This is a genomic window from Lysinibacillus sphaericus (assembly GCF_006864135.1).
Taxonomy (GTDB): Bacteria; Bacillota; Bacilli; order Bacillales_A; family Planococcaceae; genus Lysinibacillus.
Genome location: NZ_SADV01000009.1, coordinates 115,343 through 207,024 on the forward strand (window position 1 = coordinate 115,343; position 91,682 = coordinate 207,024).

Annotated in this window: 81 protein-coding genes, 2 pseudogenes and 1 riboswitch (1 of these 84 cut by a window edge); of the genes and pseudogenes, 9 read left to right on the top strand and 74 right to left on the bottom strand. The window is 38.9% G+C overall.

The features are described 5' to 3' along the window. From C7Y47_RS12960 to C7Y47_RS12975, 4 genes are all read right to left on the bottom strand, one after another. Positions 1-2,689: the 5' portion of an S-layer homology domain-containing protein gene (locus tag C7Y47_RS12960; RefSeq protein ID WP_185903485.1), read on the bottom strand. It extends 980 nt beyond the left edge of the window; 2,689 of the gene's 3,669 nt are visible here — the first part of the coding sequence; it begins with the start codon at positions 2,687-2,689; the stop codon falls past the left edge of the window. 601 nt (positions 2,690-3,290) lie between these two features. Next, entirely contained in the window at positions 3,291-4,007 is a 717-nt protein-coding gene (locus tag C7Y47_RS12965) for a WecB/TagA/CpsF family glycosyltransferase (protein WP_142509165.1), read from the bottom strand. Continuing rightward, positions 4,004-5,275, bottom strand: coding sequence for a nucleotide sugar dehydrogenase (locus C7Y47_RS12970; protein ID WP_142509166.1), 1,272 nt, complete (start codon positions 5,273-5,275; stop codon positions 4,004-4,006). The genes C7Y47_RS12965 and C7Y47_RS12970 overlap by 4 nt, the downstream gene beginning before the upstream one ends. Before the next feature lie 220 nt (positions 5,276-5,495). After that, positions 5,496-6,464, bottom strand: coding sequence for a nuclease-related domain-containing protein (locus C7Y47_RS12975; protein ID WP_221887672.1), 969 nt, complete (start codon positions 6,462-6,464; stop codon positions 5,496-5,498). A 73-nt stretch (positions 6,465-6,537) separates the two neighbouring features. On the opposite strand from C7Y47_RS12975, the gene C7Y47_RS12980 reads away from it, so the two are divergent. Further along, complete coding sequence (locus C7Y47_RS12980) at positions 6,538-6,816, top strand: hypothetical protein (RefSeq protein WP_142509168.1); 279 nt, start codon at positions 6,538-6,540, stop codon at positions 6,814-6,816. Positions 6,817-6,968: 152 nt separating this feature from the next. Here the strand turns inward: C7Y47_RS12980 and C7Y47_RS12985 are convergent, their stop codons facing one another. Continuing rightward, entirely contained in the window at positions 6,969-7,817 is an 849-nt protein-coding gene (locus C7Y47_RS12985; RefSeq protein WP_142509230.1) for a flagellin, read from the bottom strand. Between the two features lie 203 nt (positions 7,818-8,020). Beyond that, positions 8,021-8,494 carry a transcriptional regulator gene (locus tag C7Y47_RS12990; protein ID WP_142509169.1) on the bottom strand — a complete coding sequence of 158 codons (474 nt, stop codon included), beginning with the start codon at positions 8,492-8,494 and terminating at the stop codon, positions 8,021-8,023. Positions 8,495-8,692: 198 nt separating this feature from the next. On the opposite strand from C7Y47_RS12990, the gene C7Y47_RS12995 reads away from it, so the two are divergent. Together C7Y47_RS12995 and C7Y47_RS13000 are read left to right on the top strand one after the other, a co-directional pair. Beyond that, on the top strand, positions 8,693-10,267 hold the full coding sequence (locus C7Y47_RS12995) for a hypothetical protein (RefSeq protein ID WP_142509170.1): 1,575 nt from the start codon (positions 8,693-8,695) through the stop codon (positions 10,265-10,267). After that, positions 10,264-13,026 carry a DEAD/DEAH box helicase gene (locus C7Y47_RS13000; protein ID WP_142509171.1) on the top strand — a complete coding sequence of 921 codons (2,763 nt, stop codon included), beginning with the start codon at positions 10,264-10,266 and terminating at the stop codon, positions 13,024-13,026. Before C7Y47_RS12995 ends, C7Y47_RS13000 begins: the two co-directional genes overlap by 4 nt. 257 nt (positions 13,027-13,283) lie before the next feature. On the opposite strand, the gene C7Y47_RS13005 is transcribed toward C7Y47_RS13000, so the two are convergent. Beyond that, positions 13,284-13,706, bottom strand: a complete 423-nt coding sequence (locus tag C7Y47_RS13005) for a single-stranded DNA-binding protein (protein ID WP_142509172.1) — start codon at positions 13,704-13,706, stop codon at positions 13,284-13,286. Positions 13,707-14,281: 575 nt separating this feature from the next. On the opposite strand from C7Y47_RS13005, the gene C7Y47_RS13010 reads away from it, so the two are divergent. Continuing rightward, the gene (locus C7Y47_RS13010; protein ID WP_142509173.1) at positions 14,282-14,707 is read left to right on the top strand and encodes a YwpF family protein; all 426 of its coding nucleotides are present in this window, start codon (positions 14,282-14,284) and stop codon (positions 14,705-14,707) included. A 225-nt stretch (positions 14,708-14,932) separates the two neighbouring features. Here the strand turns inward: C7Y47_RS13010 and C7Y47_RS24940 are convergent, their stop codons facing one another. The 42 genes from C7Y47_RS24940 to C7Y47_RS13220 form a co-directional block, all read right to left on the bottom strand. After that, the gene (locus tag C7Y47_RS24940; RefSeq protein WP_185903486.1) at positions 14,933-15,325 is read right to left on the bottom strand and encodes a hypothetical protein; all 393 of its coding nucleotides are present in this window, start codon (positions 15,323-15,325) and stop codon (positions 14,933-14,935) included. Between the two features lie 107 nt (positions 15,326-15,432). Next, entirely contained in the window at positions 15,433-15,816 is a 384-nt protein-coding gene (locus tag C7Y47_RS13020; protein WP_142509174.1) for a hypothetical protein, read from the bottom strand. A gap of 225 nt (positions 15,817-16,041) precedes the next feature. Further along, a complete protein-coding gene (gene fabZ / locus C7Y47_RS13025) occupies positions 16,042-16,485 on the bottom strand; it encodes a 3-hydroxyacyl-ACP dehydratase FabZ (protein WP_132360390.1) in 444 nt (147 codons plus the stop codon). Between the two features lie 154 nt (positions 16,486-16,639). Beyond that, complete coding sequence (locus C7Y47_RS13030; protein ID WP_132360388.1) at positions 16,640-16,924, bottom strand: DNA-directed RNA polymerase subunit beta; 285 nt, start codon at positions 16,922-16,924, stop codon at positions 16,640-16,642. A gap of 47 nt (positions 16,925-16,971) precedes the next feature. Next, on the bottom strand, positions 16,972-17,811 hold the full coding sequence (locus C7Y47_RS13035; protein ID WP_142509175.1) for a flagellar hook-basal body protein: 840 nt from the start codon (positions 17,809-17,811) through the stop codon (positions 16,972-16,974). Positions 17,812-17,835: 24 nt separating this feature from the next. Next, a complete protein-coding gene (locus C7Y47_RS13040) occupies positions 17,836-18,669 on the bottom strand; it encodes a flagellar hook-basal body protein (protein WP_142509176.1) in 834 nt (277 codons plus the stop codon). A 21-nt stretch (positions 18,670-18,690) separates the two neighbouring features. Next, positions 18,691-19,686, bottom strand: coding sequence for a rod shape-determining protein (locus tag C7Y47_RS13045; RefSeq protein ID WP_132360382.1), 996 nt, complete (start codon positions 19,684-19,686; stop codon positions 18,691-18,693). Between the two features lie 623 nt (positions 19,687-20,309). Then, a complete protein-coding gene (locus C7Y47_RS13050) occupies positions 20,310-20,570 on the bottom strand; it encodes a sporulation transcriptional regulator SpoIIID (protein ID WP_049668034.1) in 261 nt (86 codons plus the stop codon). Between the two features lie 277 nt (positions 20,571-20,847). Beyond that, the gene (locus tag C7Y47_RS13055) at positions 20,848-21,513 is read right to left on the bottom strand and encodes a M23 family metallopeptidase (RefSeq protein WP_142509177.1); all 666 of its coding nucleotides are present in this window, start codon (positions 21,511-21,513) and stop codon (positions 20,848-20,850) included. Between the two features lie 37 nt (positions 21,514-21,550). Then, the gene (gene spoIID, locus C7Y47_RS13060) at positions 21,551-22,432 is read right to left on the bottom strand and encodes a stage II sporulation protein D (RefSeq protein WP_255505166.1); all 882 of its coding nucleotides are present in this window, start codon (positions 22,430-22,432) and stop codon (positions 21,551-21,553) included. A gap of 510 nt (positions 22,433-22,942) precedes the next feature. Further along, positions 22,943-24,256 (bottom strand): UDP-N-acetylglucosamine 1-carboxyvinyltransferase, encoded by a 1,314-nt coding sequence (gene murA / locus C7Y47_RS13065; protein WP_142509179.1) that lies wholly within the window; start codon positions 24,254-24,256, stop codon positions 22,943-22,945. A 536-nt stretch (positions 24,257-24,792) separates the two neighbouring features. Next, positions 24,793-25,032, bottom strand: coding sequence for a DUF1146 family protein (locus C7Y47_RS13070; protein WP_142509180.1), 240 nt, complete (start codon positions 25,030-25,032; stop codon positions 24,793-24,795). A 97-nt stretch (positions 25,033-25,129) separates the two neighbouring features. Further along, positions 25,130-25,537, bottom strand: coding sequence for a F0F1 ATP synthase subunit epsilon (locus tag C7Y47_RS13075; RefSeq protein ID WP_142509181.1), 408 nt, complete (start codon positions 25,535-25,537; stop codon positions 25,130-25,132). Between the two features lie 24 nt (positions 25,538-25,561). After that, a complete protein-coding gene (gene atpD / locus C7Y47_RS13080) occupies positions 25,562-26,977 on the bottom strand; it encodes a F0F1 ATP synthase subunit beta (protein ID WP_079559414.1) in 1,416 nt (471 codons plus the stop codon). A 49-nt stretch (positions 26,978-27,026) separates the two neighbouring features. After that, positions 27,027-27,884 (bottom strand): ATP synthase F1 subunit gamma, encoded by an 858-nt coding sequence (gene atpG / locus C7Y47_RS13085; protein WP_142509182.1) that lies wholly within the window; start codon positions 27,882-27,884, stop codon positions 27,027-27,029. A gap of 47 nt (positions 27,885-27,931) precedes the next feature. After that, positions 27,932-29,440 (bottom strand): F0F1 ATP synthase subunit alpha, encoded by a 1,509-nt coding sequence (atpA, locus tag C7Y47_RS13090; protein ID WP_142509183.1) that lies wholly within the window; start codon positions 29,438-29,440, stop codon positions 27,932-27,934. A 28-nt stretch (positions 29,441-29,468) separates the two neighbouring features. Then, positions 29,469-30,005, bottom strand: coding sequence for a F0F1 ATP synthase subunit delta (locus tag C7Y47_RS13095; RefSeq protein ID WP_142509184.1), 537 nt, complete (start codon positions 30,003-30,005; stop codon positions 29,469-29,471). Further along, complete coding sequence (atpF, locus tag C7Y47_RS13100) at positions 30,002-30,523, bottom strand: F0F1 ATP synthase subunit B (protein WP_132360364.1); 522 nt, start codon at positions 30,521-30,523, stop codon at positions 30,002-30,004. Before atpF ends, C7Y47_RS13095 begins: the two co-directional genes overlap by 4 nt. Before the next feature lie 176 nt (positions 30,524-30,699). Then, positions 30,700-30,912, bottom strand: coding sequence for a F0F1 ATP synthase subunit C (gene atpE / locus C7Y47_RS13105; RefSeq protein ID WP_049668022.1), 213 nt, complete (start codon positions 30,910-30,912; stop codon positions 30,700-30,702). A gap of 63 nt (positions 30,913-30,975) precedes the next feature. Further along, a complete protein-coding gene (gene atpB / locus C7Y47_RS13110) occupies positions 30,976-31,698 on the bottom strand; it encodes a F0F1 ATP synthase subunit A (RefSeq protein ID WP_142509185.1) in 723 nt (240 codons plus the stop codon). Between the two features lie 36 nt (positions 31,699-31,734). Next, positions 31,735-32,106 carry an ATP synthase subunit I gene (locus C7Y47_RS13115; RefSeq protein ID WP_142509186.1) on the bottom strand — a complete coding sequence of 124 codons (372 nt, stop codon included), beginning with the start codon at positions 32,104-32,106 and terminating at the stop codon, positions 31,735-31,737. A gap of 518 nt (positions 32,107-32,624) precedes the next feature. After that, entirely contained in the window at positions 32,625-33,746 is a 1,122-nt protein-coding gene (gene wecB / locus C7Y47_RS13120; protein WP_142509187.1) for a non-hydrolyzing UDP-N-acetylglucosamine 2-epimerase, read from the bottom strand. A gap of 249 nt (positions 33,747-33,995) precedes the next feature. Then, a complete protein-coding gene (gene upp, locus C7Y47_RS13125; RefSeq protein WP_132360354.1) occupies positions 33,996-34,625 on the bottom strand; it encodes a uracil phosphoribosyltransferase in 630 nt (209 codons plus the stop codon). A gap of 97 nt (positions 34,626-34,722) precedes the next feature. Beyond that, positions 34,723-36,876 carry an EAL domain-containing protein gene (locus tag C7Y47_RS13130; RefSeq protein WP_142509188.1) on the bottom strand — a complete coding sequence of 718 codons (2,154 nt, stop codon included), beginning with the start codon at positions 36,874-36,876 and terminating at the stop codon, positions 34,723-34,725. Positions 36,877-37,480: 604 nt separating this feature from the next. After that, positions 37,481-38,722: a serine hydroxymethyltransferase gene (gene glyA / locus C7Y47_RS13135; protein ID WP_142509189.1), complete on the bottom strand. Its 1,242-nt coding sequence runs from the start codon at positions 38,720-38,722 to the stop codon at positions 37,481-37,483. A gap of 60 nt (positions 38,723-38,782) precedes the next feature. Continuing rightward, on the bottom strand, positions 38,783-39,325 hold the full coding sequence (locus C7Y47_RS13140; protein ID WP_142509190.1) for a TIGR01440 family protein: 543 nt from the start codon (positions 39,323-39,325) through the stop codon (positions 38,783-38,785). Positions 39,326-39,441: 116 nt separating this feature from the next. Continuing rightward, a complete protein-coding gene (gene rpiB / locus C7Y47_RS13145; protein ID WP_132360346.1) occupies positions 39,442-39,879 on the bottom strand; it encodes a ribose 5-phosphate isomerase B in 438 nt (145 codons plus the stop codon). Between the two features lie 545 nt (positions 39,880-40,424). Beyond that, a complete protein-coding gene (locus C7Y47_RS13150) occupies positions 40,425-41,708 on the bottom strand; it encodes a methyl-accepting chemotaxis protein (RefSeq protein ID WP_142509191.1) in 1,284 nt (427 codons plus the stop codon). An 8-nt stretch (positions 41,709-41,716) separates the two neighbouring features. Next, a complete protein-coding gene (locus C7Y47_RS13155) occupies positions 41,717-42,157 on the bottom strand; it encodes a low molecular weight protein arginine phosphatase (protein ID WP_142509192.1) in 441 nt (146 codons plus the stop codon). Between the two features lie 24 nt (positions 42,158-42,181). Further along, positions 42,182-42,679, bottom strand: a complete 498-nt coding sequence (locus C7Y47_RS13160) for a manganese efflux pump MntP (RefSeq protein WP_142509193.1) — start codon at positions 42,677-42,679, stop codon at positions 42,182-42,184. 385 nt (positions 42,680-43,064) lie between these two features. Beyond that, complete coding sequence (locus C7Y47_RS13165; protein ID WP_142509231.1) at positions 43,065-44,099, bottom strand: L-threonylcarbamoyladenylate synthase; 1,035 nt, start codon at positions 44,097-44,099, stop codon at positions 43,065-43,067. A 101-nt stretch (positions 44,100-44,200) separates the two neighbouring features. Further along, complete coding sequence (locus C7Y47_RS13170; protein ID WP_142509194.1) at positions 44,201-44,800, bottom strand: stage II sporulation protein R; 600 nt, start codon at positions 44,798-44,800, stop codon at positions 44,201-44,203. 44 nt (positions 44,801-44,844) lie between these two features. Then, positions 44,845-45,705, bottom strand: a complete 861-nt coding sequence (gene prmC, locus C7Y47_RS13175; protein WP_142509195.1) for a peptide chain release factor N(5)-glutamine methyltransferase — start codon at positions 45,703-45,705, stop codon at positions 44,845-44,847. Continuing rightward, entirely contained in the window at positions 45,692-46,768 is a 1,077-nt protein-coding gene (gene prfA, locus C7Y47_RS13180) for a peptide chain release factor 1 (RefSeq protein ID WP_142509196.1), read from the bottom strand. Before prfA ends, prmC begins: the two co-directional genes overlap by 14 nt. Positions 46,769-46,953: 185 nt before the next feature. Further along, positions 46,954-47,526: a thymidine kinase gene (locus C7Y47_RS13185; RefSeq protein WP_142509197.1), complete on the bottom strand. Its 573-nt coding sequence runs from the start codon at positions 47,524-47,526 to the stop codon at positions 46,954-46,956. A 405-nt stretch (positions 47,527-47,931) separates the two neighbouring features. Then, complete coding sequence (rpmE, locus tag C7Y47_RS13190; RefSeq protein WP_049668005.1) at positions 47,932-48,135, bottom strand: 50S ribosomal protein L31; 204 nt, start codon at positions 48,133-48,135, stop codon at positions 47,932-47,934. 225 nt (positions 48,136-48,360) lie between these two features. Continuing rightward, complete coding sequence (gene rho / locus C7Y47_RS13195; RefSeq protein WP_142509198.1) at positions 48,361-49,644, bottom strand: transcription termination factor Rho; 1,284 nt, start codon at positions 49,642-49,644, stop codon at positions 48,361-48,363. A 235-nt stretch (positions 49,645-49,879) separates the two neighbouring features. Beyond that, positions 49,880-50,836: a class II fructose-bisphosphatase gene (glpX, locus tag C7Y47_RS13200; RefSeq protein WP_100546229.1), complete on the bottom strand. Its 957-nt coding sequence runs from the start codon at positions 50,834-50,836 to the stop codon at positions 49,880-49,882. A gap of 95 nt (positions 50,837-50,931) precedes the next feature. Then, positions 50,932-52,218 carry a UDP-N-acetylglucosamine 1-carboxyvinyltransferase gene (locus tag C7Y47_RS13205; protein ID WP_142509199.1) on the bottom strand — a complete coding sequence of 429 codons (1,287 nt, stop codon included), beginning with the start codon at positions 52,216-52,218 and terminating at the stop codon, positions 50,932-50,934. 63 nt (positions 52,219-52,281) lie between these two features. Continuing rightward, positions 52,282-52,932 carry a fructose-6-phosphate aldolase gene (gene fsa / locus C7Y47_RS13210; protein WP_142509200.1) on the bottom strand — a complete coding sequence of 217 codons (651 nt, stop codon included), beginning with the start codon at positions 52,930-52,932 and terminating at the stop codon, positions 52,282-52,284. 424 nt (positions 52,933-53,356) lie between these two features. Beyond that, positions 53,357-54,211: a class II fructose-bisphosphate aldolase gene (locus C7Y47_RS13215; protein ID WP_142509201.1), complete on the bottom strand. Its 855-nt coding sequence runs from the start codon at positions 54,209-54,211 to the stop codon at positions 53,357-53,359. Positions 54,212-54,848: 637 nt separating this feature from the next. Then, positions 54,849-55,205 (bottom strand): response regulator, encoded by a 357-nt coding sequence (locus C7Y47_RS13220; protein ID WP_132360320.1) that lies wholly within the window; start codon positions 55,203-55,205, stop codon positions 54,849-54,851. Between the two features lie 155 nt (positions 55,206-55,360). Here C7Y47_RS13220 and C7Y47_RS13225 point away from each other — a divergent pair, with 155 nt between their 5' ends. Beyond that, positions 55,361-55,891, top strand: a complete 531-nt coding sequence (locus C7Y47_RS13225) for a DUF2529 family protein (protein ID WP_142509202.1) — start codon at positions 55,361-55,363, stop codon at positions 55,889-55,891. 184 nt (positions 55,892-56,075) lie between these two features. On the opposite strand, the gene C7Y47_RS13230 is transcribed toward C7Y47_RS13225, so the two are convergent. The 22 genes and pseudogenes from C7Y47_RS13230 to C7Y47_RS13330 all read right to left on the bottom strand — a co-directional run bounded on the left by C7Y47_RS13230 (position 56,076) and on the right by C7Y47_RS13330 (position 84,761). Further along, positions 56,076-57,668, bottom strand: coding sequence for a CTP synthase (locus C7Y47_RS13230; RefSeq protein ID WP_142509203.1), 1,593 nt, complete (start codon positions 57,666-57,668; stop codon positions 56,076-56,078). A gap of 567 nt (positions 57,669-58,235) precedes the next feature. Continuing rightward, entirely contained in the window at positions 58,236-58,775 is a 540-nt protein-coding gene (gene rpoE, locus C7Y47_RS13235) for a DNA-directed RNA polymerase subunit delta (RefSeq protein ID WP_142509204.1), read from the bottom strand. A 150-nt stretch (positions 58,776-58,925) separates the two neighbouring features. After that, a complete protein-coding gene (locus tag C7Y47_RS24945; protein WP_185903488.1) occupies positions 58,926-59,087 on the bottom strand; it encodes a hypothetical protein in 162 nt (53 codons plus the stop codon). 135 nt (positions 59,088-59,222) lie between these two features. After that, a complete protein-coding gene (icmF, locus tag C7Y47_RS13240) occupies positions 59,223-62,471 on the bottom strand; it encodes a fused isobutyryl-CoA mutase/GTPase IcmF (protein WP_142509205.1) in 3,249 nt (1,082 codons plus the stop codon). A 781-nt stretch (positions 62,472-63,252) separates the two neighbouring features. Beyond that, complete coding sequence (locus C7Y47_RS13245; RefSeq protein ID WP_142509206.1) at positions 63,253-63,888, bottom strand: TetR/AcrR family transcriptional regulator; 636 nt, start codon at positions 63,886-63,888, stop codon at positions 63,253-63,255. A gap of 3 nt (positions 63,889-63,891) precedes the next feature. Then, positions 63,892-65,028: an acyl-CoA dehydrogenase gene (locus tag C7Y47_RS13250; protein WP_142509207.1), complete on the bottom strand. Its 1,137-nt coding sequence runs from the start codon at positions 65,026-65,028 to the stop codon at positions 63,892-63,894. A 244-nt stretch (positions 65,029-65,272) separates the two neighbouring features. Further along, positions 65,273-66,409, bottom strand: coding sequence for an acyl-CoA dehydrogenase (locus C7Y47_RS13255; RefSeq protein ID WP_142509208.1), 1,137 nt, complete (start codon positions 66,407-66,409; stop codon positions 65,273-65,275). Positions 66,410-66,479: 70 nt separating this feature from the next. Further along, positions 66,480-67,331 carry a 3-hydroxybutyryl-CoA dehydrogenase gene (locus tag C7Y47_RS13260; protein ID WP_142509232.1) on the bottom strand — a complete coding sequence of 284 codons (852 nt, stop codon included), beginning with the start codon at positions 67,329-67,331 and terminating at the stop codon, positions 66,480-66,482. Next, positions 67,331-68,536, bottom strand: a complete 1,206-nt coding sequence (locus C7Y47_RS13265) for an acetyl-CoA C-acetyltransferase (RefSeq protein WP_142509209.1) — start codon at positions 68,534-68,536, stop codon at positions 67,331-67,333. The genes C7Y47_RS13260 and C7Y47_RS13265 overlap by 1 nt, the downstream gene beginning before the upstream one ends. Positions 68,537-68,736: 200 nt before the next feature. Further along, entirely contained in the window at positions 68,737-70,959 is a 2,223-nt protein-coding gene (locus tag C7Y47_RS13270) for a heterodisulfide reductase-related iron-sulfur binding cluster (protein ID WP_142509210.1), read from the bottom strand. 479 nt (positions 70,960-71,438) lie between these two features. Further along, positions 71,439-72,002: a cob(I)yrinic acid a,c-diamide adenosyltransferase gene (locus C7Y47_RS13275; protein WP_142509211.1), complete on the bottom strand. Its 564-nt coding sequence runs from the start codon at positions 72,000-72,002 to the stop codon at positions 71,439-71,441. A gap of 90 nt (positions 72,003-72,092) precedes the next feature. After that, positions 72,093-73,568 carry an adenosylcobinamide amidohydrolase gene (locus tag C7Y47_RS13280; RefSeq protein ID WP_142509212.1) on the bottom strand — a complete coding sequence of 492 codons (1,476 nt, stop codon included), beginning with the start codon at positions 73,566-73,568 and terminating at the stop codon, positions 72,093-72,095. Beyond that, on the bottom strand, positions 73,565-74,566 hold the full coding sequence (locus tag C7Y47_RS13285) for a FecCD family ABC transporter permease (protein ID WP_142509213.1): 1,002 nt from the start codon (positions 74,564-74,566) through the stop codon (positions 73,565-73,567). The genes C7Y47_RS13280 and C7Y47_RS13285 overlap by 4 nt, the downstream gene beginning before the upstream one ends. Continuing rightward, positions 74,563-75,528: an ABC transporter substrate-binding protein gene (locus C7Y47_RS13290; protein ID WP_142509214.1), complete on the bottom strand. Its 966-nt coding sequence runs from the start codon at positions 75,526-75,528 to the stop codon at positions 74,563-74,565. Before C7Y47_RS13290 ends, C7Y47_RS13285 begins: the two co-directional genes overlap by 4 nt. Positions 75,529-75,751: 223 nt before the next feature. Next, positions 75,752-75,934, bottom strand: a riboswitch (cobalamin riboswitch). A 314-nt stretch (positions 75,935-76,248) separates the two neighbouring features. Then, a complete protein-coding gene (locus C7Y47_RS13295; RefSeq protein ID WP_142509215.1) occupies positions 76,249-77,916 on the bottom strand; it encodes an acyl-CoA dehydrogenase family protein in 1,668 nt (555 codons plus the stop codon). Position 77,917: 1 nt separating this feature from the next. Continuing rightward, positions 77,918-79,410, bottom strand: a pseudogene (locus C7Y47_RS13300) (class I adenylate-forming enzyme family protein). Then, on the bottom strand, positions 79,403-79,792 hold the full coding sequence (locus tag C7Y47_RS13305) for a MerR family transcriptional regulator (RefSeq protein ID WP_255505168.1): 390 nt from the start codon (positions 79,790-79,792) through the stop codon (positions 79,403-79,405). Before C7Y47_RS13305 ends, C7Y47_RS13300 begins: the two are co-directional and overlap by 8 nt. A 473-nt stretch (positions 79,793-80,265) precedes the next feature. Beyond that, the gene (gene argS, locus C7Y47_RS13310) at positions 80,266-81,933 is read right to left on the bottom strand and encodes an arginine--tRNA ligase (RefSeq protein ID WP_142509233.1); all 1,668 of its coding nucleotides are present in this window, start codon (positions 81,931-81,933) and stop codon (positions 80,266-80,268) included. Next, complete coding sequence (locus C7Y47_RS13315; RefSeq protein ID WP_142509217.1) at positions 81,933-82,364, bottom strand: DUF1934 domain-containing protein; 432 nt, start codon at positions 82,362-82,364, stop codon at positions 81,933-81,935. Before C7Y47_RS13315 ends, argS begins: the two co-directional genes overlap by 1 nt. A 359-nt stretch (positions 82,365-82,723) precedes the next feature. Then, on the bottom strand, positions 82,724-83,482 hold the full coding sequence (locus tag C7Y47_RS13320) for a CPBP family intramembrane glutamic endopeptidase (protein WP_142509218.1): 759 nt from the start codon (positions 83,480-83,482) through the stop codon (positions 82,724-82,726). After that, positions 83,479-84,048: a TetR/AcrR family transcriptional regulator gene (locus tag C7Y47_RS13325; protein WP_142509219.1), complete on the bottom strand. Its 570-nt coding sequence runs from the start codon at positions 84,046-84,048 to the stop codon at positions 83,479-83,481. Before C7Y47_RS13325 ends, C7Y47_RS13320 begins: the two co-directional genes overlap by 4 nt. A gap of 308 nt (positions 84,049-84,356) precedes the next feature. Next, positions 84,357-84,761, bottom strand: a pseudogene (locus C7Y47_RS13330) (winged helix-turn-helix transcriptional regulator). Positions 84,762-84,927: 166 nt separating this feature from the next. On the opposite strand from C7Y47_RS13330, the gene C7Y47_RS13335 reads away from it, so the two are divergent. Beyond that, on the top strand, positions 84,928-85,644 hold the full coding sequence (locus C7Y47_RS13335) for a 3-ketoacyl-ACP reductase (RefSeq protein ID WP_142509220.1): 717 nt from the start codon (positions 84,928-84,930) through the stop codon (positions 85,642-85,644). A gap of 128 nt (positions 85,645-85,772) precedes the next feature. On the opposite strand, the gene speB is transcribed toward C7Y47_RS13335, so the two are convergent. Beyond that, positions 85,773-86,645 carry an agmatinase gene (gene speB, locus C7Y47_RS13340; RefSeq protein ID WP_142509221.1) on the bottom strand — a complete coding sequence of 291 codons (873 nt, stop codon included), beginning with the start codon at positions 86,643-86,645 and terminating at the stop codon, positions 85,773-85,775. A gap of 419 nt (positions 86,646-87,064) precedes the next feature. Between speB and C7Y47_RS13345 the strand changes: the two genes are divergently transcribed. Continuing rightward, a complete protein-coding gene (locus C7Y47_RS13345; RefSeq protein ID WP_142509222.1) occupies positions 87,065-89,119 on the top strand; it encodes a transglycosylase domain-containing protein in 2,055 nt (684 codons plus the stop codon). A 345-nt stretch (positions 89,120-89,464) separates the two neighbouring features. Here the strand turns inward: C7Y47_RS13345 and C7Y47_RS13350 are convergent, their stop codons facing one another. Then, a complete protein-coding gene (locus tag C7Y47_RS13350) occupies positions 89,465-89,980 on the bottom strand; it encodes a YwhD family protein (RefSeq protein ID WP_142509223.1) in 516 nt (171 codons plus the stop codon). A gap of 165 nt (positions 89,981-90,145) precedes the next feature. Between C7Y47_RS13350 and C7Y47_RS13355 the strand changes: the two genes are divergently transcribed. Both C7Y47_RS13355 and C7Y47_RS13360 read left to right on the top strand, forming a co-directional pair. After that, a complete protein-coding gene (locus C7Y47_RS13355) occupies positions 90,146-90,331 on the top strand; it encodes a 2-hydroxymuconate tautomerase (protein WP_053484500.1) in 186 nt (61 codons plus the stop codon). A 232-nt stretch (positions 90,332-90,563) separates the two neighbouring features. After that, on the top strand, positions 90,564-91,232 hold the full coding sequence (locus tag C7Y47_RS13360; protein ID WP_142509224.1) for a class A sortase: 669 nt from the start codon (positions 90,564-90,566) through the stop codon (positions 91,230-91,232). A gap of 12 nt (positions 91,233-91,244) precedes the next feature. Here the strand turns inward: C7Y47_RS13360 and C7Y47_RS13365 are convergent. After that, the coding region (locus C7Y47_RS13365) for an IS30 family transposase (protein ID WP_142509085.1) at positions 91,245-91,682 on the bottom strand (438 nt) is incomplete at its 5' end.

Below are 91,682 nucleotides of genomic sequence, written 5' to 3' on the forward strand. Positions count from 1 at the left end.
TATCTTTTACTTCGTAAGTTGCTTTTACACTGCCAGTTGCATCTTTAAGAAGTTGTACAAATTGCGCTTCAGAAAGTGGTGCACCATTTACATTTTTATAAACATATGTTTTACCTGTTTCACCAGCATATTTTATAGCAGCTTTATCGCCATCTTTATCATTAAATACGACAGTTTTCTTATCAGTATTGAATGATTTGATATTGCCAGTAAATAAGTTAGTTACTTCAGATGTAGAAGTGAATGTTGCTGTTGCTTCTTTAGAAGTGAATGCAAATTCTTTTACAATTCCATTTTCTGTTTTCTTAGCAACGCCTGTAGCTATAACTTTTACAGAAGTAGATTTTTCATCTTTAGAAGTAACAGCAATTTTCCCATCTGGAGCAATTAAAGTATGAACACGATTAGGTTGGATGTCAACACCATTCACTGTTACATCTTCAGCACCAGTGTTATAGATAGTATAAGATACATCTTTAATTTCATAACCTGAAGTAGCTACTTCTTTACCACTTTGGTTTGTAAGTTGTACTTCAAATGTAGCTTTATCTTTGCCACTGAATTTTGAAGTTTCTTTTGAACCGTTTTTAGAAACTAGTTTAGAACCTTCAAGATACTCAGCTTGGAAGTAAGAAATAGGAGCAATTGCGAATGGTTCGCCTTTATTTAAGTTTGCTCCATTTTGATTGCTAATGCCAATCCAAGCAATAGGTGTAGCATAAGTGTTTACTTTATCATCTGGAGTTGCAATGACAAAGCTTGCTTCACCTTTTGAGTTAGTTTTAACAGTGATTTTGTCACCATCAAAAGCAACTTGTTCATCATCTACTACTTTAACAAATTTAGCAGAAGTTACTGTAGAAATAACACCATCAATATTTTCGTTAAATGCAACATTTACTGTTTCATTTGCAGCTAATTTGCCATCTTTATCTTTAACAACAATATTGTATTTACGTCCATTTTTAAGACCAGTTGCAGCTACTTCTCCACCATCGCGTTTTACTTCGATATTGTATGAAGCTTGAACAGCACCAAATGTTACTTTAGCAGCAGATGCTTGTAGTGTATCTGGAGTATATTTTTGGTTAAATCCAGTTGTTACAACTGTACCGTTTGTGTTTGTAGTATTAATTGGAGTAGCTTCGAACACTACTGGAGTCACTACAGCGTTTGAACCTGAAACTGTGAATGTAGCTTCACCTTTTGAATCAGTTTTAATTTGAGCTGCTTTAGTATTAATATCACTTGTTTGTACTACTGCAGTACCGTTAATAGTTACGTTTTGTAATTTATCAACAGTTACATCAATGTTTTCTTTAACAGAAACGTTTAATGTTTTACCTGATACCGGTTTACCAGTTTCTGGATCTTTATAAGTTACTTTGTAAGTTTTGTTAGCACCGTTGTTGATAGTAGCGCCTTCAGTTACTTCAGTAATAGTTAATGTTTGATCAACAGCCCAGAATACATAGCCAGTTGAGAATTTAGAACGGTCACCGTTTGCATATACAGTTACTGTATCGTTTGTTGCAGCATAACGAGTGTAAGAGTAAGTAGCGATACCTTCATCGTTAGTTAAAGCTTCAACTGTTACAGGAGCTTTTACTCCGTTAGCAGAACCTGGGATGAAGAATGTTACTGGAATACCAGCTTTAGAAGCACCTTCAGCTACAGTAACTTGTGCTTTAAGAGTTACTTGTTGACCAAGTTTACCTTGAGTTGATTTTTCAACTAAATCAACTTTAGTTGGGATTACAGCGTTAACGCCTTTGAATTTACCGATTTCTTCGCCGCCAAGAGATACAGTGTACTCTTTGTCAGCTGTTTGAGGTGCAGTAGTTAAAACAACAACTTTTTTGTTAGTTAATTTTACAGCTGCGTTTTTAACTTCTAGATCTTTGATTTCGAAGTTAAGAGCTTGTACGTTGTCAACTTCTTGATCAAATGTTACTTCAACAGTTGTGTTGTTGATAGCTTTTACAGCTGCTTTTGCATGAGATGGTACTTCAAGTTTCATTGTACGATCTAAGAAAGAAGCGAATTGAGCACGAGTAATTGTGTCATTTGGTTTGAATGCTTTACCTGGTAGTGTAGCTGCTTTTGTTAACTCAGCATACTCTAAAGCAGTGATTGCTTCACGTTGTTCAGTATTAAGACCGCCTAAGTCAGAGATTTCGCTCGTGAATTTAGCATCTTTGTACTCTTTAACTAGATCTACGCCTTGGATTTCTTTGATAGCACGAACTAAAACGATTGCCATTTGTTGACGTGCCATATTTTGTGAGTAGTTTAAGTTGCCGTTTGCACCATTAAATGCGCCTGCATCTTTAACAAGTGCAGCATATTGCACTAATTCTTTATCAGCAGTTGTTACTGGTAGATCGTTGAAACGTTGTTTTGTATTCCAGTCAGCTGGAATTTCATTACCTTCAGTTTCTAACCAGCGACCTAATAATTTAACCACTTGACCACGAGAAACATATTGGTCTGGTTTGAATGTGCCATCTGGATATCCTTTGATGATACCAGCGTCTACAAGAGAGCTGATTGCATCTTTGTGAGAGTTACTATTTGGTACATCTGTGAAACTTGCTGCAGAAGCCACTGGTACGATAGCTGATGCTACTAATGTAGCTGTAGCAGCTGTTGCTACGAATTTTTTGTATTTCTTTGGTTGGTTAGCCATAGAAAAATTTCCTCCTCTAAGTTCATAAAATATGTCTCTACTACAAATACATAGAAATGCAGTAAATAAACAACTACACATAAAAGTATAGTTGCATACCTAAAAGTTGTCAATCATATTTTGGGAAAGTTTCTAATTCATTTCCGGAAAAACATGGGCATACAACTCTCTTTTACCATTGTCATCTATTTAAGCTGATTTTTCAAGTGTTATTACACATCTTTTCCAACAATAATTTGGTACACAACCCTTATGCATTCAATGTTTTTACATTAATGAACAATTATAGGCCAACAACCCATTTTTATTACTATTAAAATTGGTAATTCTTTTTGCTTCTATGGAAAATGTAAGGGCGTAAAATAAGAAGACGTTTCGGTGAATGTTCTGTGGGATTTTTGGATAATGCATCTATGTTTTAAGTGCAGAATTATATTTCTAGACACGAAAAAAGCTCAAGCATATAAATGCTTGAGCTTTTTTCGCTTGGGCTACCAACCGTTGTTTCCTTGCAGGGAATTCTATTTATTTCATAGAGGAAATTCCTATACAAATACAGTCTAACACTTTCAATTTAAAACGACAATACCAATTTTTAAAATTATTGACGTTTCTTCCTTGCCACTTCCAATAAAAATAATGGAAGTGCAATTTGACGCTTGATACGCTTAGGTTCTTTCATTAATCGATAAAACCATTCAAGGCCAAATTTTTGGAAAATCTCTGGTGCACGTTTAACTGTACCCGCCAGCACATCGAATGATCCACCTACGCCTTGATAAATAGTTGGATGTAATTGATCGCGATTTGCATTAATCCAGTTTTCTTGCTTTGGACTGCCCATCGCTACAAAAAGTAGATCAGGCTGCGCTTCGTTAATGCGGTCAAGTACTTTCTGTTCGTTCTTTTCATAGCCGTCCTGTGTGCCGACTATTTTAATAGAAGGAAATAATGATTCTAGTTTTGCTTTGGCCGCATCTGCAACACCCGGTTTTCCTCCATAAAGGAAAATAGGCTTGCCACGTTTTGCCGCTTCCTCGCAAAGCTTCATCATCATATCGACGCCTGTAACACGTTCACGAATTTGCCCTTTTTGAATTTTGGAAGCAAGAATAACACCAATGCCATCTGGAATTTGAAATTCCGCTTCGTTAAGTAGCTTCTTTAGAGCAGGGTCTTCTTTTGCCTTGATAATCTTTTCTGGATTGATGGCAACAACGAGCGCCTTTTGTTTTGTTTCAATACGCTCGAATGCCATCTCCATTAATTCATCGTAGCCTTCCGTATTGACATTGATGCCAAGTACTGTTTCTTTCATCGGTTTTTCGCATCTCCTAAAAGGTGGAACTGGAAGCCTGCTTCTTCCCATTTATCGCGTTTTAAGCAGTTTTTCGTATCAAAGACGATTTTTGATTTCGCTGTAATTTCTGCAACGTCTAATGCTTTGAATTCATTATGATCCGTTAGAACAACAATGATATCTGCATCTTTTGTCGCTTCTTCTAAGCTTTGTGTTTGTGTAGCATGTTTGTTTTCTTTAATGTGTGGATCGTATGAAATAACTTCTAATCCAAGATTTTGTAACTCGTCAATAACGATTGTAGATGGACTTTCACGCATGTCATCTACGTTACCTTTGAAGGCTAGTCCAAGAACAGCTACTTTGCCACTAGCAATTTTGTTTTGATTTAAGATTGCTTGTGTTTTTTGTGCTGTAAAGCTTGGCATACTATCATTTGTATTACGAGATAAATGAATAATTTGTGCTGTCTCGCCACCTAGCTCAACTAGGAACCAAGGGTCAACCGCGATACAGTGACCACCTACACCAGGACCTGGGAAGTGAACATTTACACGTGGGTGATAGTTCGCAAATTTAATCGCTTCCCAAATGTTTACGTCTAACTTCTCTGCTAATTTTGCAAGCTCATTGGCAAAAGCAATGTTTACATCACGATAAGTATTTTCCATTACTTTTACTAACTCAGCTGTAGTGGCATCTGTAAGGTGGATTGTACCATTTACAAATGTTTGATAAAGCTCTTTTGTCATTTGTGCAGACTTGTCATCAATCCCACCAACGATACGGTCGTTGTTCACTAATTCTTCAAAAATACGACCAGGAATTACACGCTCTGGTGAATGCGATACAAATAAATCTACACCAAATTCAAGATTTGCTTTGATTAACTCTGGTAGCATAATGTGCTCTACAGTTTTCGGTGGTACTGTCGATTCAAGAATGACAAGGTCACCTTTTTTCAAGAGTGGCACGATCGAAGCCGTAGCTTGACGCACATATTCTAAATTCGCTGTATTATCAGGATTAATTGGCGACGGAACAGCAACGATGAATACGTCCGATTCCTGTGGTGTCGTTGACGCAGTTAAGAAACCTTCATCTACTGCTTTGTTCAGGCGCTCCTGCAATCCATTTTCTTCAATATGAAGTTTTTTCTCTTGAATACTTTTTACTGCTGCCGGGTTTACGTCCACCCCATGTACTTTTATGCCGTGGTTGGCAAACATTACAGCCGTTGGTAAACCGATGTAGCCAAGTCCAACGACACAAATTGATTTAGTCATTCTCTATTCTTCCTTCCGTTTCAAAAACGAGTAGTTATGTTATATGTTCTATAAATGCGTGATGCATTTTGTTCTGCATTATAGTATACATCTTTCCACTGAAAGTGTGAATCAATTTGTTACTTTGTAGCTGTTTTCTGTGTCCGATTAGCAAAAGCTTTGTCGGTTTGTGGCGGTATTTCGGGTTTTAGCGGCGTTCTTCTTTGGTTAGCGGCGCAACTCACTCTTTTAGCGGCGAATTCCTATATAAGTCGGACAAATGGTACTTCCTAATTCGATCAGGCCCGATACTTGATAAATTTAATTTTTGTAAAAGCCGTTTTGCTATATACTGACTCTCAATATTCAAGAACTCACGACATTCACTGTTCGATATTGTATCTCCTACTAGCATGTGATAATCCAGTAGTGCTCGTATATGTGCGGTTTTACTTTGAAATTTACAACTTGGACAATACCAAGTCATGCGCAATTTCTCCATCCCAAACTCCCCACAGTTTTCACAATAAACACCACGCCGCAAAGCAGAGGCATCAATTTGATAGTATTGGCAAAGCGGAAATGGTGCCCTGTTCCGCAAATGTGACAAAATAATGGTTTTAATTTCTGTCATTGTTGTCGTCTCTTTACTTTTCTCTAAATGTTGATGCAGAAATATCGGTAGCTCTTTTGCCATTAAAATCGGCAATCGTCCATCCTCTCGATGAATATTTACATTATTAAATGGGAAGACAACAGCCCCATAAATGGGTATAGAAATATGTTGGGTGTCTAAGAAATGTTTCATACCTTGAATATATTGTTCAAGTTGAATTTCAGGATGCGTAAAAACATGAACCTCCCCAGATTCCGATGTACGAATGAGCTGGCGTGGGTCACTTTTAAAATGTACAGTTCCTCGAATATTTTTAATTTCTAATAGAATAATAGCGTTGGGGACAATGAGTAAAATATCAATTTGCATGGGAAAAACAGAGGGAAGTATTACATTGTGAAAAATGTAGCAATCATTGAGCAGTGCTATTTGCTGTAGTTCCTTCATAACATATTGCTCACCAAAATCGCCTGCTTCTTTATTTTTAAGTTCCTGCTGAAAATTTTTATATTGTGGGTGCGTGGGCTGTAACCGAGTCACAAGGGCTTGAAGTCCTTTTGTCAATGGAGATGGTGCAAAGGGTTTTACTAGCAATCAATTCTCTCCTTTTCTATTTGAATTTTAATAGGTTTATCAGCTAGTTTAGGATTCTTTCAGCGATTATAGCATGTCTATCAGCGGTTTTCACTTTTTATCAGCGATTGTTGTACTCTTATCAGCGATGCTCTCTTCTTTATCAGCGATTGTTTCACTCTTATCAGCGATGTTCATCTTTTTATCAGCGATTGTTTCACTCTTATCAGCGATGCTCACCTTTTTATCAGCGATTGTTTCACTCTTATCAGTGATGTTCACCTTTTTATCAGCGATTGTTTCACTCTTATCAGCGATGTTCCCTTCTTTATCAGCGATTATTTCACTCTTATCAGCGATGTTCAGCTTTTAATCAGCGATCCTCTCTTCTTTATCGATTGCTTCACTTTCATCAGCGATTGTCCCACTTTTATCAACAGCTTTCACTTCTCTTTCAGCGATTGCACCTCTTTTATCAGCGACTTACTTTCATTTTCTAACTCCCACTAAAAAAAGGAATCTCCTTTAGTATCGGGGATTCCTTGTTGTTCCGCTTTCGAGTAGTTTTAGAATCGATTGTGCTTGTTGCATGTGTATTGCTAGTACATATTGGCTTGCTTGCATTAGGATTTGTGCTTTTACCATGTTCATCATTTCTTTTGCGATATCGGCATCGCGAATGCGGGATTCGGCATCTTGTAGGTTTTCTGCTGTGTTTACGTTTGCATTATAGGCGTGCTCTAGGCGATTTTGGTAGGCGCCTAGTCTTGAGCGCTCGCTTGATACACGTTTTAAAGCCTCGTCCATTGTGGAAATTGCTTTGTTGGCGTCGTTTCGAGTTGCGATGGATGTCTTATCGTCCAAGCCAAGTGCTCCAGCCCCCATATTGCCAATAAACAGCTCGATACTTTGGCCTGCGTTGGCACCTGCCTGAATTTTAATACCGTTTGTAGCATAATCCCCATTTAGTAATGTCTTTGTGTTAAACTCAGTGTCTTTCGAGATGCGTTGAATTTCTTTTTTCAATTCTTGAAATTCCTTATCGAGGTTCTCCCGATCACTATCTGTTAAAGTATCATTGCTCACCTGGACTGCGAGCTCACGCATGCGTTGGATCATATCATGTACTTCATTTAGTGCACCCTCAGCTGTTTGAACAAGTGAAATACCATTCTGGATATTTTTCGCTGCCATGTTCAAGCCGCGTATTTGCGCACGCATTTTTTCGGAAATCGCAAGTCCCGCTGGATCATCCGCAGCACTATTGATGCGGTAGCCTGAAGAAATTCGAAGCATTGCCTTGTTCATTGCACCGTAATGACTATTCATATTATTTAAAATTGACAACCCCGTTGCTGACCATTTTCCAAGCATCATTTCACCACCCCCATTGTTGTTTATATCGGTCTATGTTAGATTCCTTTAAGTTTATTTTGGTAATGTATTCTAATTTAGTAGGTTCTATACATCAATAACTTTTAGTTCATTTCCACATTTTAGACTTTAGACCCATCGATATATAAAAGCACCCGCTTTTCACATATGAAAAGTAGGTGCTTAATTGCAATACCGTGTATTCAATTTTCGAAACCTCCGAGTTGATGGTTCTTTTGTTGTAGAAGTTCAAAAAAGAGATCTTTATTATGATCTAATAATGCCTGGTCTATTAAATTATCAATGTTTTGCTGCTCCAATTCTGCAATGAGCTGATCTACTTCGCCAACAGTCACTGAAGATACAAGTGGTAACTGAGGCTTTGGAGTAGCGCTTTCAAGAATCGGTGCTAGATGCTCATGAACATTTGTAATTAATAATAATTGATATAATGGCAGTCGGATAAAACGATTCCCTTTCTGGAAAACAAATACCTCGGATATATTTTCAATTTGTTGTGTATTCAAGTTGATAATCATCTCTTTACCTTCGATAGGAATGAAATGGAAAATCTCATTCTCTTTTAAAATAGAGAAATATTGATAAGCAAACACTAGACGTAGTTTATCTCCAGTGATTTTTGTGTAAAATGGCTTCATATATTGAACTTGCATCATCCTTATCCCTCCCTATTTATCTGATTATTCAGATTTTAACACAAATAAATTATCTTGTTAACTATCTTCTCCTCGATTTTTTTATTTCAAATCATTCAGCTTATCATGTACGCATTTTAATCGTATAATGGAAGGACAGTCTTTTTTTCTTATATTTACACATGCCCACTAGCTATACATTTTGAAAGGAGTGAGGTTATGGCATTGTCTATTGCCCAATTAGCTAAGGAACACCAAGAATTTATCCTTACCAAATTACAGGAAGCTGAACAGGCGTTACATCCTTCCTCTACTGAAGACGAAGAGCTAGTGCGTCGTGCTGTTTTTTCAGTGCGAAATAAATCAGTTGTCTTTGAACGTTTTAATGGAGCAAGTTCTACATTATATGCAAGCGTACAGGATGTCAGACCTGCTACTGTAGAAATTGATTTTGCTAAAGAGGAGCTGCACTGTAACTGTCCTCAGCTGAAATGGTGTAGACATCAGGTTGGCTCATTGCTTGCTCTTTATCAGTATTTTGATTCGGTGCAAAATTGGTCAAGTGCATGGCGCGCTCAAAAATCAGTGCAATTAAAATCATTAGCAGATGAACGAAGTCCAGAAAGCTGGAGATTGATGGTCGATGAAGTCATGAAACGCTTATTGCCACCTGGGCGAATTCTAGAAGGATATGGCCTTTCAGCTATACGAACAGATGCATTGGAGCGACTTCAACGGCATATGCCTTTCGAGCGTGAGTGGCAGCCACTTTATAAGCTTTTTATGGAGCTATCGATCTTTAATACAATATGGCGTCATTTAAATGAAACAAAAGGACATTCTTTGGATTCTCCTTATATGAAATATTATATTGATCAAAGTGTCCAATCATTCGAAAGTACATTGACGGAGCTAACGGGACGATCACGACTTTTTGCCACTGATCCATTTTATGATGCGATTCAGGAGTTAGTTCGAGAACTTTTATTGGAACGACAAGGATTATTTGCTGATCGACTACAAATATATATGCTACTTTGGGCAATGCTTTTTTATGAAAAGCCTCGTCGTGAACAGGAATTAGCACTTATAAATAACCTTGAGAATCCTTCACCTGAGATTTCCTTGCAGTCATTAAAACTGCTATTTTATGTGCTGCTACAAAAAGAAAGTTTATTACAGGAAAGCATTGCACATATTGATGGACAACATATGCAGGACCTATTTGAGCTGGCTACTTTTGCAAAACGTGCTGGCGAATCACATGCACAGTCCATTATTTTACGTGCAATGCTACCATTTACCGAAGTCTTTTTACAGCAAACAGTACCAGTTGTAAAACGTGCTCAATATGTAAGGCAATTTCAGCTTTTATACGAGGACATACAGCTTACGGAAGAACAGGAAGTTACATTATATAGTGCATTTGGTGTTTATGGGCTTCAACCGTTTTCGTTCCTTCTTATTAAAAAAGGACGTTATCGTGAATGGGCAGCCCTCCATCAGTTAAATCTCTCCTCCCTTTCTTATTTAGAAATGTGTGGATTAAAAGATGTACTTCAGGTTGCGCCTGCAACAGTATTGCCCTTATATCATCTATATGCCATGGCTGAAATTACACAAAAATCACGTATGAACTATAAGCAGGCTGTACGAATCTGGAAAAGTATGCGCAGTGCAGCAAAGCGTGCTGGTAAAACTGCTTATTTCGAGACATATATGCAAACAATTCGTGCAGAGTATAAACGACTTCGTGCATTACAAGAAGAAATTGAGAAAGGAAACTTAGTATGATGACTATAAATGCTCCTTCCCCGTTTTCAAAAAAGCAACAGCTTCGTATTCATGCAGCACAGGAAGGATATTTTACGTTACAGGGATATACTGCTGATGGTGCAGCAATGGAAGCAGACTCACTCATTTCTTCATTATTTTTTAACTATGAAGCGAATGTCTATGGTTTATTAACCAATCGCTCAGAACGTACGATTGAAGTTTCAACCTCTGAGCTCCTTGATATTTTTTCACGGCGCTATCTGCATCCTTTTATTGACTGGCAAGGTACGAACACAGAAAGTCAGGTTTGGCTAGAAAAAGTGTCTGCTTTACAAACGTATTGGCAGGAGCCCTCGCTCTGGTCACACGCAGTAATTGCAGATGATTTTTCCACGCTAACATTCCCTATAGAAGGTGAAGATACAGCTTTATTAGAAACGGCAGTGCAGCAAAAACTAGCTCAAGTAGGTCTTATACTGTCTGATTTACCAAAACTAATGCCATTTTTCTTGCGTGGTGGTTGGCCACTAGAGCAAGAACGACAGGCAGGTGCAGTTACTGTCTCCCTACGCTTAGGTGAGCCTGAGGAAGATTCAGATGTTTGGCTTTTAGAAACAGTACTAAGTACGCCTACAGCCAAAAACTACTGGACGCCAGCTATGCGAAAGCAGTCACTACCAATTGCTGATGCTCTACCGGCAAAATGGCAAATGTATGCTGATGCTATTGAACAACAACAAAGACAAATTGTAGATCTTCTTTCTATTGAAGATTTACGTAGCGATATTTTCATCCGCATTATGCTTGACGATTTACAAGTTCGAACATTTTTACGTGAAGATTTAGCAAGATTACAAGCACTCGGCTTTGACGTTGTACTACCGGCTTGGCTAAAAGATTTAAAACAGTCAAAAATGCGTGTTCGCGTAAGTACTGGCAATGTAGCGACAAAAAAGGTTGCTGGACTAGATGATATTTTAACGTTTAAATGGCAGTTTTCTATGAATGGCCAGTCCATTTCACCTGAGCAATTTAAAAAGCTTGTAGATGAGAAACGCGAATTCATTCGTATTGGTACAGAATGGTTCCGAGTCGATGCGAACTGGATGCAAGAAATGCGTGCATTGATGCAGCAAGCAGAAGATGAAAGCTGGACCGTTCGCGAATTACTATTCCGTGAACTACCAGAGGATTTATCCTTACCTCTTGAAGAAGAAGATGCCGATGATGCAATGCGAGATGACCCGATTTTTGCATTTGAATTGCAAAAATCGCTGAAATCCTATATGGAGCAGCTTCAGGAGAAAAAAGGACTCCCTACTGTACAGGTTCCTACATCTTTGCAGGCAGAATTACGTCCTTATCAGCATGAGGGCTTTGAATGGCTTGTCTTTATGCGAGAACAAAGCTTTGGTGCATGCCTAGCTGATGATATGGGTCTTGGTAAAACAGTTCAGCTTATTTCATATTTACTTCATCTTTATGATACAACTGAGGATTCAAAACCATCCATCATTATTTGCCCTACGTCTGTACTAGGCAACTGGCAAAAGGAACTTGCTCGTTTTGCTCCTTCCTTGAGTGTGCATACGCATTATCAGGCGAATCGAGCAAAGGAAGACGCTTTTAAACAGCTAGTAGGAAGAGAAAAACCACATGTGATTTTATCTACCTATGGCACGGTATCACAGGATGCAGAGTTTTTACAGGAAGTAGAATGGGCAACCGTTGTGCTAGACGAGGCTCAAAATATTAAAAATATGCAAACGCTACAATCAAGGGCTATTCGTAAATTACAAGGGACGCATCATATTGCTTTAACGGGTACGCCAGTAGAAAACCGTTTGTCGGAGCTATGGGCAATTTTTGACTTTATCCATAAGGGCTATTTAGGTAGCTTCGGTCGCTTTAATGAAGAATTTATTTTACCGATAGAACGAGATGAGTCTGAGTCACATAAACAGAAGTTACGTGCAAAAATTCAAGCATTTTTACTTCGTCGTACAAAGCGTGACCCACACTTACAGCTTAACTTACCAGATAAACAAGAGTCTCATGAATACTGCCCATTAACAACTGAGCAAGCATCTCTATACGAAGGATATATATTAGAGACGCTCGATCAGCTGGAGCAATTAACAGGCTTTCAAAAGAAGGGACGCGTCTTAAAGATGCTCAGTAAGTTAAAGCAATTATGTAATCATCCTGCCTTGTATTTAAAAGAACCTTTCGAGGATGCCGAATCAATGCTTACTCGTTCTACGAAATTAGAACGTATCGTGCAAATGGCTACAGAAATCGTGGACAACGGCGAGCAGTGCCTCATTTTCACACAATATATTGGAATGGGGCAATTACTACAGCATTGTTTTAGTGAACTATATAATATTGATGCACCTTTCTTAACAGGTGCAATGCCTAAGCAGCAGCGTGACCGCTTAGTTGAGACTTTCCAGGCAGGAGATTTTCCTATATTTATCCTTTCCTTAAAAGCGGGTGGAACAGGGCTCAATTTAACAGCAGCAAATCATGTATTACACGCAGATCGTTGGTGGAATCCTGCCGTTGAAAATCAAGCGACAGACCGTGCATATCGAATTGGCCAAACACAATTTGTACAAGTGCATAAGTTTGTTACAATTGGTACTATCGAAGAGAAAATTGATAAAATGCTAGCCCAAAAATCTGCACTATCAGAAGAACTAATTCAATCAAGCCAGTGGTTAACTGAATTAGAAGATGACGAACTTCGTGATTTAATGAAACTCGATTTTTAAAGATGCGAGATGCGCCAAGAGCACAACGTTCTTGGCGCTCTTTTATTTCAGTGGATCTTACTGTTACTTCTTCCCCTACTTACTTCATATATATATTTAGTTGTGTTTAATATGCTCATTGCTGTGCGGTCTTCAGCAATGAACTTCGTTATGAAATGTAGACATCATCCTTTCTAAATCGATTACGGCGCAAGAATAGAAGGAGAATGGCGGATCAGACAACTTGTCCCTTGCCCCGTATGTAACAATTAGAGCTGCTATATTGCTGGCAATTGTACTTCTGCCTCAGGTAGCACAAAATCCTTTAAGCCTTCCTGCTCTTCTGGTGGCTTTGGAGGCACAATTGCCCCTTCGCTATCCCTTTGCTTAAGCCGATAAAATCGGACATCTTCTACGACTACTTCTGTTATAAAAACCTTTGTGCTTTCTTCATTTAAAAATGATCTTGATTGAATTCGACCATTCACTCCAATTAATGAGCCTTTTCCGCAATATTTGACGATATGCTCTGCAAGCCTTCCCCATACTGTACAGAGAATAAAGTCAGCATCCACTTCCCCACGACTGTTTTTGTAATTGCGATTAATGGCTAGAGTAAAATGTGCTTGCACGCGATTTCCAGATAAGTGTCGTAACACTGGATCCTTTGTTAACCTTCCGACCAGTCCGACTTGATTCATTGATTCACCTCCTTTGCTTTTGATTGCTCTCATCTTACAAAAATTAATCCAACGTTGGCAAAAGTCGATTTTTATCATTTCCCTTAATTTTTAATCATAAATTGGATATATTGAGCATTTTACTTTTCATGTATTGAAAGATTTTTTGGGCAGAATGCTTTTCGCTGTAATAGCAAATGCTAATTGTTGAAATATGCAATTTCGCTGTTTTTGCAGATTGTGCGAAAACACAGCATTAATCCTATCATCAATGATGCATCGGCATAATTGATGCTGACACTTTGCTTTCGCTACAGAATACATTTGCCGTTGTCGCGCAGATATACAATGCGTCTGGAATCGGTGAAAGCGCAAGGCTAACTTAGCGGCAGCAACATGAGGTCCGACACGATGTCGGCCATTACGGTAATGCCACGTGAGCACCTCTATTTCAGCGGATGTTGAAAAGTGACTTAATACCGCTTCACCTCCCCCCTTTACCTGTCGCTACCAAAACACTTGCGGAATGAAGTAAAACAGAGCTAATTGAATATGTTATACTAAAAAGGATGACCGACTTAGGAGGATTTTACATAATGAAAACATTTAAGATGCTTTCCTTTGACCTTGTCACAAAAGACGGCATGCAACCTTTCCCTTTAGTCGATGGTATTATTATTAACCAGGAGAATAGCCATCAATCTTGGATTCTCGAACTGTTTATGGACCGTCAATATCGTTCAATTTTTGATGAACTTTTAGCAAATGCTACTGTCTTTAATGTACGTGCGGTTATTTCATTTCCAGATAATGAGCCTGCCCCTTTCCAGGTTGTCGTACATACAGTTCAAGAAATCGGCGAGCACATCTCTGTCCTTTTAAAAGGGACACTAAAGACAAAACGCTCGAAATATGCTGAGCAATTACTAGCCGAATTACTAGTTGAGGGAGTTACGTTAGATAAGCTATTGGACCGTTTCTCACACGGTATGAAAGAACGACCAAAACTCAAAAATGATTGATCTCGATTTAACGATGCAAAAATTTGCATCGTTATTTTTTTATTGGACAGGTAGACTTTTAAGATAAAATATACAAATATCGTGTTTTCCAATTACCTGAAAACGCTCTTCCTAAGAATATTAGTAGTTCTTCGCGAGTGTTCACTTCTCTCCCGCGAGTATTGCTCTCCCACATTAAATGAAAAAAAGAGTGTTTTCCATTGGATGGAAACACTCTTTTTTATATTATCGCGTTACTTTTTCTTCGACGACCTTTTCTTTAACAACACCGTTTGCATTTGGTACATTGTTATAGCCATTTGTACTATTTAAATCAGCATTTGTACCTGGTGTTGTTGTACCTGGTACTGTTGTTGTACCTGGTGTTGTTGTACCCGGAGTTGTAGTTCTTGGACCAGTAGTGCCTGGTGTTGTAGCTTCAGGTAGAACAGTGTTACGGTTAACACCATTAACGTCACGATTGTAAACGTCATTTCTTTCTTCTACTTTCTCAACACCTCGGCGAACGTCGTGTTTAACATTCTCCGCTGGTCTTGTTTCAACAGCTCTGTTTCCCCAGTTACAACCTCCAAGGAATAAAGCAGCAAGAATAATTGCCAAAAATGACATTCTCCACATAGAAAAATCCTCCTTTCTCGATGCTATGTCAACAAATACAATGTGTGTATTTGTGATCCTACATAGATTGCCCGGGAAAGGAGGGAACTATCCGATTTTTTTACAAACTATTTTTGTTTTTCTTTTAACAGTTGTTCAACGTATGCTGCTTCTGCTTTACAGTTGTAGCTATAATTTGTACCTAGCTCTTTTTGCATGGCCTCGATTGTTTCAATTTGCTTAGCTGTTGGTTCTTCATTTAAAATTTTTGCAATTACTTCATCAATTTTTTGCGCCATCTCTTCATGGAATTCAGTACTCATCAAAACATCTGCTGGGATTTTTTCGATCCATGCGGCATTATCTTGAAAATAAGTTTGCCAGCTAGCAATAAAGTCTTCCATAGAAAAACGCTCTTCTTTCCAATCAATACTTGCTAAGTATGATTCAAAAGATGTTGAAATCGAACGCGTAATGCTAATTTTAACACCTGAAGACAATTCCTTATACATCTATATAATCCTCCTACGTTTTAAAAACAAAACTAAAATTACATGTATTTCAATTTACAATCACATATACGCCATTGCATTTTTATAAAACATTTAAATAATCGTGATATCTTTAACTGCATTCACATCACTAAAAGTACGGAATGTCATAAACTATTAAAAAGATTAACAGTAAAGACATTACTCGACATAATTATTTTATATCTTTTAGCCTATAATTGCAAATTAAGCCTGTTTTGGCTGTTCAGGCCCAATAGCAAATAAAATATCCGCTTCACATACTAGTTCTCCATCGACTGTGGCCACACCGTGACCTTTGCCCATTGCTCCACGTAGTTTCACGAACTCTACTTCTAATCGAAGTTGATCTCCCGGTACTACTTGGCGCTTGAAACGACAATTATCAATACCCGTCAAGAAAGCTAGACGACCTTTGAATTCATCTGCATTTAATAATGCTACACCACCAACTTGTGCTAGCGCCTCTACAATTAAAACCCCAGGCATTACTGGATAGCCAGGGAAATGCCCATTAAAAAAGTCTTCGTTCATAGAGACATTTTTTAAACCAACTGCACGCTTGCCTTCTTCTAATTCAACGATACGATCAACGAATAAAAAAGGATAACGATGCGGTAAAATTGCTTGAATTTGTTCTGCTGTTAACATTTTCTTTTCCCCCTTAATATCAATTTCGCCTTGGCGTAATGCGTTGAATAGAATCCGTGACATCCGCCGGAGGCTACATCTTTATTCATTAGGTGTTTGACACCTAATGAATGAAAATATTTTATGTAAACACAAAGCATGGTAAAGAATAATTTTATTCTTTACCATTCATAATATCAAATATATGCTGCCATGTTTCTGGTTTAAAAACGTCCATGGCTTTACCTTGTCCAATTACACTATAGCCAAACATTGCACCTACAACTGCAGCAATAACAACTAAGATGATAATAAGTACAACGCGAAGCCAAATCGGAATCAGCCGTATTTGCACCCAGCGAACCTCTCGTTGCTCTCCATTTGAGCGGTGTTCCTTCTCTTCTGGTGGCGTATCGGTTTCTTTTGTTTGCATAGAACCTCGACTTGAATCGTTTGTCATAGATTGTACTCCTCTTCATTACTTACTAAACAGTAATAACGGATTTACTATCGAATACCATTAATGAGCCCAAGCATTTGGTCGGCTAAAGTTACAGCTCTTGCATTAAATTGATAAGAACGCTGCGTCTGAATTAAATCCGTCATTTCTTTTGAAAGATTTACATTCGACATTTCTAGCGAACCGCTCTGCATGCCAATTTGCTGACGATTTGCTCCTCGTAATTCAGTGACAACTTCAGCTTGTGTATATCCAAGCTGAGCTAGGTTATTCGGCAATCCAACATAGGCGCCAGAAATTTTCTCCATTAGCTGTGGCTTTTGGAACTCTGTCACTGCTACATCAGTACGAATAACATCTCCATTAGGATATGATGCTTCTAATACGCCTCCATCACGGATCGCGAAACTTTTTACATTATCCGGTAATGTAATAGCTTGTCCTGTTGAGTTTGCCAATGGATATCCATCTGCAGTTACAACCATTACTGTTCCATTATTTAATGGTGATAAATAAAAGTCACCTTGACGAGTATACACTGTTTTTGCGCCATTTTCACCATCTGGCATTAAAATATTGAAATATTGCTTTGGTTTTGTAAAGGCTAAATCAAGGTCACGATTTGTTGTTTGGAGAGAGCCTTGCTTTTGATTTGATTGAATTTGTCCAAGCATTGCACCTGATCCATAACGGATGCCAACAGGTGATTGTCGGTCAGCTCGGTCTTGCTTGTCATTATTATATTGCTGATAAAGCAATTCATTAAATGTAGCTTCTTGGGATTTATAGCCGAGTGTGCTGCTATTGGCAATGTTATTACTAATAGTATCTAGTTTATTTTGTAATTGCCCCATTGTGTTTGTTGCAGTCATCATTGTACGTAACATGTTCAAACGCCTCCAGTTTGCCTATTATACTTTCCCGATTTCATTTGCAGCCTTTTCCATACTGCGATCGTAAGCCTGTAACACTTTTTGGTTAGCTTCGAAAGCGCGATATGCTGTCATTAAATCAGTCATTGTACGACTAGAGTCTACGTTTGAGCCCTCTAGATAATTTTGACGCAGTGTAAAGGCTACGCCATTGGCACCGTAAGCTGTCGGTAAGTTCCCACCATCTTCTGTTCGAATTAAACCATTATCCTGCTTACGTAGCATGTTCGGATTCGCTGAAAATGATACTCCAACACGAGCTACTTGCTGATTATTAACATAAATTGCCCCGTTCTCATCTAGACGAAAATCATCATTCGGCAGCTGGATGCGTTGACCTCTGTCTGATAGCACATACAGTCCCTGTGGATTTACTAAATAGCCTTGGCCATCTAATGTAAAATTCCCGTTGCGTGTATATGCTTCGCCCCCATTTGGATGTGCTAAACGGAAGAAAATAGATCCAGAAGTGCCATCTTCATTTTGCGGTAAGTTTCCATCGATCAAAGCCATATCTGTCGTGAAATCAGTGCTATAGATTTGGCCTTGTATGTAATTTGGTAATGTTTCTTGCATATAAATCCCTGTATTTAATGCGCCAACTTGGCTCATATATTGAGAGCCTGCTTGCTGGTTAGCAGGTGCATTCGTTTTTCCTACACTCGACATGAGCATGTCAGGAAATGAGCGGATTGTTGATTGGTCTGCTTTAAATCCAGGTGTATTTGCATTTGATAAATTGTTGGTAAGTAATTCTGTTCGTCTTTGTTGTGCAATCATACCAGTTGCAACTGTATAAAACCCTTTAAACAAAGGAATCACCTCATTAAATTTTTATAAGGATGCGGGCACTCGATCAATGTTTTCAAGCATAATGCCTGTACCAATTGCTACACAATCCATAGGTTGATCTGCAATGAACACAGGTACTTTTAGCTCTTCGATTAATAGCTGGTCCATACCATGTAATAATGCACCACCGCCAGTAATAATAACCCCACGATCAATTATATCTGCTGATAGCTCTGGTGGTGTTTTTTCTAATACATTTTTTGCAGATTGAACAATCATAGCAACCGATTCATGTAATGCACGTTCAATCTCCTCTGAGTGAATCGTTATTGTACGCGGTAGACCTGTCACCATATCTCGACCACGAATGTCCATTGAATCATTTCGGCTACCTTTAAAGACTGTACCAATTGTAATTTTTATGGCTTCTGCAGTACGTTCACCTATTAGCAATTTATATTCTTTTTTAATATATTGTAAAATATCATTATCAAAAATATCTCCTGCCACTTTAATGGACTCACTCGTTACAATATCACCCATTGATAGGACTGCAATATCAGTTGTCCCGCCGCCAATATCAACTACCATATTGCCGCTAGGTTGGAATATATCCATACCTGCTCCAATAGCTGCAACTTTTGGTTCTTCTTCTAAGTATACTTTTTTTCCACCAGATTTTTCTGCAGCTTCACGAATCGCTTTTTGTTCAACACTAGTAATGTTTGTTGGACAGCAAATTAAAATACGTGGCTTAGCTAAAAATCCTTTGACGTTTAATTTGTTGATGAAATGTTTTAGCATCGCTTCTGTAACATCAAAATCTGCAATGACACCATCTCGTAGTGGACGAATTGCAGTAATATTCCCCGGTGTACGCCCTACCATTTGGCGAGCCTCTTCTCCTACCGCTAACACTTTATTTGTTTTTTTATCAATCGCCACAACTGATGGTTCATTTAAGACGATTCCTTTGCCTTTAACGTGAATTAATACGTTCGCAGTTCCTAAGTCAATGCCTATATCTTTCGAAAACATTTTATAATTTCTCCTTCCCGCCATTTCCAACTACATAACGTTCGTTTTTATCTGTTTATCTAGAATATTTTATCATACTCAACTGGTAATTACACCTAATTTTAGTTAACTGACCTGCATTCTTTCAATTATATGAACACTTCTTGAAAAGAAGAAATCGTTTCAGCACTTTTTTGACTCATCGCCTATCATGCGGTTGTTTTCCGTTCCGAATGAGCGCTTTGTGTTGCTGCCGCTTCGTTATACTGCGCTTTCGCACAGTTAAAACATTTGTTGCTGCCGCTTCGTTACACTGCGCTTTCGCACAGTTAAAACATTTGTTGCTGACGCCTCGCTTTCGCGAAGAGCAATGCTTCTTGGGGCGTCGGGGCAACAGGCGTTTTTTGTGCGAAAGCGTAGCGGCAGCAGGATGTTGGTCACGAAGCCGTTATCCTAGGACGTAATGCTTTTAGTCTTTTTACCCCTACACGCTTCGCTCTAGGGTCTCATCTATGACACTGTGATCTAAAAGGAATCGCCCATTATCCACTACAACCAACTAATATACACAATGTTTATCCCAATTTCGTACTCAGTCGATTTTATGTAAGGAAGCTTGTCCTTTGCATCAAAAAAAGAACGAATCAATCTTGACTCGTTCTTTCCTTCCACTTGTTTTTCGTTGCCTCTCCTCCACGAATATGACGTACGGCCTTATGGTAGGCGAGTATTTCCTTTACTTGCTCAGCTAATCCTTCATGAATTGTTGGCAGTCGCTCTGTTAAATCTTTGTGCACCGTACTTTTTGAATAACCTGTCATTTTCGCGAGGACACGCACAGTTTCACGCGTCTCAATCAATAATTCACCGAGGCGTATGCAGCGCTTCCGAATGTGCTCGTGCACGTTCTTCGTCCTTTCCACACAATTTCACAAATGGCATCAGATGCACGTCTGCGCATTTCTTCACCTTATGTGAGGACAAAGCTATTCAGAACACGTTTTACATTTTCACGATAAAATTCCGATTTTTTATGCATTTTTTAGTATTTATTTCTTTCAATGTAAAATTATTATTTACTATAGTTAAAATCTACGAATTTTCCTATCATCAATTATGCTAACGCTGAAAAGTGACTTAAACTAGCAGAAGTCTCCCACCTATAAAGGTGAGAGACTTCAATTAAAAGGCTAGTAATTTTTTCGGATTCATATATTTTCCGTTTTCTAGTACTTCAAAATGCAAGTTAACGCCAGCTGCTTGGTTCCACTCATTGTCAGTCGCTTTTCCAAGTAATTGACCTTGTGTTACCTCATCGCCTTCCTTGACAGCAATGTCTTTTACAGAGCTATAATGTGTTTCCTTACCATCTGCATGCTCAATAACAATTTTATTGCCTGTAAATGCGTCAAGTTTAACTTGTTTTACCTTACCACTTAGAGCTGCAAGTACTTCAAATTCTTCACCATTCATAGAAAGAGTAATACCGGAAGATGTCGTAAATGTTTGATTAAATACCATTAGTGCTTTTTCACGCGACTCTGCATTAGCTTCTACTTCATAAAACTCTTGTGAAACTTGCATCTTACTAAGATTCGCTTCCTTGAATGGGTACTTCATTGTTTCTGTTTTTGCATTTGTTTCAACTACAGGACCTGAATCTACCTCAGCTACGTTTGGTGACGGAGCTTCTTCTACTTTGGATACAAGACTATTGTAACCAAGTAGCAAACCTGCTAGCATTAGAGCACCACCAGCGTAAACTGCTGGCCAAAACCATGGTTTCTTCTGTAATTGAACTTTTTCATCTTGATTTTGAGAAGTTTTACTATTTTTATCCTCTCTCATTTTCATCACCTCTAGTGGCAGTGTGAACAACTAGAAGTTATTTTAAACATGCATCTATCTTTTTTATTTCAATATCTTGATAATAATAGTGTAAAATTTCGTCAGCAGTTTTCCCATCGCTAGCCATAGCCTCTGCTCCATATTGACTCATTCCTACCCCATGCCCGTATCCTTTCGTACTTACTTGCACTTTTCCAGCGGCAGAATTATAGGCAATTTTAAAATCCGTTGATGGTATTTCTAAAAGTGTTCGCACTTCTCGTCCTGACCACACATTCTTACCTAACTGCATGCGCTCAACACGTCCTGAATCATTTACAAATAACTGTACACGGTTGAAGTCACTTACCTGCCATTTCACAGGCCACAGTGCATTCCATTCAGCTAATGTCCATTCTTTCATCGCTGAAAACTTTGGGGATGATAAATCCGAATTACTAGTAACACTTTGTAAATAAGGGACATCATTGCCACTAAAATCGTAGGCACTTTCTGTTTTTCCATTGCTCGTAGAATGAAACATTGCCGTAATTAATTCATTATTATATTGAAGAACTTGTCCTTTCGTTTCATTAATAGCCTCGACAATTTTCTTTTCATTCCCCGGGAAATTGCTAGTCCAATTCTCTTTTCTTTGCTCCTTATTGTAAAAAACTTGTCTAGCAACAGTAGGAGCGATAGCTATTTTACCGTAATTTGTCGATTTCAACGCGTAAGTCCGTGCTGCAATAGCTTGTGCCTTTAAAGCTTCTTTTTTAAATGAAACAGGCATTTCGGCAGCTACCACACCAGTTACGTAAGTTTCTAAAGGGATTTTCTCCTGTTGTCCCTCCACTTCTATGAATATTTCACAAGCTTGCTCTGTTGTTGCAGGCGAATCCTTAACCTTAAGTCTCTCACCAAATGCCACAGGAAGCATATATAATGCTCCAATCAAACAAATTATGCCTATACTCATTATCCATTTTTTCATAAGGAATAATATGCTAAAACTCTTCAAAATATGTGACCGTTGGTGAAGGGAACTTCAATATAGGATGGTAAACGGACTGAGGGCTGTATATGTAAAGGATGCTGAAAAGAAGCGTATTTCCGTCATATAAGAGGCTGTTAATTCCTATTTATTAGAGTTTTTAAAACGTATGCCATGCTATTAGTTGATTGGAGTGGAGGCTGGGCGACTCCTTGGGGATCAGCGATAGAGGAACGAATGCTAAAAGCATCACATCCTGTGATAACGCCTTCGTGACCAACATCGTGTTGGCCCGATACCCTGCAGCGCAGCGCGAAGCGGCAGCGGCAAAGCGCCCAGCTGGAACGGAAATCAACCTCACGTTATGAAGATAACCAATTATAAAACTCTCCCTAGCATGGATTAAACTAATAAGAAAAAACCCTCTGCTCGTAAGCAAAGGGTTTATAAATTTATTTACTTTGTTGGTAATTCAACAGTTGTTTTCTCTTTAATGATAACTTCCTCAACTGGTACACGTTCAATTTGTGCGCCAAGTGCAGCCAGCTTGCCATGGAAGTCGACATAACCGCGATCTAAATGATGAAGCTTTGTCACTCTAGTCACACCTTCAGATACAAGACCTGCTAAAATTAATGCAGCCGCAGCTCGTAAATCAGTCGCCATTACTTCAGCACCCTGAAGATTTACAGGCCCTTCGATAAACACAGAACGTCCTTCTATTTTAGCACCGGCATTCATGCGACGGAACTCCTCAACATGCATAAAACGATTTTCAAATACCGTTTCCGTAATAATACTCGTACCTTCAGCAGTTAACATTAAGGCCATCATTTGAGATTGCATATCTGTCGGAAAGCCTGGATGTGGCATAGTTTTAATATCAACAGCTTTTAATGTTTTAGGAGCACGTACACGTATTCCTTCATCAAGCTCAGTTATTTCTACACCCATTTCACGCATCTTTGCAATTAATGCTGTCATATGTTCGGGAACAGCATTTTCAATCGTTACATCCCCTTTTGTAATTGCTGCTGCAACCATAAATGTGCCAGCTTCAATACGGTCAGGAATAATATGATGTTCTGTTCCATATAATGTATCGACTCCTTCGATACGAATCGTATTCGTACCTGCACCGATGACACGCCCCCCCATACTATTAATGAAGTTTGCAAGATCAACAATTTCAGGTTCTTTTGCAGCATTTTCAATTACAGTTGTTCCTTGCGCTAAGGCTGCAGCTGTCATAATATTTTCAGTTGCCCCAACGCTAGGGAAGTCCAAATACACATTTGCGCCTTTTAAACGTCCTTCCGCCTTCGCCTCTACATATCCATGACCAAAAGAAATTTTTGCTCCCATAGCTTCAAAGCCCTTTAAATGTAACTCAATTGGACGTGACCCGATTGCACAGCCCCCTGGTAAAGCAACACGAGCATAGCCATTTCGAGCAAGTAAGGAACCCATCACTAAAATTGATGCACGCATTTTACTGACAAATTCAAATTGGGCTTCACTAGAAAGTTCTTTTGTTGTATCTATATATACTGTATTATCCTCAGGTATATATGTAACTGCCGCATTTAGACTTTTAAGTACTTCATTTATAGTAAAGACATCTGCTAAGTTAGGGACTTCTTTAATTACATTTTCTCCTTTAGAAGCAAGTAAAGCCGCTGCTAGGATTGGTAACACCGCATTTTTTGCGCCCTCTACGCGCACTTTTCCCTGTAGCTTTTGGCCGCCAGTCACTATTATTTTTTCCACCCTATGTCCCTCCGAATTCAATCTATTAATCTATCAAAACTTTATTTTAAAAAGAAGTATAATGTCATAATCAGTAAACAAACAACTCTATAGTACAACTTTTCTTACGCTCGTTCAAGCTTCCAAATCACTATTTTACGTCATTTATTGATATTTTGCTATTTATTTATTGTACGCATGATTTTTTTTTTTGTGAATGACCAATAACACGGAAGAAAGGCGTTAATTTCTAATATCTACCCAAGTATTTGTGAACAAAAACCAAATCTAATGGATTTATATCAATTATTTCGAAGAATAATTGCGTCCGAATTCATCTCATCACCTTAAGAGATGGGAGACTTCTGTACCTGTCGCTACGACTGTTTTCGGTACAAAAAACATCTGTAGCTGGTGTTTCACTTTCGCTAAGAAAACACTTGTTGGAAAAAATTAACTAATTTTTACATATTTCAAAGGACCACATAAATTATATTATAAAGCCCTGTGAAACATGTAAATTTAATTACTAACGTATAGATAGTAATAAGGGGCTATTAAAATAAATATGGCAGCTTCCCTGACCAATTTGAAATTTGCAGAAAGAAATTCGAAACGACTGAACCTATCGCAATACTCAATAAAATATAAATTAATTGGATTTGAAAAACATTATTCTTCTTAAAGATTTTTTCTAGCATAAACGCTTGTAGCGCATAAAAAGTTATAGCGATAAAAAATATATGCGATAAAATCCCTATTAAAGCTTCCTGTCCTATTGCCTCATAAATTTCCATGTTGGTTCCTCCAAATTAATTCCTCTAGCGTTACTCTCAAACGATAGCACAATGTTAAAAAACGGACAGATGTTGAATCTGCCCGTTAAAATTTGAATTAGATATTACCCTCATGAACGTTGATACGATTCAACGCACGTTTTAATGCTAGGTCAGCACGTTTGAAATCAATGTTATCATGTTTACCTTGAAGACGACCTTCAGCACGTTTAACGGCTTCTTTAGCACGTTTAACATCAATGCTTTCAGCAATTTCAGCAGACGGCGCTAAAATTGAGATTTTTTCAGGGCGAACTTCAATGAAACCACCGCTTAAAGCAACAAGTTCAGTAGAACCGTCTTCTTTTTTAAGCTTCACTGCACCTATTGCAAGTGGAGCAACCATAGGAATATGGCCTGCAAGAACACCGATTTCACCTGAAGTTGTTTTAGCGATTACCATTGATACTTCAGAATCGTATACTGGGCCGTCGGGAGTGACAATATTGACTAGAACTGTCTTCATATTTTTTCCTCCTCGTCCCTAGTATTAAACCTCTACGCCCATGCTTTTCGCTTTTTCAACTACTTCATCAATAGAACCAACTAGACGGAAAGCATCTTCTGGTAGATGATCCCATTTGCCATCAAGGATTTCCTTGAATGAGCGAACAGTTTCTTTAACAGGTACATAAGAACCTTTTTGACCAGTAAATTGTTCCGCAACGTGGAAGTTTTGAGATAAGAAGAATTGAATACGACGAGCACGTTCTACTGTTTGTTTATCTTCATCAGATAATTCATCCATACCTAAGATAGCAATGATATCTTGTAATTCACGGTAACGTTGGATTGTACGTTGTACGCCAGTAGCGATTGCGTAGTGCTCAGCGCCTACGATTTCTGGTGATAAAGCACGAGAAGTCGAAGCTAATGGGTCAACCGCAGGGTAGATACCCATTTCTGATAATTTACGCTCAAGGTTAGTAGTTGCATCTAAGTGGGCGAAAGTTGTAGCCGGAGCCGGGTCAGTATAGTCATCGGCTGGTACATAGATCGCTTGAATAGAAGTTACAGAACCTTTGTTAGTAGATGTGATACGTTCTTGTAATTTACCCATTTCAGTTGCAAGTGTTGGTTGGTAACCTACTGCAGAAGGCATACGACCTAATAGGGCAGAAACCTCAGAACCTGCTTGTGTGAAACGGAAGATATTGTCGATGAATAAAAGTACGTCAGCACCTTGCTCATCACGGAAGTATTCTGCCATTGTAAGACCAGTTAAAGCAACACGCATACGTGCACCTGGTGGCTCGTTCATTTGACCGAATACCATCGCTGTTTGCTTGATAACGCCTGAATCGCTCATCTCGAAGAATAAGTCGTTCCCTTCACGAGTACGCTCACCTACACCAGCGAATACAGAGATACCTGAGTGCTCTTGTGCGATGTTATTGATTAATTCTTGGATTAATACTGTTTTACCTACACCGGCACCACCGAATAGACCAATTTTACCACCTTTGATATATGGTGCTAATAAGTCTACTACTTTGATACCTGTTTCAAGAATTTCAACTGTAGTTGAAAGCTCATCGAAAGATGGTGCTTCGCGGTGAATTGAATCACGACGAACGTCAGCTGGAATCTCTTCACCTAAGTCGATTACTTCTCCTAGTACGTTGAATACACGACCTAGAGTAACTTCACCAACTGGTACTGAGATAGCTTTTCCTGAGTCTGTTACTTCTGCTCCACGTTGTAAGCCATCAGTAGATGACATTGCAATTGTACGAACAGAATCATCACCTAAATGAAGAGCAACTTCTAAAGCAAGAATTGTTGGTTCTTCATTAGGACGTTCAATCTTAACTGTTAATGAGTTATAGATTGCTGGTAATTGGCCATTGTTAAATTTTACGTCAACAACTGGACCCATTACTTGAATAACATGTCCTTTATTCATTACTGTGTACCCTCCTATCGTATTCTTATACGACATTGGGAAGCTGGGCCTATTCTAAGGCTGCAGCTCCACCAACGATTTCTGTAATTTCTTGTGTAATTGCTGCTTGACGTGCACGGTTATATTGCAATGAAAGGTCTGAAATAAGATCAGATGCATTATCAGTTGCATTTTTCATAGCAGTCATACGAGAAGCATGTTCACTTGCTTTCCCATCTAATAATGCGCCATAAACTAAGCTTTCCGCGTATTGTGGAAGTAATACTTCTAGAATTGCTTCACCAGATGGTTCAAATTCGTAAGAAGCATTACTGCTAGCAGGTGCAAGATCTGTTAATGGAAGAAGTTTTTTCTCTGTCACTTCGTTAGCAATTGCGCTGACAAAGTGATTGTAGTACATATAAAGTTCATCATACGTACCATCAGTGAACATACCAACAGCTTTACGAGCGATTTCTTTAATATCAGCAAATGATGGTTGGTCCGGAAGACCGACAACATCGCTGATGACATTATGATCACGTTTCACAAAGTAGTCACGAACAACACGACCTACCGCTAAAATAACGTATTCGTCTTTTGATTTATGACGCTCGTCAATTGTACGTTGTACTTGACGTAGGATACTTGAGTTGTAAGCACCTGCAAGACCACGGTCAGAACCAATGACTAAGTAAGCTGTTTTCTTAACAGGACGAGCAGTTAACATTGGATGTCCACTGTCTTTTGTTCCTGAAGCGATCGCGCCTACTACGTCCTGAATTTTTTCCATGTAAGGAACGTACGCTTTAGCGTTTTGCTCTGCACGACGTAACTTTGAAGAAGAAACCATCTGCATCGCTTTCGTAATTTGTTTCGTACTCTTTGTAGAATTAATACGACCTTTAATTTCGCGTAAGTTTACCACTGGTATTTCACCACCTTTTGTTTTTTAATCAAGTGACTAGCTCGAACTTATTCTGATTTAGCGAAAGTTTTTTTGAAAGCATTTAGTGCTTCTACATAATCCGCATCAGGAGCAAGCTCTTTTGTAGTACGAACGTGATCTAAAACGTTTGTGTGGTTTGTATCTAACCAGCTTAAGAATTCACCTTCAAAGCGAACGATATCTTGTACTGGAATATCATCTAAGTGACCTTTAGTTAATGCATAAAGGATGGCAACTTGTTTTTCAACTTTAAGTGGTTTGTTTAGGTCTTGTTTAAGAACTTCAACCGTACGTTTACCACGCTCAAGTTTAGCAAGTGTGATTTTATCTAAATCAGAACCGAATTGAGCAAATGATTCAAGTTCACGGAATGCAGCTAAGTCAAGACGTAGTGTACCCGCAACTTTTTTCATCGCTTTAATTTGAGCAGATCCACCTACACGTGATACAGAAAGACCGGCGTTGATCGCTGGACGTACACCTGAGTTGAATAAGTCAGATTGTAAGAAAATTTGTCCATCAGTAATTGAGATTACGTTAGTTGGGATGTATGCAGAGATATCCCCAGCTTGTGTCTCAACGAATGGAAGAGCTGTAATAGAACCATTTTGATATGTTTCATTTAACTTCGCAGCACGTTCAAGTAAGCGGCTGTGTAAGTAGAAAACATCACCAGGGTATGCTTCACGACCTGGAGGACGGCGTAGAAGAAGTGAAAGTTCACGGTAAGCTGATGCTTGTTTAGAAAGATCATCATACACGATTAATACGTGCTTACCTTGTAACATGAATTCTTCTGCCATAGAAACACCAGCAAATGGTGCTAAGTAAAGTAATGGAGCTGGTTGAGACGCAGCAGCAGTTACAACGATTGTATAATCTAATGCACCGTGCTTACGTAACGTTTCAACTACACCACGTACAGTTGATTCTTTTTGACCGATAGCAACGTAGATACAAATCATATTTTCGCCATCTTGGTTTAAGATTGTATCGATTGCTACAGATGTTTTACCTACTTGACGGTCACCGATGATTAACTCACGTTGACCACGACCGATTGGTACTAAAGCGTCAATCGCTTTGATACCAGTTTGTAGTGGTTCGTGTACTGATTTACGAGCCATTACACCGAAAGCTGGACTTTCGATTGGACGAGATTTTGTTGTGTTGATTGGACCTTGTCCATCCACTGGTTGACCAAGTGGGTTTACAACACGGCCAATTAGTTCTTCACCAACTGGTACTTCCATGATACGACCTGTACGACGAACTTCATCGCCTTCTTTGATGTCAGCATATGGACCTAAGATTACGATACCTACGTTACCTTCTTCTAGGTTTTGAGCCATACCCATAACACCGTTAGAGAACTCTAAAAGCTCTCCAGCCATGGCGTTGTCGAGGCCATGAGCAAGTGCGATACCGTCACCAATACGGATAACTGTACCAACTTCGCTTACTTTAAGTTCAGATTCATAATTCTCAATCTGTTGTTTAATCAGACTGCTGATTTCTTCAGCCTTGATGCCCATGTATGTCACCTCTCACATTTCTAAATTATTAACCGATTAATTCACGTTTTAGGCGCTCAAGCTTGTTCGCTACTGAGCTATCATAAATATGATTACCGATTTGAACACGAATACCACCAAGAAGTGATGGATCAATTTCGTTTGTAATGTTTAATGTTTGTTTCCCTACAAGTTTCGCAAATGTTGTAGAAATATTAGCGCTTTCTTCAGCAGAAAGTGCACGAGTAGAGAATACTGTTGCATCTGCAGAACCTTGTGCCTGTGCAGCAAGCTCAGCATATGCGTTCGCAATAAGCTTCACTTCGTTTACACGTTTTTTCTCAACAAGTAGTTGAACTGTGTGTAAAACCTCTGGCGTTGCACTTGCAAAGATTTCAGCTACCATTTGTTTCTTACGTTCGATAGAGAACTTAGGAGCATTTAAAAGTGTTAAAAAATCAGGAGATTCTTTGACAACCTTTGTTAGCTCATTTAAGTCTGCTCCAACTTCAGCAAGAATGTTTTTTTGTTGCGCTAATTCAAAAAGCGCTTGTGCGTAACGTTTTGCTACAGTTGAATTACTCATCGAGCTTCCCCTGCCTTCGCAATCGTCTCTTCAATTAGAGCACGGTTGTCTGCCTCAGAAATCTCTTTGCTAAGGACTTTAGATGCTGCAAGTACAGATAATGAAACGACTTCATCACGTACAGCCGCAATAGCTTTTTCTTTTTCAGACTCAATTTCACGTAAAGCCGATTCTTTTAAGCGGTTTGCTTCATTGCGAGCTGCAGTAAGAATTTCTTCTTTTTGCATTTCGCCTTGCTTCTTAGCGCCTTCAACAATCGATTGTGCTTCCGTACGAGCTTCTTTAAGAAGGCTCTTTTGTTCTTCTAAATATTGATGCGAATCTTTGCGCGCTTTTTCAGCTGCTTCGATTTCACTAGCTACTAATTCTTCACGTTGTTGCATGATGCCCATAAGTGGACCCCAAGCGAACTTTTTAAGTAATAGCATTAGTAATAAGAAGATAACTAATGTTGCGGCGATATCACCACTATTGAAACCAGGACTAGCATTGCCTAGTACAAGATTATCTAAAAACACGATTGTTTCACTCCCTTCAAGAGCTTTAACTTCAACATAATAATTTAATTACTTGAAAAACTACCTATTTTAAAAAGCTATATTTACACATAGCTTTTATCAGTTCCAAAATGAAGGGCGAAGTTTCATCTGGAGATTCCTGCTTCGCCACCACTAAAATTCAGTGTACAACTGAATTATTTGTTCATTACGATGAATGCGATTACTACTGCGATGATTGGTAGGGCTTCAACTAATGCTACCCCGATGAACATTGTAGTTTGAAGAACGCCACGAGCTTCTGGTTGACGAGCGATACCTTCTACTGTTTTTGAAACGATAAGACCGTTACCGATACCTGCGCCAAGTGCACCTAGACCGATTGCGATTGCTGCTGCTAATAAACCCATTTGAAAATTTCCTCCTTGGAATTGTTTGTTTTTTTTGTTTAAGCATAAAATATATGCTTTATATTAATGGTCATCGCTCACTTTATGAGCCATGTAAACCATTGTTAACATTGTGAAGATAAAGGCTTGGATAAAGCCGATGAAAATAGAGAAACCTTGCCATGCCATCATTGGAACAATTGCTCCGATGAATCCGATTGGACCCGTAACAGCTAAACTTGCGATTAAGCCAAGTAAAATCTCACCTGCATAAATGTTACCGTAAAGACGAAGACCTAATGTTAACGTGTTCGCAAACTCTTCAACGATTTTTAGCGGGAACATGAATGACATTGGTTTGAAGAATGTACCAACATAATGGCCTGTCCCCTTCATTTTAATACCATAGAAATGTGTTAAGGCTAAAATCATTGCTGCAAGAGTCATTGTAACAGTTGGGTCAGCTGTAGGAGATTTCCACCAAAGTTCGCCGTTATAGGCGATAGAGAACGGAAGACCTAATAAGTTAGATACCGCGATAAACATAATTAGCGTGATACCTAAAATATGGAATCGTCCACCAGTTTTCCAGTCCATATTGCTTTTGATGATGCCCTTTACGAAATCCATAATCCATTCCATAAAGTTTTGCATACCTGTAGGTTTTAACTTTAGGCTTCTAGTTGAGATAAATGCGATTAAGAAAACGACTAGAGCCGCAACTAGTAACATCATTACAGTTGAAAGGTTGAATGTTAGTTTAAAAAGACCAAAATCAACCACTTGCAATGGAGCTTCATGATTCATTGTTATTTTTCACCTCTCTTTCTAATTTAAAGCACATTAGCGGTTCCTTACATGTGACACAATTCTCTCGACAAAGAGAAAAACGTACGGAATCATTAGCCCTATGACCGTGCTAATTAAGTGAAAATAGTTTGGCAACGAAATGGCTAGAGCGACTGCCGCTACACCTGATCCAAAGCGAAACATTGTACCAAGCGAGCCTATTTTCTTCCCTTCACTAATGGATCGATCAAACTTCTCCATACGGCGAACTAAAATCCAAAAATTATACGTACCAAAGAATGCACCGATTGCGATGCCCGCAAAAAACGTCTGATAGGGCGTAAATCCCCAGCCTAATGCACAGAGTGCGAGCAAAAAAAATAACGCTCTCTTCTGCACAGCAAAAATGTGATGCAAATCTAGCATTGGTTTATAATCTCCTGAATCAATTTTTCGAGTAAAGAAACGTTTGCTGACCACTATGTGAAATCAGAAAAGAGCAGTGAAAAACACTACTCACAGCGGAATAGTAACGGGAGAGCGTCATTTTGAAATTACAGGTGTAAATCCCAAAAAATATCTTACACCCCGAAACGCACAAAACGTTGCAAATCGACAGTTGTTGGTTTGAACTGTCAATTTAGTAGAAACTTGATGTAACAAGTGTTTCAACCACTATTTACGATTTGAAACCCTTATCATTATTACCCTTTGTAAGCATACAATAGGAGATATTTGAAGTCAATTAGTAAAGGAGAAAAACTTCACAGCCACTATACTCTTGTCAAATTGTTGACAAATTTGTGTATGAAAATTCATAGCTTCAAAATCAATGTTCACGTTTGTGCAAAAAAAAGCTAATCTACGACACAATTATGCTCGCAAATTAGCTCACCTATGACAATTAGTACATTAGACTTATTTTTTGATTTCAAAAAGGGATATTACTTGCTTTTTTGTAAAAATTCCAGAAGCGCCTTCACAATACGTTCAGAAGCATGTCCATCACCATAAGGATTTGATGCTTTTGCCATTACTTCATAGGCATTTTTATCTTCTATTAATTGCTTAGCTAGAGAGTAGATTGTTTCTTCTTCCGTGCCTGCTAGCTTTAGAGTCCCTGCTGCAATACCTTCTGGGCGCTCTGTTGTATCTCTAAGTACTAAAACTGGTTTACCTAATGAAGGGGCTTCTTCTTGGACGCCACCAGAATCAGTTAAAATCATATAAGAATTAGCCGCAAAGTTATGGAAATCGAAGACCTCTAGAGGTTCAATTAAATGTACACGCGGATGATCTCCTAAAATTTCATTAGCTATTTCTCTTACAGCTGGGTTCATATGAACTGGGTAAACAACTTGTACATCCTCATGCTCTGCTAAAATTCTAGTAATCGCTCTAAACATATGACGCATAGGCTCACCTAGATTTTCACGACGATGTGCTGTCAATAGAATCATACGATCTGACCCTATTTTTTCTAACACAGGGTGTGTGTAATGTTCATTTACTGTTGTAGCTAATGCGTCGATAGCAGTGTTACCAGTAACAAAAATTGTTTCTGGGTTTTTATTTTCATCTAAAAGGTTTTTCTTAGATACTTCCGTTGGAGCGAAATGAAGGTCTGCCATAACACCTGTTAACTGGCGGTTCATTTCCTCTGGGTATGGTGAATACTTATTCCAAGTTCGAAGACCTGCTTCTACATGTCCGATTGCAATTTGGTTATAAAATGCAGCTAGACTTGCAATGAAAGTTGTTGCTGTATCACCATGCACTAAAACAATATCCGGTTTTGCTTCTTTCATGACTTTGTCTAAGCCTTGTAATGCATTAGTCGTCACGTCAATTAATGTTTGACGATCCTTCATAATATTTAAATCGTAGTCTGGTGTAATTTTAAATGTTTCTAAAACTTGATCGAGCATTTGGCGATGTTGTGCTGTTACCGTCACAATCGATTCTATTTGCTCAGGATACTTTTGTAATTCCAATACAAGTGGAGCCATTTTAATAGCCTCTGGTCTCGTACCGAAAATCGTCATTACTTTCCATTTTTTCGTCAAAACGATTTGCACCGTCCTTTGTTTTATTTGTATGAAAAGTGCTTACCTCCATTGAACGTCATCATATGAAGCAAGTGTCGGACTTCAAGAGAAGTAATTCGCCTAACATACTATGAAACGTCCTTCAATATTGAAGGACGCTCCCAAAAGTTATAAGTTTCCTAAAAATTACATACTAAATCTATTTTTCATTGGTTTTCATCATAACTTGAGGTGAACCTTGTTATTACCGTTGAAAATTGTTCAGTATTATTTCGTACCGAATAAGCGGTCGCCTGCATCACCTAAACCAGGGACAATGTAGCCATGGTCATTTAGTTTTTCATCAAGTGCAGCAATATAAATATCTACATCTGGATGATGTTCTTGAATTTCTTTTACACCCTCTGGCGCAGCGATTAAGCACATAAATTTAATGCTCTTCGCACCACGTTTTTTCAGTGAGTTGATCGCTTCCACTGCTGATCCACCCGTTGCAAGCATTGGGTCTACAATGATGAAATCACGTTCTTCTACATCTGCTGGAAGTTTTGCATAGTATTCTACAGGTTTTAAAGTTTCTGGATCACGATAAAGACCGATATGACCAACTTTAGCCGCTGGAATTAAATTTAATACACCATCTACCATGCCAATACCTGCACGTAAAATCGGTACAATCGCAATTTTCTTACCAGAAAGTACTTTTGTTTTAGCAACTGTAACAGGTGTCTCAATTTCAATTTCCTCTACTGGCATATCACGTGTAATTTCGAATGCCATTAATGTTGCAACTTCGTCTACAAGCTCACGAAATTCTTTTGTTCCTGTATTCTTATCACGAATATAAGTTAACTTATGTTGGATTAGTGGATGATCAAATACGTATACTTTGCTCAAAGGGATTCTCTCCTAACAGTTCGGATTCATTTTTATCTCACCTAGTATAACAGAAAAAATGAGTCGTCTCAAAAATAAATTTGGGACAACTCCTTGATTATTTATCGAGTATTGCATCTAACTGTTCTATTGTCATCGGCTTGTAATAGAAATAACCTTGTCCTACTGTACAGCCGAGTGCACGTAAAATCTCAACCTGCTCTTTATTTTCAATGCCTTCTGCGACGGAAGTCATTCCTAAGTTTAATGCTAACTGAATAATGGATCGGACAATAGCAAGTGTCGCAGCATCATTAATATCATTAATAAAGCTTCGATCTATTTTTAATTCAGTAAACGGCAGTCTTTGTAAATAACTTAGTGATGAAAAACCTGTTCCAAAATCGTCCACCGAAGTTTTAAAGCCGTACTCCTTTAATTCCTGGATAATAGAAAAAGCAGTCTGAAAATCAACTAATCCAATATTTTCTGTTACTTCTAAAATGATGTATCTTGGTTCAATATCGTATTTCTGAACGAGCGCCAGTGTATCCTGTACAAAATTTTCATAGTAAAAATGATTAGGCGAAATATTTACTGCTACCTTCACTAATTTTTTCCCTAATCTTTTGCGCTCTGCTAGCCACGAAAGGGCTATCTCTAATATTTGAATATCGATTTCGCGTACCTTTCCTGCACTTTCAGCCACTGGAATAAAAATTGCGGGAGACACGAAACCGAGTTTTGGAGAAATCCAGCGGGCAAGCGCTTCAATACTTTGAATTTCACCTGTCTGTAAATCAACCTTTGGCTGTAAATTCACCGAGATTTCTTTATTTTTTATTGCTTGTGCCAAATGGTTTAATACAGTCATTTGCTGCTCAAGCACATCATTTCTTTCTTGTGTGAATATTTCCATATGAGTACCTGGTTTATTGGCCGCGAAGGATACAGCATTATCTGCAAAGCGAATCGCATCAGCAATTTTTATGTCATGGTTATAAAAAGCAATTCCAGTCTTCAGTGTAATATAAATTTGCTTTCCACCCACAATAAAGGGCTGACGAATAATCTCTTTTATCCGCCTTTTATAATAGAAAAAGTCTTCATCCGATGTCGCATTTGTAATGATTAAACTAGAGCTTGTAAATCTAGCAATATATTCGTTTTGATCATACTTCTCTTCATTTAGACGTTTAGCAATTTGTCTTAAAAGTTCATCTCCCGCTTCACGACCATATAACTCGACAATTTGATGGAATTCGCTTGGCTTTAAGATTTTGATATTACCCTTTTGGCTGTATTCTTTTTCTACCTTGTTTAAAAAACCATGTCGATTAGGCAGCCCTGTTGTGATATCGATATAGACTAAGTCCCATATCTTTTTTTGTGTTCTTGCATATGAGTTTGCCAATGCAACAAGTGCACCGATTTTTCGGAGCATGCTTTCAAAAGTCTTTTGATCAGTACTAGAATGTTGCCTTAAAAATATCGCGAACAATCCAATTGCTTGATGTTGTTGATTGTATATTGGCATAAACAAACCAAATGGCATTTCAGATGAATTAGCAAACATTTTATGTTCTATTGGAATATCAATTTCATCCAACCTCTTAACTAGAATAGATGTCTCCTCTTGCATAACTCTCTTGAAAAATTTTTTGTTATCACAACGCTCCGGCAAATCTTTTAGTTTGTCGTTCCCTTTAAAAATTCGTAATTGATCTGCCTCTGTTTTAACAAGTACCATACTTGAAATTTTCTGCATAAAAAATTGATCTAGACTACTGCAAATAACGCTCATCTTTTTATCGAAGGAATAGTCCTTTTCAATCGCTTCGTACATCGTTTTCTCAAGGCGCATTAAAAATTCTTCGGTCTGATAGTAAGTAACTTTCTTAACAACTACTAGCACAAATAATGTTTCATTTTTATTATTTTGAAACGGGAGTGCTTGTATCTCTGCCCAAAAAGGAGATTTATCGAAGCAACTATGATGCAACTTTTCTTGTACTATCGCTCCGCTATGTATTTTATTTTTAATCATTTCAATAGTTGTCTGTTCTTCGTTTGACATCAATGAAAAATAATCGATATTTATTATTTGCGAATGAGTAGTATTTGTAAGTGTACAAAAAGAATCATTACATTCTAATATGCAATTGTTATTTGTTGCATCAAAAATAACGTAACTTTCTTTAGAATTATCACCTAACCTACGAATTGTATTTAAAAGCATTTCATGTTCTATGATCATTGTATTAGTAACCATTCAGCCCCTCCTCCCTTTATCTCCATCAATATACCTCGACATAATCGCTGAAAGAAGTTAAATCTCTCTACATTGTATATAAATATTCAATAAATTGTCACTTTTTTGAACATAGTTCTGGACATTATTTGTCTCTCTCTATTATATAATATATCCTTTCCTACTAAGTTTATGTAAATAAATTCAAAAATTAGAGTATTTTATTTCCAAATCAGCAAAAACAGCTCACCACCGAAACGTATCGTCAATTCCATTCCACTTTAGATAACATATTTCTGTGCGAAAGCGAAGCGACAGCCACAAGATGTTTTGTCTGTGCGAAAGCGAAGCGACAGCCACAAGATGTTTTGTCTGTGCGAAAGCGAAGCGACAGCCACAATAAGAAGTGGGTCACGAGGAATCCTTAAAGGATATCACCCCCACTCTATGGCTCATCCGTGACGCAATCCTCAATAAATCGCCCAACCTTCACTAAAGACAATTGCAAAAAAAGCTGGGTTAAAGTGCATTTACCACTTTAACCACAGCTTTATCTAATCAATTATGCACCGGCATAACTACGTCCGGAGGCTTTAATTCTTTCAGCATGCTGAAAGAGTTTAAATTAAACGTATAATGGATGTTTATCAGTTAATGCTTTTACGCGAGCTTTTGCTTCAGCTTTTACTGCTTCATCTTCCGGATTTTTAAGAACCGTAGCAATAATACCACCTACTTCTTTCATGTCTTCTTCATTGAAGCCACGAGATGTTACTGCCGGTGTACCAATACGGATACCAGAAGTTACGAATGGAGATTCTGTATCGTAAGGAATTGTATTTTTATTTGTTGTAATGCCTACTTCATCAAGTACGTGCTCTGCTACTTTTCCTGTTAGACCAAGAGATTTCACATTAAGAAGTAACAAGTGGTTATCTGTACCACCAGATACAATTTCAACACCTTCTGCAATTAATACTTCTGCTAAAGCTTTTGCATTCGCTTTAATTTGTTTTGCATACTCTTTGAATTCTGGTTGTAATGCTTCACCGAATGCTACAGCTTTTGCTGCGATTACGTGCATTAATGGTCCACCTTGGATACCTGGGAATACAGATTTATTAAGCTTTTGTTCCCATTCTTTCGAGGCAAGGATTAAACCACCACGTGGGCCACGTAATGTTTTATGTGTTGTAGATGTTACAAAATCAGCGTATGGCACTGGTGATTGGTGCTCACCAGCAGCTACAAGACCAGCGATATGTGCCATATCCACCATGAAATATGCTCCTACTTCATCAGCGATTTCACGGAATTTAGCAAAATCGATTTCTCGTGGGTACGCAGATGCACCTGCAACAATTAGTTTTGGCTTATGTTCTAACGCTTTTTGGCGTACATCTTCATAATCGATTACTTGAGTATCTTTTGTTACGCCATATTCAACGAAGTTATATAGAATACCTGAGAAGTTTACAGGAGATCCATGTGTTAAGTGACCGCCATGAGAAAGATTCATCCCAAGTACAGTATCACCCGGTTCTAAAATAGTGTGGTATACAGCCATGTTTGCTTGTGCACCAGAGTGTGGTTGTACGTTTGCATACTCTGCTCCAAAGATTTCTTTCACACGATCACGTGCGATATCTTCCACAACATCTACGTGTTCACAGCCGCCATAGTAGCGTTTACCTGGATAACCTTCAGCATATTTATTTGTTAGAACAGAACCTTGTGCTTCCATTACTGCTTCAGATACAAAGTTTTCTGATGCGATTAACTCAATATTTGCTTGTTGACGTTTTTTTTCCGCAAGAATTCCGTCTAATACTGCTTTGTCTTGTACTGCTAATTTTTCGTATGCCATGTTTGAAAAAGCCTCCTAAGTATAATCGTTCTTTGTATACCACTGATTTCAGAGGTAATTTTATTTATATACTGCACGCTCTCCGCCAATCAGCTTTGGACGTGTTGTTGCAATTGTCACAACCGCTTCTCCTACCATTCGCACAGAAGTACGAACTGGAACAGCTACTGCCTTTAAATGCATACCTATGAGTGTTTGACCAATGTCAATACCTGCATTTGCTTGCACAGCTTCCACAACAACTGGATTTGTAAATTGCGTAAACGCATAAGCAGACATCGAGCCACCTGCTGTACGAACTGGTACAACTGTTACTGGTTCATAACCAAATTGGTCTGCCGTTGTTACTTCCATTGTAATAGCACGATTAATATGCTCACATCCTTGGAACGCTAGATGTAGTTGATGTTTCTTTGCAAATGCCTGCAACGGCTCAAAAATCGCCTCTCCAATTTCAAGCGCGCCTGCTGTGCCAATTTTCTGACCAATCACTTCAGATGTCGAGCAGCCTACAACAAAAATAGTATTTGGTCGTAGGGTTACCTGCTCTTCAAATTCACTGAGTAACTGAGTCAAATGTGTTCGTATTTGTTGAACAACCACTATGCTCAGCCCCTTTATTTCTAAATTTATTTATGTCACATAGCTTAAAATTCTCAAATTTCTTTGATGACACTTTTTAGCTTAGGACATATGTTAAACAAACTTAATTGCTTTTCTTACTGCTCAAGCTCTGCGATTTTTTCAATGCGGCGCGTATGACGGCCACCTTCAAAATCTGTTTCAAGCCATACTTTAGCGATTTCACGTGCAAGGCCTGGCCCAATAACACGCTCACCCATTGCTAAAATGTTGGAATCATTGTGGCAACGCGTTGCTTTTGCGCTAAATAAATCATGCACTAAAGCACAACGAATCCCCTTAATTTTATTTGCAGCAATGGACATACCAATGCCTGTACCACAAATTAAAATACCTTTATCAAATTCCCCGCTAGCAACACCTTCAGTAACTGGTTTTGCATAATCAGGATAGTCTACTGAATCCGCAGATTGTGGACCAAAATCTTCGTAGCTAATATGTAGCTCATCTAACAGCTGCATAATCTCACGACGTAAGTTATTGCCTCCGTGATCAGAAGAAATTGCTATTCTCACTGGGTTCCCTCATTTCGAAATTATAGTCAACACTAGTGTACCACTTCTATCTCAAGAATAACATGATTTTTCTTGCATTTTTATGCTGATTTCCCCTAAAAGACGAACGTTTCTTGTAATCATACATAAAAACATTCACTTTTAAAGTTATTTTCCTGTGGATAATGTGAATATCATGTTGATAAATTCGGATAACGGTCTTTTGTCGTAATATTCTATCTTCTAAAGTTTTTTTACCTTTGCAATTGCAGTGGACATGCTATATCAATATTTTCTCTATGTATTGCCAGTAGTATGCAAAATGCGAGTGTGGCGTAATAGATGAGAAGCTTTTTTAGTTTGATGTACCATCCGTCGCTTCGCCTGTTCTTTCCGTCGTTGCTGTTCTTCTTTCCGTCACTTTACGGGCTATCCTTCACTTTGCCTCTTCTATCTGCCACTATCATCTATGCGGGCACCAAATACAAACCTTCATACAACATATAAAAAAACTGTAGTAAACTCGAACTTTACTCGAGTTTATCTACAGTCTAAATTCTTCACATTTATGCTTGTCTATCAAATTGTTGAATCATTTTATGCAGCTCTTCAGATTGTTTCTTTAAACCTTCTGCTAGTTTTTCTACTTGCTCAATTGCGTATGCTTGTTCTTCTGCTGCACTGCGAACTTCTTGTGCACCCGCTGATGTTTCTTGAGCAATGGCTGCAACTTCTTGAGATTGACGAGCAGTTGTTTCAATATTATGCATTTGCTGCTCAATAAGTGTAGAAATTTCTACAATCGCTGTCGCCATTTCGTGTACACTTGAAGACATCCCTTCTACTGCTGTCGTTGTTTCTGATACACGTGCAGCTTCTTTTGTCGCAAATGTCACCTGTTGATTCATTTGTTTTACAACAATTTCAACGTTTTGTTGCATGGATTGAATAAGGGAAGTAATGCCCTGTACCGCTTTCGCACTTTCATCCGCTAAACTACGAACTTCTTCAGCTACAACGGCAAAACCTTTCCCATGTTCTCCAGCACGCGCTGCTTCAATCGAAGCGTTTAAAGCTAGTAAATTTGTTTGTGCTGCAATATCGCCAACTAAGCTAATGATGCGCTCTACCTGTCCGGCATTTTCCTCTAATAGACGAATGCTTTCTAATGCCTCAGTATTGCCAGCCGCGATTTGCTGAATACTATTCACTAATGTTTCGATCGCTTTTGTTGTTGTCGTTAAATTATGTAAAATCTCTTTAGATTGCGTTGCCGATGCCTCTGCTCTACTATTAACTTCTGTCGCGAGAGCTCGTACATCTTCAATAGCTTCAGCTGTATCTTGGACTGCCGTTGCAGATGTCTCTGCACCAGAAGAAATATGCTTTACTGTAGAAGCAATATTCTCTGCTTTTTTTGTTGCAACAGCTGCTTCATCAGATAGTTGGATAATGGATTGATTGGTTTGCTGGAAGTTATTATCTATACTTTCCACCATTCCTCTTAAATTCAACACCATTTGTTGGAATGCCTCTGCAACAGAGCGAATCTCATCACTTGTTTTCGGCATTTCTACATCTTGACCAATTTTTCCTTCTGCTACCCGGGAAGCTGAATTTTCCAGTTTTTGTAAAGGTTTAATTAAGATCACACTGAAAATTCCAGCCAAAATGCATGACCATGCAATCCCCGACAGATAAGTAAAAATTTCAAATAGTTTACGATCAATTTCTGGGAAGAAGGTAGGTTGTAAATATTCGATAAATATAAAACTAATACTGTACGTGATCAGTGCAAGAATACCGACAAATAATACTAGTTTAAGTCGTAAGCCAAACTGTTTTTTCATAGAGACCCTCAATTCTCTTCAATTTTTTTTACTAATCGTTCTACCAATTCCATTAATTCTACAAATGTTTCTTTATATATTTCTTTACTACCACCGTAAGGATCGACAACATTTCCTTCGCTACCTTCGCTTGTATACTCTTTTAAAGTAAAAACTTTTTGTTCTGCATTTGGATAATTAGCAATAATTGTAGCTTTGTGAGCTGTTGTCATTGTTAAAATTAAATCAGCCCACTCCGTTTCAGTTATTGATAATTGCGTTGCTAAATGCTGATGCGTCATATTTGCTTCATATAATACTTGTTGTGCATGCGCAGACATTTCCGCATTTGGCATGGCATAAATGCCCGCTGAACGGACCTCAACATTGTCAGTTTGTTTATGTTTTAAAATAACTTCTGCCATGGGACTGCGACAAGTATTTCCTGTGCAAACAAATAGTATTTTCATACTTATCACCCTCCATTGTTTTCTCTATTGCCGGATGGCTAGTACACTCATAATGATAAAAAAAACCCCTGTAATGATTTGGAATTTATCGCCAAGTAAGACCTGACTTCTTCGTGCAATGACTAATGACCCATAAGAGCAAATAAGCGCGCTTACACCTGCACTTATAATAAATACTGATTTCTCTAAGTGTAGCATACCAAAAGAAATACTTACTGAAAAGGTATCTAGGCTTGCAGTCACAGCTAAAAGTATTGGTGAAATAGTAACCTTTTCATCTTTTCGCGTAAATAATAGTAAATGTAAGCCCATGCAAAATAATAAAATACTTGAAATCCATTGTCCCCACTCTAAGAAGAAATGCACTAAAAAGTGTCCTAATTCGAAACCTAATAACGGGAACAGCATATGCAAAGCAGCTGTCCAAACGGATAAAAAAAATCGATATCTAACATTTGGTATTAATACATATAAACCAATCACATCTACAGACGTTAATATACCTGCAAGAATCCCCTGCAAGAAAGCACTCCTTCGCTCTCTAATATTTTATCATTTTATGCTCGAAAATACAGTATTATCATAATACATTTTCCTTACGACTAAGTGTTAAAAGTCACTCCAACAATGAACAATACCTTCATTTATAGAAAAAACTTGCTACGTTTTCAACAGCTATAGATCAAGTATAAAAGTCTAAGCAGCTTTTTATCCCGCATTAACGGGCAGTAATTGATCTGTACTAGAAAGCGAAGCATCAGTACATACAGAGAGATTTACTGCCCGTAAAAGCCCGATTGGTGAAGACTAATAATCAGTGGGATGATGTTAAAGTTTCACGTTATCTTGAATACAAAAATAGCATGCCAGAAGTTACTTCTAGCATACTATTTTTATAGGTATTTTATTAACGAGTATACCATTTTCCTCCGGCTGCTTTTTCAAGACGATTCATAATTGCAGCCCCTACCCCTTCAGTCGATGTAGTAGTCGCCAGGATAATTGTAGCTGTTGTTTTATCGCAAGCTCTTAGCGCATGATACAATGTCGCACCCATTTCTTCTTTACTACCGGCCTCTCCTACTGAGAAATAAAAATCAGCCTTGCTGTCAGCAAAGCTAACTGGTGCAAGTAACGCTACCTTATGCCCTTGTTTTTGTAATTGATATACAGCCCCATGAACTTTCTCTAAATCACAGTCAATTAATAGCACAGGGGCGTTAGGCGCATAGTGTGTATATTTCATACCAGGGGCTTTTGGAGTAGCCTCTAATTTTTGCTCTATTTTTGAAGGTTGCAGTACTTGACCAATCTTAGCCTCTAACATTTCCTTTGTAATTCCGCCTGGACGCAAAATTACTGGAGGTTCGTGTGTAACATCTAACACTGTGGATTCGAGTCCAATCCCAGTAGAGCCTCCATCTAAAATATAAGGTATGTACCCTCCCAAATCATCCTGAACATGTATTGCTTCTGTAGGACTTGGCTTTCCACTACGATTAGCACTCGGCGCAGCAAGTGGCTTTTTTAATTGTTGAAGTAAGGCAAGTGCAACCGGATGATCCGGCATACGAATGCCTACAGTCGATAGACCAGCTGTCACACTGTCCGCCAGCACATTTGGCTTAACGGGCATTACAAGTGTCAGTGGACCCGGCCAAAATAAATCCATGCATTTTTTGGCAACTTCAGAAATATGCTCAATATAAAGTTCAACTTCCTCTTTCGTGCCAATGTGGACAATTAGCGGATTGTCAGAAGGACGACCTTTTGCTTCAAATATCTTTTTTACTGCCGTGTCATTTGTTGCAACAGCTCCTAGGCCATAAACCGTTTCTGTTGGAAATGCCACGACCTCACCTGCATTTAAGATATCCATAGCTTGTGTATAATTTATCTGACTATTCACATTACTGTCCACAATCTTGCAAACGGTTTCCATCATTAAAACCTTCCTTCAATTATTCGTTTTTACTGAATTATCCACATAATGTTTATAACTTATTAAAAATTGTGCATAAGTTGTCTGAATTTGTGAACAATTCATTCAAAAAAACCTTTAATCCATTCCCATATAAAAAATGTAACGTGTTCCTTCTCTTCTTTTACTTCTTCTTTTACTTCTTCTTTCGCAGGCTCACAAATTGATGGGAATATGCTACACCACCAGTTATCACCACGTGCATCACCGATTTTCACGACAATCGAATGATATAAATTTTGTGGATAAAGCACAGCATTCTGTCTCTTCGGTGGAAATAAGTTATCCCCAATTACAACTTGTGTCTGAAGCTGTGGATAATTTTCTTTTATTTCCGCTTCAATTTCTTGTTTTAATAAAAGTATTTGCTCGTTATCCACAGTTTTAGCTCCAGCACTAGCTACTACTTGCGTAAAATAGGGCTTTAAATTTTTGACAAGCTCCTCTTTTTCAAGCTGATCCGAATTCGTATTGCTATTGGCAATAACGCGTATACGAAAATCATTTTCTTGCTCATGATAGATAGACGCTTTTGCGAAACCTACTAATGTTGGAATATATAAAACACATAATTGTAAAGCAATCGCAATAAATACTAATCTTGCAAAAGCTAGAATGATATTTCGTTTAGGTAATCTAATAATCTTGTATTCGTTTAACATAAAAATCCCTCCTTGCTCAACATTGTTGGCAAGAAGTAGATACTTTATACATGAATTTCACAAAAAATCATTCGAGGCTTACCATTTATATCTTTTTCTATCGAAATTGTCGCCTGCGGAAAACTATTTTTAAAGAATTGAGCCACCTGCTCCCCTTGTGTATAACCGATTTCAAGACCAATGAACGCAGGTTTACTCATAAGGGGCGGAAGCTGCTCAGCCAACTTTCTATATAAAATAAGTCCGTCTTCTTCTGCAAAAAGAGCACTATGCGGTTCATGCTCTAGCACGGTACTCGACATCTCTTTCGCCTCATCAAAAGCAATATACGGTGGATTCGATAACACGATATCAAATTTCTCACCTGCCAGAGGCTTCGCTAAATCCCCTAGTCGAAAATCAATATCCGCAGCTAATCTTTGAGCATTTCTTTGTGCTGTAGTTAAAGCTGCTTCGGATAAATCAGTGGCAACGACTGTTAGCTCTGGACATTCTAGCTTCATAGAAATAGCAATTGCACCACTACCAGTTCCGATGTCTGCAAGCTTCACTGCTTGATCATTAAACATTTTTTTCATACGATTAATTGTTCCAAGCACTAATTCCTCGGTCTCAGGTCTAGGAATAAGTACTGACTCATCGACAATAAATGAACGGCCATAAAATTCTTCACTACCGAGGCAATACTGTACAGGTCTTCCACTCGCATGCTCTTTGATGAGTTCTTTAAATTTTTCTTTTTGTTCAGCCGTTAATTCATCTTGAAGGTGTAACATTACTTCTGAATAGCTAGTGCCAAGTATATGCTGCATGACAATACGTGCTGCCGTGTCCTCACGATCATTATCCACTAAAAAAGAAGAAGCCCATTGAAGGGCCTCCAATACACTATTATAGGTCATCATTTAATCGCTCTAACTTTGATGCTTGCTCCTCTAAAATGAGCGCATCAATAATTTCGCCTAGTCTACCTTCGACGATTTGATCTAGTTTTTGAATCGTTAAACCAATACGGTGGTCTGTTACACGGTTTTGTGGATAATTGTATGTGCGAATACGCTCAGAGCGATCGCCTGAACCTACAGCTGATTTACGTGTGGCATCGATTTCCTTTTGTGCTTCTTGCAAATACATATCAGCAACACGAGCACGCAGAATTTTCATTGCCTTTTCACGGTTTTTAATTTGTGATCGTTCATCCTGCATCGAAACAACAACACCTGTCGGTAAGTGAGTCATACGAACAGCTGACATCGTAGTATTTACCGATTGACCACCGGCACCAGAAGATGCAAATGTATCAACTCGGATATCTTTTTCATGGATTTCAACATCCACTTCTTCGACCTCAGGTAAGCAAGCTACTGTCGCTGTCGATGTATGAATACGCCCTTGAGATTCTGTCGCAGGTACACGTTGTACACGGTGCGCACCATTTTCAAATTTAAATTTTGAATATGCACCTTGACCGTTAATCATAAAAATAACTTCTTTATAGCCGCCCATTGCGTTTGGCGTCGCTTCCATTATGTCAATTTTCCAGCCTTGTGTCTCTGCGTAACGAGAGTACATACGGAACAAATCTCCAGCGAAAATATTCGCCTCGTCTCCACCAGCTGCTCCGCGAATCTCCATAATAACGTTTTTATTATCATTAGGATCTTTTGGAATTAATAAGATGCGTAAACGTTCTTCTAACTCTTCTTGCTGTTCTTTTAGTAGGTTGAATTCTTCTTTCACCATCTCGTGCATATCAGGATCTTTTTCACTATCTAGCATTTCACGTGTTTCAACTAATTGCTCTTTTACACTTTTATATTCACGATAAGCATCAACAGTTTCCTGGATATCTGATTGTTCTTTGGAATATTCACGTAATTTTTTACTATCATTCACAATATCGGGATCACTTAAAAGTTCTGTTAGCCTTTCATAACGATCCTCCACTGCTTGTAATCGATCGAACATGGATTTTCACCTCTATTAAGTTTTTATGAAGTTTGCTCTTTTGTATTTGCAGAGAAACTTTAAATTTGAATTACGCTAAGCGCGTAAGAATATTTTTGAACATTTTTCATTTCCACTACTTAGTATAAGGAAATTTCCGCATGTATGCTACTTTTTATTAGTTCTATCAACTGAATCAGTTTGCATTATAGCGGCGGATGCACGTGACATTTTCGACAAACCGGATAGTAGGAATCATTTCCTCCAATTTGAATTTGATCACCTGTATAAACAGGCTTTCCACTTTCATCAACACGCAAATTCATTGTCGCTTTTTTATGACAGAACCAGCAAATCGTTTTCATTTCCTCAATTTTATCTGCATATGTAAGCATGTACTGACTGCCTTCAAATAGCTCATTTTGGAAATCATTTTTTAGACCGAAGCCCATGACTGGAATATCTAACTCATCCACGATATTTGCCAACTGTAAAACATGTTCTTTTTTTAGGAATTGTACTTCATCAACAAGTACACAATATGGTTTTACAGTATTATTTTTTACTAGTTCAAAAATATTTGTATCATCATAAACAGGAATGGCTTGTTGACGTAAGCCTACTCGACTTGAGATAAAACCTACTTCATCTCGCGTATCTAAGCCTGATGTAAACATCATTACAGGTTTTTGTTGTTCTTCATAGTTATGCGCAACTTTTAAAATTTCTATGGATTTACCACTGTTCATTGCACCGTGTTTAAAATATAGCTGTGCCATTTTGTCTTCTCCCTTTCTTCATGTCGATCTGGATACTGAAAAGACTCGCATTAGGCATTTAACTTCTTTCAGCTACAGCAGTCTCCCACCTCTATAGCTGGTGAGGTGAATGCGGATTTAAGCTACTTTTCAGCTGTCTCCAAACACCCACTGAAAGAAGTTAGGCCTCCGGCGGATGTCACGGAATCGGAAAGGAGTTCTTAGAGGATGTTCACCTAAAATCATCGCATCCATGCGATAACGGCTAACTGACCTGCATCGTGCCGCAGACGCTACGCTTTGGCGCAAAAAACATTTGCAGTCCTAAGCACAAAGCCGATTCCGGACGCAATTATACCGAGGCATAATTGATTATACTGAAAAAAATACCTGCCAAGCACATGCTTGGCAGGTATTAAACTAACATTAGTTTTTAAGACCGTATTTTTTGTTGAAACGATCCACGCGACCATCAGCAGACGCGAATTTTTGACGGCCAGTATAGAATGGGTGACAGTCGTTGCAGAACTCGACAACGATGTTTTCTTTTACTGAACCAGTTTTGAAAGAGTTACCACAAGAGCAAGTTACTGTTGCTTCTTTGTAATCTGGATGAATTCCTTGTTTCATATTCGTTTTCTCCTCTCGCCCTGAACCATCTGGAACAGAGTATTATCGAACTGTACCTTACATAGCCCGAATATGTCGGCTACATATGTACACGTTGCATACATTGCTATAGTACCATACAAAATATACATTTGACAATAGTTGATGATTAGTTATTTATAACAAAAGATTAAAATAAATAAAAAAATCACCATCGACTAATGCTAGTCAACGGTGATCCATGTTTTATAGTAAGCCTTTACCTTTAGTAGCTTTTTTCATATCTTCATTTAATTTTTCAAAGAATTCTTCATTTGAATTTGTCGTACGTAATTTTTTCATGAAGCGCTCCGCGAAATCAGATGCGTCCGAGAATGTTTTACGAATTGCCCATAGCTTTTCAAGTTGCTCAGGCTCAAGCAGAAGCTCTTCCTTACGTGTACCTGAACGGCGGATATCAAGCGCAGGGAAAATACGACGCTCTGCTAATTGGCGATCAAGATGAAGCTCTAAATTACCTGTTCCTTTAAATTCCTCATAAATGACCTCATCCATACGAGATCCAGTATCCACTAAAGCTGTCGCTAAAATTGTTAAGCTACCGCCTTCTTCAATATTACGTGCAGAACCGAAGAATCGTTTTGGTCTATGGAATGCAGCAGGATCAATACCGCCTGAAAGCGTACGACCGCTCGGAGGAATAACTAAGTTATACGCTCGTGCTAAACGTGTAATAGAGTCCATTAAAATAATAACATCACGCTTATGCTCAACTAAGCGGCGTGCACGTTCTAATACAATTTCTGCAACTTTCACATGATTTTCTGGAACCTCATCGAAAGTCGAGCTCACTACATCTGCATTCACAGAACGTTCGATATCAGTTACTTCCTCAGGGCGTTCGTCAATAAGTAAGACAATTAACTCTGCATCCGGATAATTTGTTGTAATAGCATTCGCGATTTCTTTTAATAATGAAGTTTTCCCTGCCTTTGGTGGTGCAACAATCAATCCACGTTGCCCAAAGCCTACAGGTGCCACTAAATCCATAATACGAGTCGATAAATTACGTTGTGTTGTTTCAAGCTTAATTTGACGATCAGGATATAAAGGCGTTAATGCTGGAAAATGCACACGTTCCTTTGCTACTTCTGGGTCTTCGCCGTTAACAGCATCCACCTGTAGTAGTCCATAATAGCGTTCGTTTTCTTTAGGTGGACGTACTTTACCAGATACCTTGTCCCCATTTCGTAAGTCAAAGCGACGAATCTGAGACGCAGAAATATAAATATCTTCTTTACTTGGTGAATAGTTAATTGGTCGAAGGAAGCCAAAGCCCTCTTGCGAAACAATTTCTAGTACACCTTCCATAAAGAAATAACCCTCTTGCTCTGAACGTGTTTTCAAAATAGCAAATATTAATTCTTTTTTCGTTAGCTTGCTATAATATGAAATTTTGTATTGGCGTGCAAGGGCGTAAAGCTCTTTTAACGTCATGTTTTCTAATTGAGCGATTGTCAATGTAGACATATGCACAACTCCAGTCTTTTTCAAAATATAATTGCTGTTTTTGGGGTTAACAAAGAAGTTTTTTTACGATAGGCTACCTATCAGCTTGAAGCAGAGCGATAGGTATTTGAATTAACTATGCAAAACAATGAAGAAGCATAATATAGCCTTATAAAACTATGGGATGGTTGAAAATTTAGAAGAAGGTACCTAGCGCAAAAAAGATGCACTAGGTATATTTTAGAAGAAATTTTTATTAATAGCTAGGTTTTTTATCAAGAGCGTGTCGACCTTCTACAAAACGCACAGTTCCAGATTTCGCTCGCATAACAACTGAATGTGTTAATGCATAAGCTCCTTTATACTGCACACCTTTTAAAAGCTCACAATCTGTTACAGCAGTCGCTGCAAAAATAGCATCGTCACCTTTAACTAGGTCATCTAAATAAAGAACTTTATCTACATCTACACCCATTTTTTTGCAACGTTCTAACTGTTCTTCATCTTCTGGGACTAGCTTCGCTTGGAAGTCTCCACCTAGACATTTTAATGCAACAGCTGAAATTACACCCTCTGGTGCACCACCTGTACCAAACATAATATCAATGCCAGTTTCATCAAAAGCAGTATTGATAGCTGCTCCAACGTCGCCGTCTTGAATAAATTTAATACGTGCCCCAGCTTCTCGGATTTCATCAACAATTGCTTGGTGACGTGGTCGATCTAAAAGTGTAGCTACTACATCTGAAATATCTTTATTTTTAGCTTTTGCTACCTGTAATAAATTATACGTAACAGAAGCGTTAATATCTACCTTACCTGCTGCTTCCGGTCCTACTGCAATTTTCTCCATGTACATATCAGGTGCGTTTAACAGATTACCTTTATCTGCAATAGCAAGAACTGTCATTGCACCATTTGTACCCTTCGCTACAATATTTGTACCTTCTAATGGGTCAACGGCGATATCTACTTGAGGACCTCCATTACGTAGGCCAAGCTCTTCACCAATATAAAGCATTGGTGCTTCATCCATTTCGCCTTCACCAATCACTACTGTAGCATGCATTGGAATTGTATCGAACATCACGCGCATCGCTGTCGTCGCTGCATCATCTGCCTCAATTTTCAAACCACGACCCATCCATTTCCCGGATGCGATTGCTGCTGCCTCTGTTACTCGTACTACTTCCATCGATAAACTACGTTCCATTGTTTTATTTGCCTCCCGTTATCGGCATATTTCTTCGCCGAAACATTCAAATTACCTCTATTGTAACATAGTTAGTTCAAAACTTTTAGCTCTCATTATTCCTTTGCCTCTGCTACACGGGCCATTATTGTTTCACGTCGAATATCAGCGCCTAAATCACGTAATTTCTCAATAAGTGAGCTATAACCACGCTCAATATGATAGATATCATGAATTTCCGTTTCGCCTTCAGCTAAAAGGCCTGCTAATACTAATGCGGCACCAGCACGAAGATCTGTAGCTGTTACAGTTGAACCATGTAATTTGCTAGGACCTGTAATAATAGCTGTATTTCCTTCAACACGTGCATTGGAATTCATACGACGAAGTTCATCAATATGCTTAAATCGAGCTGTATAGATTGTATCTGTTATCTTTGAGGAACCAAATGCTTGAGACATTAAAACAGAAAGTGGTTGCTGAATATCAGTTGGGAATCCAGGATACACTAATGTTTTCACATCAACGGCGTGCAATGTGGAGAGATCCGTTTTTGGCACAAAAATACTTTCTTCACCGATTTCAATTTTTACACCCATTTCACGAAGCTTTGCAATAATAGCCTCTAAATGCAATGGGATAACATTATCAATTGTAATGCCTTCACCTAAAGCGGCAGCCATAATCATAAATGTAGCAGCTTCAATACGATCCGGAATAATCGTATGCTCCGTACCATGAAGTTCCTCTACGCCTTCAATACGGATAACACTTGTACCTGCACCTTTAATATTAGCTCCCATGTTAGTGAGAAGAGTAGCTACATCAATAATTTCCGGTTCTTTTGCTGCATTTTCAATAACCGTACGTCCCTTTGCAAGGACTGCAGCTAACATAATATTAATTGTTGCGCCAACACTGGCAACGTCTAAATATATTTTTGCGCCAATTAATTCATCAGCACGTAAATAAATTGCTCCATGCTCATTAGTGATTTTCGCACCTAATGCCTCAAAGCCTTTTATATGTTGGTCAATAGGACGTGGCCCTAAGAAACAGCCTCCTGGTAAACCAATCACAGCTTTTTTAAAGCGGCCAAGCATTGCTCCCATTAAATAATAGGAGGCACGAAGCTTTTTCACGTTGCCGTTTGGTAATGGCAAAGCAATCATTTCTGTCGGATCAATGGTCATTATGCCATCCTCAAATGAAACCTCTCCACCAATTTCTTCTAATAATGCCTTTAACGTCCATGCATCAGAAATTTCCGGTATCCCTCCAATTGTCACTGGAGAGTTCGCCAAAATTGATGCTGGAATTAAGGCGACTGCACTATTTTTTGCACCACTAACTTTTATTGTACCCTTTAGACGATTTTCGCCTGTAATTTTATAAACATCCATTTCGCGTTCTCCCTCATGATTGGAAAGTAATTTTTTCTGCAATTGGCTCACTATATAATCTTATTATTTGCCTTTTCTCTTATTCCAATCCGTTAAAAATCCTTCAATTCCTTTTTCCGTTAATGGATGATGGAAAAGTTGCTTTAATACTTTAAAAGGAGTAGTTGCAATATGTGCACCAGCAAGTGCTGCCGCTGTTACATGCTGCGGATGACGAATAGATGCAGCGATAATTTGCGTATCGATATTATGAATTGTGAAAATATCTGCAATCGTTTCAATTAGTTCTACACCGTTTTGACCTATATCATCTAGACGACCGATAAATGGTGATACATATGTAGCACCCGCACGAGCAGCCATTAATGCTTGGTTGGCACTGAAGATTAATGTTACGTTCGTTTTAATACCTTTGTCTGCAAAGAAGCGACATGCCTCTAATCCAGCTGGAGTCATTGGCAATTTAACTGTAATATTCGGAGCAATTGCTGCCAATTCTAAGCCTTCTTTAATCATACCTTCCGCATCTAGAGCAATTACTTCCCCACTCACTGAGCCATCTACAAGCTCTGTGATTTCACGAAGTCGATCATGGAAAGAAACGTTCTCTTCTTTAGCAACTAACGATGGGTTTGTCGTAACACCTGATAAAATACCCCATGCGTGTGCTTCTTTAATCTCTTCAAAGTTTGCTGTATCAATGAAAAATTTCATTATATTCCCTCCTGATCATTGTTTGGCTTATTGCCATAACGTAGAGTTGATTTCCGTTCCACCTGGGCGCTTTCCTATGGCCGTTCAGTTGGATTGAAAATCAACTACTATACATTACATTCGTTTTCACACAAATGCCATCCCCAACTTTTGGTGATGAACCTTATATTTACTTCTTTCAACGAGTAAACACCCGCTGAAATAAAGGAACTCAGTCTTAGAACGCCACGTCCTGTGGCAATTTATCTGTACGAAAGCGTAGCGTCAGCACTACGCTTTCGCGCAATAAATATTTGTTGACCTAAAGCCTCCGGGGAATTCACGGAATTTATCATTTCAAAAACAAGAGAAGGTCGATAACAGCATCAACACTTCTCTTATTTGTGTATTCATCTGTGCTTTTGTAGCATTTTAGATACAAAAATTATGCTTTTTGCGCACTACCAAATTCACGAATTTTCCCGATAACTGTTGATTTAATCGCTTCACGTGCTGGAGCAAGGAATTTACGAGGATCATAAACAACTTTATCATTATCAAGAACTTCACGGATTACTTTAGTAGCAGCAATTTGATTTTCAGTATTGACGTTAATTTTTGCTGTACCTAATGAAATCGAGCGTTGGATATCTTTTGTTGGAATTCCTGTACCACCATGTAATACTAATGGTAAATCTGCTAATTTAGAGATTTCTTCCATTTCTTTAAAACCTAAATTTGGTTCTCCTTTGTAAGGACCATGTACAGAGCCAAGTGCTGGTGCTAAGCAATCGATATCTGTTAGCTCAACCATTTTACGGCATTCCTCTGGATCAGCGTACATAATACCACCAATAACGCCATCCTCGTCGCCACCCACTGTGCCAAGCTCAGCTTCAACAGAAACACCTTTCGCATGAGCGTACTCAACTACTTTTGAAGTAGTCGCAACATTTTCCTCAAATGGATAATGAGAAGCATCAATCATAACCGAAGTAAATCCTGCATCAATTGCTTCTTTACATTTTTCAAAGCTTGAACCATGGTCAAGATGAATAGCTACAGGTACTGTAGTGCCATAAGATTCCATCAAACCTTTTACCATGTGTACAACGGAGATGAATCCGCCCATATATTTACCTGCGCCTTCAGAAACGCCTAGAATAACTGGAGATTTTTCTTCTTCTGCTGCTTGTAAAATTGCTTGAGTCCACTCAAGATTGTTGATGTTGAACTGACCAACCGCATAACCTTCTGCTTTTGCTTTAATTAACATCTCTTTCATAGATACTAATGCCATACTAAAAATCCTCCTCTTAGGACTATTCTTTTACATAGATATGCTATTTAATCATAGCAAAAACAAAGTAACCTGAAAAGCATTTCAGGTTACTTTGTTTTCTGCACGTAAGCGAAGTAGAACGCAGCGGCAGTGCATAACCGTAGTGTAATGTAACGGAACGAAGGTTTCAGCCTCTGAAAAGCAGAGGCTGTTATTTTCTACGCGAAAGCGGAGTGCAACGTTAGCGACAGCGCCTTCTTTTCTGCACGTAAGCGAAGTAGAACGCAGCGGCAGTGCACAACCGTAGTGTAATGTAACGGAACGAAGGTTTCAGCCTCTGAAAAGCAGAGGCTGTTATTTTCTACGCGAAAGCGGAGTGCAACGTAGCGACAGCGCCTTCTTTTCTGCACGTAAGCGAAGTAGAACGCAGCGGCAGTGCACAACCGTAGTGTAGTGTAACGGAACGAAGGTTTCAGCCTCTGAAAAGCAGAGGCTGTTATTTTCTACGCGACAGCGTCTTCTTTTCTGCACGTAAGCGAATGTTATGGTGATGACTTATATATTTTGGCAGCTAGTGAATATAAAACGGTAGAAAATTACTAAAAATCTTATAACAATCATGAAAAACAGGCGGTGTTGACCACTGCCTGTTTTTCTATACTTTTAATGTTTTATTCACTTCATCTCGCACTTCAAAAATATCAAAAGGCTTAGTAAAATATCGGATTGCTCCTAAATCTAATGCCTCCTGTACAACGTCCAATTCACCATATGCAGTCATCATGAATACTGGAAGTTGTGGCCACTTCTCTTTTAAGCGCTTTAAAATTTCTATGCCATCCATCCCTGGAATTTTCATGTCTAATAAGACACAATCCATTTCCTCCTCAGCATATTTCAGCGCTTCCATACCATTTGCAGCTAAATATGTAACATAACCTTCTTTTTTCAACACTTCATTTAAAAGCAAACGAATTCCTGGTTGATCATCGACAATTAGTAATCGTTTCACATTTCATTCCGCCCTTTTTGAGTTATTATTCTTACACAAAACTTCCTATATTATGTATTATTCTCCTTTAACCTCTTAATACCTTCTAGTATTATAAATTATCTGCTTTTGCTTTATACTCTTATCATACCTATAATATTGATTGAGGTGGGATCATGTCAAAAATTCTAACAACACAATTAAGTGGATTGTTACAAAGAATAACACAAACTGAAGAGGAAGCTATTGAAGAAACAGCGCGATTACTTGCACAAGCGGGTATTGGTGAAGGCAATGTCTATTTCGCATGTTTTGGCGAAATGCAAGTTGTCGAATTAAATGCATGCCAAGCTGTTGAACGTTTTACCAAGTTAGTCCCTTGGACAAAAGATACAGTGATCACCGAGGCTGATCGTGTATGCATTTTTACACGTAGTGCACACGATGAGGATGCATTAGCCTTAGCACAGCAATTAAATAATCAGTTTATTCCATTTGCAGCAGTTGCTAGCGAAGTTGATAACTCTGAAAATCCATTAGCAGATTTAGCGTATACGTATATTTCAACACGCATGCGCGGTGGTTTATTACCGAACGATTTAGGCAAGCGCATAGTCGTGCCACATGCTATTGCTGCCCTTTTTGTTTATGAAGCAGTAAAAATTGCGTATGATGAAATGCTTGGCCTTGATGACGAAGAGTTGTAAAGAATCTAACATTACAGAAATGCTTTGAAGATTTATCGAAACAAAATCGCTCTTTATTGAAACTATTTGAGCTTTTATGGAAACAAAATCTCATTTTATCGAAACATTTTGGACTTTTATCGAGAAACAAGTTCTCTCTATCAAAAAAAGAGTTGTCTCAGCACTTGAGACAACTCTTTTTTCATTATTTAAATGTTGCTCCGATAAAATCACGGAACAATGGCTGTGGACGGTTTGGTCGTGATACCAACTCTGGGTGGAATTGACATGCTACGAAGAAATTATTTTCTGGTAACTCGATAATTTCCACTAATTTACCGTTAGGACTTGTACCTGAGAAGACAAGACCTTCAGCTTCCATCGCCTCACGATATTCATTGTTAAATTCATAACGATGGCGGTGACGTTCATAAACAAGTTCTTGACCATAGGCTTGGATTGCCTTTGAGCCTTCTTTTAACTTACATGGATATAAACCTAAACGTAATGTACCACCGATGTCTACACTGTCGTTTTGATCTGGTAGGAAATCGATAATAGGATATTCTGTTTCTGGATCAAGCTCTGTAGAATGTGCTCCTTGTAAACCAAGTACGTTACGAGCAAATTCCACTGTTGCAAGTTGCATACCTAGGCAAATACCTAAGAATGGTACATTATTTTCACGAGCATATTGTGTCGCTAAAATTTTACCTTCAACTCCACGATCACCGAAGCCGCCTGGAACTAAAATTGCGTCAGCACCTTTTAATAGTGAAACAACATTGTCAGCATTCACGTGTTCTGCATTGATCCAGTCAATCTCAATATCAGAATTAAATGCATAGCCTGCATGCTTTAATGCCTCTACAACAGAAATGTAAGCATCTTGTAGCTCTACATATTTTCCTACTAATGCTACTTTTCGTTTATTTGGTAAGCTCTTCACTTTTGCTACAAGCTCGCGCCATTCTTCCATATCCGCCTCTGGAGCTTCAATGCCAAAATGGTCAAGCACGATATCATCGATATCTTGTGCATGAAGGTTTAGTGGTACTTCATATAAATGTTCTGCATCACGAGATTCGATAATTTCGTGTGGCTGAACATCACAGAATAAAGCTAATTTTTCTTTCATATCCTGTGGCACTTCTTGCTCTGTGCGTACAACGATAATATTTGGTTGAATACCTAAAGAACGTAATTCTTTTACAGAATGCTGAGTTGGTTTTGTTTTTAGCTCACCCGCAGCTTTAATATAAGGAATAAGCGTACAGTGAACATACATCACATTGTTATGACCTAAATTCGTTTTCATTTGGCGAATTGCTTCAAGGAATGGTAATGACTCAATATCCCCAACTGTTCCGCCTACTTCTGTAATAACTACGTCCGCATTTGTTTCGCGACCAGCTCGTTGAATACGATCTTTGATTTCATTTGTAATGTGAGGAATTACTTGTACTGTTCCACCGTTGTAATCACCGCGGCGTTCTTTTTGTAATACAGACTGATAAACACGTCCTGATGTTACTGTAGAATGTTTTCCTAGGTTAATATCTATGAAACGTTCGTAGTGACCTAAGTCTAAGTCAGCTTCTGCGCCATCATCTGTTACGAAAACCTCACCATGCTGATAAGGACTCATTGTACCTGGGTCAATATTGATATATGGGTCAAATTTTTGAATCGTTACTTCTAATCCACGATTTTTTAATAAACGACCTAGAGATGCTGCTACAATCCCTTTTCCAAGTGAAGACACAACCCCACCTGTTACAAAAATATACTTCGTCATGAAAAAATTCCTCCTTATGTTGTTCTAGAAATTACTAGTAAGAAAAGTGCATTCACGCCCTAAGCTAAGTAATCTTGAGCATTGGTGCAAATGTCTCTACGGCCTAAGAAATTGATATTTCTTATCCCTAAAATAAGAAAAGCCGAGAATGCCTACAAAATTGTAGTCGATTCGAAGCTGTAATCGTTTCTATCTCTTTTCTACTTTCCTTTTAAAAAAATCATCCTAACATATACGCAGTCACCGATTATTATACATCATGAATAATTTAGAGCATTTATATTCATTCCGTAGCTATAAACATGGGAGAACTTGACTGAATATAGTTAAAAAAATAAAAAAACGCTCCTCCTGCATAGGTTTGCAGGGGGAGCGTATTACATACACGGTCTTTCTCCTTTAATTAAGGAGCCCAAGTAAAAGATTAAACGGAACCGCGATAGAAGTCAAGATTTTTTACTACAAGGATAAAAGAAAGAAAATTTCAAAGAGTAATTATCATCGATTATGCGTCGGCATAATTACGTCCGGAATCGGCTTATTTCAGAAGTTGTTTGCTGAAATAAGTTAGATTTCGTCCTCTTCTTCAAATTCTTCTTCATCTTCATCAGTAAAGTCCTCGTCGATTTCTTCATCGATGTCCTCTATATCTTCTTCTTCAAAATCGATATCTTCTTTATCAGCTTCTTCTTCATCTAGATCATCTTCTTCTTCAACGAATTCTTCATAATCTTCATCGAAGTCAATATCTTCTTCATCTAGATCTTCATCTAAATCATCTTCTTCTTCAACGGCAGCTTTAGATTTTTTCTTATGAGTTTTAACAGATGGAGCTGTTTCTTCTTCAATCTGTTCAACTTTATACCATTCACGTAAGCCCCAGCCTGTTTCTTGATTAAATAAGAAGCGGCCTTCTACATTTAAATCTGTGTAAAATTGTAGTAGGCGGGCTTTCATTTCTTCATCACTATAGCCCACAAGCTCTTGCATTATTGTTAATAAATCATTAAAAGACACTGAGGCACGTTTTTCATTTAAAATTGCATAAGCTAAGTTAATTAACGATTCTTCCGCTAATTGTTCTTTTGTCATTTCACGAAAATTCATTCGTGCACTTCCTTTCTCTCATCACAATGGACGTTTTAAAATTCATATAGCTTTATTTTCGGAGCGCAGCAAAAAAAGGCCGCACAAAAGTAACTTCCCATCATAAGCATAATACCCATTATATACAAAGTATTATCCTCATTGCTAGCTTCAATTACTGTTTTTTATATCACGCATTTTTTTTATCCCCATGTAAAACAAATAGACAGATAATAATAGTAAAGGAACAGCGCCAATTTGCTTATCATACAGGAAAATAACTCCTACCACCAAAGCTAAAATAATGATGTAGTTAATTGCCGATTTCATCATCTATTGCGCCTCCCCTTTTTTTACATTTCTATTATAACGGAAATAAAAAGAAGTGCCTAATCCTAAGACTAGACACTTACAACTACACCAACATTTTGTACAAAATGGAATAATTGTTATACAGCAAGAAGATCGTTACATATTACGACGATATTGTCCGCCTACCTCGTATAAAGCATTTGTGATTTGCCCTAAGCTAGCGACTTTGACAGTTTCCATAAGCTCCGCGAAAATATTACCGTTGTTTACAGCTACTTGTTGTAAACGAGCAAGAGCCGCTTCGTTCTCTCCTTCATGTTGCTTCCAGAAGGCTTGTAAATTATGAATTTGCGTCTCTTTTTCTTCCGTCGATGCACGCGCAATTTCCATATTGTTAATGTCATCTTCTGAAGGTGGATTCGGATTTAAGTATGTGTTTACACCAATGATTGGTAACTCACCTGAATGCTTTAGCATCTCGTAGTGCATAGATTCCTCTTGAATTTTACCACGTTGATATTGTGTTTCCATTGCACCTAGTACGCCACCACGATCATTGATACGATCAAACTCTTCAAGTACCGCTTCTTCTACAAGGTCTGTTAACTCTTCTACGATAAACGCCCCTTGTAATGGATTTTCGTTTTTCGCTAAGCCATGTTCCTTCGTAATAATCATTTGAATAGCCATTGCACGACGTACAGATTCTTCCGTAGGCGTAGTAATGGCCTCATCATATGCATTTGTATGCAATGAATTACAGTTATCCTGTAATGCCATTAACGCCTGTAACGTTGTGCGGATATCATTAAAATCAATCTCCTGTGCATGCAAACTGCGTCCAGATGTTTGGATATGATATTTTAATTTTTGTGCTCGTTCATTGGCGCCGTACTTATCACGCATTACAACTGCCCAAATACGACGGGCTACACGTCCAATAACCGTGTACTCTGGATCAAGTCCGTTAGAGAAGAAGAATGATAGATTTGGCGCAAAGTCGTCAATATTCATTCCTCGACTTAAATAATATTCCACATACGTAAAGCCATTTGCTAATGTGAAGGCCAATTGTGATATTGGGTTCGCACCAGCTTCGGCAATATGGTACCCAGAAATAGATACTGAGTAATAATTACGAACTTTATGATCGATAAAGTATTGCTGAATATCTCCCATCATTCGTAACGCAAACTCTGTTGAGAAAATGCATGTATTTTGCCCTTGGTCTTCTTTTAAAATATCTGCTTGCACGGTTCCACGTACAACCTGTAATGTTTTCTCTCGTGTCTCCGTAAATTCTTCTACTGATAAAGGTCGACCAAGTTCTCCCTCACGTAGTTTCACTTGCTGATCAATAGCCGTGTTCATGAACATCGCCAAAATAACCGGTGCTGGACCGTTAATTGTCATTGATACTGAAGTTGATGGTGCACATAAATCAAAGCCTGCATAAAGCTTTTTCATATCCTCTAGCGTACAAATTGAAACACCCGATTCTCCAACCTTTCCATAAATATCTGGTCGGTAATCTGGATCCTCTCCGTATAACGTTACTGAATCAAATGCTGTTGATAAACGTTTTGCATCATCATCTTTCGATAAATAATGGAATCGTTTATTCGTACGCTCAGGCGTTCCTTCACCAGCAAATTGTCGCTTCGGATCTTCACCTTCACGTTTAAATTGGAATACCCCCGCTGTATACGGGAATTCACCAGGTACATTTTCTCTATAAACCCAGCGTAAAATTTCACCATAATCTACGAATTTCGGCAAGGCAACTTTAGGTATTTTTGTACCTGAAAGGCTTATTGTCTTTAAAATTGTTCGAATTTCTTTATCACGAACTTTCGTGACAAATTCGTCTCCTGCATACGCTTCTTTTAAAGCATGCCAATTGTCCAATATACGTTTAGACTCAGCCGTTAATTCATCTCTAACGCCTTCTGCTAAAGAAGTGAGAGATGCGATAAGTGCATCATTTGGCGCTTTTTCCTTAACCGCTGCAATAGCTCCCTCTAATTGGAATAGACGACGAGCAAATTCTACCTGTTGCTCTGATTTTTTATGATAGCCACGCACAGTATCTGTCAGTTCTCGTAAATAATAACGACGATTGTTTGGAATGATAACATCTTGCTTTTGCGTTTTCGCAAATTGCTCATATCCCGTTTCCCAATTACTTCCTGTCTTCATATTAATGATATTTATTAATGCAGCAAATAAAGCATTCGTTCCTTTATCATTAAATTGACTGGCAATCGTACCGTACACAGGCATATTATCAAGTGATTCATCCCAAAGCTCACGTGAACGTTGATATTGCTTCTGCACTTGACGTAGCGCATCCTCAGAGCCTTTGCGTTCAAATTTATTGATGGCGATTACATCCGCAAAATCAATCATATCAATTTTCTCAAGCTGTGTTGGAGCACCAAACTCACTTGTCATAACGTACATGGATAGATCCGTGTATTTTGTAATCTCGGCATCACCTTGGCCAATACCGCTTGTTTCAACAATGATTAAATCATAGCCCGCTACACGCGCTACATCTAGCACGTCCCCAATTGAAGCCGTAAGCTCTGTACGAGATCCACGAGTTGCTAAACTACGCATATATACTCGATTATTAAAAATCGCATTCATACGAATTCGGTCACCAAGTAAAGCCCCACCTGTTTTTTGCTTTGTCGGATCGACAGAAAGAATAGCTACGCGTTTATCCGGAAACTCCTTTAGGAAACGACGAATTAATTCATCCGTTAAGGAAGATTTACCCGCACCACCTGTTCCTGTAATACCTAATACAGGTGTTCCTTTTGAGCGTTTGCGAGCTTCTTCTAGCATCTTTTTCGTTTCTTCATCATCATTCGACTCAGCAGCAGTTATTAAATTTGCTAATATTTCTGGTGTTTCTGTCGTTATGGCATCCAACTTTTCTTGATAGTTACCTGTAGCAGTTGGGAAATCAGTCCCTTTAATTTTCTCATTAATCATCCCTTGTAACCCTAAGACACGACCATCCTCCGGCGAGAAAATCCCTGCAATCCCGTAAGCATGTAGCTCTTTAATTTCACGTGGTAAAATAACACCACCGCCGCCACCATAAATTTTAATATGTGGCGCCCCTTTTTCACGCAACAAATCATACATATATTTAAAGTATTCCATATGTCCGCCTTGATAAGAAGATATCGCAATGCCTTGAGCATCCTCTTGTATCGCAGCATTTACGACTTCTTCCACGGAGCGATTATGTCCTAAATGGATTACCTCTACACCGCTTGATTGTAAAATACGTCGCATAATGTTAACCGAAGCATCATGTCCATCAAAAAGACTCGATGCTGTAACAAAACGTACGTGATTTTTTGGACGATATACTTCTACCTTTGTCATATGAAATCCCCACTTTCTCCCCTTAATGTTCTTTATCTGCTCATCTTCATAACGTGGGGTTGATTTCCGTTCCGACTGGGCGCTTTGTTGCTGTCGCTTCGCTTTCGCACAGAAAACATTTGTTGCTGTCGCTTCGCTTTCGCACAGAAAACATTTGTTGCTGCCGCTTCGCTTTCGCTACAGAAAACATTTGTTGCTGTCGCTTCGCTTTCGCACAGTCAAAACATTTGCTGCCGCTACTTTAACACTTCGCTTTCGCACAGAAAACATCCGCAACGCTGCAGGGTCTAGGGCCAACACGATGTTGATCACGAAGGCGTTATCACAGGATGTGATGCTTTTAGCATTCGTTCCTCTATCGCTGATCCCCGAGAAGTCGCCCAGTCTCCACTCCAATCAACTTATTTACATCGCATACGTTTTTACCAAAAACTATCCCCTACTTTTGGTGATGAGCTTTTTTATACATCAATTTCGCCTTGGCGTAATTGCGTCCGGATTTTGAAATGTGCGGGCACAAGTCATTCCTTTCAAAATCCGTGCCATCCGCCGGAGGCTTTAGGCCAACATGATGTTGGTCACTCAGTCGTTGCCATAGGACGTGGCGTTCTTAGACTGAGTTCCTCTATTTCAGTAGGTGTTTGGACACCCAATGAAAAGGATCCACATCGGCATTTATCTCCTCACCTTCAAAGATCGGCGTCAACTGCTGGATGAAGATAAAAAAAGTCGGTAATTGCAATGTCGCACTATGCAATTACCGACAACCCCTTTACGGAACTTATTTGAACCCCTTTATGCCTGAAATAAACAATGTTATTTGCATTTCAATAAATTCGTCAATAGAGTGCTGACGATGGAGCGCCCATTTACGGAATGCCCAGCTTTGTCCAGAAACGACTAAGTTATTTGCTGCCAAGTGAATTTGTTGATCCGTCATCGTTATTTCACCTGATTGCACACAGCGTTGTAGTAATCGCTCAAAAGTACCAACCATTTCAAACTCTTTACTAAATACATAGCGTTGTGCTTCTTTTGATAATGATTTAGTTTCCTGATACATGATTGTCATCTCATCAACCATACTATCAATTTGCAAGAAATACTCTCGAATCATTTCCTTTAACTCTTCTATAGTTCCTGCCTTAATCTCATAACTTGAAAGTCGCTCCATCGCCTGGTGATAAATACTATCACATACAAGATAAAGGACATCTTCCTTAGTACGAATATATTCATATAATGTTCCGATACTAAAGCCTGCAGCTTTTGCGATTTCTCTCGTGGTAGCACGATGAAAACCTTTTTCTTTAAATAATTTAATGGCTCCCTCTATCATTTGTTCTCGACGAATGGCGATGAGATTTTCATCTTTTACCGTCGACTGTACTTGGGGTCTTTTATCTCTTTCTGTCATACGTTATTTTGTCAACATACGAGAGATAACAAGTCGTTGAATCTCTTGTGTACCTTCATAAATTTGTGTGATTTTTGCATCACGCATGAAGCGCTCAACAGGATAATCTTTCGTATATCCATACCCACCAAAGACTTGAACCGCCTCAGTCGTTACATTCATCGCAGTATCGCCAGCCATTAATTTTGCCATTGCAGATGCTTTACCATAAGGTAGACCATTTGATTCCAACCAAGCCGCTTGGTATGTAAGCAGTCGAGATGCTTCAATTTGAGTTGCCATATCCGCTAGTTTAAAGGAGACACCTTGGTTAGCAGTAATCGGTTTACCAAATTGCACGCGCTCTTTACCGTATTCAACCGCTGCATCCAATGCGCCTTGTGCAATCCCTACAGCTTGTGCCGCAATACCATTACGTCCTCCATCAAGTGTTGTCATCGCAATTTTAAAGCCTTCTCCCTCAGCTCCAAGCATGTTTTCTTTCGGAACGCGACAGTTATCAAAAATAATTTCAGTTGTAGGAGATGAACGAATTCCTAGTTTTTTCTCCTTCTTCCCTACCGAGAAACCTTCAAAGCCAGCTTCAACGATAAAAGCAGTTGTGCCATGTTTAGCTTCTGGATCTGTTACTGCAAATACAACATATGTATCTGCTACTCCACCATTGGTAATGAAAATCTTCGAGCCGTTTAAAATATAATCATCACCATCAAGTTTTGCATATGTTCTCATGCCACCAGCATCAGAGCCTGATCCTGGCTCTGTTAAGCCATATGCACCGATATGTTTACCTTCTGCCATTGGACGAAGATATTTTTGTTTTTGTTCTTCCGTACCGAATTTAAAAATCGGCCATCCAGCAAGTGAAGTATGTGCTGATAAAGTTACCCCTGTTGAGGCACATACACGTGATAATTCTTCTACAGCAATGACATATGCAAGATAATCAAAGCCTGCACCACCGTATTCTTCTGGCCATGGAATACCTGTTAACCCTAGCTCCGCCATTTTATCGAAAATTGCACGGTCAAATTCTTCGTTCTCGTCACGTTCAGCTGCTGTTGGTGCTACTTCATTAATAGCGAAATCACGAATCATTTCGCGTAATTGCTCATGCTCTTCTGATAATTGAAAGTTCATTGTCCATTTCCCCTTTTCGTTAGACTCTATTAGTGCTATATTGTTGATTTCAATTTTTGATAATGTTCCTGCTATATTGCTTCGAGAAACTGAGCAAATTTTGGTTACCTGATCCGTTCTTCGAGGTACCTAGGCGATTCATTGCATGACCTGATCGGTTTTCCAGGTTACCCGAGCGTTTTATTTTAGCAATCGACATCCGACATCATCCTTGAAAAATCAACAATGCAACAAACATCAAACCTTATTTAAGTAAATGTTTACTAATGACTAGCTTTTGAATTTCACTTGTACCCTCGTATATTTCTGTCACTTTTGCATCTCGGAAATAACGCTCTACTGGATAATCTTTTGTATAGCCATAGCCACCAAAAATCTGTATAGCGTCTAGCGCTGTTTGCACTGCTGTACGAGAGGCAAAAAGTTTTGCCATCGAGGCCTCCGCTCCACACGGTAACCCTTTTGTGCGTAAATCCGCTGCCCGATAGACTAATAATTTCACTGCTTCTACAGCAGTCGCCATATCAGCAAGCTTGAAGCCAACACCTTGTTGCGCTGCAATAGGCTTTCCAAATTGAACACGTTCTTTGGCATATGCAGTGGCTGCCTCTAGCGCTGCTTCAGCAATACCTAGAGCTTGTGCTGCGATTCCAATACGTCCAACATCTAAATTGGCCATTGCAATTTTAAAGCCTTCCCCTTCCTCCCCAAGAAGGTTTGCGGCTGGAATGCGACAGTTGTCGAATGTTAGTTGAACTGTACGTGAGCCGTGTAAGCCCATTTTATGTTCATCTTTACCTACGATTAAGCCCTGAGTTCCTTTTTCAACAATAAATGCTGAAATACCATGTGTTTTTTCAGTAGGTTTCGTTGAGGCAAAGACAATATAAACATCCGCTTCTCCACCGTTTGTAATAAACACCTTGGAACCGTTGATGACATATTCATCTCCATCTCGCACCGCTTTGGATTGTAAAGAGCCAGCATCTGAACCAGCGCTAGGCTCCGTTAAACAAAATGCCCCTAAATATTCACCTGCAGCAAGCTTTGGAACATAACGTTTCTTTTGTTCATCGTTGCCGAAATAAATAATGGGATTTGTTCCAACCGAAGTATGCACAGATAAAATAACCCCCATTACTGCGCTAACCTTCGATAGTTCATTGATAGCAATTATGTACGATGTAAAATCCATCGCTGAGCCGCCTAATTCCTCAGGCGCCGTAATCCCCATTAAACCTAATTCTCCCATTTGTGCAAGGAGCTTACGCGGAAACTCTCCTGCCTCCATTCGTTCTACCCACGGTTCGATTTTATCCTGAGCGAAATTACGAACCATATCACGCATCATTATTTGTTCATCTGTAAATTGTAAATGCATCTATAATGTCACCCCTGTAAGTTGTCCCGTAGCATTACACTTCGTTGTGAATAATCCCATCCCCATAGGATTATTCGTAAACGTAAAAGCCTCTTCCAGATTTTTTACCTAGCCATCCTGCTGCCACATATTTACGAAGCAATGGACAAGGTCTATATTTACTATCACCTAAGCCCTCATGTAAAATCTCCATGATGGATAGACATGTATCAAGACCAATGAAATCTGCTAATGTTAATGGCCCCATCGGATGATTCATTCCGAGCTTCATTACATCATCAATAGCTTCTTTCGATGCTACACCCTCATACAATGCGTAGATCGCTTCATTAATCATTGGTAATAAAATACGATTCGAAATAAAGCCTGGGAAGTCATTTACTTCCACTGGCGTTTTTGATAATTTTACTGTCATGTCTTCAACCGCTTTGTAGACTTCATCACTTGTAGCTAACCCTCTAATAATTTCTACTAGCTTCATAACAGGTACCGGATTCATAAAGTGCATACCAATTACTTGCTCTGGACGATTTGTTACAGCTGCAATTTCCGTAATTGGTAAAGATGATGTATTCGTAGCTAAAATGGCATGTGCCGGTGCTATCTGATCAATTTGCTTAAAGATGGATTGTTTTACTTCCATATTTTCCACTGCTGCCTCGATGATAATATCTACATCACTAGCATCCTGTAAATCTAGTGACATATTAATACGACCTAGAATGGCTGCCTTCTCTTCCTCAGTTTTACGACCCTTTTCGACATCACGTGTCAGGTTTTTCGTAATGACTCCCAAACCACGTTCGAAAAATTCTTGCTTCATGTCGTTCAGTTTGACATCATAACCAGCTTGTGCACAAACTTGTGCAATGCCGGAGCCCATTTGCCCAGCACCAATAACCATTACTTTTTGAATTCCCATCATTCATGTCCCCCTGTTTTCGGTACTTCAATCATAATTGCATCGCCTTGCCCTCCACCTGAGCAGATAGCAGCAATTCCGATACCACCGCCACGGCGCTTTAATTCATGAGCAAGTGTTAAAATAATGCGTGCTCCAGATGCTCCGATTGGATGACCTAGTGCAACTGCACCACCGTTAACATTGACCTTTTCAGCATCTAAATCCGCCAACTGCTTGCTAACAAGAGCTACAGCTGCAAATGCTTCATTGATTTCGATCAAGTCAATGTCAGCTAATGATTTCCCCGTCTTTTTCAGTAATTTGTTAATGACAAGCCCTGGTGTTTGTGGGAAGTTCTCTGGCTCAATAGCAACCTCTTCATGGCCGATAATAACCGCAAGTGGCTCTCTGCCTTCACGAGTTGCACGTTCCTCACTCATTACTACTAAGGCACATGCACCATCGTTAACGCCAGGTGCATTACCTGCTGTAATTGTTCCATCCTTGTCAAAGGCTGGTTTGAGTTTTGCAAGTACCTCCATTGATGTACCAGCCCTTGGTGCCTCGTCTGTATCGACTTGAAGCGGTTCTCCCTTACGTTGTGGAATTTCCACAGGCACGATTTCTTCAGCAAAGTAACCTTTTTCAATTGCTGCTAGTGCACGTTCATGACTGCGAACCGACCAAGCATCCTGCTCCTCACGGCTTAACGAATATTCTTTCGCCGTTGTATTACCGTAGCTTCCCATATGCGGCCTTGCCTTATTAAAAGCACATGTTAAGCCATCATATAGCATGCCATCCACCATTGTTGAGTCGCCCATGCGTAAGCCTGTTCGACCATTTTGTAGATAATACGGTGCATTGGACATGGACTCCATACCACCAGCGATCATTACTTCTTCGTCCCCTAATCGAATTAGCTGATCTGCTAGTGTTACAGCACGCATCCCTGACGCACAAACCTTGTTAATCGTTTCTGTTTTCACTGCTATTGGTAAATTTGCTTTGATCGCAGCCTGCCTTGAGGGAATTTGGCCCTGTCCCCCTTGTAAAACGGAGCCTAAAATTACTTCATTCACTTCATCAGGCGAGATATTCGCTTTCTCAAGTGCCCCCTTTATGGCGATTGCACCTAAGTCACTTGCACTTAATGCTGATAGTGAACCTCCAAACTTACCAAATGCAGTTCTTGCTCCTGCTAAAATTACAGCTCTATTCAAGTAAAACACCCCTTTTGTTTTACGTTTCCAGAAGAAGTATTGGAAGCTTCTATGTTGACTGAACGCTCGCTCGACCTCTAGCTATGAAAAATGGGAGTTTATAGTTCAACTCCCATCTCCATTTAATCTTATTCTACAAAACAATTATTTATTGTGCAATTTATATTTTTCAGACAACTAAAATATTTCTGCAATAGCCATCATTTTTCTGCGTTCGTTTCTGTATTTTCGTTTTGTTCGACACTGTCCATAGAAGCTACTACTTCTTCAGCCATTACATCCGCTGCTTCTCCAACAGATTCCTCGACAGCTTTCACTTTTTCACCAAATACAGAACGCTCTAATAGTTCTGCAACATCGAATGTACCGATTGAATCCTCAACCTCTTTTGCCTTTGTTCCATCCTCAAGCATTGTTAAGCAGTAAGGACATCCAGAAGAGATAACAGATGCATCAGTTGCTAAAGCTTGTTCTGTTCGTGCTACATTAATACGGTTGCCGACATGCTCTTCCATCCACATTAAACCGCCACCTGCGCCGCAGCACATTGCCGTTTCACGATTACGCTCCATTTCCACAAGCTTAACGCCCGGGATGCCACGTAATATCTCGCGTGGTGCATCATATACATCGTTATAACGGCCTAAATAACAAGAATCGTGGAAAACAATCGTTTCATGAACTTCGTAATTTAACGCAAGACGATTTTCTTCAATCAATTGATTCAATAGTTCAGTATGGTGATAGACCTCGCCCTTCCAGCCAAAGTCTTGGTATTCATTTTTAAAGATATTGTAAGCGTGCGGGTCAATCGTAACGATTTTCTTCACGTCGTTTTTCTCAAATTCATCAATATTTGCTGTTGCCAGCTCTTGGAATAAAAATTCATTTCCTAAACGACGAGGAGTGTCCCCTGAGTTTTTCTCTTTATTTCCTAAAATTGCAAACTTCACACCCGCCTCGTTTAATAAACGACAGAAGGCTAATGCAATTTTTTGCGAGCGGTTATCAAATGCCCCCATGGAACCTACCCAGAATAAATATTCCATTTCCTCGCCTGATTTTTTCAGCTCTTTCACTGTTGGAATATGAATTGTTGGATCGAGATTACGCCAATTTTCTTTTTCTTTACGATTTAAGCCCCAAGGATTGCCTTGACGCTCGATATTTGTCATCGCGCGTTGCGCATCAGGGTTCACTTTTCCTTCAGTCATCGTTAAGTAACGGCGTAAATCAATAATTTTATCGACATGCTCGTTCATAACAGGACATTGATCTTCACAGTTACGGCAAGTTGTACATGCCCAAATCTCAGATTCTGTAATAACATCGCCAATTAAAGAAGGGCTGTAGATATCTTCAATGACTGCCCCCTCAGCACCAGCTGCCATCGCTAGCTGATTCCCCTTTGTATTAGCAAAGAATTGATAAGGAACCCATGGCTTTTGCTTTGTTACAACAGCACCTGTAAATGTTAAATGATCACGAAGCTTCACGATTAAATCCATTGGAGATAGCATTTTCCCTGTTCCTGATGCTGGACACATATTTGTACAGCGTCCGCACTCTACACAGGAATATAAATCTAACATTTGTTTTTGTGTAAAATCTTGAATACGTCCAACACCAATTGCCGGAATATCCTCCTCATCTTCAGCATTTTCTAATGCCTCAAAGTCGATCGGTGTTAAAGTACCTGTACGATCTAAACGATTCATGTACACATTAATCGGGCTTACAATCAAGTGGAAGTGCTTCGATTGTGGTACATACACTAAGAATGTCAAAAGAATTAATAAGTGTGCCCACCACATTACATAGAAAACAACAGTCGCTGCTGCTGCTGGTAAGAAACTAAAAATAGCAGCAATGCCAGAAGCAACTGGCTCTGTATAAGTTAGTCCTTCACCATGCCAAATTATTCCCATACCATTTGCAAGTAATGTGGATACCATTAACCCACCAATGAAAATTAAGACAAGACCATTTTTCCAGCCTCGTTTTAGACGTACTAGCTTTTCTACATAGCGTCGGTAAAATGCCCACACAACCGCCACTAAAATCATTAATACCACAAGCTCTTGGAAAAATGTAAACACACTGTAGAAAACACCGAGCGGTAAATGTGATCCAGGTACTAACCCCTTCCAAATTAAATCAATGGCACCTAGCTGCACCATCAAAAATCCATAGAAGAACATGACATGAATTAAACCACTCTTTGGATCTTTTAATAGCTTGTTTTGGCCAAGTACATTGACCATAAGATAACGAATTCGTTCTTTAACACTTTCATCAAATTCAATCTTTTTCCCCAATTGTACAAACTTATAGCGTGTTTTTAACAGATAGAAGAACAATCCTACTGCATAAAGCACAACCACGACTGTTAGAACAATGTTTGCAATTACTAATGGACTCATGGTTGGTCCCCCCCTTTAGTTTGTCGAACTTTCTCTCTTTGTGATAAATTTGCTAGCTCATACGTAAATGTACGCCATTCCATCATTATATCCCTATTCTAATAAATGAGTGAGCATTCAGTCAACATAAAACAGAAATATTTCTGATAATTTTATATTCTTACATTTTACTAGAAAAAATACCACCCTAAATTTTTAATGAGAATATAGATAATCAAAAAGCCGATTTGCATCATGTTTTTGATGACAAATCGACTTTTTTTAGTGCGCTAGATTTCAAAGTAGTTATTTTATTTCAACGTGATGCCTTTAGCCTTTCGTTTCTCTGCTCGTGGTCTCATATCACCCTTAGTTGATAAAAACTGAAATTATTCAGATAAAAGTTAAAATTGTTCCGATAAAATGAGATTTTGTTCCGATAAATCTTCAAAGTACTAATCGAAAAATGAATGCATCTCAATAACCACAACTTTAGGTAATTATTTTTTAAAAACATTGCCGCTTCGAATATATTCAACATCCGCGACATTTAATCTAAAATTAACAACCCTTGCAGCTGCAAATAAATAGTCAGATAGACGGTTTAAATATTTTTGTACAATTGTCGGTACATCTTCAATTTCCTTCATAAGCGTTACCATTTGACGCTCTGCTCGACGTGCTACTGTGCGAGCAATGTGTAAGGTTGCAGCTGCTGGTGCACCACCTGGTAAAATAAAACGCTGTAACGGCGGTGCTTCATCTGATAATGCATCAATACGCGTTTCCAACACATCGATTGGCTGCTCTGTTAGCTTATAATGACGTTCCTTCATGACGTTAGCAAGATCGCCACCCGCATCGAAAAGCTCATGTTGAATTGTTTCTAAATCAATTAAAATATCCTTAAATAATTCACGATCTAGTTCACTGACAGCCTTACCAATAAAAGAATTTAATTCATCAATGGCCCCATATGTTTCAACGCGTAAGCTATCCTTATCAACGCGTCCACCGATAAGACTTGTTTTCCCTGTATCGCCTGTTTTCGTGTAAAGCTTCATTTCTCTCATCTCCTAAAGTTATTTTATAATTTCGCCTTGACGTAATTGCCGCTGTCGCACAGATAAACAATGCGTTCGGAGGCATTATCTTCATTCAGCAGGAGTATCTGTTGAATGAAGATAATTTTTTATTGCCTGTACAGTTGTTTCAAAAACACCTTTACCGATAATCTTACCTACATCAGTAATGGGACCTCCATACAGCATTTCTCCCCCTTTTTGTGTAGCTGCAATTAATAAACTATCCGTAGCAGTACCTGTCGCAATTGTACCACTAAGTTCATCGCGAATATTTTCCGATTGCAATGCCTTTGTTTTCGCCTCGGTAGCCGTCATCATTGCTTGGAAAAACGCTTCTTCTGATAAACAACCATTAACAATAACCCATGTATTTATAGTACCAATATGTGGTTCATCTTGTCTGTCATGTGTACGAGACACATCAACTGCATTGCCAACTCCGGCCGTAACAGCAACAAGGACACTACCAAAGGAAGCTTTAAATTCATTTATAGCTACAAGATTTGTTGGGACAGCTGTTAACATGACGACGGTACTTGTAGATGAGAAATGATCTTTTAGTAAAAATCCAGCGACCTCTTTCTTAACATCACTAATGACATAATCTATTGGTACAGAGCGATTTAACAGACAATCATACCAACCAATACCCGGATTATGGACAGCTGAGGACACTGTTTTTAACGGAAACTCTGATTGAAGCTTAATATAACGATCTGTAACAGTGAAATTTTCTTTTGTAATGACAGCACGCTGCTGCTGTTCAACTGAGGCTGGCATCATGGTAATTTGAGGCTTTGGAATTTCTGGATGTGCGTAAGTTACAACTCGGGCCTGATAGACGTCTTCGATTTGCGAAGCGATTAATACTTCATGCGGCGCCCCCAATGCTCGCATCCGACCTTCCTCCATTAGCAATAATTCATCACAATAGAGGGAGGCTAAATTCATATCATGCAGTACCATAATAACGGTCAAACCACTTTCAATTGCTTCCTTTCGCACCATATCTAAAATTTGACGTTGATGAGCAATATCTAGATGGTTCGTTGGCTCATCTAGCAGCAATATTTCAGCTGTTTGTGCAAGAGCTTGGGCTACAAAAACTCTTTGCTGCTCACCGCCCGACAAAAATTCCATCGGTGTCTGTTCATAGCGTTTCACACCAGTTTGCATCATGGCATGTTGGACTGCTTGTTCATCGCGATCAGTCCAGCTTGAAAAGAAGCCTGTTTGATGTGGATAACGCCCAAGTGATACTGCCTCCCGTACACTATTTGAAAAAGCATTAGCATGTAATTGTGGTAGCACCGCCATTTTTTTTGCTAATGCACGAGCATTGTAAGAGCTGCTACTTTTACCATCTACTAATACAATGCCTGCACTTGCTGGTAGAATACCACTTATTACTTTTAACAGTGTGGATTTCCCGCTACCATTCGGCCCTAAGATCCCTAGTATTTTGCCTTTTTCAACTGAAAAACTTATATCCTGGACGATAGGTACGTCTTCATAGCCACCGGAAAGATGTTCAACAACAATCATGCCCGTACCCCCTTGCTTCTACGTTGCTTGTAAAAAATATAGGAAAAAACGGGTGCCCCAATAAATGCAGTAATGACACCAATCGGTAGCTCTCTTGGCATAATAATTGTTCGCGCTATTAAATCACAAATAATTAGCAAAGTTGCCCCATTTAAAAATGACAATGGCAATAAGTGTCGGTGATCAGAACCCCAAACCATTCTCGTCATATGAGGAACGACTAAACCAACAAAGCCAATCGTTCCAGAAACAGCTACCGCAGCTCCTGTCAACATTGATCCACCCACTAAAATAATATATTTACTGCGCTTAACATGAACACCTAAATGCTTCGCGCGTTCTTCACCATATAGCAGAACATTTAACTCGCGTCTTTGTGTCCAAAGCATAATGGTGCCAATTATGACAAACGGGATAATCATCTGAACATAAGGCCAACCACGCATCGATACTGAGCCAAGCAGCCATCCGATAACTTGGCGAAGCTCTTCACCAGATAATGCAATCATTAAAGAAATCAAGGAACCTAAAAATGAACTAAATATAACCCCCGTTAAAATAAGAGTTTCCATTTTTAACGAGCGGTCTACTATTCTAGCAAAGCCCATAACAGCTACCATCGTTAATATGGCACCTATCATACTAAAGGTCGGCAATGTAAAATGACCTACTACAGGTATTGATATACTAAAAAAAATCGTCATAACTGCGCCAACTGATGCACCAGAGGAAACACCTAACGTATAAGGGTCAGCCAAAGGGTTTTTTAATAAGCCTTGAAAAGCTGCCCCTGCAATTGCAAGTGACGCCCCTACAAGCCCTGCAAGCAAAACTCGAGGTAATCGAATTTTCCATAAAATATTGGCGGCTGTTTCATCAGCCGCCTTATTCCACAATACTTCTAGCGGAATATGAACCGAGCCTATCGCCACACCACACCAGATGCTAATGATTAGAAGCGTAATTGCTGTTACATAGGCTACAATTTTTTTATTCATTTAAACGCCTCAGGGTAGACAGCCTTCGCTAATTCCTCAAGACCATCTGCTAAACGAGGACCTTGACGACTTGTTATATTTTCATCCACTTGTACTATGGCTTTATTTTTCACGGCAGAGATTGTCTCAAAGCCTGCACGTTGTGGAATTTTCGTTAAAATATCAGGTACGTAATTATATGCCACAACAATGACATCTGGATTTTTTGCGATAATTTGTTCAGCATCAATTTTATACCAGCTATTTGAATCTGCTGCCACATTCTCGGCATGAATCATTTCTAGCATTTCATTCATAAATGTACCTTTACCAGCTGTATAAATTTCTGGCTCATCAGACGACTCTACAAAGACTTTTTTCGCCTCAACACCGTCAAGTTTTGTTTCAACTTCTTTAACTTTTGCCTTCATATTTGCAACAATTTTTTTAGCCTCTTCTAGTTTTCCTGTTGCACGACCAAGCTGTTCAATTGTTGTGTAAGTTTCATTAAAGTTTTTTGCATCCGCTACTACAAATACTTTTACACCTGCCGCCTCAAGCTGTTCAATAGCTCCTTTTGAATAACCCATACCCGACGCATGCGCAAAAACGATATCTGGCGTTAAAGCAATAATTTTTTCAATATTATAATCCATACCGCCAACCTTTTCTTTTTTAGTAACCTCTGGTGGATAATCGTCATTATCTGTCACACCAACTATTTCATTATTTAAGCCAAGGCCAAATAAAATTTCTGTGTTACTCGGAATGAGTGAGACAATTTTTTCAGGAGGTGCCTTTAGCGTAATATCCTTGCCAGTAGCATCCGTTATCGTCATTGGGAATGTTGCTTGTTCTACTTTTGTTGTCTCTTGTTGCTCAGAAGATGACGGCTTTTCATTTGTCGCCTCTTTTGTATTACATGCAGCAAGTAAGCCTATAGCTAAAAATGCTGATAACCCTATTTTCCAAATTTTCTTCATGTGAATCCTCCTTAGTCTATTTGTGCGTAGTTTTTATTGTTTTTTTGATTTATCGATACGTTTTAGTTTTTGATCGCTTAACATTTTGGATTTATCGCCCATGTTGTCAAATTTATCGACATTCATCTTCCAAAACAAATACCCCTCATCATAAAATAATGAGGGGGTCAAATTTGCACAAAAATACATATACAAAATCCACCATCCTATCCTCGTAGGCTACAACGTGTTTTCTATAAAGGCAGGTCTCCTGGCTCGTGCTCCATACGCTTTTTCAAGCCTTCCCGAAATTTTCAGTGGCGCAGATTGAAAAAACTCACACATACAGTGGCGGGACCGCATCGGAATTACACCGATTTCCCTTTTCACTTTACTTAAGTAAAGAACCTTTATAATATTCAGTTGATTTTATTATACATGAAAATAAAAGAAGTCGCCTCCATTCGAGACGACTCCTAAACAATCAATTATACCTTGGCATAATTGCGTCCGGGATCGGCTTTGTGCTTAGGCCTGCGTGATGCAGGTCAGTTAGCCGTTATCGCATGGATGCGATGATTTTAGGCTAACATCCTATGTGAACTTCTTTCCGATTCCGTGACATTCGCCAGAGGCTTTGGGCCAACGTGATGTTGGTCACTCAGTAGTCGCCACAGGACGTGGCGTTCTTAGACTGAGTTCCTCTATTTCAGCAGGTGTTTGGACACCTGCCGAAATAAGTTAGACTATATCTGAAAAATACTGTACCGTTTTCATTGGTGCACCCATTTCTCGTAATGCCCATGTGTGCTCTAAATAAATATCTGCTAGCTTCTCATATTTGCCGCCGAATCTTTGTGCCCATTCGACAGCTACAACACTTTCATATAAATGTGCCATTTTCTCTGCAACCCTTTTTGCCTCAAACGTTTTCGTTGCATCGTCTAAACAGCTAAATGTTTGCAAAGTTGCATCTAGTTTTGCTAATTGCTCCGCTACAATTTCGACTAATGGACTGTCAGTTAGTTTTTCTAGACGTTCTTCCATGACACGAACAAACATTTCGTGCGCATGAAACTTATCAACTAAGCGAATGAGCTCTAAAGCTAAAATATTCGCAGTCCCTTCCCACACAGTAAGTACCTGTGCATCTCTTAATAACCGAGGTGTAACAAAATCTTCAATATAGCCGTTTCCGCCATGTAATTCAATGGCTTCACTAGCATAATGTACAGCTTGCTCTGCCGTTTCTTTTTTCATGATCGCAATATACAAGCGGTTTAAAATAATGTCTTCTTTATTCCCTCGCCCACTAGTTACTTTATCGTACAGCTGAATAAGATCAAAAACTGTGGCAACTTCTACATGAAGCTTGGCAGCGAATTTCCCTAGTGTATCCTGAATCATAGGATATTGCGTTAAAGGCTTACCAAACGCATAACGATTTGTCACATAATGCTTCGCCTCTAAATATCCACGGCGCATAATACCGATAGAAGCAACCGCATTGCAAATTCTTGATAAATTAAGTGCCTCCAGCATATAATAAATTCCTTTATTTGGATCACCTACGACATAAGCTAGCGCACCATCAAATTCCACCTCACCAGAAGGTACTGCTCTAACGCCAAGTTTATCCTTTAAACGCCGAATGCGGAGATTATTAACTGTGCCATCCTCATTTCGCCACGGAACTGCAAATAAAGTTAAGCCCTTTGAGCCTGCCTGAGCCCCTTCCATGCGTGCCAATACCATGGTTACTCCACACATTCCTGCGTTAGATGCAAAATATTTCTCCCCATATAAACGATACTGATTGCCGTCCTGTCTTGCCTTCACAACATTCGCTCCAACATCAGAGCCACCTTGACGCTCCGTTAAAAACGTAGCCCCTTCATATAGCTCTGTCTCTCCTGTTGCACAAACATGTGGTAAAAAGCGCGCTTTCACCTCATCACTCGCATAATGATCAAGGAGATAAGCCGTTGCCATCGTTAAAGTAACAGGACAGTAAAAGCCTGGCTCAGCATGTGATAGTAAATAGCCTTGAGCAAAGCTATAGACATAGTTACCCTTTCTACCTAATTGCGGAATATCCTTATGCACATAGCCAACAATGCCGGTATTGTACGTCTCTTCAATTGTTCTTTTATAGCCATCATTGACCCAAACCTCTGACACTTCTTCACCATAAGCATTATACCTTTGTAATCGAGGTTCACCCTCTCTATCCGTATGCTTGGCTCTCACATCAATATCTCCAGCACAAAGCTCACCAAAATCTGTTAGCTCACGTTTTGCATAGTCCACAAACTCTTTATCTAGCATCATTTCTAAAACTTTATGAAGTGTATCATTCTCTTTAAAAAAGTTTGTTGTTTTCATTTCTTCCTGCTGTAAAACCTTCATGTTATCTCACCTCTTGTCCCTTCAAAGTTTGTTTTAGTATTTTGCCTGATGCATTTCGTGGTAGCGCTTCCACACGTTCAAAGATGCGTGGAATTTTATATTTCGCAAGATGCTCTTTCAAATAAGCTTTAAGTCCATCCTCGTCAGTTTCCGTTTTAGCGGCATAAACGGCCTTCACCGTTTCTCCCCACTCCGGATGTGGCACACCGATTACAGCAACTTCAAATATTCCCTCATAGCTCAACATACGATCTTCAATTTCTTTCGGATAAATATTCACACCGCCTGAAAAAATAACATCCCGACAATCCAAATATAGCCGTCCTCATCTATGCGAGCTAGGTCACCTGTTTTCAGCCAGCCATCTATAAATGCAGCTTTTGTAGCAACATCATCCTTGTAATAACCCAGCATATTACCCTCACCGAATATCACGATTTCTCCTACATCACCAACACTGACATCTTCTCCATTGTCGTTAATAATCCGTAGCTCCGCCCCAAGTGGTGCGCGCCGACCAACGCTCCCCGCCTTCGTTGCATGCTCTTCACCAAACAATAATGAACCATTTGGACCAGCCTCTGTTAATCCATAGACACAGGTTACATTATTCGTTCGGAAAGCTTTTTGGATAAAGCGAATTTCATTTTGCGATAACGGCGCTCCACCATAAACCCACCATTTCATCGATGATATATCAGCCGTTTGCAATCTTGGCATTTGGGCAGTTAACAAATAAGCGACAGGTGCGCCGAAGAAATGCGTTGTCTGTTCCTGCTCGATTGAATCTATTAATAAATCAGCTGTAAATGTTGGCGTTAGTATATTTGTCGAGCCTACAAGTACTCCTGCCATTAAAAATAAATGTAATGGAGCTGAATGCGTCAATGGCATCATAAGAAGAATCCGACTTTCTGGCTTTACTTCCATTTCTATTGCAATCATTTGCGCTACAGTTAAAATATTGCGATAGCTAAACAACACGCCCTTTGGTTTTCCCGTTGTACCCGAAGTATATAAAATCGTTGAAACATCATCTTCATTCAATTGGCAATCAATTGTTTGACTGCTTGCATGTTGAATAAGTGTTTCATAGTTTAGCCAACCAGCCTTTTCTTGACCTGTTTTGATTTTCAAAGGGACTACCTTGATGTTTTCGACTGCTGCAAAAATTGCCTCATGCACGAGAATAGCTTTAGCATCAGCATGCTGCGCTACATACTCGACCTCTTGCAGCGTAAATTTTGCATTTACCGGAACGACAATGGCTCCAATGCGCTGAATAGCAAAATAGCTAACAACAAACTCTACAACATTTGGCATAAAAACAATAACTTTGTCACCTTGCCAGACCCCCTGCTCTAACAAAGCATGACTAAGACGTGTCACTTGCTCATCTAAATTACGATAAGTCACACGTCTGCCCTGACAAACAACAGCTTCACTCATAGGGTATTTTCGCGCATTACGTGCTAACAAATTCGAACTATTCATCGTCCATCTCTCCCTTTAAAGTCGCTAATTTTTCTGTAAATATGCCTTGTAATTGCAGTAATTCACTCTTCATTTGTGCAAGCTCTGCTATTTTGCTATCAATCTCTTGAATTTTTTGCTCCCCATATTCGACCGTGCGTTCCAACTGCTGAATGCCCGTGCGATCAAAATCAAACAGCAACACCATCTCCTTAATCTCCTCAAGTGAAAAACCGTACCGCTTCCCCCGGAAAATAAGCTTAAGCTTCGCTAATTCTTTTTTTGAAAAGGTTCGCTGATTAGTAGATGATCGATTAGGATTAAGCAGCCCTAGTTCCTCATAATAACGAATAGTCCGTGTAGAAACATTAAACTCCTTAGCCACTTCTTGAATCGTCTTCAACACCATCCCCCCTTTCCGTTTCCCATCAGTATATCATTGACGCTAACGTAAATCGCAACAAGATTTCCGAATTTTACAGAAAATAATCGCTTTAAGTAGCTGAATTAATTTATTGGTTGCTGTTAGTCAGTTTGGCTGGTCTATCCGTCGCTTTGGTGGGGCTTTCCGTCGCTTTGACTGTTTCTTCCGTCGATTCTGCAGGGTGTTTGATTTCGCCGCTAAATGATGAGTTGCGCCGCTAACTAAGGAAGGAACGCCGCTAAATCCTGATATTCCGCCGCTAACCATGCAAGGAACGCCGCTAAATCCTAATATTCCGCCGCTAACCATGCGAGGAACGCCGCTAAATCCTAATATTTCGCCGCTAAGAGCTTCGGATTTTATCCGTCGATTCAACACCTCTAGCTATCAAATCTATTTCAACACAAAAAACCCCCGGCACATTGTCGTGCCAGGGGCTAGAAAGATTATTATTACATTTTTTCCGGTGCAGATACGCCGATTAAGCGTAATGCGTTGGCAATTGTTGTACGTACAGCAGTAATAAGGGCTAAACGAGCTTCTGTTAGCTCTTTATTTGAAGCATCTAACACTTTTTCAGCGTTATAGAAGCTGTGGAAAGTAGCTGCTGTTTCTTGAATGTAGTTGGCGATACGGTGTGGTGTACGGTGCTTCGCAGCATCTGCTACCACTTTCGGGAAGTCGCCCACTTTTTTCAGTAAATCAATTTCTTTTTCTGCAGTTAACAGCGTTAAATGATCTGTTGTTGCAGCAAAGCCTTGCTCATTCGCTGAGCGTAAAATGGAAGAAATACGTGCATGCGCATATTGTGCATAATACACTGGATTTTCATTTGATTGAGATACAGCAAGATCAAGGTCAAAGTCCATGTGAGAATCGCCCGCAGTTTTCACGAAGAAATAACGAACTGCATCTAAGCCAACCTCTTCTACAAGCTCACGCATTGTAACAGCGTTTCCTGTACGTTTAGACATTTTGAACTTCTCACCGTTTTTATAAAGTTGAACCATTTGGATGATTTCTACTTCAAGTGTATCACGGTCGTAGCCAAGCGCCTGAATAGCAGCCTTCATACGTGGGATATAGCCGTGGTGGTCAGCTCCCCAAATATTAATTAATTTATCGAAGCCACGTACAATTTTGTCCTCATGGTAGGCGATATCTGGAGTCAGGTATGTGAAAGAACCATCGTTTTTAATTAACACGCGATCTTTATCGTCACCAAATGTTGTTGAACGGAACCAAGTAGCACCGTCTTCTTCAAATACATGACCATTTGCTTTCAGTTTATCTAACGCTACTTCGATTTTACCGTTTTCATATAGTGAAGTTTCTGAGTACCACACATTAAAGTTTACACGGAAGTTAGCAAGGTCTGTTTTTAACTTGTCTAATTCTAACGCTAAACCATGTTGACGGAAGAATGCAAAACGTTCTTCATCAGATTTTGCTAAAATTGCATCGCCATGCTCGCTTGTTAGTTTACCAGCGATTTCAATAATATCTTGACCGTGGTAGCCGTCCTCCGGCATCTCAGCATCCATTCCTAAAGCTTGCTTATAACGCGCTTCTAGTGAATACGCTAAATTATTAATTTGGTTACCCGCATCATTAATGTAGTACTCACGAGATACTTCGTAACCTGCCATATCAAGCACGTTACATAATGAATCCCCTACAGAAGCTCCACGTGCATGACCCAAATGTAGATCACCTGTTGGATTCGCAGATACGAATTCAATTTGAATTTTTTCTCCTGCGCCAGCATTAGAACGACCATAATCAGCACCTTGCTCAAGTACTGCTTTTACTACACCTGATAAGAAATCTTTACGCACAGTAATATTCATGAAGCCAGGACCAGCAATATCGATTTTCTCGATATCCGTGCCTGCCGTGTCAAGATTATCCAAAATAGCTTCTGCAATTGCACGAGGTGGTTTTTTTGCTAATTTCGTTAATTGCATAGCAATATTTGTTGCATAATCTCCGTTTGCTTTATCCTTTGGTGTTTCAAGGTGAATATTTAATTGTGTGCCAGCCTCGACTAAGCCAGCTTTTTCAACAGCCTGTGCAATCGCTGCTTTAATGGCTTGTTGTACTTGTTCTACTGCGTTCATCATTGTACCTCCGTAAATGTAATGTCTAATGTATAATTGCCAACGGATTGCCCACCCATTAGTAAATCGTACTGTACATGGAAATCTCCGCTTACTGCCTGCTTTGTAAATGTCATTTCTTTCGTGTCAATGACGAGTGGCATTGAACCGAAATCACTCTCATAATGACCCATTTGTTGTTCAATTATGTTAAGTGGTAATCGCATTTTTACTGCTCCATTACGCATAATTAATGCCTGTTCATTGCCTAGCTTCATAGTTGTGCGGATGGTTTTATCCTCCTGCACCTCTTCATATTTCAAATATATGCTTCCTGCTTTTTCAAGTAGCTGCCCTGTCAGCCACATTTCATAACTTTCAGACTCCCCATCAATCGGATGAATCTTAGAAATGAGCTTAATGTTCACCTGCGATCTTGCTTCGTTCGCCATTATGGACGCTCCCTTTTATTGTTTTTACTATAACCTTTTTATTATAGGATGAATCCTCATATTTTTTCAAGGTAGAAGTAAGTATTCTATCCGATGTGGCAGTAATTTATTAAAATTCATTTACTATTTTATCATTGACACAAATCCCCCGGAAATCTACAGTCATATTATATAGTAGGAATTTTCATTTTTTACTAAAATGAGGGTTGCTGTATGTTAACACTTGAACAAATTCTGCTGCTAAACGAAGGATTTCCTCTTATATATTTGAAACGCCTATTATTCAATTTGACTTAAGGAGACTAGCCAAAAAGGCATCCACTCAAATGAATGAGTAGATGCCTTTTGATATGTCGTGTTTAAACGTAACTCTCAGGATTTTTCAATTTCATAACATCCTTTTTAGGAAATAAAGCTCTCCAGAAATAAATTGCGAGACCAATTAACACTAGACAATGAAAGATATAAATAGAAACAGCAAGAACATTCGGCTCACCTTCGGTCAAGAATCCAATAAAATCATGAATCGCGTGCCAGACAATCGGGAAAATAATACTTTTTGTCTTTGCAACAATTTCTGCACAAACTAACCCAAAGAGGAATGCAAAAGCTACTTGTAGTAATGTCAATAAAAAATCCTGACCGGCACCTAAATGTGCAAGATGTCCAATTCCAAACAAAATAGAGGAGCCTATAATAGCCGTTTTAAGCCCTTTCGCTGATAAATATTTAAAAATTAGGCCACGGAAAATAAACTCTTCACAAAGACCAACGGCAATAACAAATAGAAGCAAAATAAATACGTATTGCGCAGAAAAACCATCTTGATCTGTAATACCATTAAAAAATGCAACCAGCTCAAAAATAACGATAACAACCATCCAAGCCTCTGCTTTAAATCTTCTAAACCCGAAATCTTTGAAAGAGAATTTACTTTTTCTCATGATCCAAAGAGTAACTAGAACACCACTTGCAGTGAAGATAAATTGAATTAAAAATATAGAACTTATGCTACTTATATTTTTGACAGCTATAATTACACCGGCTATGGTAGGAAAAACAAGTGCAAGTAAAGTAAATAATATCGATAAAAAAATAGGTGAATTTTTCATTTTCATTTATTTTCTCCATTCAATAATTTTAGTTTTACACCTTCAAAAACATCTTTTAAAATACCCTCAATTTCCGAGCTATCTAAATCGCAAGTATTCGTCGCACACATTGTTGCTATCCCATGCGTAGTTAACCATATATCGATGAATAAAGATTTAGCAGAGGTTTCAGTTAATCCCGTTAATTTAGAAATTAGCGCTATAATTCCTTGGTTTTCTACGTCATTTATTAAATCCGAAAAGCTTGAGATTTTATATTTATTGGATAGGAATAATAGCTCAAATAACTTTTTTTCCTCGCGAGCAAAGTTAATATAAGCTAACCCCATTCCAAAAAAAGAACTTTCTTGCAAACCCTTAAACATTCTTTCATTATAAAGATTGCTGGCTCTTTCATATATTGCATACTTTAAATCGTCCATGCTCGTGAATAATCGAAAGATGGGCTTTGTCGAACAACCTAACTCTTTTGCTACGTCCCTTGCATTCACACTATCAATGCCACTCTTCCTAGCCATTTCAAAAGCACAATCCATTAAAACTTCCTCTGTAAATCGCTCTTTTGGTGCCAAAAAATTCGCCTCCTCCAATAGGTAACATCCGTTACCTATAATGTAACAATATTTTCCTGGCTATGTCAATAAGATATGTGATATTAATCAAAAAAATTCCAAAGAAATGAAAAAAGAAAAAGCTCACTTTGTAAATGAGCTTTGTTCTCCCAAGAAGTCCTTGAACTCCTAATATTAATTGATACCTGAATTGATTATGTTAGACAAACTTTAAAAACAGGTGAAGCTAAAAGTGACCTCATAATGCCTCCCCGCTTTCAGCCCCACATTAACCTGTATTTACGACTGACATATTGCTTTCGGTAACTTTACTGACAATTTAAATCCTCCGAAATGACCTCGTTATTGCTTTCTTGTTTAATTTGATCGATTCTATTTTTCCCCCATTCATACATCATCTCAACGATTGGTAATAACGTCATCCCTAGTTCTGTCATGGAATATTCGACTTTCGGAGGGACTTCTGGAAACACTTCTCGGTGAACAATTCCATCTTCCATCAGTTCACGTAATTGATTTGATTATATCTTATGTGATATTTTCGGAAAAAGTCTTTGAAGCTCACTGAAACGATGTGGTCCTTCGACGCCTAAATGCCATAGAATAACGACCTTCCATTTACCACTAATGATTGATAATGTAAGTTCTTTTTCACAATGGTAATCGTTATTTAATATTCTCTCTTTTATCTCTTCTCTTAATTTATCTGACATAGAGCTAACTCCCTTTTCGTATAAGTAACTTTTAGTAACCTCCGCACTAAAAAGTGCACTCTTCACAATGTATAAAACCGTAGTAAAATGAGGATAGTCTTAAAGACAAATCTTAATCTATTTTTTCGTCTAAATAAAATTATCTCAACCGAAGGAGCAAAAAAACATGCAAACAATCGCAGGAAAAGTAGCGTTAATTACAGGAGCTGGGCGTGGAATCGGACGTGCAACAGCAGTAGCTTTTGCGCAAGAAGGTATTCACGTAGGTCTTGTTGGACGTACTCTTGAAAATTTACAACAAGTTGCAGAGGAACTTAAGCAGTATGATGTGAAGGTTGCAATCGCTGTGGCAAATGTGGCGGATTTATACTCTATTACTACAGCCGTTGAATCTATTCGCGGAGAACTTGGCGCCATCGACATTTTAGTAAACAATGCCGGAATTTCAAAATTCGGTAACTTCATGGACTTAACACCTGAAGAATGGACAAATATTATCGATGTCAATGTAAAAGGTGTGTACTACACAACACGTGCTGTATTACCGGAGATGTTAGAGCGCAACACAGGCGACATCATTAATATCTCATCAACAGCTGGTCAAAAAGGTGCACCAATTACAAGCGCATACTCAGCTTCAAAAGCTGCGGTTATCGGACTAAGTGAGTCATTAATGCTTGAAGTACGTAAGAAAAACATTCGCGTTACAACATTAACGCCAAGTACAGTTGCTACGGATATGGCGGTTGAGCTTAACTTAACAGACGGCAATCCGGAAAAAGTGATGCAAGCAGAAGATTTAGCAGATTTAATGGTTGCTCAGCTAAAACTTCATCCACGTGTTGTATTAAAGCATGCTGGACTTTGGTCAACGAACCCTTAATAGAACTATTCGAAATATCAAGGCGCTATCTTTGGATGGCGTCTTCTTTTTTATATTGAAAAGGATAAGAAAAACGGGGCTAGCATATCGCTAACCCCGTTCCAATCGCTTTATTTCGAAGAACCTTCTTATTTGATCCAGCCCAAAATCATTTCTCTTAGCAATTTAGAAGCTGTATTTGCTGTCATTTCAGATGAGTCGTAAATTGGTGCTACTTCAACTAGGTCAAAGCCCACAACATTGACGTTACTTGCTGCAATCGCATGGATTGACGCTAGTAATTCTTTTGATGTAATGCCTCCGCAATCTACTGTTCCTGTACCAGGTGCATGTGCGGGGTCAAGTACATCTATATCAATTGTTACGTAAACATTACGTCCTGCTAAAGACGGCAATACTTCTTTTAATGGTTCTAGCACTTCAAATTTTGAAATGTGCATGCCATTCTCCTTTGCCCATTCAAACTCTTCCTTCATACCTGAACGGATACCAAATGAATAGACATTTTTTGGTCCGATATGTTCAGCAATTTTACGAATCGGCGTTGAGTGAGAAAGAGGCTCCCCTTCATATTCCACACGTAAGTCTGTATGTGCATCGAAGTGGATAATTGCTAGATCATCATATTTTGCAGATACAGCTTTCATAACAGGCCACGATACTAAATGTTCGCCACCCATACCTACAGGAATCTTGCCGTCTGCTAAAAGCTTCTCGATATACTTTTCAATTTCATCTAATGAGCGCTGTGCATTACCGAATGGTAACGGTATATCACCCGCATCAAAATATTTCACTTCATCTAGCTCACGGTCTAAATATGGACTATATTCTTCAAGCCCAATAGATACTTCACGGATACGCTGTGGACCAAAACGTGAACCTGGACGATAACTAACTGTCCAGTCCATTGGCATACCATAAATGACCGCCTGAGCATCCTCATATGTAGGATGACTTTTTATAAAAACGTTTCCTGAATAAGCTTCATCAAATCTCATTACTCAACCTCCACTATATAAAAAATTATTACATTCATTTTTACCACTAGAGTTGATATCCTTTCTGGGGCGTTTCTGGAGCTTCCATCTTCATCACTCCAATCACCTTATTGACATGACATCTTTGTCATTCAAATCCTTCAATAGGATGAACCTTTTATCATTACTCTATTAAGGACTTACAGGAATGTAATGAAACCTCTATCCTTGTATCCTCGTATACATTATTGGAACGTCTAGCAAAATTCGATTAAAATCTACAATGTGTGTTTTTTTGTCGAACACTAGCATTTCAAACAGTACAAAAAAAGTATAGATGTTTTTGAATAAAGTGCAATAGTTTTTACCAATAATTTCGATTAAATATGAATGTTCAGACACATACTATACGCAAGTGTGAGAAAACGAGGTGAAGTCGGATGCAGAGAAAAAGCTATCAACGTAAACAAAAGCGTGTAAAGCGTACGCGTAAAGTACTTACCCTCTTTATCGCCTTTACATCTGCAATTGTAGTAGCATTTATAGCTTTACGCGTCTATGTTCAAGTGGCTGGTGCCCCACCTTTAACCGTACCTAAAGCCTCTATTTTCTTAGATGAAAATGAGAACCAAATTGGAGATCACTTTACGAATGAACGACGTTATTGGGTTGGGCGTGATGAGATGTCCCCCTATTTAGCAAAAGCAGTAGTCGCTGTTGAGGATAAAGATTATTATAAGCACAGCGGTTTTGATTTTTCTCGTATCGCTGGTGCAGTATTAGTTGATCTTAAGGCTGGAGGTAAGGTTCAAGGAGCAAGTACAATTACGCAACAATATGCTCGAAATCTATATCTTTCACATGAAAAATCATGGACACGAAAATTAAATGAAGCACTGTATGCTTATAGATTAGAAGTTTTTTATGATAAGGATGAAATATTGGAAGGCTACTTAAATACTGTTTACTACGGACATGGTATGTACGGCGTAGAAGCAGCTAGTCGATTTTATTTCGGAAAATCAGCAAAAGATTTAACATTAGCAGAAGCTGCAATGTTAACAGGAATTCCAAAAGGTCCAAGTATTTACTCTCCTATTGTCAATCTAGATAAAGCAACTAATCGCCAACACGTTATTTTAAAACTGATGGCCGATCAAGGTGCTATTACGCAAGATGAAAAAACACGTGCAGAAAGTGAAAAGCTTGTCTTAAAGAATGATAGTTGGGTTGCAGCAAAATCTGTAGCACCATTTTTCCTTGATGTAGCATGGCAAGAGGCTAGTGAAATTTTGAAATCGAAAAATCTCGACATTAGTGAAGGTGGCTGGACTATCCAAACAACTCTTAATCTAGAACATCAAAAGGCGGCAGAGGGAGCTGTTGCCAAACATATGCCTAATGACGATCTTCAAACTGCTTTTGTTAGTATGAAATCCAAAACAGGCGCCGTTACAGCATTAGTTGGTGGTCGTGACTATGCTACAAGTTCATTTAACCGAGTTACACAGGCAAAACGTCAGCCAGGCTCAACCATTAAACCTATTTTATATGCGGCAGCTTTAGAGAATGGTTATACACCTTTAACCTATTTAAATGTAGGTGAGACAACTTTCACTTATGATCATGGACGTGCCACATATGCACCCAAAAATGTTAATGGCAAATTTGCAAACCATGATATGTCAATGGCCCAGGCTATCGCTATTTCAGATAATATTTACGCTGTGAAAACTTTAGAGGAAATTGGATTTAAAGCATTTCATAATATGGCTGATCGCTTCAACGTGAATATCGGTACTAAGGACAATTTATCCATCGCGCTTGGAACGACTGAAACAACATTATATGAAATGACGAATGCTTATAATATTTTAGCATCGCAAGGTAAAAAAACTACGCCTACTACTATTGTTTCTATTAAAAATGCGAATGGCGATATCATCTATGAAAATAAAGAAGCTGATAAAGAAGATGAAACTGTTCTATCAAAAGAAAATACGTATATCTTAACAGAAATGATGACGGGTATTTTCGATCCAGTCTTTAGTGATTATTCTCCAGCTACAGGGATTGGCATTCGCTCTCGCATGACGCATACGTATGCAGCCAAATCTGGCTCTACAAATAGCGATCAATGGTTAATTGGATTTACACCTAGCTTAACTGCTGGCGTGTGGAACGGCTATGACCAAGGAAAAAATCTAACAGAAAGAGAAGATACTGCATCTACAAAGCAAATTTGGATCGACTTTATGGAGGCTGTCAATAAAGGAACAAAGAACGAAGATTTTGCAAAGCCTAAAGACGTTAAAGGTGCGGTCATCGATATTGAATCAGGTAAGTTAGCAACAGATGCCTGCCCTAAACAACGTCTCGTTTATATGGATGCGAAAGATGTACCAACTGAAAAATGTTCAAACTTCGATATTCTCGATACGAATACGTGGGGAAAATTCTGGAATATGCTTCCATTTTCCATCTTTAAAGATTAACATGCGGAACCTTTATCAGAGATAGACGTTTTAATTAACGAAGGCTCTCGACAAAGTACAGACATATACGAAAAAGAAAAGCTTTCTCTTCCCCGGAGCCGTGTCCGTGGGAACAGAAAGCTTTTCTTATTTATGGTTCGCGAAGTAGATGAGCATCATGGGGCATTTGGCTTGGGTTTGGGTTGTTCAAATGCCGCATAGCGCTCATCACATTCGCAGAACCAAGCGTCCTAGCTTACTAAAATGTAAGCTCTGCATCAAGTTTACTTTGTTTCAAATCCACTTTCAACCTTATATCGAAAGCGATTGCAAAATGTCACATATTGTTCAATCATTGTAGGTCTATTAAACAAATAAATCTTGACGCAATTGCTCCTCACTACGTGCCCACAAGTCCGGATTAAGCTCTTCTAGGAAAGAAGCTAACACCTTTTTAGATGGTGCGTCCATATGTTCAACAATAATATGACGCTTCATAGATTTATCCATTTTATTCACATGATCAGCTAAAATTTTATAGCCTCGACGTTTTTCGCGATTGACTACCATTTCACATGCAGTTACACCTGCATAGTAAGGTCCATCCGCTTTATGGTCTATCGTCACCCAAACCAACCAATACGATTTCCCACCTTCTGAATCAGCACGATCTGTCGTAAATTTAATACCTCGTTCCACATCACTGCGAGCATGCATAGCACCAATTTCAACTGATGCCGTCCCCTCTTCTATATCGATAATGACTGGCGATACGTTTTCAAGCGAAAGCGAACCGATACCAAATCCCTTATGTCCGTCTGTTGGGTCATTTTTAATAATAGTAAAGCCCATTTTTTGTTTTGCTTTTTCTTCATTTGCCATACTTTAACTACCTCCGTTCTGCTATTATAAAAGTAAAGCATAGTTAAGCGCATTAGCACCGTAATGAACACGACACTGGCATTGCGCATATGCCTAGATACAAGTAAGAAGTTTATACTTTCTTATAAACACTATACAACATTATTCAATAAAGGAGGCAATATTATGCCATACGTAACAGTGAAAATGCTTGAAGGTCGTACAGAAGAACAAAAACGCGCACTAGTAAAAGAAGTAACAGAAGCCGTTTCTCGTACAGTTAATGCGCCACCAGAAAATGTAACAGTCTTCATCGAAGAAATGTCTAAAAACCATTACGGTGTTGCAGGCGTGCGCTTTAGCGATAAATAAAGAGTAAAACGGGTAGAGCATATAAAGCTCTACCCATTTTTAACGTATTGTAGCCTTATAGTGCCTTGCACGTTTGGAAAGCTGTAATAGCTTCGTTTTTCGGTTTTAGCGGCGGAACTTGGCCTTTTAGCGGCGGAATTTCACCTTTTACCGGCGATTCTCCGGTTTTTGCGGCTTAACTCGACCTTCAATCGGTTACTCGTAATTTCAATACTAGGATGTGATCTATGAAATGAATAAATTTAAATTATCACTACTCATTTGTATGCTCATCGTTGGCCTCTTACTTATTTTTATTAATCCCATTCAAAATGCAATTATCGCTCATTTGAGTAAACAACTAAATACAACTGATTACAGTGTAGACGATATTGAAAAAAACAAAAACGCAGATGCCAATTTTGAATTTGAAGCAGTGCAATCTTTATCCATTGCAGAAGTTTTAAAAGCTCAAACAACCGCAAAAAAAATGCCTGTCATTGGTAGTATCGCTGTTCCTAGTGTTGGTATGAAACTTCCTATCGTCAAAGGAGTTGGTAATGCCTCTCTTGCCGTTGGAGCAGGCACTATGAAGCCTAATCAAAAACTCGGACAAGGAAACTACGCATTAGCAGGTCATTACTTTGAGGAAAAAGATATTTTATTTGGCCCTTTATACAAGGCGAACATCGGAGATACGATTTATTTAACGGATTTAACGAATATTTATGAGTACAAAATAACGATCAAGGAAATTATCGCTGCTACAGATGTTTATGTTATTAATGACATCCCCGATAAAACTATTTTAACCCTCGTGACATGCGCTGATAGAGGCACGAAACGACTTGCTGTACAAGCAGATTTTGTCGAGCAATATCCATTCGACCAAGCACCTGCAAAACTACCAGAAACTTTTTAGTATGATGATTTGTCAAATTAAGTGCAACAATTGCTCATTAAAAGCCTCGTTTGCAGTCTTCCAACCAAGACATTTTCTTGGTCGGTTGTTGATATAGTTTAATGATTCTGTTAGTTCTTCTGGTGATACTTCTTCAAAATTTGTTTTCTTAGGGAAGAACTCGCGAAGTAATCCATTCCCATTTTCATTACTTCCGCGCTGCCAAGAAGAATAGGCATCCGCAAAATAAACATCAATTTTCAAGTTATTTTCTAACACTTTATAGCAGCTAAATTCTTTACCTCGGTCTGTTGTGGCTGTTTTTATAGCGCCTTTGGGTAATTTAGTATGAAGTAGACGTACTGCTCTTTCCATTGATTGAGCTGAGCGATCCGGTATCAAAAAGCCAACATACCACCGTGTCATTCGCTCAATAAATGTTGCTACACAACCTTTTGCTTTCCCACGTCC

Bases quoted from the DNA above. Each gene is read 5' to 3' on its own strand.
- C7Y47_RS12965 (WP_142509165.1), bottom strand. From the start codon at position 4,007: ATGAAAGAAACAGTACTTGGCATCAATGTCAATACGGAAGGCTACGAT.
- C7Y47_RS12970 (WP_142509166.1), bottom strand. From the start codon at position 5,275: ATGACTAAATCAATTTGTGTCGTTGGACTTGGCTACATCGGTTTACCA.
- C7Y47_RS12980 (WP_142509168.1), top strand. From the start codon at position 6,538: ATGTCTATCAGCGGTTTTCACTTTTTATCAGCGATTGTTGTACTCTTA.
- C7Y47_RS12985 (WP_142509230.1), bottom strand. From the start codon at position 7,817: ATGCTTGGAAAATGGTCAGCAACGGGGTTGTCAATTTTAAATAATATG.
- C7Y47_RS12990 (WP_142509169.1), bottom strand. From the start codon at position 8,494: ATGATGCAAGTTCAATATATGAAGCCATTTTACACAAAAATCACTGGA.
- C7Y47_RS12995 (WP_142509170.1), top strand. From the start codon at position 8,693: ATGGCATTGTCTATTGCCCAATTAGCTAAGGAACACCAAGAATTTATC.
- C7Y47_RS13000 (WP_142509171.1), top strand. From the start codon at position 10,264: ATGATGACTATAAATGCTCCTTCCCCGTTTTCAAAAAAGCAACAGCTT.
- C7Y47_RS13005 (WP_142509172.1), bottom strand. From the start codon at position 13,706: ATGAATCAAGTCGGACTGGTCGGAAGGTTAACAAAGGATCCAGTGTTA.
- C7Y47_RS13010 (WP_142509173.1), top strand. From the start codon at position 14,282: ATGAAAACATTTAAGATGCTTTCCTTTGACCTTGTCACAAAAGACGGC.
- C7Y47_RS24940 (WP_185903486.1), bottom strand. From the start codon at position 15,325: ATGTGGAGAATGTCATTTTTGGCAATTATTCTTGCTGCTTTATTCCTT.
- C7Y47_RS13020 (WP_142509174.1), bottom strand. From the start codon at position 15,816: ATGTATAAGGAATTGTCTTCAGGTGTTAAAATTAGCATTACGCGTTCG.
- fabZ (WP_132360390.1), bottom strand. From the start codon at position 16,485: ATGTTAACAGCAGAACAAATTCAAGCAATTTTACCGCATCGTTATCCT.
- C7Y47_RS13030 (WP_132360388.1), bottom strand. From the start codon at position 16,924: ATGACAAACGATTCAAGTCGAGGTTCTATGCAAACAAAAGAAACCGAT.
- C7Y47_RS13035 (WP_142509175.1), bottom strand. From the start codon at position 17,811: ATGTTACGTACAATGATGACTGCAACAAACACAATGGGGCAATTACAA.
- C7Y47_RS13045 (WP_132360382.1), bottom strand. From the start codon at position 19,686: ATGTTTTCGAAAGATATAGGCATTGACTTAGGAACTGCGAACGTATTA.
- C7Y47_RS13055 (WP_142509177.1), bottom strand. From the start codon at position 21,513: ATGAGAGAGGATAAAAATAGTAAAACTTCTCAAAATCAAGATGAAAAA.
- spoIID (WP_255505166.1), bottom strand. From the start codon at position 22,432: ATGCTTCCTGTGGCATTTGGTGAGAGACTTAAGGTTAAGGATTCGCCT.
- C7Y47_RS13070 (WP_142509180.1), bottom strand. From the start codon at position 25,032: ATGGAAATTTATGAGGCAATAGGACAGGAAGCTTTAATAGGGATTTTA.
- C7Y47_RS13075 (WP_142509181.1), bottom strand. From the start codon at position 25,537: ATGAAGACAGTTCTAGTCAATATTGTCACTCCCGACGGCCCAGTATAC.
- atpD (WP_079559414.1), bottom strand. From the start codon at position 26,977: ATGAATAAAGGACATGTTATTCAAGTAATGGGTCCAGTTGTTGACGTA.
- atpA (WP_142509183.1), bottom strand. From the start codon at position 29,440: ATGGGCATCAAGGCTGAAGAAATCAGCAGTCTGATTAAACAACAGATT.
- C7Y47_RS13095 (WP_142509184.1), bottom strand. From the start codon at position 30,005: ATGAGTAATTCAACTGTAGCAAAACGTTACGCACAAGCGCTTTTTGAA.
- atpE (WP_049668022.1), bottom strand. From the start codon at position 30,912: ATGGGTTTATTAGCAGCAGCAATCGCAATCGGTCTAGGTGCACTTGGC.
- atpB (WP_142509185.1), bottom strand. From the start codon at position 31,698: ATGAATCATGAAGCTCCATTGCAAGTGGTTGATTTTGGTCTTTTTAAA.
- C7Y47_RS13115 (WP_142509186.1), bottom strand. From the start codon at position 32,106: ATGCTAGATTTGCATCACATTTTTGCTGTGCAGAAGAGAGCGTTATTT.
- C7Y47_RS13130 (WP_142509188.1), bottom strand. From the start codon at position 36,876: ATGGTTACTAATACAATGATCATAGAACATGAAATGCTTTTAAATACA.
- glyA (WP_142509189.1), bottom strand. From the start codon at position 38,722: ATGGCATACGAAAAATTAGCAGTACAAGACAAAGCAGTATTAGACGGA.
- C7Y47_RS13150 (WP_142509191.1), bottom strand. From the start codon at position 41,708: ATGAAAAAACAGTTTGGCTTACGACTTAAACTAGTATTATTTGTCGGT.
- C7Y47_RS13155 (WP_142509192.1), bottom strand. From the start codon at position 42,157: ATGAAAATACTATTTGTTTGCACAGGAAATACTTGTCGCAGTCCCATG.
- C7Y47_RS13165 (WP_142509231.1), bottom strand. From the start codon at position 44,099: ATGGAAACCGTTTGCAAGATTGTGGACAGTAATGTGAATAGTCAGATA.
- C7Y47_RS13170 (WP_142509194.1), bottom strand. From the start codon at position 44,800: ATGTTAAACGAATACAAGATTATTAGATTACCTAAACGAAATATCATT.
- prmC (WP_142509195.1), bottom strand. From the start codon at position 45,705: ATGATGACCTATAATAGTGTATTGGAGGCCCTTCAATGGGCTTCTTCT.
- prfA (WP_142509196.1), bottom strand. From the start codon at position 46,768: ATGTTCGATCGATTACAAGCAGTGGAGGATCGTTATGAAAGGCTAACA.
- C7Y47_RS13185 (WP_142509197.1), bottom strand. From the start codon at position 47,526: ATGGCACAGCTATATTTTAAACACGGTGCAATGAACAGTGGTAAATCC.
- rpmE (WP_049668005.1), bottom strand. From the start codon at position 48,135: ATGAAACAAGGAATTCATCCAGATTACAAAGAAGCAACAGTAACTTGC.
- rho (WP_142509198.1), bottom strand. From the start codon at position 49,644: ATGTCTACATTGACAATCGCTCAATTAGAAAACATGACGTTAAAAGAG.
- glpX (WP_100546229.1), bottom strand. From the start codon at position 50,836: ATGGAACGTAGTTTATCGATGGAAGTAGTACGAGTAACAGAGGCAGCA.
- C7Y47_RS13205 (WP_142509199.1), bottom strand. From the start codon at position 52,218: ATGGATGTTTATAAAATTACAGGCGAAAATCGTCTAAAGGGTACAATA.
- fsa (WP_142509200.1), bottom strand. From the start codon at position 52,932: ATGAAATTTTTCATTGATACAGCAAACTTTGAAGAGATTAAAGAAGCA.
- C7Y47_RS13215 (WP_142509201.1), bottom strand. From the start codon at position 54,211: ATGGCATTAGTATCTATGAAAGAGATGTTAATTAAAGCAAAAGCAGAA.
- C7Y47_RS13225 (WP_142509202.1), top strand. From the start codon at position 55,361: ATGTCAAAAATTCTAACAACACAATTAAGTGGATTGTTACAAAGAATA.
- C7Y47_RS13230 (WP_142509203.1), bottom strand. From the start codon at position 57,668: ATGACGAAGTATATTTTTGTAACAGGTGGGGTTGTGTCTTCACTTGGA.
- rpoE (WP_142509204.1), bottom strand. From the start codon at position 58,775: ATGAATTTTCGTGAAATGACAAAAGAACAATTAGCGGAAGAATCGTTA.
- C7Y47_RS24945 (WP_185903488.1), bottom strand. From the start codon at position 59,087: ATGATGAAATCGGCAATTAACTACATCATTATTTTAGCTTTGGTGGTA.
- icmF (WP_142509205.1), bottom strand. From the start codon at position 62,471: ATGACAAAGGTAGAAGTATATCGTCCAAAAAATCACGTACGTTTTGTT.
- C7Y47_RS13245 (WP_142509206.1), bottom strand. From the start codon at position 63,888: ATGACAGAAAGAGATAAAAGACCCCAAGTACAGTCGACGGTAAAAGAT.
- C7Y47_RS13250 (WP_142509207.1), bottom strand. From the start codon at position 65,028: ATGAACTTTCAATTATCAGAAGAGCATGAGCAATTACGCGAAATGATT.
- C7Y47_RS13255 (WP_142509208.1), bottom strand. From the start codon at position 66,409: ATGCATTTACAATTTACAGATGAACAAATAATGATGCGTGATATGGTT.
- C7Y47_RS13260 (WP_142509232.1), bottom strand. From the start codon at position 67,331: ATGGGAATTCAAAAAGTAATGGTTATTGGTGCTGGGCAAATGGGCTCC.
- C7Y47_RS13270 (WP_142509210.1), bottom strand. From the start codon at position 70,959: ATGAGTCCATTAGTAATTGCAAACATTGTTCTAACAGTCGTGGTTGTG.
- C7Y47_RS13275 (WP_142509211.1), bottom strand. From the start codon at position 72,002: ATGAAGCTTTACACGAAAACAGGCGATACAGGGAAAACAAGTCTTATC.
- C7Y47_RS13280 (WP_142509212.1), bottom strand. From the start codon at position 73,568: ATGATTGTTGTTGAACATCTTTCCGGTGGCTATGAAGACGTACCTATC.
- C7Y47_RS13285 (WP_142509213.1), bottom strand. From the start codon at position 74,566: ATGAATAAAAAAATTGTAGCCTATGTAACAGCAATTACGCTTCTAATC.
- C7Y47_RS13290 (WP_142509214.1), bottom strand. From the start codon at position 75,528: ATGAAGAAAATTTGGAAAATAGGGTTATCAGCATTTTTAGCTATAGGC.
- C7Y47_RS13295 (WP_142509215.1), bottom strand. From the start codon at position 77,916: ATGAAGGTTTTACAGCAGGAAGAAATGAAAACAACAAACTTTTTTAAA.
- argS (WP_142509233.1), bottom strand. From the start codon at position 81,933: ATGAACGCAGTAGAACAAGTACAACAAGCCATTAAAGCAGCGATTGCA.
- C7Y47_RS13315 (WP_142509217.1), bottom strand. From the start codon at position 82,364: ATGGCGAACGAAGCAAGATCGCAGGTGAACATTAAGCTCATTTCTAAG.
- C7Y47_RS13320 (WP_142509218.1), bottom strand. From the start codon at position 83,482: ATGAAAATGAAAAATTCACCTATTTTTTTATCGATATTATTTACTTTA.
- C7Y47_RS13335 (WP_142509220.1), top strand. From the start codon at position 84,928: ATGCAAACAATCGCAGGAAAAGTAGCGTTAATTACAGGAGCTGGGCGT.
- speB (WP_142509221.1), bottom strand. From the start codon at position 86,645: ATGAGATTTGATGAAGCTTATTCAGGAAACGTTTTTATAAAAAGTCAT.
- C7Y47_RS13345 (WP_142509222.1), top strand. From the start codon at position 87,065: ATGCAGAGAAAAAGCTATCAACGTAAACAAAAGCGTGTAAAGCGTACG.
- C7Y47_RS13350 (WP_142509223.1), bottom strand. From the start codon at position 89,980: ATGGCAAATGAAGAAAAAGCAAAACAAAAAATGGGCTTTACTATTATT.
- C7Y47_RS13355 (WP_053484500.1), top strand. From the start codon at position 90,146: ATGCCATACGTAACAGTGAAAATGCTTGAAGGTCGTACAGAAGAACAA.
- C7Y47_RS13360 (WP_142509224.1), top strand. From the start codon at position 90,564: ATGAATAAATTTAAATTATCACTACTCATTTGTATGCTCATCGTTGGC.